We start from the raw sequence: 115,107 nt of genomic DNA, 5'->3' as shown, positions 1-115,107 counted from the left end.
GAATTTGAAGAAGAGGAAAGTAGTAGTTGAATTTTCGTATTTAGATAAGCGTTCAAATTTCGGCTAGTGCAATGTCTAGCTTTAGCGCATATCGACTAGCAAACTTCTATGCACCTTCCTACGATAAGTCGACATCGATTCGCCAAAAAAACGGCTCATCGTGTCTCCTTTATCTCGTCAGGTGCTAGAAAGTTTGTACGTCGATGAGCAATGCGCTTACGCTTTTCTTCATAGCGAGTCAGAATGTGGTGGGAGTCTGGCACGAAATCAATTATGAAGCGCACCTCTGAGAAGGTTTATTGAAAAAAGTAGTAGGTAAACCCGGATGAAACCCGTTACGTTTTTAAGCAGGCTTTTTTTAAAAAGCAAATAGAGTGGTACCGCGAGCATAACCCTCGTCTCTAATCATATTAGAGATGGGGGTTTTTATTTTTTCAGGGAGGTTCATTTAATGAATTATAAAGGAATAATTGTTTCGGCGATTCACCAAGTATTGAGACAAATGAATGTTGAAAAAGAAATTGAATCCTATCTCGAAATTCCCCCGCGAGCGCAAATGGGAGACTATGCTTTTCCTTGTTACGTTCTAGCGAAAGAATTAAGGAAGGCACCCAATCTTATCGCAGCAGATCTTGCTTCAGCAATTAAGCATCCTCTCATTCAAAAAGTGGAAGCAATAGGGCCTTATGTTAATTTCCTTTTTGCTAAACAGACGGTAGGTGAGGAAGTAGTTAATACGATTTTGGCAAGTAAAGAACACTTCGGGGATTTGGGGATTGGCAATGGTGAAAAGGTGACGATTGATTTGTCTTCACCGAATATTGCGAAGCCTTTTTCGATGGGGCATTTGCGCTCGACCGTAATCGGAAATGCCTTAGCAAACATTATGAAAAAGTGTGGATTTACGCCCGTGAAAATTAACCATCTTGGTGACTGGGGAACTCAGTTTGGCAAGCTAATACATGCTTACAAGCTGTGGGGCAATGAGGAAAAGGTTAAAGCTCAGCCAATCAAGGAATTGCTGACCCTGTATATACGTTTTCATGAAGAGGCTGAAAAAGATCCAAAACTAGAAGATCAAGGGAGACTTTGGTTTAAACGGCTGGAAGATGGTAACGAAGAAGCATTAACATTATGGAAATGGTTCCGGGCCGAATCATTAAAGGAATTTGATAAAATTTACAAACTTTTAGGAATTGAATTTGATTCCTATAAAGGGGAAGCTTTTTACAATGATAAGATGGATCCAGTTGTCCAAGAATTAGCAGATAAAAATTTGTTAGAAGAGTCCGATGGAGCGATGGTTGTTCAGCTTAATGAGTATGACTCTCCACCATGTCTGATAAAAAAATCCGATGGGGCAACTTTATATGCGACCCGGGATTTAGCGGCGGCCCTTTACCGTAAAGAGGAGTATGATTTCGCAAAAGCTTTATATGTAGTAGGAGGAGAACAATCCCTACATTTTAAACAAATATTTCGTGTCTTGGAAAAAATGGATTATTCCTGGGCTAAGGATATGCATCATATTCCCTTTGGTATGATGTTGAAAGACGGGAAGAAAATGTCGACAAGGAAAGGGAAACTTGTTTTATTAGAGGAAGTTCTCCAAGAAGCGATTGAACTTGCACAACAACATATTGAAAGTAGGAACCCAAATCTTCAAAATAAAACAGAGGTTGCAAAGTCTGTTGGGGTAGGGGCCGTTATTTTTCATGATTTGAAAAACTTCCGCTTAAATGATATTGAATTTTCGCTTGATGCGATGCTCACTTTTGAAGGGGAGACAGGGCCATATCTTCAATATACACATGCGCGTGCCCGTTCCATTTTGAGAAAAGGAAAATTAATGAAACAAGATGCTTTATCTTACGCTGCCTTTGAGGATGAAAAGGCTTGGATGCTTATCTCTTTATTAATGAAATTTGAGGAAGTCATTCGTTATTCGTACGAGCAGTTTGACCCTTCCCACATAGCAAAATATACGGTTGATGTGGCGCAAGCATTTAATAAATATTATGGAGCTGTCAAAATTTTAAACGAAGACTTAGAGAGAGGAGCTCGCCTCCAGTTAGTGGAAGCGACAACGATTGTCGTAAAGGAAGGTTTGCGTTTATTAGGATTAAAAGCTCCAGAAGAAATGTAAGCTTAAAAAAACATATAGAAGAAAAGGTTGCCTCTCTGTTATAATTCTAATGTTTGGAATCATACACTTTATATTTTTTTAACCAAACATCAAGAGTTAGTACATCATAAGGAGAGGACCTTAATGGAAGAACAAAAGCAACTGTCGGTTGGTCAATGGTTTTTAACGTTACTTTTGCTTGCTATCCCACTTGTCAATTTCATACTTTTGCTCGTGTGGGGTTTTGGATCGCAAAGTCCACGTAAAAACTTTGCATTGGCTGTATTGTTATTTGAATTGATCGCTATCATCATTAGCGTTGTCATTATGATTTTAGTCGTCATGGCCGGATATTCCCTTTCCGGATATTAAAGGAAAAGCCTGCTCCCACTTGTTTGAATGGGAACAGGCTTTTTTATAGGAAATATTTATTTTTCAACCAACTGTGAAAGAGGAACATCCAATTCGTTTTGAGGATCGTCTAACGGATAAATTCGTGCAGTTTCTTTTTGCTCATCAACTTGTTGAATAAAAATGCGCTCGCCGTTATAAGTAACATGTTTCAAATCTCCAGATTGAACAATTTCCTCTGCTCGTTGACGGTTCATTTAAATACCTCCCCCATTTGTTTCGGCTAATCCATTCACATCGACAATTTGAACATGATCCATATTATCTAAAGGGAAAACAGTGGCAATCTGATTGTCTTCATGAACTTTTTTCAAGTAGACGGGAATTCCTCGGTAATTGACATGAATCATGTGCGGTGCAGAAATGATTTCATGTGCACGTTGAATGTCCATATTTATAGCCTCCTTTGTAATCGGATTACCAATTCGGGCAGGTTTGATTAGGACTGCGTCATTCTGGACTTATCGCGAACAACTAGGCTTTTAACGCGAATAACCGGAAAATAACGCGAACAACATTGCAACTATTAAGAAAATGCTTGTTTAAAATGAAAGCCTATATGTATTTTTTTCTCGTTTAGCTTAATAATACGAGGGAGTAAAAACCAACAGATCTCAAAAATAATCCACTAATCCAACCTTCAATCGTGTATAATAGTGCAAACAATTGAGGGGGAGTGGGGAGTTTGGAGATTGAGCATATTTATGGGGATTTGCCATCTTTAGAAACGGAGAGATTGCTTCTAAGGAAAGTAACGATGAAAGATCTTCATGATATACACCATTATGGATCTGATCACGAAGTTTCCCGGTATGTAACATGGGATACGCATCGTTCGTTAGCGGATACGGAGGCATTCATTCAATTTGTATTGGAAAGATACGAAAATAGTCAAGAAGGCCCGTGGGGCATTGAGTGGAAAGAAAATGGAAAGCTGATTGGGACAATTGATTTTTTCTCTTGGAAACCAAGACATGGTCATGCTGAAATCGGTTATGTTTTATCGCGCGATTATTGGGGAGCGGGGATTATGACGGAAGCCGTTCGGGAAGTCGTTCGTTTTGGTTTTGAAAAAATGGATCTAGTACGAATCCAGGCAAGATGTATGGAGGAAAATGTAGCTTCCAGCAGAGTTATGGAAAAAGCCGGGATGTCGTTTGAAGGTGTTTTAAGAAAAGTTATGTATATAAAAGGCAAACATAGAGATCTTAAAATGTATTCCATTTTGAAAGAAGAATTCGGGGCGTGACAGGCACGCCCCGAAGTTTGTCGAATGATCGCTATTTCCTTTTCTTTACAACGGTCATCGGCCTCATCATGTCATAATCCTCGTGTTCCAAAATGTGGCAGTGCCATACGTAGAGACCGGGATTTTCTGTGAATTTCATAATGACACTTGTGACCATTCCGTCATCCGCTCTTACGGTATCTTTCCAACCTCTTTCATACACTTCTGGTTCAATCGGCGGCCCGGTATATTGGATATATCCATCTTGTTGGAAACGCTCCAAATCAAAAGGTCTGCGATGTAAGACTTTAAATTGAATTAAATGAATATGCATCGGATGTGGGAAGGTCGTTTCATTAATAAATTTCCAAATTTCCGTTGTCCCGATTTCAGGTTTCTCTGTTACGGGGTCATGCCACATGCGGTGATCCAATAAAAGCAAAGGTCTCCCGTATTCATCTTGCGTACCATTTAACGTCAATAAGCGAGTTTTATCGGCCATTTTTTCTTCTAATGGTTGCTCAGGGACTAGAGTAGCTGGTATCCGACTCGTATCCTTTTGACTAAGCGGAAGAACAACGTCAAACCTCATGATTACGCCTAAATTTCCTTCTTCATTTGTATTTTGTAAGATTATTTTTTTTCCCTTATGTTTTGAAAAATCAACGATGATTTCTGAACGTTCTGCTGGAAAAAGAGGCAGCGTATCGAGTTCAACTGGTTTTTCAATAAGTCCTCCATCAGTAGCGATCTGATAGAAAGTTCTTCCATCCCCTAATCTTAATGTATAGCCATTTGTATTAGATGCATTTAAAATTCTAAAGCGATATTTTCTCGGCTCAACTTTCAAACGGGGCCATAGTTTGCCGTTTACTGCGATCGTATTTCCATTGAAAAACGGTTGAACAGATGGGTTTACAGGGGCAGGCGGATCCGTATTTTCCGGATAAAACAACGAGCCATCAGCATTAAACGAGCGGTCTTGAATCATGATCGGAATATCATAGCGACTACTAGGTAACTTTAAACGCTTTTCCACAGGATCTTGAATTAAATAAAAACCGGCGAGTCCGGCATAAACATTAAGTCGTGTAATGCCAATTGCATGATCATGATACCAAAGGGTTGCTCCCATTTGGCGGTTCGTATATTCATAGACTTTGCGTAAAAAGTTAGGGCCAGTTGCGGCGAAATTTTTTGTAAACCACGCTTCTGGATAACCATCACTTTCCCAATCGACATTGGCTCCATGTACGTGGACGACTGTCCGAACGTCATGTGGACCAGCAGATCCATGAAGTGTTCGGTCAATTGGTAATAAATGTTTCGCAGGTAATTGATTTTTCCATTTAACATAGATTGTTTCGTTTCGTTTGACCTTAATCGTTGGTCCTGGCTGCAATCCATTGTATCCCCAAATCGTTGTTGACGGCATGAATTTGTGAAATTTGTGCTGAACTTGCCTCATATCAATTTCATAGTATGACTTGCCTCTAATCACTTTGCTTGGCCTTGCGACGGAGGGAATCGGCAACTCATCCACAAATTTTGGAATTGTATCAGGGTTTGAAGGGTCTATTTTATCTGTGACTTGGTCAAGTGTATGCATTTTTCACACTCCTTTCTTTATTCCTTTGCCCATGACGAACAAGCTAGCAAGTCACTTCTGCTCATGATATTTTACGCAGGGCATCTGTTTATGAATGGCCAAACGCGGATGAAAGTAAAATATTTCTTCTGATTCCAATGTCCTTCCCGAAAACGGATGCATACGATATCAAGATCATGCCATAAGGGGATGTATGCCAATATGGGACTTTTTATTAATGAGAACGAGTACCCAAATCTTTTTAAAAATAATGGAGAAATTCGGACGACGAATCAGACGATTTTTAAATATGATCAGTGGTCAGAATTATTACATCAGCAAAAACAAGCAAATGATGAACTAAATAAAGCTTTCCATGATTTAAAACAGTTATATAAAAAATACGATGGCAAACAGACGGGGCGCATTGAAAACATTGCTGGGCAGTTAACGGAATTAAAGGAGATCAATTTTCAACGAGAAGCATTTGAAAAGTTTGCCATTGAACTATTGACGAAATTAGATGGACGGCAATCTGCAATGGTCGAGGATGAGGCACAGCGGAGACAGACGATTCTTGAGCAAATTCATGTGATGAACTTATCGAATCAGGAAATCATGCAACGGTTAGAAAAACTGCAAATGAAGAATGAAGAAATGGCCGAGCAACAAAGACAAGACTCAGAACGAATGACGGAACAAATGGAATTACAAGAAAAGCAAACATTTAGCCAAGAAGTACTTACAGGAAAGCAGGAAGAGCTTCACGAAGAAGTAATCAAACGATTAATTAACCAAGAAGACCAATTGAAGAATGTAATAGGCAGGATGGATGAACAAGAGAATCATCAACAAGATGTCATCACAAGGTTAGAAAGCCAGGAAGCCCTAGTAGAAAAAGTAGTCAGAGAAATTAACCATATTCGTTCAGTTATTTTCGAAAGAGTAGGTTTTTTAGCTGGGAAAATCGAACATGGTTATAAATTAACCTCTTCTTACTTTACTCAACTTATGAATGGGTCGGATGTGAAGGAGAAGATTAAAAATCCAAAGGGATGATCCGAAGGGGGATCATCCTTTTGATTATCAGATGGAATCAGTGGAATGGGAAGCAATTTTTCGCATCAGGTTGGGAGTTTTAGTATTCATAGATGGATGTCCCATTCCACTGATTAGTTATATCCAAGCCTCTTGTTCCGCAATCCTATTGGTTGTTTTTTAATTCTTGTACTTTATTATTTGCTTCTTCCTCAGCTTCACGTAACACCGTGTTAATGTCTTGTTTTTCGACAGCGAGTTTGCGGTGTGCCTCTCCTAATATTGAGTACACATCCCTATCGTACATTGTCGGTCTTGGTGTTGGAGCAGGCTCTACGGAAAACACTTGATCAAGTTGTTCCTGTTCATATAAACCTGATCCCTCTGCATAAGAATTCCGAACATCTTCATTATCCAATACAGTTAGCCTAAGAACTTCCTTACCAAGATAAGATTGTGCCTCTTCAGTAATTAACTCTGATACCACTTTTAAGGCAGCTTCACGATTTTTTGCCATTTCGGGCACTACAAACAAATGGTAATCTACTTCTCTACCTAAATTAGGATTATCTGGTGTTGTCGGAAAACTCGTCAAGCCCCAATTCAATCCTGTTTCTTCCATAATAGGAATTCGCGACGTAAAGGCAGCGAACCAGTAAGGGATCATCGCTAAGCGTCTTTCTTCCATGAAAAAGTTCATATTGTAGTTGTATTCTTCACCATTAACGACTCCAGGAATTTTATATAATTCATCGAGCAATTCGAATGCAGCTTTATATTCAGGAGTGTTAATGATTACATTTTCATCATCATCAACAACAGCAAGTCCTTGGGGACGTGTCATTGTTTGGATGGATCCAGGTGAAAATCCTATATAATCCGTTCCTCCAAAGTTCCCAGTAACTTGTCTTGATAGATCAATTATTTCCTTCCATGTCATCCCTTGCTCAGGATAGGGAACACCCAACTGATCAAAAATATCTTTGTTATAAGCAAGAACACCTTGATTCATCGAAACCGGCATACCATAAATAGCACCGGGTACCCCTTGCATTTCTGCAAATGTACTTAAATTTTCCACAATGGCTGGATTGAATTGACTAAGTGCTATCCCATGTGTTTCAAAGAACTCAGCCATATTGCCAGCTAGTCCCATATCGATGTGTTCCAACAAATAATAATTGCTCGTCGCAATCAAATCAGGAACCTTTCCCGCGGCCATCATATCCTCTATATTGACATCTTCCAAAATTTCAATGGTGACATTTGGGTATTTTTCATGGACAGGAGCAAACATTTCCGCTGATACCTCATCATTTATAATACCCATCGCTTTATTCCAAAGTGTTAGTGTCACAGGCTCATCCAGCAAGTTATCCTCTGATTCTACAGGTTCTGCGGCTTCATTCACCTTATCCGTACCAGTTTTATCTGCAGCATCCTCCCCCTGAACTGGACCACTCTGACAACCGACTAATACAAGCATAAAAACAAGTGCAAAACAAGCTACTAACGATTTCTTCATTGTTACCTCCTTAACCTTAATATTTATTAGTTCATCAGGGAAAAAGAAAGACAACCCCAAATTGAAGGAACTTCAATTTGGGTTGTCTCCACGTCTCCGCCCGATTTGAACCTAAAGTAATTTTAACATCGTATTTTTAATTATTAGTAAAGATTCCGTAAGTAATATATTAAATAGTGTTAAAATTATATTAATTGGTAACGTTCACATAGCCAAGTTGTTTTTTTATCAGAAAATATTAATTGTTCTAATTTCTATATGGCGCTGGTATAAGGAACGAGAATTACATGACATTTGTCATTCTAAAATCATTACATGCTTAACTAAAATTCCCAACATTCATTCTCTACAATAAAAATAAGAACGATGGAGGTGAACGTTGAATGGAAAATGTTGTTGAAATTCATCACTTAACGAAAATATTCAAAGATAAAAAGGCAGTTGATCATGTATCTTTTTCGATTAAAAAGGGAGAAGTAGTGGCGATTTTAGGTCCAAATGGGGCAGGAAAAACGACGACGATGTTAATGATGCTCGGACTTCTAAATCCGACTAATGGATCGGCTAAATTGTTTGGTGGTGAGGCGAAGGAAAAATGGGTTCGGGAAAAAATAGGAGTGATGTTACAGGATGTTAGTCTAATGGATGGACTAAAAGTGAAGGAAATTCTGCGCCTATTTCAAAGTTATTATCCAGCACCGCTCTCCATGGAACAACTAATCAAACTTACAGGATTAGCTGAAGAAGATTTAAAAAGACGAACGGAGAAATTATCAGGAGGGCAAAAACGGAGAGTTGGTTTTGCTTTAGCGCTAGCGGGAAATCCCGATATATTATTTTTTGATGAACCGACTGTTGGGATGGACATTTCTGCACGGAATATGTTCTGGAAGACTATAAAACAGTTAGCAGACCAAGGGAAGACGATCCTTTTCTCAACCCATTACTTGCAGGAAGCAGATGATATCGCGAGCCGCATTATTTTATTTAATCAAGGGTCGATTATCGCTGATGGGGAGCCTGATGCAATCAAAAATAAATTGACGAGGCAATCGGTTTCCTTTATTACAGAGCAACGTCTGCCAAGAAAGATGTTGATAGAAGAGTCCTTTATTTCAGATTTAATCGAGAAAGATGGTCGAGTAATCATTGTGACAGATGATACAGATGCTGTCTTAGCGAAAATTTACAGCTTGAATCTTCAAGTTAAAGATATTCGCATAGAGAAGGGGCGTCTGGAGGAAGCGTTTGAGCAGTTGACTAACAAGGAAAAGGAGGCCATATAAGATGAAAATATTCAAACATCAGTGTGAAATAGAAATTCTACGGATGCTGAGGAATCCATATTATTTATTTTGGTCACTTTTCATGCCGATTTTGTTTTACATTATTTTTACAAAGATTTTCAAATTTGATGTTCCTGATCAAAATGAATGGAATGCCCATTATTTAATGTCGATGACCACTTTTAGTGTGATGGGGAGCTCTATCATGACGATGGGGGTTCGGTTAGTTGAGGAGCGGACGCAAGGGTGGACAACATTTATCCGAGTCACACCGTTATCTGATGCTGTCTATTATTCTGCTAAAATGGTAGGGCAGACATTGGTACATGTATTATCAGTATTGGTGATTTTTGTTGCCGGTGTCGTTGTGAACCAAGTGTCATTGTCCGCTCTCGAATGGGTTTTCAGTGCCGGCTGGATTTTACTTGCGTCAGTTCCGTTTCTAGCAATAGGGACGCTAGTAGGAACAATGAAAAGAGTTGATACAGCTGTAGGTGTCAGCAATGTCATTTATATGGTTTTGGCGATAACAGGTGGAATGTGGATGCCAATGGATGTTTTGCCAAATATTATCCAAAAAATCGGTCTATGGCTTCCAGCGTTTCAATTTGGCAATGGGGCATGGGAGATTATTCGCGGGCATGCTCCTGATGTAAGGAATATTCTGATTTTATCCGCCTATTTACTCCTTTTCATGGTATTATCTATTTATATAAGAAGGAAACAGGAAGCGGTGTAAAGATTGAAGGAATTTCGTATGTTCCCAAGGCAGTTCGGGTTTTTCCCTTATATTTTTTTAGTTTATCTTGTCATGCCCATTTACTACGTTTCTCTTGAACGAGGGTGGAAAGCCGCTTTAGGATACACCCTCATCCTGCTTTTTCTCCTTTCATATCGGAACCTTTTTTGGTACCCTGCGGTAAAAATCTTTTCAAACTGGCTCGTTGTACAATTAGCAATTATAGTCATTCTTACTATTTGGTTTAGCCCGTACAATTTATTTCTAGGGTTCTTTCCCGCCAACTTTATTGGTTGGTATGAAAAAAAGTGGCAGTTCCATCGGGCTTACGGGGCTTTTACTGCGGTATTAGTAGGAACATCTGTAATCTTGGCGATCCGGCATTCACTCGTTGATATCCTCTTCATATTGCCGTTTTTGGCAGTCATGTTGATTTCACCTTTTGGGATTCGCTCAATGTATAAGCGCATGGAACTGGAAAAACAGTTAGATCAAGCGAATGAGCAGATTAAAGAATTGGTCAAAAGGGAAGAACGGGTTCGTATTGCACGCGATTTGCATGATACATTAGGACACACATTATCTCTCATTACATTGCAAAGTCAACTAGTTCAGAGACTGATAGAAAAGGAGTCTGGGCGAGCAAAAGCGGAAGCTAAGGAAATAGAAAAAACATCACGTTCAGCACTAAAGCAAGTTCGTGAACTGGTTTCCGATATGCGGGCGAATACGATCCAAGAGGAACTTATCCAAATGGAACAAATTTTGACAGCGGCAGAAATCGATTTTTTGCAAGAGGGGAAAATTGACTTTTCTAAAATATCCCCATTACAGCAAAATATATTAGCCCTTTGCCTTCGTGAAGCTGGAACGAATATTGTTAAACATAGTAGAGCAAAATGCTGTATTGTGACGATGCAGGAAGAAAAAAGCCATTTACCGATTATTGTAAAAGATGATGGCGTTGGAATAGCTGATTTATCAAATGTCGGAAATGGTCTTAATGGCATGAAGGAGCGCTTAGCTCTGATTGAAGGTAAGTTAGAGTTGATTTCAGAAAAAGGTACAGTAGTAGAATTTATGGTACCAGTTATTATGAAACAAGAGGAGTTCGCCTTATGATTCGAATTGTCATTGCGGAAGATCAACGGATATTACGAGGAGCCCTTGGGACGTTACTCGAGTTTGAAGAGGACTTTGAAATTGTCGGGCAAGCGGCGAACGGGGAGGAAGCGCTAAGACTAGTAAGGGAATTCCAACCTGATGTTTGTTTAATGGATATTGAAATGCCCGTAAAAAGTGGTCTTGATGTGGCAGAAGAAATGAAACGAGATGGCTCTTCTTGCAAGGTGATTATATTAACAACATTTGCTCGTCCAGGTTATTTTGAACGGGCAATGAAGGCGGGGGTGTACGGCTACTTATTAAAAGATGGTTCTATTGAAGAGCTTGCCGAAGCGATCCGGAGAGTTGTGAAAGGGAAGAGGGAATATGATCCGGAGTTGATGATGAATGCTTATCATGAAGATAATCCGCTGACAGAGCGAGAACAAGAAGTTTTACGACTCGCAGCAGAAGGAAAAACGTATAAAGAAATCGCAAAACAGTTATTTTTATCTGCAGGTACCGTACGCAATTACATGTCAGAGGCTCTCCAGAAAATGGAAGCGAAAAATAAAATAGAGGCGATTGCATTGGCGCAGGAGAAGGGCTGGATTTGAGTATAAAGGTATTGAAGCGTTAAAAATTCCTATTATTATTGGAGGTAGGACTATGACATTCTCTCAAAACGGAAACGTATCAGTGGAAGAGTTTTTTCAAATCCGCGAAACCAATGAGGCCATAATGGAGTATATTGATGGGATTGTCTATATGTCTCCATCACCTTCGACAAAACACCAGAGAATCTCACGTAGGCTTGAACGTTTTTTAGAGGACTTTCTCGATAATAAGCCATGCGAGATGTTCCACGCCCCTTATGATATTCAGTTGGAAAGTGATAAATTGAAAGGAAAGAAAATTGTCGTTCCAGACATTAGCATTATCTGCGACAAGAGCGGCTTTACTGATGAAAGGTATATCGGTGTGCCTGAATTAATCGTTGAAATTCTCAGTCCCTCAAACCAATCCCATGATTTAGTCACGAAACTGAACCTCTATATGGATTGCGGTGTCCCAGAATATTGGATTGTTAATCCGATGCTCAAAGCGATCACAGTCTACACAATAAATGATAATGGAATGTATGAACAGCATGACATGAAAACGGAGACAGGCAGCATTCATTCGAAAATTCTTGACGGGTTTCGTGTCGAGATGGAGGAGTTGTTCAAACAGCCTGTTTAAGAGCTTAGGCAATGAACCTAAGCTCCCTTTACGGTCCTAATAGAAGATAAAATAGCAATGAACAGTCCAATCATCACACTAATCATGACAATTTCAAACGGCACCTTTTGTAAAAAGATTCCTCCGTATTCCTTTGGAAGAAACAAGGGTAGAGAAAAACATACGAAAAGTCCAATGGCTATGCCGACTGAGACAAGGGTGAGAGTTTGAATCAAAAATAATGAATTCAAATCTCTTCTTTTCATTCCTAGCCATTGAAACATGGCCAATATCTTTTTTTGCTCAAGAAGAAATAGTCGTTTGCAAGCCACAATCCATGCACTTGCTTGGAACAAGCTAAATAGGCCAATGATGAGCAAGTAATTCACTTCTTTTAACTTCGATTCCCACAGCATTTGTGTTTCCTCATCCATATTTGTAACAGTAAATCCAAGTGCTTCGACAGATTTAACAACGTTTTCGGTATCATCGATGTTCGTTACGCGCACACGAGCTTCCGTATAGGCGGCGTTCTGTCCGCTTTTACGCAGCATTTCTTTGGCGACAGATAAACTAACAAATAGAGTCGGTTCTTTTACTTGTTCATCAGAAAATATTCCATGTATTTTTGCTTGGGTTGGCCGATCTGTTTCGCTAAGCTGTATAGAAATACTACTATTCACTAAATCGATTGCGTCTGTATCTTCATCTATATTGTAAAATTGCTTCTGAAAGACATCATTCACCATAATATAGGGCATTGCGCTTGTATTTGGAAAAATCGCACCTTGTATAAATGTCTCATCTACATAATTAGCGTTAATCCCAGTAAGTGTAGCTTGTTCTTCTTTCTTTCCAATTTTAAGAATAGCAGGGAAGGCTATTAAAGGCGTTACGGCTGTTACGTAAGGTATTTCTCCTATTTTATTTATATTGCTGTCGTTTAATTCGGTATTGCTGCCTGCTGAAATAGTAAGTTCATAGGGAAGGGATTTTTCTTGTTTCACAGCGAACAGCGTCTTTCCTGTGAAACAAAAGCTAAACATACTGATGGCCATACATAAAATTACGAACCCCCACCACTTACCTTTAACCATTTTTAAAGCAATCCTTAAAAGGTCAAAACTCTTCATTTTGTTTCACCAAGCGCCGATTGCGCCACAGAAGAAAAGCTGTGAACCCTATTATGATCGTCCCGCCGATCGTGATGGATATCCACCATTGACTCGCTTTTTCTGGCTGTTGTTCCTGTTCAGCAGCTACTTCATTCAGTACCGGTTTATTGATTATTGTTGAAAACTCTGTTTCTTGCGAATGTTCCTTTCCTGTCCCATCTTCATAAATAAGAGTAAGGATACCGTTTGTTTCTCCATACTTATCATCCCCTTCGAAACCTTCTGTCATGTCTTTAGTCCCCACGAATATATCAATCTCGCTTGATTGGGCAGTTCCAGCTTCCATATTTCCAATGAAACCAGTACCAGAAGGAATAAGGCCTGGACCATTGATAATAAATCGAACGTTATAAATCATACTCCGCCCTAAATTCATCACTTGCATCGACAGGGGAATCGTATCACCTGCATTTACTTGCTCCGCCACTTGAGGTCCTTCAATCGCCACTCGCAAAGGTTGGCTCACTGAAACGGGCACAGTTCCTGTAGAGGTAAAAGCAGTTGCCTCACTATTTTCATAGGCAATTGAAAAAGCGAGGTTGTACTGTTGTGCTGGTGTTTCCAAATCAGTCTTATAAGTTAGTGATAGATCAGTAGTTTGACCTTTTCCAAGATTAGCGATGTAAGATGTATCACTATTATTTTGCAATAAAAAGTGAGGGGAATCGACCGTTGCCGTCACAGTCATGTTTTGGATATTTTGTGTTTCACTTGTATTTTTTAGAGTTACATTAAGTGTGAAAGATTCGCCTGCTGTAATGGGAGGTGTATCTACGCTGCTAATGACTACTTTCGGTTGCGGAGCAGGCTTTTCCTCGACTGGTGGCGGCTCTTCTATATTCGGATTTTTCCCATCCGTAATGGTTATATAGGAAGTAAAGGATTGCTGGATTTGGTTGCCAGTTTCGGCCTCAGCTTCTATTTGAATCTCCACTGGATAAACGCCATTCATTCTAGCTGAAGAAAGCGCCAAGTCAAATCGAATAAGATAGGAAGAGATCGTTGCTGCTCCTTTATTCACTTTATTCTTCTTTAAACTGACCTTCTTCTGATAGTTTTTAAACGTGAACGGAGATGAAGCTGGATCTCCAAGATTTGGTGTAACTGTAATGGTGTTCTCCTTTATGGTGTCCTTCGTAATAAGAGGGAGAACGATCGTGGCGATCCCGTTTTTCACTTGTGGGGAATAGCCATTTTGATACGCTTTATCCATCCCTTCATAAACATGTTTATCATCTATCGCTAGATTAAAAGTTCCAGTCTCCTCTTGAGTAGTAGGAGTTTTTTCGTTCTGGTTGTCAGACGCAATTTCCTCAGTTTCCAGTGGTGTTTCATTGGCGCTCTCTGCCAATGTCACCATAGGGACCATCAAGGTAAAGAGCAGGATTATTGTTAGGAGCAAGCTTCTTTTTTTCATGTTTATTCCTCCCAAATCATTCCGTCATATAACACAAAATGTCTAGTAGCAAAGGAAGCGCTATTTTTTATTGTCGTAAAATAAATAACGGTTGCCTCATTGAAAGCAGATAGGGAGCTTAAAGTCTCCAGCAAATGTCCTGCCTCCTTTTTAGAAAAATGTGCTGTTATTTCATCGAATAATAGAATTTTAGGTTTTGTAACAAATGCACGTGCCATTGCAGCCATCTGCATTTCAAATATAGATAGCTGTTTGGGGTAAACGTGAGCGACATAGTCTAAATGGAATTGGTTAAGTAGTTCTAATGCTGCCTTTTTTCTTTTCGCTCTAGGAACACTTTGGATCATTAATGGAAGAGCAATGTTTTCCCATGTCGTCAAATTAGATATAAAATGCGGGTCTTGTCGTACAATCCCAAAAAATTTACCGCGCATGACCGCAGCAGTATCCGCCCTCATTTGATGTACAGCTTTTCCGTGTACATACACTTTTCCAGTGCTCGGGTACTCCATACCAGTAATTAGTTTAATTAGTGTCTCTTTCCCACTGTCAGGTTGACCGTAAATCTCTATTTTTTCACCCTTTAATACAGAAAGGCTCACATCGTTAAGGTGTACGCGACTAGAAACTGTTACGACATTTTCCAATCGAATAACCTCTTTCATCATCTCACCACCGTAATGACACCTGCATCCATTTCACAAACTGTGTCACATAACTCATCAATGTCGAGCTGGTTATGACTAGCGAGCAGAATCGTTTTTCCTTGTTCTCGTAATCCTTTAATAAGCTGATGGATTTGCGCTACACCATTTTTGTCTAATCCATTAAAAGGTTCATCTAAAATAAGAATAGCGGGGTTTTCCATAATCGCTTGGGCAATGCCAAGACGTTGCCGCATACCAAGTGAATATTTGCTCACCGGCTTTTTCAGCGTTGGATCAAGCCCAACTCTGCGGATAGTCTTCGCGATTGCTTGACGATCAATCTTTTTATTGAGGGAAGCAAGGATTTGTAAATTTTTTAAACCTGAATAGTTAGGCAAGAAACCGGGAGTTTCAATGATGATCCCCATATTTTTAGGGAAGTCAATCTCTTTTCCAACCTGCTTGTATTGGACGTAGATTTCTCCTTTATTTGGTAAAAGGAAGCCACAAATACATTTCATAAGGACCGTTTTTCCACTCCCGTTATTTCCAACAATGCCATGGATCTTGCCTTCCTCAAAATCATGAGAAACATTAGATAAGACCGTTTCATCGCCAAAGCTTTTGCTAACATTTTGAACTTTAATCGCTACATTCAACTTTTATCCCTCCGTTCCAGTAAAGTTAAAATTGAATTTTCGTATTGATCTAAGTGCGCAAATAAAACAAAATCCAATCAATACGACAAAAATAAGATAAGTTTGCCAGAGACGGGGCAATAAGTCGTACCCGAAATTATGCATATGATAGGTGGCGTGATTGAGAGGGGAGATCCAACCTAGAGCCACATTTGCTTTATACATATATTGTTCAGATAACTGGAATAGAGTTTGTAGAAGCGCAGGATTTAACAGGAATCCGAACAGGTTGAAAATAAGCACGCTTATCACTCCGCTTAACTGCCCCTTGTAAATTGTAAAAGTTAGCATAATAAACACCATAAGCAGCGTGTAAAGAAGCATTAGCAAAAAAATTGTCGGTGCGACCTGATAAGGGGTACTCATTTCCAATGTTTTTACAAAGGCAGGAAGGGCAACTGCCTCACCAGCACCTGAATAACCTAAGATTGCCGCTGTTTCGCTCCACATATTGCCGATAAAAGAATGATTCATGCTAACTAATGAGGTAGAGAGCAAAATAAAGATCATGTAGATTGTAGTCGCAAGCACAATATAGACCGCTTGTCCGCAAAGCCAAATTTTACGATTGATTCGCATTAAGTAAAAGGGTGTGCCTGTACTGATGAATGGCATATCGGCAAAAAGCAACATTAATAACAGGGAAGAAAGCAAAATGGATTGACTATCTCCAAATGTCCAGATGAACGGTTCCAAGATTTGCATAATCGTTCCATATTCATTCGCAAAACGCACAGCTTTATCCGATAATAGAAAACAAAGAATGAATGCTAACGTAAAAGTAATAAAAATACGCGGATTTCGGTGCCACTGCCGAAAATTATAAGCGGCAACGGAGACAATCTGTCTAAACATGGGCAATCCTCCTTTGTGCCACAACTGTAAAGATTAAACTTACTACCGCTATTAAAATGGAAAGGAGTATGATGACCCCGTAATGTCCGAACATCCAAACTTCCGAGGGGAATAGCCATTCTTTCGGGTAAAGAACATATAAACTATCAAAATATCGCTCTTTCAAAATGATGAGCAAATAATAGAATATAAAAGGTGAAGCATATGCTATATATTTGTTCATCGTCAAGGCGGCGAGCGTAAATCCGAAAAGTGATAAAAAGGCTCCTATGAAAAACAGCAATAATAACTTCGGTACAATTTTTGAAAAATAGGGCTGAGAAATTTCTGTCACATCGATCGCTAACTCCATCGGCATGAACATAAGCATGAAGAGTCCGTATGTAATTAGAATTCCGAGAAATAACACCATTCCCCCTGATAATCCACAGGCTAACAGCTTCCCTGATATGTAGGACGACCTGCCAGAGCGGTACAAAAATTGCTTTATAAAACCACTTTTGACATCGTCCACAAAGGCGGTTGTAAAGGGAAGCGCGGACAGAATAGGAAGTGCAAGTGTTATCGTATCCGAAGATAAAGCGGTCATAATCAATTGTCCGTGGTAGCCATTTTCCAAAGGGAGAGGATTTCGTATGATCTCAATAAAATCCTCGATCGAGGAGAAGGTAATGACGATGATCATGCTGGCTATACCGATGAGAAAGCCCCTTCCTGTAAGTGCGCGCTGAATATCTGATGTAAGAACATATTTATTCATGGATCTCATCCTTTTTGGCCGTAATAAATGGAAAGGAAAGAAAAATGGCCGTAAAAAAACAGGCATGGCATAATCATGCCTGTGTTCACACATTTAATAACCTAATCTTCTATTAATAATGGATCCGTCAATAGCGTTGATAGTTAGCCGACTATTGAGAAGGTCTGTGTCAATATAGGGCTCGTCATCTTCGTTATCGTATGTTAATGTTCCGAAGTAGTCCCATACAGGAATTAGTAAAGCTGTATCTGAGTTATTTTTTTCATTAATTCGCATTAATCCTAATTGTGCCTTTGAAATATCGAGCGTTGTTTTTGCTCCATCCTCCCCAGGATAGGCATGTGTGATCAGGCTCATTTTTTCAAATACATCCTGGATATCAGCAAACGATTTGACAGTCGTATTTTCCGTCACAGTTTCGCCAAGCTCGTATGGTGAGAGCCAACTAAATTCAACAATACCAGTGTCATCGATAATAAAATGGACGGTTTCATTTGGCCAACCGACAGCAACTTTCTCTCCTGTAGTATTATCTGTTTCATAATCAGTCTCAACTCCGTTACTAGTAAAGGTAATGGGAATGCCGTTGATTGAACGTACATATTCTAGACGATAAGCTTTTCTTTCTTGAGTATCTACAGGTCCACCCTGAAGTGTCGCACTGCCAGAAACCATTTCAAAGGAAGATAAAACCATATCTTGAATGCCTAGCTGAGATATAAGATCCGTGGCAAGTTCTATTGCTTCCTCCTTTGTTAGAGAAAGTGTTAATTGTTTCATAATAGCGGAATCTAAGCCGCTTTTTTCGAAGTTTATCTTCAGACCTTCATTGAAGTAGTAACCTTCTGAAATAGCGTAGCCTTTTTGTTCTTTCGAATAAAAAACACGATAATTATTTTCAGCAGGGTTATTGATTATTTCGATATAATTGTAGTTGCTATTATGATGGGAGATCCCTTTTATACTTTCCCCGCCCATTTCGTCCTGTTCAAATGTTTTGGCAACAGATGTTACTTCTTTTGGAGTTTCCGTAATTCCCATTTCCTCTAGTTTTTCAATATTCATAGCTAGCTGATCCCGCTTAGCTTCGTTTTTCTCCTGCGCTAATTCCGCCTTCCATTGGATAAGCTGTTCTGTGTAAGTGGTGCTGAAGATAGAATTCTCATCGATCAGTTCATTGTCCCCGATAAAATAATCTAGTATTTTGTTCGCTTCTTCTTGTGTAAAAGGATGTTTTGCCACTCTTACTGTTGGAATTCCTTCAACATCTGGAACAACCACTTCGGCATTGGCATTAACCACCACATTGCCACTTTTATCCGTAACAGATGTTTGCAGCGTAGCTGGTGCATTCAACATTTCAGTTAACTTTTTATTATTTTGATTAGTTTTCGCCACATTTACCATCTGCTCGGTATCCTTTTGTATCACGACAGGATTTTCGGGGGTTGCCTGACAGCCCGCTAGGAAAGTTACCGTTATAATAGAAGTTATTAATTTCTTTTTCATCCTCATTTCCTCATTTCCTAGTAATTGCTGTTATTATAAGGGGTAAACAGGCAACAAGAATTCATCGAATTGTAAGCAGATTGTAATTTTTTATCTTGATTGCACAAAAATAATTTTCCCTTTTGTTTCGTTTAAAACATGAATAGTGATTTTGGGAATTACAACGAGGGAGAGCAACAATAAAAGAATTAATAATCCGTATAATAAATTCCACTTACTTCTTCTCATCGTAGTTAAACACCACCTTCACAGTTGTTCCTTTACCAGGTGTACTATCAAATAAAAGCTTTGCATGATGGAGGCGCGCTATTTCCTCAACAAGCGCAAGTCCGAAACCAGTGCCATCAGATTTGCGACTGCGTGACGGATCAACCATATAAAAAGGTTGGGTAATTTTATTTAACTCATTATGTGAAATGCCGACACCTTGATCCTTTACTAGAATAGTATTCTCTTTTGCTAAAACATCAATCGTATCACCAGGTTTTGAAGCTTTCCCAGCATTATCGATCAGATTGAGAAGGAGACTTTCCATTAGATCACGATCCATCATAAGTTCACCGATATTATTGTTAATTGAAAGGGTTAATTGCCGATCCTTAAGCTGTTCGGCACACATGAGCTGTACATCTTCTAACAAGCGGGCAACATTATATGGATTCATGGGAATACTGTCCTTTTGCCGAAGGACGATTAGTTGCAAAAGCTTTTGCGATAATCGCTCGATCCTTGTGCAATCCGAATAAATACGCAAAAGTGCATCTTCACGTTCTTCTTCATCCATTTTTGTATATAATAATGTTTGCGCATTTCCAGATATAGACGTCATCGGAGTTTTTAGTTCATGTGTAAGTGCAGACATAAATAAAGTTCGTCTGTCGACTTCCTCGCGTAAATCTTTCATATTTTTCTCGATTGCTGATACCATTTGATTAAAATTAGTTGCCAGCTCCCCGATTTCATCCTTTTCTGCAACAACAATCCGTTTATCGTAAATCCCTGAAGCTATCAATCCTGTATTCTGTTTCAATATGGAAATAGGGCGTAGTATGAGGCGAATTAAAAAAATCAATGTGACCCCTGATACGAATAAAATAATGAGATTAATAATAGCAAACTGATAGGCCATATTTTTAATATTAGAATAGACGGAGCTAATGTCGTTTATTTTATAAAGATGATAGTTCGTTTCCCCGATCTGCAAGCCACTGCCAACAATTAAAATCGAGCGATTATCGATATCTTGAATAATATATTGGAGCATGTCTTCTTCCATTGGAAGATAATCCTCAGGGTTAATTGAAGTAGCATTATAAATAACATCCCCGTCAGAGAGAAGAACGGTATGTTGATCAGCAAATTTATCAATTAAATAACGAGCTAGGCTACGCTTGGAGGTTACACCATATTCGTCGGTAACAGCATTTTCCATCGCAGTACTCCAAGAAGTTACGCGCATTTGCTGATCTGTTATAGTGTTTTCTATCGCGAGTTCAAGATTGCTTTTTCCGGAACGAATGAGGAGGATTAGACTACAAATACTTGTCGCCAATGTAATCATAATCATGGAGATAAGCGATACTTTTAACCATAATTTCATGTTAATCCTCCAAACGATAGCCCATCTTTGAAATTGTTTTAATATTGTTCGTTAGTCCAAGTTTTTTTCGCAGTTGTCCAATATGTACATCTACCGTTCGAGTCTCGCCAATATAGTCAACACCCCATACACCATGGAGCAAACGCTCGCGGGAAAGGGCGATATTTTTATTTTTCGCAAGCATAACTAGCAGGTCAAATTCCATTGGTTTCAAGACGATTTCCACGCCGTTTTTTCGAATCGACCTTTCTAATAAGTTGATTTCCAAATCAGAAGCATAGAGGATTTGGCTCACTTTTCCTGTACGCTCCAACACCTTTTCGATCCGGACAAGTAACTCTAAAATTTCGAATGGCTTCACTATATAATCTTCTGCACCGCTGCGTAAACCTTGAATTTTCGACTCTAAATCCGCCTTTGCTGTTAAGTAGATAACAGGAATATTATCGTGTTTCAAATAATCCATTAACTCAAACCCATCTAAATGAGGCAGCATAATATCAAGAAGGGCGAGATCAAAATCTGTATCCGTTGCTAAAATATTTTTTGCTTCCTCACCATCAAAGCAAGCAAAAACTGCATAACCAGTTGAAAGTAAGTTTTTCTGAATAATCTTTGATATGGATACATCATCTTCCACTATTAAAATTCTATTTCTAGCCATCCTTTTACCTCCACTTTTTACCTTCATTTTGCCATAGAAGGTGTAAATAGGTATACAACGAGTTGTAAACGAATTGTAAACACAGTGATTGTTGCTATGAATGGGAACATTTTTTGAGAATGGTGGAAGGGAGGGTTAATCTTCGTTATAATAATGTTATGAATATTCTGGGGGTGAAAAACAATAGATAAAAGGAAGATGCGATCCATTTCAATTTTTTTAACACTATTTCTCCTGTTTGTTATCCCAAATCTAAATCCATCCCATTTGCATACAAATATTTATCAGTTTGAATACGGGTTTCCATTTCCGTATTTCACAGTGTATAGCGATACTTCAACGAATTGGTTGTTTCCGAAGTTATTTAATGGCAATGCTGGAGTAAATATCAACCTTTTCCCGGCATTACTAAATTTTCTCCTTTTCTACGGAATGTTTGTCCTGTTTTATAAAGTTAAAAATAAATACTTCAATTCTAATCCGATTAATTCAAGAAATTGAAAAAAGCACTGCGCATGTGATGTGGCAGTGCTTTTGCATTTGGCAGAACCCTTATTTTCTACTCCCACAATGAGGACAAGAGCTTAATTCACGATCATACTCATATTGACAATTCGAGCAAGTTTTCGTCTCTGTTACGATGTGCTTTTTGATATACGCTTTTTGCTCTTGAATCTGGTACATTATCATTTCTTGGTTATCTAAAATCAGGGCTAATGCAAAAAAGATTAACGCTGAAACAATTCCGCCTAATAGGGAAAAGAAGAAACTCAAAATGGCTCCCGTCATAATTCCAGCAATAACGCTAATAACAATCATGGCAATCCCGACAACATTCAGAATCCTAACGATTTCAAACACCACCTTTTCGACAAAATTCGGGGCGTGCCAGGCACCTGGAACCGGCACTTTAAAATGCACCGGCTCCGCCTCCGCCGCCTGAGCCTCCACTTGAGCCAGATGAGCCGCCTCCACCAGATGAGGATGAGCCGAATCTTGAATGGAGCATTCTATAGTTATAAGAGTAAATTCTTGCTGTTTCCCTAGGGGAGATTAAAAATGGGTAAATAGAATCTGTTTGCGTTGCTTCAATTTTATCCCCGTAATGAGCCATAAAAATCAACGCCTCATTTAGAGCAATGGCGTGCTGGTAGTATATTTCCACCTTTGATTTGACTTCGGGAATCTTCAATTCCTTTTTCCTCAATTGCTTTAACCACTTTTTTGCTCCTTTAAAATATTGCACTCCCTGATAAGTTGGATATGTCATTGGTAAGAAGCCCGAGATGAAGATGAGCGGCAACGCAGAAGCTTCTAAAAATTCCAATCCCGGATCTAATCCAAATTCAGGAAATGCAAAAAGAAGTATTAAAAAGAATATGGTGGATACAACTCGTTCATTTTTAAAAAATCTTATAATATTGTATACAGCAAAAATACTAATTCCAAGCAAAACATCTGAGCGTTCTCCCATGCCAATCCATAAATTGAAGGTAGCCCACAGCATCCACACTGGAATAATCGCATTTATGAAAACTTTCCTTAGTAAAACGGGTTTTACAAAGGCTTTTATATTTGAATCTTTAGCTGCTATTTTTGCCCACTTGCGATAATTTGCCTTAAATTCCTTAACTAGTATATTATTCGTTTCATTGTGTTTCTTTCTATTCGTTTGAACAGGAAGTTCATCTAAATAAAATACCCGTTTTCCATTTTCAGAGGCAGTAAACAGCCAATCTATTAAAAACTGATCTTGTTCAGATAAGTTAGCTGAATTTTGCTGAATGCTAAATTTAAAAGTATGATCCAACTCTGACTCATCGTCTTGACTTGAAGAAACATGTTCAACAGTTAAGTCCCCATTTTGATATAGCCGAAAAAGGGCGGCATTCACATCTTGCGGTTTTAATTTCAATTTGCGATAGATCGCTGTTAAAGTAAATGAATCCATGTTTCCAATATCACGAGAAGAGGCAGCAGGACCAATCCAACGGAGTAGCCTTCTTAGAAACAGAATGGAATATACCGCTAAGAGAATGAAAATGAAAAAGATGACAGCATTCACATTTTCTAAAAATGGAAGCCATTTATCCCGTGTGACTAATCTTTCATCGTATTTTTCCTCTTCTTTTAAGAAGGTTGGAAGCATTTCTTCCTTTTCTGTAAAATCCATTTCACTTAAAAAATCAGCTGGAAATAAAAGTCTTAGTTCAAACGGCTGTCCACCTGGTAGCTTATTATTTTGATAGTATAAACCTGTTTCTGTTAACTGAAAATCTCCTCCACTCAAATCATGCATAAAACCAAGTGATTCTACTGGCAGCTTATTGACTCCATAAAGCTGCACAAATACACGCAGATGGTTTATGTCGTCCTCACCCATTTCATCGAAGAAGCGCCAATAAAATTCACCGACATCTTCATATTTACGGATGGCGTCACTTAGTCGATAACGATAAAATACTTTTGTCGTTTCATTCTCGGCGGGGCGATGGATTTTGAACGTATAATCCTCGCGTTCGATTTTGAGCGGGGTTGCGTCCTCTTGTGAGATTTTTCCCATTTCCGCATCATCAGCTACTTGATATCCTTCAAAAAATTCAACACCATTGAAATCGTCGTCGCCAATAATGCGTGTAGTTCCATTAAAGGAACCTTCAAACGTATAAGTATATAATTCTTCAACATACAGATCACCATCAGGAAAAATAAAGGCGTTAATGTCGACAGCATCTATGGTGAATGATCTCGCACTTGCATGTGCAGGAATAAAAAATAATATTAGAGCTAGAGCGGGAAGGAAGGTTCGAATCAATTTGAATGGCAAAAACTATTCATCCCTTTCTTGTACGTAACCCTCATTATAAACAAATGCAGTATTTTAATGAACGGGACCTAATAATCACATTTTTATATTAGCTTCTAGTGATAAACGGATCTCTCTGATCCTTTTCCGCTGCTAGAGAAGTGATTAATCAAAATGGTATGGAGTATGAAGTTAGTAAATAGTATAATAGTCTTAGGTGTAATTTCCCATATATAGGAGGTTTGACCCATGAATAAACATTTTCGGTTACACCTAACATTGGTTATGATTATTTTTGCTGTATTTATTACGTTTTTTGTTGCCTTTTTTGATCAAACAAAGATGAAAGAAAAACTTATTGATGAACATATAGCAAAATTGGTGACAGCAGAAGAAAGGATTATGGATTCCTTACATACGATTGATCAAGTTTATTTATTGTTTGATTCGGATATAGCAGAGGAAATGAAAAGATATTCTAATGAACTATTAGCCCTTTATGAAACGAATCCAAATGTTGAAGATTGGGATTTTGCAGCTCTTAAAGAGAAATATGGAATGGATATCTACATATTGAATGATCATAATGTAATCGTTAACAGTAGCTTTCAACCTGATATTGGTCTGGATTTTCATAGTTGCTGTCTAGAATTCTCCGAGCTATTAGACAAGAGGAGAAAAGCAGGAAAGTTTGTGCACGATGGCATGGACTTACAACAAAAAAGCGGTGAAATAAAAAAATTTAGTTATGTGCCAACCCCAGATCAACAATACTTGATTGAATTAGGTGTCTCATTAACGAATGGAGAGATATTTCGACATTTTAATTTTTTGGATTTAGTCAAAAGGCAGGAAGAGAAATATTCGTTTATTAATCGAATTTCTGTCTATAATCATGACGGGTTTATTATAGGCAATGCTAGCCAGCAAAAAGGAGATTTGCAGTCGTCACCAGAAAGGCTAGAGGCGTTCCAAAAAGTTGTCTCAGGTGGGAAACCGATTGAAATAAAGGAGATGTGGAATGATAATGAGTTTGTAACATATCGCTATATTCCATATGAGGCGACGATAACAAGAGGGTTATCGACCAATCGGGTTGTGGAAATTATTTATAATGATGTGGAATTAAAAGAGTCTATTATGGTTGAACGCCGAGAATTTTATCTTCAGCTCGCCGTAATCTTTGCAGGGGCTATTTTGCTGGCACTGCTTATTGCTAGATTAATTGGAAAGCCAATGCATCTTGCTTTTCATGATAGTTTGACAGGATTAAAGAATCGTGCTGCTTTTGAGGATTTGTTAAGAGAACAATTGAACCGCAAACGAAAACGTACTGCTCTAATGATGATTGATCTCGATAATTTTAAACAGGTTAATGACCAACTTGGCCATATAGAAGGCGATCGGATTTTACAGTTAACAGCAAAAATAATTGAAACTTTAGTAGGTAAGGATGATATCGGTGCCAGAATTGGCGGGGATGAGTTTGTTATCATTTTTCCAGATGCTGAGGAAAAGCAATTGGAGTTGATCGCTGTCAATTTAATAAAACGATTAAAACAACAGTTCCAAGCGCAAGCAGCTTTTCCTATTTGTGTTTCTGTTAGTATCGGTATTGCACTTGCTGAGGAAGAAGATGATGCAGAAAGTCTGTATAATAAAGCGGATATTGCGCTGTATCAGTCTAAAGAAAATGGAAAGCATCAATACCATATTTTTAAAGAGGCAAAATAAACAGTGGGGGCCGAAAAACCTCCACTGTTTGAAACTTCACTTTACTTTGTTATCCTAATATTTTTAAAGGGAAATAAGACAAATTTACTTTTGCCAATAATTCGATCTGTTTCGATGAATCCGAGAGTATCTAATGAGTCGGTTCGACTGTCCATGCTATGTGGGCGGTTATCTCCCATAACAAAATAGTGATCTTTAGGAACTTCAATCGGACCGAAGTCTCCCGTTAAGCGGCTGCCTAGTTGGTTAGCCGTCTTTTTATAGTCATCAAGGTAAGGCTCACGAATCTCTTTACCGTTAACAAATAAAACATCGTCTTTCATTTCAATCGTCTCACCTGGAAGACCGATTACTCTTTTAACGTAATTAATTTTTACTTCATCATCTTTTATAATGACAATATCTCCTCTATGTATCTCGCCGATCCAGGAGATAGTTTTACTTACAATAATTTTTTCATGATCATGAAGTGTAGGTTCCATCGATGCTCCTTCCACCAAGACAGGGGTTAAAATATAAGCCCGGATCAGAAATGCAACAACGATCGCAAACAAAATCGATCTTGCCCATCCCCAGTCCCAATATTGTTTACCCTTTTTCTCCTCTTCCATTCCCTCACCTCGTGTATTCGATATATTCCCGGACGTGCCTGTCATACTCGAATTCGACAAAATTCGGGGAGTGACAGGCACGTGTCTAATAATATTATACGATTTTTCTATGGAAATAGATGGACAATTTGTGAAAAAAAGTTAAAGTAAAAGGAAAGTTATTTGTATTGGAGTGTTGCAAATATGTGGGAAGAATTTAAGAAGTTTGCCGTTAAAGGTAATGTGTTGGATTTGGCCGTCGCTGTTGTGATTGGCGGTGCGTTCGGTAAAATCGTTTCCTCGCTTGTGGACAATATTATTATGCCACTTGTAGGAGGGTTACTTGGTGGTTACAGTTTTGAAAAGTTGCACGTATCAATTGGGGATGCTGAAGTTACATATGGAATTTTTATTCAAAGTATTGTCGACTTTTTCATTATCTCTTTTTCCATCTTTCTATTTATTAAACTTCTTGGAAAGTTGAAGACTAAGAAAGAAGAGGAGGTAATAGAAGAAGAGACGACAGTTGCCCCAGAAATAGAGTTATTAACGGAAATTCGTGATTTATTGAAAGAGAAAAAGGATTAAATTTGAATATAAACTAAAGGGGTGTATTTTATGATGCGAATGGTAGATATTCTCGCTAAGAAAAGGGATGGTCTTTCATTATCTAAAGCGGAAATCGATTTTGTTGTGGATGGCTATACGAATGAAACTATTCCTGATTATCAAATGTCGGCCTTTTTAATGGCTGTTTATTTTCAAAGTATGACACCTGAGGAGACGGCATGGTTAACGATGGCAATGGTGGAATCGGGTGATCAAATTGATTTGAGTGGAATTGAAGGACTGAAAGTGGATAAACATTCGACTGGCGGTGTGGGAGATACGACAACTCTAATTTTAGCACCGTTAGTGGCGGCCCTTGGTGTCCCGGTTGCTAAAATGTCAGGGCGCGGTTTAGGACATACAGGTGGAACGATTGATAAATTAGAATCGGTTCCTGGTTTTAAGGTCGAAATTCCAGAAGAGACGTTTATCGATTTAGTGAATAAGAATAAACTTGCAGTCGTAGGTCAGTCAGGGAATTTAACGCCAGCCGATAAAAAAATCTATGGATTGCGGGATGTCACGGGCACGGTCGATTCAATACCTTTAATTGCAAGTTCAATTATGAGTAAAAAAATTGCTGCTGGTGCAGACTCCATTGTTCTTGATGTTAAAGTAGGTTCAGGAGCTTTTATGAAAAAAATCGATGATGCGAAAGTATTGGCCGAGGCTATGGTAGAGATCGGCAACCAAGTCGGTAGAAAAACCGTTGCGGTCATCTCTGATATGAGTCAACCACTTGGGCTTGCGGTCGGAAATGCCCTTGAAATTAAGGAAGCCATTGAGACATTGCAGGGGAAAGGTCCAGCTGATTTATATGAATTATGTTTGGTGCTTGGCAGTAAAATGGTTGTGCTCGCTGGAAAAGCAGGGTCAGAGGATGAGGCTCGTGTGATGTTAGAAGAAGTTGTGGAGAATGGCAAAGCATTATCCGCTTTTAAACAATTTTTATCAGCACAAGGTGGAGATGCAGCGGTTGTAGATGATCCTGGAAAACTTGCGCAAGCCCCATTTCAACTTCCTGTAGCGGCTCCAGTAAGTGGGTTCGTTTCGGGAATTGTTGCAAATGAAATCGGAATTGCTGCCATGATGCTAGGTGCTGGCAGGGTTACTAAGGAATCTGAGATTGATCTTAGTGTTGGAGTTGTTTTGCATAAAAAAATCGGGGACTCTATTGAAGCTGGAGAGCCGATTGCAACCATTCATAGTAATTCGGCTGACGTGTCCGAAGTGGCAAAGCGCATCGTGGCAGCCTACAGCTTTTCGGATGGTAAGTCAGAATCAATTCCTTTGATACATGCAACGATCAAATAGAATATAAAGAGGAGTTCGGTAACGATTTAGATTAAATCGTTACCGTTTTCCAGAGGGCCTCGTGGATCGGTAATAATTCAGTGTAATTAACGAATGTGCAACGAGGAAATAAGAGGTGTTCCAAGAAACTCCCCATTTTGGGTGTCCTTCTCCTTGATATTAATTGTAATCATGATATTATTGATTGAAAATGATTATCATTATCTATCAGGAGGCACAAAATGTTAGCGGTTAAATCAGTTGCTGAAGTAGTTCGTGAAAGGACGTCTGTTAAAGCTGGATATATCGACAAGGAAGTCAGTCAGGAACTCGTTCTTTCCCTATTAAAGGACGCGGTTTGGGCCCCGACTCATGGTGTAAGAGAGCCGTGGCGGTTCATATTTATTTCGGGAGATCGTAAAGAAGCCTTTATCGAAGCCGTCTTACAATGCCATGAGAAAAACAAGCATGAAGCTGTTCGAAATAAATTCATCAACGTACCTGCATTCTTAGCTGTCGTCATGACAGAAGATCCGCGCCAAAAACAATGGGAAGAGAATTTTGCTGCAACGAGCTGTATGTTACAAAATTTCCAATTACTCGCGTGGGAGAAAAATATTGGAACCGTATGGAAAACGCCACAGCACATTCATGATCCAAGATTTCGTTCAGCACTTCGTGTGGAATCTGGTGAAAAGATTATCGGTGTCCTTAATATTGGTTACTTTGATAAGGAGATCGTTTCTAAAAAAGTCCGGAAAAGAACGGACCCTGCTGAAAAATTAATTGCATTCTAAGCCCCCTTTATAAGGGGGTTTTTCTTTGACCTGTAAAAATTCAAGGTACCTGTATTTGCACAAAACGAGCAGCCGGTTTTCACATGAGCTATATTGTGTTGATTTACGAGTAATGTGTGTTCATTCGCACATGCCAGGATCCAATCTCTATCACTACTAATTAAAGTTTGTTATCCGCTGTTGCGAATCTTCGAAATCTGTTCATTGACACTATCAAAAAAATCCTCTATAGTTTATGGGGTCAATAGTTTATGGGGTGAACTAATTTGAATAAGGAAAGAATACAGGTTATTTTTGAACGGTATATGGACATTTTTATGCATGGTACGAAAAGTGTTTCAATGCAAATGTCTACTCATTTGATGGAGGAATTGTCGTTTGAGCAGTTTTCGCTTTTGCGAATGCTTTATTTGCAAGGACCTGTTCGTGCATCGGAATTGGCAGAACAACTGCTAGTTCACAAAAGTGCGATTACAGTCCGGGTAGAAAAGTTAGTTAAGAAAGGGTTGGTGGAGCGTCACAGAGACGAAAGTGACCGTCGCAATGTTTTTTTAAAGCTTTCTGATGAAGGAATCCAATTTTATGCAACGTTGGAAAAAAACATTAACCAATTTGTAGAAACGATTGTTAAAGATATTCCCGAAAAGGAAATGGAAATTTTCCTTAATGTTTACGAAAAGATTGCTGATTACATAGAGAATTACAGGGGGGACGAGAATTGAGAACCATTTTAAAATTGAGGTGGGGCATAGTAGCAGCATGGGTAGTAGTTGCTATATTGTTAGCTTTGAATTCACCTGATATGGCTCAACTTGTTAGGGATAAGGGCCAGCTTGAGATTGCTGATGGATACCCATCAACGGTAGCTTCAGAGATTATAGATAAACATTCTTCCAGTGAAGAAGGGACAGAGGCGTTTATTCTCGTTTTTCATGATGATCAAAAGCTTTCTGACTCCCAACTAGATAACATTCAGTCAACAATCGCACATCTTGAAGAAAATGAATCCAAGCTAGGGATTTCAGGGATTACAACCCATTTTAATGACGATGCTCTAAAAGATCAGCTTGTTTCAAAAGATGAGAATACGATTATTGCATTGCTAGATGTCAAAATCGGTAATGAGGAAATTAAGGATATTCGTGATCGACTTGATCAAGCCATTAAAACAGATGGTGTTGACACTTATATGACAGGGAACTCACTAATCAATGAAGATGTTGTGATTAGTTCCGAAAAGGGTCTTGCCAAAACAGAAGTGATTACGGTTATTTTTATTATGATCGTACTTTTGCTAGTCTTCCGTTCTGCAGTGGCTCCATTTATTCCACTGCTAACCGTTGGGATGACTTATGTCGTGAGTCAAGCGATTGTTGCTTTTCTCGTTGATGTAGTGAATTTTCCAGTATCGAATTTCACTCAAACCTTTTTAGTTGCAGTCCTTTTTGGAGTAGGAACAGACTACTGTATTTTGCTTTTGAGCCGCTATAAAGAGGAACTGTCAAACGGTCAAGATATTCATACAGCCATAGTTACCACTTATAAAACGGCAGGGAAAACGGTCATTTACAGCGGTCTCGCCGTCATGATCGGTTTTGCATCAATCGGTTTCGCAACTTTTAAACTATATCAATCTGCTGTCGGTGTTGCTGTTGGTGTCTTCGTCCTAATGATTGCGCTCTTTACAATCGTTCCGTTTTTCATGGCTACTTTGAAAAAGGCTCTTTTCTGGCCGGTGAAAAAGGATATTTCTCATAAGGAAAGTGGATTATGGGGGTGGATGGGGAATCTTGCCATTGTTAGACCTCTTGCGGCTTTAGCAATTGTTGCTATTTTTACAGTACCGCTCATTATTAGTTATGATGGAGAATTATCGTTCAACTCCCTTGACGAAATTGGCGATGACTATGATTCGGTTAAAGGCTTTAACCTCGTTTCCGAGAATTTTGGACCGGGCGAAGTGATGCCAATTCAAATCGTTCTTGAAAATGATGAATCTATGAAATCAACAGAATATCTAACTATTATCGAATCAATTGGGAATAAACTTGAAAAATTAGATCACGTTGATAAAATTCGTAGCGTTACAAGGCCAACAGGCGAGAGAATGGATGAAATCTATGTTCAGAATCTGGCTGGAGAACTTGGAAAAGGGATAGGAGAAGGAAACGACGGGATTTCCACAATTAAAAATGGATTGAACGAGGCGGCGACTTCGCTTAAAGATTCCAAACCTGAAATTGAAAAAGCAACATCGGGAATCGGTGATCTAACTGCGGGTACAAAAGAGCTTCAATCCGGAGTGACAAAACTTCAGTCGGCCCTTACTCAGATTGAAACCGGCATTAGGTCCGGTGCCACTGGGGCAAAGGATCTTAAAAATGGAACTACTCAAGCTGCGAAACAGGCGAAAGAGCTTCAGACTGGAACTCAAGCTTTGCTAGAAGGATATGTGCAGGCACAAGAGGGGCTTACACAATTAATTGCACAATATGATAAGGTACCAGCGACTTTGAATGAAGCTCTCGGACAATTGCAATCCTTAGGTACTGCTTTATCGAAGCTTGCGGAAAATCATCCAGAAATTACAACAGATCCGAATTTTGCCGAAATCTCAGCCATCATGCAAACTCTTCCGACACAGGTAGGAACAGCGGGTGGAACGATTTCCGCGTTAAATGAGGAATTGAAGAAAGTACGTTCAGGATTAGATACAGCTAACCAAAATTTAGCGAAAATTAGTGGCGGTCTTGGTGAATTTTCAAAAGGCTTGAACGAGATTACAACAGGTTTGGCTCAGCTTGAATCTGGATTAGGTAAGGCGTCTTCGGGACAGAAGCAAGTTGTTCAGCAACTGCCTCAGATATCTAAAGGACTCGGTGATATTGCTAGTGGTCAAGAACAATTGAAAACAGGCTTCGGCGATATGGGAAGTCAATTAGATGAATTAAGTGATGGTCTTGCGCAAAGTAGTGAAGGGCTCGGAAAAATTGAAGAAGGATTTGGAGAAGCGAAGAATTATTTAGATGAGCTTTCTAAAGATCAAAACTTACAACAATCAGGTATTTATATTCCTGAAGAGCTTTTGACAAATGAGGACTTCCAGCAAGTATTTGATGTCTATTTATCAGAAGATGGAAAAATGACAACGATGGATGTCATTTTAGATGCCAGCCCTTATTCCAAACAATCAATGGATCTTATTGATGATATGGAAAAAGCGATTCAGGAAGTAACGAAAGACACGAAGTTAGAACAGGCCCATATTGGTGTGGGCGGTGTCACTAGTATGAACCGCGACCTTGAAACGATGTCCAATGCCGATTACACCAAAACGGTTACGTTCATGATGATTGGGATTGTGTTAATCTTAATTATTCTACTTCGCTCTCTTGTAATGCCAATCTATATTATTGCATCGTTACTCTTAACCTATTATTCTTCGATTGCCATGACAGAGCTTATTTTCGTTAACATTCTCGGATATCCTGGTATTAACTGGGTTACGCCGTTCTTCGGGTTTGTTATCCTAATCGCGTTAGGTGTAGACTATTCCATCTTTCTAATGGATCGTTTCTCGGAATATAAGGAACTGGATGTTAAAGAAGGAATTTTAATTGCGATGAAAAATATGGGAACTGTTATTATGAGTGCTGCCGTTATCTTAGCTGGAACTTTTGCAGCTATGTTGCCATCAGGTGTATTATCGATGCTGCAAATTGCAACACTCGTTTTAACGGGACTTCTATTCTACGCATTAATCATTTTACCGCTCTTTGTTCCGGTATTGATAAAAGTGTTAGGAAAGGCGAATTGGTGGCCCTTCTTAAAACATTAACTTAAGGCAAAAAAACTTGGGCATCTTTTCGTCCAGGTTTTTTTGTGTCATTTTGCTAGGTCTAAAGAATCAATTGTTAGAATAATGATGTAGAAAAATGTTTAAAATTGTTGAGTTTTGTAGTAATTAAGTATGGAATCATATATTATTACTTTATGCTGTTAGTAATAAAGTAATAATGAAAGCGAAAAGGGAGTGTGTACATTGGCTATTGCGAGTGGAGATCGAAATATTTCGATTACTTATTTGTTAAATGGGACGATTCAGTCTCTAAAAAATATTGTACCGATTCCTCATGAGATAACAAAACCAAAATTACTTGGCCGATCCTTGGAACTCCAATACGGAGTACTGATTGGTATCATTGGTGATATAAAAGGAAAGTTAATCATAGCAGGGCAATCCGCTACGTTTGGTGCAATTGGTGAAGTCATGTTCGGAATGGCTCTGGAAGGGGAAATGCTTGCATCATTTAGCGGTGAATTAGGAAATATGATAGCGGGAAGTCTCGCGACGATTATTGTTGAACATGGAGTAAATATGGACATTACCTCTCCGACAATCATTCAAGGCGATGTTACCTTAACTGGTTATGATAAAGCGATTCAACTAACTTCAATGTTTGCAAATGCAGGAGATTTGGAGATTTATTTGTTACTGGATTGATGATAGGGGATAAAGTAACATAACTCATTCGGACGGTTAAAATAGAAAAAAAAACCGCCGAATGACTCCGACAGTTTTATACTTCTTGATTTATTTCGTTTTAAGCAGATCTTTCTCTATGCCCGCCATTTGATCCTTTATTTGCTTTAACAAAGTATCCAATTCTATTAACAAAGATCCGGCATCAGTAGGTTGATCATTCCTGACTAGTGAATGTATCTGTTTAATAAGTTTCTCGTACTTTTGGAGAGGTTTCTCAAGGGTCTGAAAGGAAACAGAAGAACGAACAAATGCATTGTTTTTAAGCTTATTATACCAATCACCTACTCGGACATCTTCAGATAAGTGATAGCCCATGACGGTATTGTAAGCCCACCACTTTGCCAATAAATGCTCTGTTTGGGCAACTCTAAGCAATTGTGCTTCTGTTAATTCAGGAATTTCTTGAATCGTTTGTTTTCTTAAGTCGTCAACTTGACAGCTTGCTTGATAAATGGACGATCCAGTTTCATTTACTTTGTTTTTAATTTTTTCTGTATGGAGACGGACAGCATTCATTCTTGTGGAAATTTCCTGAGTTGCCGCAGCCTGTTCTTCAGCAATCGCGGCAATTGTACTTGTCGCATTTCCTACTTCCGTCACTTTACTCATGATTTGATTTAAAGTTACCATTGCTTCTTTAGATTGGGATATTCTTCCGTCTAATTGGCTCGCCATATTTTCCGCAACATTTTTCACTTCAGTGGATTCATGTTGGATTTTTATAATAGTTGCAGAGATTTTTTCAACCGAAATTCTCGTTTGATCCGCTAAATTTCGAACTTCATCTGCTACTACAGCAAAACCTCGACCACTTTCTCCAGCCCGTGCAGCTTCAATTGATGCGTTAAGTGCAAGTAAATTCGTATCATTTGCGACGTTTTTAATGAAATCTACTATTTGTGAGATTTCATCTACTTGCTGCACTAACGACTGTATATCGTTTTTCATATTAAGAAAATCATCAGCCATAGATAAAAATCCATTTATGGATGTTTCGATAACTTCCTGTCCTTGGCGTGTTTCCTTAACCATCTGCTCCGTCTTTTCGGAGACTGCGACTGCATGGTCAGCGACTTCGGCAACAGAAGAGTTTAATTCTTGGGCAGAAGAACTAACATGCTCAGCTTCGTTTACTGTATTGTCCACATCATCTAATAAATCCTTAACCTTATCAACACCTATCACATATTCTGTGACAGTATTAATTTTTTCGACCATCTTATAGTCATTCGCCTCTTGATAAGCTCCTAAAACGACTAAACTATCAAAGGTTATGATTCGGTTTAAGGCAAGGAGAATATCGGCTAATTCGATCGGAGATTTATAAAATTTAGCAGTAATAAAAGGGAGCAAATATTCATAAACACGAATGTACGAACCGATATACCATTCATCGGTCAAATGAATTCTGCTATGTACTTGTCCAATTTTTTTTCGATAAAGGATGTAATCTTGATCAACGATACCCTTTGTCAATTCTCTAAAATACTTTGTAATTGCATTCGTATAACGTTCCTTGTAAGAATATTGCTCAAAGATCCTCTTTACTTCGGGAATACCCATAATCATGTTGTAATGTCGTTCCGCGATGTTAGTAGCGTGTTCCTCCATGATAGTATCGATTTTTTTTAGGTTTTCGAGATCCTTTTGAGTAAGTTGAGTTAATTCCAATAGATTAGAAGCTTGTGTGTTATGTATGTTTTCCGTTAAATCACTTTGTTGAATGGGCTGAATGCTAATATTTTTTATCTTGTTAGCGAGTAACATCGAGATCATTGCACGAACCTCTTTCCTATTAATTTTGTGTTATAGGGCTAGAATACCATAAACATATCATTTTCATTACTTGGATAACTTGATTTACAACAATATTCTAGGGAAAATGTCCTATTTGGTAAGATTAAGAGAAAAAAGTTCTTATTTTTAAGTTTTTTTGATAAAGTTATAGAAATACAATTTTTATATATGGGGAAGGGATGCAACATGAAAGTGGCGCTTGTTCGCCATTTTAAGGTGAATGATCAAAAGCCGAACAGTTTACTGACGGCTGATGAGTTTTCTGAATGGATTGACCATTATAATGAAGCGACCATTTTGCCAATTCAGAAAGAGAGTGATCATGGTCAATGGGACCTTTGTTACACGAGTGACCTCATGCGAGCTTTCCACACAGCGAAAAGAATATGTGATTGCGAAATTATTGAAACACCATTACTTAGAGAAATTCCATTAGCTGCCTTCAGTAAAAGACAGTTTAAGTTACCGCTTGCAGTATGGAATTTTGCAGGAAGATTTGCTTGGTTCAGTTCTCACTCTTCCCAGGGAGAAACACGGGAACAAACAAAAAGGCGTGTAAAAAAGTTCATGGATTTGCTAGAATCAAGAAGTGAAGAGAACATATTAGTTGTTTCTCATGGTTTTTTTCTAATTGAGTTATCGAAAGCGCTTCAAAGATCTGGATATGAGGGGAAAAGAAAAAGACGCTGGAAAAATGGAGAAATGATTATTTATGAATTAGCTGAAAAGGTAAGCAGTCTTCAATAGTATTGCAATACTCCAAATATCAGGCCACTGAAGGTCTGATATTTTTCGTACAATTTGTTAGTTGATATAGAGTATGTTTAGTAGAATGGAAGAAGTTAATGGGGGTGGGCCATGAAGTCGTGGTTTGTGCGAATACTTGCGTTTGCTATTTTATGGGGATGTATGTGGGTTGGAAATGATGTAGGGGAAAAGGAGCTTTCTGTTCAACTCATCGTTTGTGCGGCTGCATTTACACTTTATTTTTTTCTCCCGATTGTAAAAAGGCCCGTTTTGTTTTTTGTCATATTACAAAGCCTTCTAAGCGTACTTGTTTTGGTGCATACTCCAATGATTTGGGTATGGCTTTTCTTATTGTTTATAACAGTGGAAGCTGTTTTTCACTTAACTGCTCTGGAATTAAAAGCTTTTATTATATATAGCATTGCCTTACTTATTATAGCAAGCGCACTATTATCGGAATGGGTTCTACCATTATATATATTTGCAATCATTTTATTTTTTATCGAAATCAGGCTAAATCGTTATGTCATGGAGCGGCAGGAACAACGTGACGTTTATGAACAGCTTTTAGGAGAATATCGTCAGTTGAAACGAATGAATCTAGAAAATGAGCAAGTGGCGAGATTGGAAGAACGAACAAGGATTGCCCGAGATATCCACGATTCAGTTGGTCATAAATTGACGGCACTGCTAATGCAACTTGAAATGTTTTCTATGCAGAATCAATCAGGTGAGTATGCGGAGTTAAAACAATTGGCGAAGGAAAGTTTAGAGGAAACGAGACAGGCCGTGAAAACGTTGAAGCAGGAGGAAGTTGCTGGCATTACATCGGTTGTTCAACTTATTAGAAAGCTAGAGTCGGAGAATCATTTGCTCATCCGTTTTACAATGAAACAAGGTGTTTTGCTAACAAAACTATCTAACGCTCAAAGCATTGTTTTATACCGTTCGATTCAAGAGGCTTTAACGAATGCGATGAAACACGGCTCTTCTAGAGAAGTGGAATTGACGTTAGGACGCACGGCCATTGGAGAAATCGAATGGGTCATTTCAAACGTGATTCATGAACCAAAACCGTTTGAACTTGGCTTTGGTTTGACAGCTATGCGTGAACGAATTGAAGAACAAGCCGGCCAATTACGTATTTATCAAACGGATAAAGAGTTTATTATCGAAGGATCCATGCCTGTAAAGGAGAATGTGGGATGAGGAAGAGGATTTTATTAGTCGAGGATCAGGTTATTGTGCGAAAAGGGTTGCGGATGATTTTGGAACAACCTGGTCAATTTGAAATAGTCGGTGAAGCTGGTACTGGGCTAGAAGCCATTGCTGCTATGGAACAGTGCCAAGCCGATTTGATTTTACTCGACATTCGAATGCCTGATATGAACGGTGTTGAAGCAACAAAAATCATAAAACAACGCTGGCCAGAGGTGAAAATCTTAGTATTAACAACTTTTAATGATGAAGAAGCCGCAGTGGAAACGTTAAAGGATGGAGCTAATGGTTTTTTACTGAAAACATCCGAGCCAGAAAAGTTGATCAATGCGGTCGAAAGTTGTTTTGCCGGTGGGTTGGTTTTGCATGAAGAAGTTGCAGCGAAAATGATGCCGCGCTTACTGGAGAAAAAAATGAGTGTGCCTGTTCAAATCCCTTTAACAGACCGTGAACTCGATATCGCTCGGCTCGTAGGCGAGGGGAAAACGAATAAGGAGATATCGGAAATCCTCTATTTATCTGTAGGCACGGTAAAAAACCATATCTCACAAATATTGCAACAACTCGAACTGCGCGACCGAACCCAGTTGGCAATTTATGCAGTGAAAAATGATCTTGTTTAATTGAAACGGCCCTTTGTGAGGGCGTTTTTATTTTGTCTAAATGCTTCAAAGATAGTTATTGGAAGGGGATTTTTTAAGTATGGGCAATAATTATTCGAGTTCGGGAGGGAATTTTTTAAGATTCGGTATAATTTTTCGAGTTGAAAGGGAATTTTTTAAGTTTGGCAATAATTTTTCAAGTTTGGAGGAGAATCTTTCAAAGTTCGGCTGGATTTAACTTTCAAACCATTAAAACTTACCTCATGACCCAAGTCACCCCATTTTATGACTCCAGCTACTCGAAATGATACCGACCCTGCTTTAGAATGAAGCTAAGTGAAAGGGGAGGATCAAATGCTTGAGGCAGTTGAGCTGACGAAGCATTTTAAACAACATAAAGCAGTGCAGGCGATTAATGTTTATTTGAAACGCGGGGAAATTGTTGGCTTACTTGGGCCAAATGGAGCAGGGAAGTCGACAGCGATAGGCATGATTTCGTCCCTGATTACCCCGACAACGGGCGAAGTTTATTTCCAAAAAAAAGATGTATTGAAAAATCCGCAAGTTCTCCGAAAAAAATTAGGAGTAGTTCCTCAGGAGATTGCTTTATATGATGATTTAACTGCGAAAGAGAATCTCGAATTTTTCGGTCGCATCCAGAAAATGAAAAATCCGGAATTAAAGGAAAAGATTCAGGAAGTTTTAGAACAAATCGGACTCCAAGATCAAGGTAAGAAATTAGTAAAACATTTTTCAGGTGGTATGAAACGTCGATTAAATATCGGAGCGGCCCTTTTACATGAGCCAGAAATATTAATTATGGATGAACCAACGGTCGGAATTGATCCGCAGTCGCGCAATTATATTTTAGAAACAGTGAAGCGACTCAATCAAGAAAAGCAAATGACGATCCTATATACAAGCCATTATATGGAGGAAGTAGAGTACCTTTGTGATCGAATTTATATTATGGATCGGGGAAGCATTATTGCATCTGGTACGAAAAAGGAAATCAAAAATATATTGTCTGCTGACCAGATGATCCAGGTTAAAATGGAGCGGGAAAATGAAGAATTCATTCAAATTCTCCAATCTCAACCGATCATCGCTCGTGTTGAAATGAAAGATCATCAAGTGACGATAGTCGTTCCAAAAGAAGTGAATCTAATTGCTAAACTTTTTAAATGGGCGGAAGAAACAAAAGCTAATATTCTTGGCGTAGAAATACAATCACCTACATTGGAAGATGTTTTCCTCCATTTGACGGGGAGGGCGCTTCGAAATTGAGGTTACTTTTATCTTTTATTAAAAAGGAATTATTGCTATTTGTTCGGAGCCCTGATGAATTGCTTGTTCTTCTTGCGATGCCCCTATTATTAATTATGATACTTGGATTTGCTCTTGGATCGCTTATGAATGGAGATGTGCAGTCTTTCTCTGGAAAAGTCGCTCTCGTAAACCATTCGAATGAGGAAGAGGAAATGGAGTTATTTCTTGAGAAATTGACCGATCTGCCTATTCCAACAGAAGCAAAAGAGCAAATGGAGATGGGGGCCAAAAGCCTATTGCCGATTACTATGCTAAAAGAACAAATTTTTAATAATGAAGAGCTCGAATCAATTCTAACCCTTGAGGAAGTGCCCTCGTCAGAACTGGAAGAGCTAAAAACGGCAGAGCAATATTCGGCGATCATCGAAGTTCCACCTCATTTTACTAGTAAAATATTAGAGTTACTTTTTATAGAAGAAAAAGAGATTCCTGCCCTTACGGTGTACTCTAATGAAGGGAAGGAGCTGTCCTCTGCCATTGTCGAGGACATTGTGGGGAATTTTCAAGAACAATATTCTGTTTGGGCAAATTTAGGGAAAGAAGGCTTGCTCAATCCAGATGCAATCTATGTACCAACTCAATCACTTGCTACAGTTGAATCATTGTCAAAAAAGGAACCAATTGGGGCATTTACTTATTACACAATTGGAATGGGCGTCATGTTTATTTTATTTATTGCATCTAGTGTAAGTTCACGCAGTTTTTTAGAAAAAAAATGGAATGTACTTGATCGAATTTTGCTTGCTAATGTACCTGCATGGGCGTATGCTGGTGCTGTTTTCATCTCGACCATTGTACTTGCTGCCTTACAAATGCTTATATTATATGGTGTTGCAGCCATTGCGTATGGAGTACATTGGCCACAATTCTCTCCATTTTTCTTAATCTCCTTAGCCCTAGCTTTGGCAACGGGTGGGATAGCTGTATTATTGATGGCTATTAATCATCGGCTCGGTTCGGAATCTGCATCTAAATTATTTATGAGTGCTTTTGTCGCAGTCCTCTCTTTTGTTGGCGGCAGTTTTACACCTGTCGGGAATATTTCAGAGTTATTAGTGCAAATCGGGCAGTTAACACCAAATGGGGCTGCGATGACGGCTTATATGAAGGTGATGCAGGGGGCAGGCGTTAATGAAATCATCGGTCATCTATTCGTATTATTGGGAACAGCTGCTGTGCTAATCGTTAGTGCATGGTTTACTTTTCCACGAAAGGAGCGCGCGTGATGATTGGGATTATTCGTACAAAAATTCGACTTTTTATTCGCAATCCGTGGTTGTTCCTTATCATGACTTTTATATGCGTCCTCTTTGCTTATTTTGTAGGTAAATCTAGCTATAGCAAGATATACGTGCCTGTATTTAGTGATTTGTCTGAGCAGGAAATGGGGGCATTGCTAACAGAGTTAAACGAATCCGATTTATTTGAATTTGAACATGTTAGTAAACAAGAAGCGAGAGACGCTATTCAGAACGGTAAAGTGGAAGCAGGCCTGGAAGCGCGAGCAGAAGATTTTTCACTAATTATGACAGCTCATTCTGAAAATGCTACTTTATTAGAACAATATGTCCAAACGATCTATATGAAAAAAATCCAAAAAGCTCACTTACTATCGTTAACCGATAATAAGGAAAAGGTTGAACAGATTTGGCAGACAGCCCATGCAAAACCACTTTTTGGGTTGAAAAAGGAAAATTTCCGTAATGATCAATCACGGGTTATTGATAATCAATTACAAGGAATATTTGGATTCTCGTTATTTTTCGTCATTTACACGATTGCATTCAACGTTATTCATATTTTAGAAGAAAAGCGAGCGCGAATTTGGGACCGAATGACTGTCTCTTCTGTGACAAAATGGGAGATGTATGTAGGAAATCTCCTGTATAGTTTTTTGATGGGTTACTTTCAAGTCGTTCTTGTCTTTGTTGCTTTTCGCTACGGAGCGGGGGTCGATTTTCATGGTGGTTTTGGCAAGACATTGCTTTTATTAATCCCCTATGTTTTATCCATTGTCGCACTTTGCATGATGCTTGCTGCATTTTCAAAAACCTTGAGCCAATTTAATGGCCTTGTTCCGCTATTTTCCGTTAGCCTAGCCATGCTCGGAGGTGCTTATTGGCCGATCGAAATCGTATCATCGCCCATTATGCTAGCTATTGGTAAAATCTCGCCATTACTATATGGGATGGAAGCCTTAAAAGGAGCGACATTGTACGGATACGGCTTTACGGATTTATTACAACCAATTAGTATCCTTTTATTAATGGCTGTTGTCATGATGGGAATCGGCATTAATGTGATGGAGCGGAGGAGGGTATAAATAAGGCTAAAGTATGGAGGTGCCAGGCACCGTGGGTAATAATCCCCATGGTGCCAGGCACCTTTTTAAAATTCTACTTCACATTATGACATCAAAGTGATATCATAATGATATAAAGTGAACGGGAGTGATGGGCGATGCAAGAGAAAGATATGTTTAAGATGAATGGTTTAATCGGAGTTATCTTGTTTCTAATCTTCGTGGCAGGAGCTGCTGTTGGAATTTGGCAATTTGACGTAAATGAAAACATCCCACTTTTAATTATTGGTATTTTGTGCGCTTTGCTAGCGGCATTAACTCTTACTGGATTTACAATTATTCAGCCTAATCAAGCGAAAGTATTTACTTTATTTGGTCGCTATCTTGGTGTAATTAAGCATGAAGGCTTTTATTTTACGGTTCCTTTAGCGGTCAGAAGAACCGTTTCCCTTAGGGTAATTAACTTTAACAGTGAAAAATTAAAAGTAAATGATTTAGAAGGGAATCCGGTTGAAATCGCTGCGGTCGTTGTTTATAAAGTTTTTGATTCCGCCAAAGCGGTCTTTGATGTTGAGGATTATAAGGAATTCGTCCACACTCAAAGTGAAACAGGATTACGCCATATTGCAAGTCAGTATCCATATGATAATATGAATAATGATTATGAAATCTCGCTACGCCAGCACTCTGATGAAGTTGGCGATGAGTTGACGAAAGATCTGCAAAAGCGTCTGGAACTTGCCGGTGTGGAAATTATTGAAGCACGAATTATGCACCTTGCGTATGCGAGCGAAATTGCTTCGGCGATGCTCCAAAAACAGCAGGCAAAAGCTGTTCTCGCTGCAAGAAAAGTTATCGTTGATGGTGCAGTAACGATGGTTAAATCAGCCATTGACCAACTGAAGGAAGAGGGAATTGTCGAGCTGGACGAAGAGAAGAAAGCACAAATGGTGAATAACTTGATGGTGGCAATTGTCTCTGATAAAGGGAGCCAACCTGTCATGAATACTGGAACGATTTACTAAGGTTGTGATGTAGTGGCTGAAAAAAAGCGATTTTTACTGCGTGTTGATCAAAAAGTATATGATTCCCTCGAAAAATGGGCAGAGGATGAATTCCGCAGTGTAAATGCGCAAATTGAATTGATTATTAAAAAGGCATTAAAAGATGCTGGAAGACTAAAAAAACAAGAAAATCCTAAAGATGAAAAGTAGAAACTGATCATAAAATATAGATTTAACAAGAAGCTATCCTCGAATTTGAGGGTAGCTTTTTTAAATGGGAAAAGGCTCATGGCACTTAGCCCGTCTAATTACGATGAATACGTCATGATATTTGGCCCACCGTTTTATAAAAGTTTTCATTCTGTGACGCAGGTCACATTATTGAGAAGGATTATCAATTATGATGCAAGTAAGATCGAATTTAAAGGGAGGTTGATGACAGATGGCAGCTTCTAAAGTAAATCGTCAAGAAAATATAGATAAAGAAAGTCAATCAACAACAGTAAAAGGAACAATTTTTTCGGTTACCGTTGTTGGAGTCGTCATTTTCATTACGTATTTAATCATTTATGGCCTCTATATGGCTAGAGTCTAGGGAGGGGAAAGAGAGATGAAAATGCGTCGTTCAGAAGAAATTTGGCTCATCATTAGTTTCGGGATGATAATCGGATTTATGTTAATCACGGGTTACCAAACTTTCGCATTAGAGATGGGACCACCAAGCAATAAAGAAACCCTTGATCCACAAAAAGTAGATGAAACGGCTCCTTTCGATAAACCAGGTGTTTACGAAATCGGTGAAAATGAATATGAAGTTGTGATGACTTTGGAAGTGTTTAATTTTAATCCTGGGAATATCGAAATTCCTGCTGGTTCAACAGTACATTTTATAATGACTTCAAAAGATGTTGTCCACGGATTTCAAATTGCTAAAACGAATGTAAACGCGATGGTTATGCCGGGATATATTCAAAAGATTACCCAGAAATTTAATAAACCTGGTGAATATTTAATTTTATGTAATGAATATTGCGGTGCGGGCCATCATTATATGAGCACGACAATTACGGTGAAATAAAGGAGGGAAAAGGAAATGGGAGTAGCAGTACCTCACAATTTTAAGGAAAAGGCTAATCAAGCGATGGGGATCAGTCCGGAGGATGCAAAACTTACGAAATCATATTTATTAGTTGCCTTTGCAGCACTGCTTGTTGGCGGGATTTTAGGACTTTTACAAGGATTAAACCGGGCTGGATTACTGGAATTGCCATCGTGGCTCAATTATTACCAAGTACTGACCGCCCACGGATTACTTTTAGTACTGGTCTTAACAGCTTTCTTTACAATCGGTTATTTTTATGCGGCCCTTTCCCACACATTAGGGGGAATTCTACCTAAAGTAAGGAAAATGGCATGGATTGGTTTCTGGATGAAGATCATTGGCTTTGTTTTAGCCGTTATCCCCATCATCATGAATGAAGCCAGTGTGTTATACACATTTTATCCACCAATGGCCGCATCTCCAATTTATTATGTTGGATTGGTATTTATCGTTCTTGGTGTCTGGATGTGTGCTTTTGGCTGCTTTATCAATGTGGCTGATTGGAGAAAAAAGCATAAAGGACAACATGTTCCAATTCTTGCATTTTTTGCAACAGGTGTTTTCGTTCTTCTCTTCTTTGGAAGTATCCCTGTTGCAATTGAAGTGTTAACGATCATTCCTTGGGCAGCTGGTTGGGTCGATACAATTAACGTCATGGTTGCGCGGACGCTCTTTTGGGCTTTTGGCCATACATTAGTTAATATTTGGTATTTAACTGCCGTATCTGCTTGGTATGTAATCGTTCCAAAGATTATTGGCGGAAAACGTTGGAATGACTTACTAACAAGGATCATTGTCATTGCACTCGTTATTATGAACATTCCGGGTGGATTTCATCATCAAATTATTGATCCAGGAATTTCGCAATCTATCAAATTTTTACATGTATTTATGAGTCTTGCGATAGGCTTTCCTTCTTTAATGACTGCTTACGCTATGTTTGCAGTATTTGAACGTACTGCTAGAAAAAAGGGTGGAAAAGGGTTAGTTGGATGGTATAAAAAATTACCTTGGGGCGATGTTCGATTCTTGGCTCCGATGGTTGCGATGATCGCGTTTATCCCAGCTGGAGCAGGTGGAATCGTTCAAAGTACGAACCAATTAAACCAAGTCGTCCACAATACATTATGGGTAGTTGGACATTTCCATTTAACAGTCGGAACCTCAGTCATACTTACCTTCTTCGGAATTAGTTACTGGCTCGTTCCTTATATTTCAAAACGGGTTTTAACACCGAAGATGAATAAAATTGGCGTGATTCAAACGCTCATTTGGACAGTAGGTATGCTCTTTATGTCCGGGGCGATGCACTATGTTGGCCTTTTCGGTGCACCGCGCAGAACGGCATATTCAACATACGGGGATAATGCAACAGCACTAGGTTGGGATCCGTACTTGATGTTACTTGCTATCGGGGGAACTCTCTTGATCATTGGCGTTCTTATCCAAGTCTATGCTGTTGTTCACCTCATGTTCTTTGCACCAAAGGGAGAAACGGAATTCCCAATAGCTGAGGAAGAGGAGGGAGCAGCTCCAACACCATATTGGACAGAACGCTGGAGCCGAACAATTTTACTCATGCTACTCGTTGTCGCAATGGGCTATGTCATTCCAATGGTTGATTTTATTGTCAACGCACCGCCCGGGTCGCCGCCTTTCAAAACTTGGTGATTAGAAAAGCGAAGAAATTTGCTAGCCGCTGGAGTCTGGAGCTAGCCAAGGATTGAGCAGGGCATTCGAGTATGAGTGCTGCCCTGCTCCTAAATAAGGGAAGTGATCAGAGTGATCAAATCTAAGCGAAATGCTGTTTCTATCTTTCTTGTCCTATTATTCGGCTCCTTTTTATTCTATATCGGAACGGATGGCTTTCACGCTTTTACTGCAGAAACTGCCAGGGTTAACAAATTAGTGAACGATCAACCAAAATTTCCAGAACTCACTTTAGAAGATAGTAAAGGACAGAAATATTCTATCTCTGAATTTCAAGATAAATATGTTTTAGTGACGTTTTTCTATTCATCCTGTACAACCGTTTGTGTCGATTTAGAATGGAATATGTCTCAAGTTTATCAAATGATACCGAGCAAATATTTGGGAAAAGAGATCGAATTTCTCAGCATCACCTTTGATCCTGAACGAGATACGTCTGCAATATTAGACCGCTACCGTGAGCATTTTGGCAGTGATGGGATAACATGGCGGATGGCAAGGATTTCTGATCAAGCAGAACTAGATTCATTGTTAAAAGAATTTGGTGTCATTGTTATTCCCGATGGAAGCGGAAATTTCACACACAATTCTGCGTTCTATTTACTCGACAAAAATGCGAGACTTATAGATGTTATGGATTATACGAAAGTAGAAGAAGCTGCTAATACAATTGAAGGGATGCTTCAAAGGGAAATGGGGGAGTAGGCTGATGAAACAATCCATCTATGGGTTAGGATTATATGTTTTCTTGCTCCTGCCTCCGGTTGCCCATTTATTAGAATCAATTATGATCGTTCATATGCACATGCAAATGCCAGCACTTGTCATTTCGGGATGGTTAATGGCGCGCTTTTTTCAACTACGCTTTCCCAACTTTTTTAAAAAGTGGAATGAAAATGGTATTCCAGGTATTCTTTTGTTCACCATTATTATGATGTATTGGATGATTCCACGAACAATGGATGAGGCTCTAACCGTGCCGAGTATAGAAGTTTTTAAGTTTATTAGTTTACCATTTTTAGCAGGAATCCCGCTTCGTGATAGTTGGAAAAAAATGCAATCAACAGGTAAAAATGTAATCTTAACGAGTTTCACCCTTCTCTTCATCGGAATGGGGTGGCTATATATTAACGCGCCAGATCAATTATGCAATAATTATGTATTAATTGAGCAAATCACACTTGGTTGGGGATTTTTAACGATGGGCATTTGTATGGTCATTTATTTGATCGCTACCTCATTGATTGACTTTTCACAGTATGAATAATGACAGTTTGATGAAGGTTATCTTATCTGTGATATTCGTCACAAATATTATGGAAAAGGTGTATTAATATAAATTTACAATCGAAAAGGAGGAATTTTTTATGAAAAAGTGGCTAATTGCAATCTGCATCATGATGACTGCAATGTTAGTGATGACGGCGTGTGGCAGTAATGATAGTGAAAGCAGCGAACCAGAAGGTAATGGTGAAGTGAAAGAATTCACGATCAACGCCTCCAATTTTGAATTTGATCTTAAAGAAATCAAAGTGAATAAAGGTGACACTGTAAAAATAACCCTCAAGAATACGGAAGGGAATCATGCCGTTAAATTCGATGGGTATAACAAAGAAGTTAAAGCAGACGATACACTTTCGTTTGTAGCTAATAAAACGGGTGAATTTCAATATGAATGCTCGATCTTTTGTGGCGCCGGACATAGCGATATGGTTGGAAAGTTAATTGTTGAATAAGCAATGAAATAAAAACCGCGAATGTGCCTCATCACATTCGCGGTTTATTTATGATTCTAGCTGCTCCCTTAAGGCATCCGGATCAGTAATGGTAATGCGATTGCGTTCTACACTTAAAATATCTTCTTTACCTGCTTGGCTAAATAGTCGATTAATCGTCTCCCGAGAAGTTCCTACGAAATTAGCAAATTCCTGATTCGTTACGGGAAGGTTAATCTCAATTTTGTCACCTTTTACTACGCCATGTTGATCAGCCAATTTTAATAAAAAAGCAATGGCTCTTTTCTTAACATCTTTTCCCGATAAGCCTTGAAGGCGTTCTTGAAGATCCATAATAATGTTTCCCATAACGCGCATCATTTTAATGGCGATCGAGGGAGTTGTCATGACAAGTTGTTCAAACGACTGAATCGGTATGGCTAAAAGATGTGTATCAGTTAAAGCTTCTGCTGTCGCCGGGTAGGGATTTTGGTCAAAAAAGCCAGCATGGGGAAACATATCTCCTGCCTTTAAAAATGAAACAATTTGTTCATGGCCATTTTCATCTGTTTTATATGTTTTGATTAAACCTTCACGAATAAAATAGACAGCTTCTTTCGGACTTCCTTCAGAAAAGACAATTCCCTTTTTAGGAATGGATCGTGAAATGGTGATTTCTACAATCCGCTCAATTTCCTCTATCGTTAAATCACGAAACAGTGGTACTTGTTTTAGTGATGTGGTTATTTTTTTTCTCACGGAATCTTCTCCTCTACCTATGCTCTCATTTCTATTATAGCGAAATCCATTTGAAAAATGAAAAAGAGGAGAGTTTGATTAATGACTTAGACAGCATTGCTTGTACTTTTTCCCACTTCCGCACGGGCAAAGATCATTTCTCCCTGGTTGTTTTCCTTTGTAGTAAGCTTGAAGGCCTTGCGAAAATAAATTTCGCCGAACCTTTTCAGACAAGGACACCATTCGGTCATGGGCATAAGCATAAAGCTGCCGATAGCTTTCACAAAAATAGTCGGGGTTGGAACTTTGGAGGTCAGCGTTCCATCTTCGATTTCGTGGACAGCCCCCATGACATAAATGAATCCATTCACATGATTTGCATTTTTCAGGTAGTGTCGGTTTCAGTTTTGAAAAAGCTTCATATAACGGATGATTTAAAATATCTATTAATGAATCAGTACCAACGTTCCCGAGTTTCCAGTTAGGGTGTATGTAAAAGTCGCATGGAAAAGCATCCCCATTTTGTTCAAGGATGAGCGTTTTTGCACATGTTTTTCTATGTGTGCACATTTCCGCTTCGCGATGGGCGTAGACACTTAATAGATTATCGAAAAATCGAACAGAAATTATCGGATCCCCATCGTTATACCAATAGTCGAATGCCTCACAAAGAAAATCTCCAAACTCTTCTGGTGTGATCTCATATTCTCCTGGTTGATCGATCTGCTGTGACTGAAATTTCATGCAGGGGATGAACTGGACGTAATGAAATTTTTCTTGCTCATAAAATTGAAATAACTCTTTTGCCTTTTGGACATTATCTTTATGGATCACAGTGAGTATATTAAAATCGACGTTATGCTTTCGCAAATGGGAGATCCCTTTCATCACCATATCAAAGCTGCCTTGTCCATGTGAATATATACGACGGCGATCATGAATTTCTTTCGGACCATCTACACTAACCCCGAGCAAAAAGTTGTATTGTTTAAAGAAGGCAGCCCAGCGATCATTAATTAAAGTTCCGTTCGTTTGTAACCCATTACCAATCATCGCGTGACGTGGTGCATGCTTCTTTTGCAGGCTAACTACTTCTTCGAAAAAGTCGAGGCCAGCCAGTAAAGGTTCTCCACCTTGCCAAGCAAAGGAGGCCATTCCATTGGTTATTTTCATATATTCTTTGATGAATTTTTCAAGCAAACTAGAATCGATTTTCTTAATTTTTTTACCGGGTTTTCCTCCACATGTGCTGTAATAGCAATAATCACATGCTAAATTACAATCTTCTGATACCGTTTTCCACATTACCCCGATTGGGCCGAACATTGTTGAACAGGCTTGTTCCATTCTATTCACACCTTTTACCTCAATTGTAGCGACTTTATTCCACCTCGTTTGTGATAAAGGTCACTTATAACTTTCTTCTTGAATCATCTCCTGATTGCTTTCACCTGGAGGAACGATCGGATAGACATTCGCCTCTTCGATAACTTCGAATTCCATAATAACGGGCCCTTCCATTTGCAGGGCTGTTTGGATTAAATCCTTAGCTTCATGCAAAGAATTTGTTGAAAATCCAGATGCGCCAAATGATTGAGCTAAAGATGCATAATCAGGTGAAGTAATTCGTACAGCTGAGTACCTATGGTTGAGAAATAACTGTTGCCACTGCCGAACCATCCCGAGATAGCCGTTCTTTAAAATAGCGACTTTTACATTTAACTGAAGATCGACTGCTGTCATGATTTCTTGCATATTCATTTGGAAGCTACCGTCTCCGCTTATACAAATGATTTGCCTATTCGGACAAGCAACAGCAGCTCCAATTGCAGCAGGAAAACCATATCCCATCGTTCCTAAACCTCCCGAGGTTAGGAAAGAACGTGGCTTCGTATGGTGATAATGGTGAGCTGTCCAAATTTGATGTTGCCCAACGTCAGTAACAATAACAGCGTCCATCTCTGTTTCCTGATCGATCATACGAATGACTTCTTGAGGAGTTAGTAATTGTTCTTGTTTTTGCTTATAGGCTGGTGCTTGTTTTGACCATTTTTGAATTTTTTCATGCCAATCGTGATGAACTTTTGGCGGAACTTGATCAAGTAATCCATGAAGCATTTCCTCAACTGATCCACAAACAGCAAGATCAACCGCGATATTTTTATTTAGTTCTGCTTCATCAATATCGACTTGGATTTTAAAAGACTTCGGTGAGAAGGTTTTTTTATCACCTGTCACCCGATCGCTAAATCTCATACCTAGGCAGATAAGTACATCCGCCTCATGAATAGCACGGTTTGCTGCGACCGTTCCGTGCATACCGATCATTCCAAGAAAGGAGGGATGATTCGCGGGAATCACGCCAAGTCCCATTAAAGTAGATGCGACAGGAAGGTGGTAACGATCGATTAATTCCCGTAGTAAGGAAGGGCTGTTCCCATGAATGCAGCCTCCGCCAATAAGAAGAACGGGTTGCTTAGCTCCTGCCAATTGTCTAGAAGCGATTTCAAGTTCCTGTTCGGAAATTGTTCTTTCAAATTCGTACCCTTGAATAAATGGGATCTCATTTCTAGGATTTACATGTTCTCCTGTAAATTGTGCTGTCATAATATCCTTGGGTAAATCAATAAGAACAGGCCCAGGTCTTCCAGTCTTTGCAATATGAAAGGCTTCTTTGACGATCCGTGGTAAATCCTTTACATCCATTACCATGAAATTATGCTTAGTAATCGACATCGTCATCCGAAAAATATCTACCTCCTGAAAGCTGTCTAATCCAAGTAATTTTGTGGGAACTTGTCCTGTCAAGACAACAAGTGGAACGGAATCCATATAAGCTGTTGCAATTCCAGTGATCGTGTTTGTGGCACCAGGTCCACTCGTCACTAACGCCACCCCAGTTTTCCCGCTCACTCTTGCATAACCATCTGCCGCGTGAACAGCGGCTTGCTCATGGCGAACGAGTATATGTTTAATAGTTTCGCAATCATATAAGGCATCATACACAGGCAACACAGCTCCACCAGGGTAGCCAAATATAGTGTCGACCTGAGCATCTTCCAATAAATTTATGAGCAATTGAGCTCCGTACATGGGGGATCACTCCTAAGTGTTTTCAAAAATTTGTAGTATATTGCATGTTATCAGAAAACTCGGGGAGAGTTTGTGACTTGGGTCACATCTGGTTTGAAAAGGTAGTTAATATATAGGGTTAAAGATTTATATAATAAATGTTAGAATTGTTTAAAAAGTGAAGAGGTGGTCAGAGGATAAATGAACAGTGACAAAGATAATATGAGTGCATTTTTACTCACGGGAAAGCCTAGAATGGGCAAAACAACGATGATAAAAAAGCTAATTAATGAAATTGGATTAGAAAATTGTGGAGGGTTTTACACGGAGGAAATAACTAATTTAAATGATCGAATAGGCTTTAGATGTGTGTCCATTACTGGGGAAAGTGTGGAAATCGCAAATGTAGAAAGCACTAGCAAAACGCGGGTTGGAAGATACGGTATTAATGTAGAACAGTTTGAGGAATTTGCAGTTAGGATTTTACAAAATGATTTACATTCAAAGAAAATACTCGTCATCGATGAAATTGGATTTATGCAGATGCTTTCAAAACCTTTTCAAATAATCGTTCAACAGATTATTTCCGATGAAAAATTGGTTATTGGAACAATACCTTTAGACAGCCATCCTGAGATTGATAAAATTAAGTGTTTGAAAGAAGTAAAGATAACAAGTTTAAATGAATTAAATCGTGATCGGATATTAGAACCTTTGAAGAAAGATATTCTAAAAGCTCTAGATTCCAAAGGGATGGTAAAGAATTAAGTAGATTGCCTACGAAAAACGGCAGCCTTTTTTAAGGCTGTCGTTTTTAAACCCGTTCACAGCAAATTAAACCCGTTCAGTTGTTTCAACACAATCTTAATTAAGGAGATCACCTAACTCCAAAAACGTCTTCACTTCTTTAGATTGCCACGTATTGTCTTTATAATGAACTGTAACTTGTACCACAAATCCTTCTGTATTTGAACGAAATTTGCTACCTTCAAAAACGACGTTGTTGTTGTCCTTAAACTCAACTTTATCTAACGAAAGAAACACTCCTTTTAAAGAGCTTGTATTGGAATCGTATAATTCTGTTTCCTTTAGTTCTTGAACAGTAGCCTCCGTCATATCTACATCAACTTCATATTTTTTCTTGAAGTAGCTTAAAACTGCTTCTTTATCACTTTCGTCTACTTCCTCCAACATACTCATATTAATGGCTATAAATTCCATACCACTATTCAGTTCTTCATCTTGTTCCATGATAGCATCCAATGCAACGCTATATATTTCTCCTAACTGTTTCTTTGGTTCCGGGGCGTTATTACAACCGGAAATCAAAAGTGACATAAAAATCAAAATAGAGAAATACCTTATTTTCATATTCCACCTCCTTAATTACATGGACGACGTTAGTGTTAATTTCGTTTCGAATAAATTTTTTCTTGAATTAAGCTGCCTTGTAGTTTAAGAACATTTCTCTACAAATATATGGCCTTATTGTAAAGGGTTTTCTGTTAAGCATTCTTTTTCGGGATTCATGTATACCTGTATCCATGAGCCATTGTTTACCTTACGATATTGGGCAATTTCTACATCTGTTCCATTAGTCAAGGTGACAAAAATAAAACAATAATCCGCTCCATCCGTACCATGAAAATAAATATTCTTAAAGTATCCATCTTTCGCTGTCGGGTACATTTGTTGTATCAATTTACACCAACTCCCATACTTCACTTCAAGGACAGACTCCCCGTCATGGTTCCAACCATGATATGGTGCACACAAAAAATCCTCTTCAAACTTACTCAAACTTGAAATGCGAAAGCCCTCTTTTTCATGAATTAGCTGAATATATCCGTACGAATAACCAAAATACTCAGCACGCTTATCTATAAACCCCTCAATCGTTTCAAGTTCATAAAAAAACTTTATTTCCTTTTTTCTATTAGGTACTCGAAATAGTTTTATCAAACTCGTATGCCCTATTCCAGCAAATGATTTAAGATAGTCATCATAACTTAATATTTTTTGATATTCTTTAGACAGAAAATTATAAGCGATCGGAAACGGAGTACGAGCCTGACCAACCGTACCGCAACTTCTTGCTCCCATATTTTCAGCTTCACGAAGAACACTAAAATAGTTAAGAATAGTATCCTCTGGGGTTCTAGTCAATTCAGGGGGTAAATTAATTTGATCATGAGCTTTTTCAGAAAAAGGTGAAAAGAACTCCCAGTTATCAAATCTTAAATTTAAAGCTTTTAAGCAAGATGGACGAAAATATTTTTGATGATAAGAGGTCATATCCATCTTCTTCCGTTTTTGCATATTCATCACCCACTCTTAGTTTATGGGCGAACAATGGATAGGTGAAATATATGTATCCGATTTCCTTTAGTTTTTAAGGATCATTGGCTGACGAAGAATGATGAGGTCTTTAACTAATGAGGCAATCTTTCAATAGGTGGCTGTTTTTATGGAATTGAAGGGCTGGATAGAAAGTAAATTATTAAGAATTGTCGATTGGAGCTTTCCTATATGTAAAAACGTATTATTGATAAATTATATTAAGAGAAAACTAGTAAGGAGCAGAAACTAAATTGACTAAAGGTAAATTAGTTATTCCCTTGCTTGTATTTTGTCTTTGCTTCACTGGATGGCAAGTAGTTAAAGCACTCCAACAAAAAGATATAGAAAAAGATTACTATGATTTAGGTTACAAATCTGTTTCAGCTGCAAAACAAGATGCAGAAACTTACTATTAAACAAACTTAGATTTACCAAAGGTAATACCGCCTTTGGATTTTACGCACTCTTTTGGAAGATTTAATGCTGAAAATGAGAGTCTTGAGATTGAATACTTAAACGTAGAGAAAGATTTTAATTATATTATAAATGTGATTCCTGCTAAAAGAGGGGTAAACTTACTTTCACGTACAGATTCAAAAATCACTCTTGATCATGGAGCTCATGCTTATTATAATACAACGGAACGAGGTCAAAGAAATATAATTGTCTTTATGTTTGAAAAAGGTGATTGGTACTATATGTTAAGTATTCAAGAGAGCCTATTAGATAAACCTCTATCTACATTAACAGATATTGCAAATTCATTATAAATTTCCCCAAATCCACAGGGAAAGTGCCTTTTTATTTGGGTAAAAAAGTTTATATTTGCTAGTGAAAGGTTGTAGATCAACTAACGGTGTAAATTAAACAAGGACTCATGTTCCTTTTATTGTACTACCGGAGCATGTTAGTAAAATAACATTGTAGGACATGCGAACAAATTGACGTTCTTTACTCTTTCGCGGTATCGATACAGATTATAGAACAAGAGAATAAACAGGAGGCTGGAGTTTTTGAGACTTAGACAAATGGCAGTCGCTTTCCTATTGAATGAAGAACAAGAGGTTTTGTTTCTGCAAAAAGAGCAAAAAGGCACTTTTCTTGCAGGGCTTTTAGTCCCAATAGGTGGACATATGGAAGAAACTGAAATAAACGAACCACAAAAGGCTTGTTTAAGAGAGGTCCAGGAAGAAACTGGTTTAAAGGGCGAAAGTATAGAAAATCTTAAACTTAGATATATTGTACATAGAATAAAAGGAAGTCACGAAATTCGAATACAATATGTTTTCTTTGGCACTGTTTCTAAAAATTCTACTTTAATTAAAAGTGATGAAGGTTCTTTAAAATGGATAGGTTACAAGGATATTCCAAATTATAATGTTACAGCCACTACGATTGAAATAGCTAAACATTACAAAGAAATAGCTAAATATAATGAAGCTGTTTACGTGGGCTCAATGAAATCAGAAAAAGGAAACCCTGAAATTACTTGGGGACTATTAGAGGATTGGGAACTACGGGATTAGAGAGGCAATCTCACGTCCCATCCGATCGGAAAACAGAGTTTTATGGGACTGGAGAGACTGCCTCAATTTGAAAATTTCGGGATCGGGTTATTGCTTTTCTAATAGACACGGACTTTTTCTGTGCCCAAAGTTTTTTACTTGCTATTCATCCGTTAGAGAAAAATCTTAATCCCGCACAGAAATACTTCCATTCAAGGGGACGTTCCTAATCAATGTCCCCCACAAGCCCCGCCACAGCCACAACCCTCTTTTTTCAATTCCCGCGGAAGCGGAAGGCGATTTAGTTCGACTGTTTTCTGGTAATATTGGCTAATTAAGTCATGGATCGTACTGAACTCACGTTGGGCAAATAAGTATTCGCGAATGACGGTGCTTTCGTATAAATTCATTTCTGCCTGCTCAAGAGCGGCTACTTCTTCCTCCGTTAGACCCATTTCTTGATCTTTTTGTTGATAAGCTTCGTATTGATCGACAAATTGGTTATATTGATCCTGTGCAGACTGATCAGCTGCAAAATTCTCAATCATTTCCCTTAATGCTTGGAAATCTTCTTGTTCCAATAATTCAGAGCAAAAGCCCTCCATCTTCTCAGAAACAAAATCTCTGTCCAGTTTTATCATCATAAAAAGTCCTCCTTTATCCTGCATTTACTGCTTGTAAAGTCAACAGCCAATTAATGCCCAATTCGAACAACTAATAATCAGTAGGGGAAAGAATCCCGCACATCTTCTACTACTTTACGATGATTACTTTAGAAAAACTGTGATAAGGCTCACAATTTTACTTATTAGGGAACGATAAAATGTAGATAACGAAAAAATCTTGGAGGTGGGCACATGGCACATGCTTTTAAAAAGACTCCACCCAATGTACATATTTTAAAATTAACCTTCTTTTTCTTTGGAAGTGGCATTTTTTTATTTTTAACAGCCATGATTGCAGCAATTTGGTTATTCCCAGAACTTGTACAACTGCAATCAGTACGGAATCCAAAGGGGTGGTTGCTAGCTCATTTATTTTTACTAGGGTGGGCAACGATGGTCGCGATGGGAGCAAGTTATCAAATTACGCAAGTAGTCTTACGTACCTCCTTGTACAGCCGAGCGATCGGGTATATTCATTTCTTCCTTTATTTGATTAGTTTTATAGCACTACTTGCAGGATTTCTTACCGATTATAAGTGGATTGCCTTTGGGGGAGGCGGTCTAACCATCGCAATCATTTTATATATTTTTAATGTGATGATGACCTTTATTCGTAAAAAGGAATGGAATGTTTACGTCTTTGGCGTTAGCCTTTCACTACTAGCCTTACTTCTAACCGTTTTTCTTGGAATGGCGATGGGATTCGTCTTTGGGTTCGGCTGGAATAGCGAATGGCACGAATTGTTTTTAATAGGCCATCTCTGGTTTGGGATTGGTGGTTGGCTCTCAGCCTTAATTATCGTCTACAGTTTTAAACTATTGCCGATGTTTCTTATTTCAAGAAAAAAGCCAAGCCGCAGTGCATATTGGATTATTGGGATTTTTCATTTAGGTGTTTGGATAAAAGCTTTATCAGCCTTGTTAGATGTGACGTGGGTAGACATCATTGCTACCATATGTTTCTTCCTTTCACTTCTTTACTTCATTGTCTACATTTTTGACATTCTCAAGTTACGAGTTAGCAAGCGTCCGATCGGCACTGTCAAAATCGCCTTTATCTTGCTCCCGATTAGTTTTATATCATTTGTCATTTGGAGTATAGAGGGAGACCAACCGTTCTTAACAGAAGCCTTCATTATGGTCATCGTCCTCGGACTTTTTACAGGCTCGATCCTTAGTTATTTAGCGAAAATTATTCCCTTTTTATGGTGGCCGTATCGCTATTCAACAAAGGAAACAAGAAAAGAGGCAGTTCTTTTAGGCGATATGTTACCAGAAAGAAGAATGACATGGGAATTGGCAGGCTATTTACTTGGGATCATGCTTGTTATTACTGGATTTATGATCAAAAACGCTTCCTTAACAGTAACTGGTCAAATCATAGCGGTCCTATCCGTTGTCACCTATTTAATCGAATTAACTCGTACCTTTCGATATTAAAGTCGATTTTGTGATGCAGATCACAGTAATGATATTCATTCTCAATTAAAATGTGAAGTATCATAATCTAGGAGGTACAGAGTAATGAATACATATGCTGCAACAGTAAAAGTAACAGAATATCCACCACATCTTAAGCACAAGGTAATTTTTGAAACATACAAAAAGTTAGAATCTAAAGAAGCGATGTTAATCGTTAATGATCATGATCCGATACCACTTCGCTATCAACTAGAATCCATGTTCCCAGATCAATTTGAATGGGAATATGTAGAACAAGGTCCTTCGACATTTCAAATCAAAATTGAGAAGTTATAAGGTCGTTGCTTGTTATGGCCAATGTTGAAATTGTTGATGAAAAAACATTGAAAATTACTGTTGGACTAGAAGATGCCGTTACGATGGTGCAGGAAGCAGCGCAGAATATTGAGGAATATGCTCATGATATCGTGACGATTTTTGAAAAAATGCCAGAGTTCGATTACACATTCTTTTGTTTCTATGCTTATGATAGCGCGAAACTATTTGAGAAAATGCTCAGTGTTGATCCGAAGCAATATACTTCCTTTTCTCTTGAGGCACCGGATAGTTTCTTTTACTCGCTTTACGGCGGAATGGCTGGGATGTATGGCGAAGCCCTGAAGCAACTCCATTAATTCAAGGACGGCTAGTTCGAGTGTCATTGACAATCTCTAACTAGCCGTTTTTCCCTAGACTAATGTCAAATACTTTTCAAGGAGTTGATCAACCTTGGAGCAAAAGAATATCGTTGAACTGGACGTTCGTCCTCAACTACAGAAGAAAATTGAGCCGTTTCAACTCATTATGGATACGGTCAAAAGCTTAAAGAAAGAAGATGTTTTTATCCTTCATGCCACTTTCAAGCCAACACCACTCCTTGGAGTTATGAAAATGAAGGGTTATGTGAACAAGGTGGAGAAGCAGAAAAAAAATCACTGGACTGTAACTTTTGTTCATAAAAAATATAAGCAGTGGTTGGATGGAGAGGAATCACAGGCTGAAGATACACTTACTGCTGTTCTACAGTCTAAGGAAAAGGCTTCATCCAAGAGGGAGCCTAAAACGATTACATTAGATAATCGGGGACTAGAACCTCCGCAACCAATGATGCGGACTTTAGCGGCTTTGGATCGTTCGCTTCCTGGCGATTCCGTCCATATTCATAATGATCGTGTCCCCATTTTTCTTATTGAAGAGTTAAACCATCTTGGTTGCCCATTCGAAGTGGAGGAGCAGGGAGATGGCTCGGCGAAAGTAAAGATTCAAAAAGTATAAGGAGGCGAGAGGCATGTTCCGTCTCCCATTTCTTTTCATTATTACTGGGATCATCGGATTTGTTTTCTTTCAAGTTTCATCAATACTAACTCTTACAGATTGGATCAATCAAGGGTTGCGTGGCCCGACTGGTTGGTTTCATACGCACCTATTTATCCTTGGTTGGGCAACTATGCTCGCTATGGGAGCGGTATACCAACTGATTAACGTTATTTTACAGACGAAAATATATAGTGAAAAATTAGGCTACATTCATTACGTAGTTTTTACCGTTGGGCTTTGCGGACTTTTGTATGGATTTTGGACTGTAAAAACGACATGGATTGGGCTATTTGCCATTTTAACCATGGTCGGTATTTTTCTATTTGCATGGAATATGGGGGTAACTCTTTTCCAAGCGAAAAAATGGGATGCGATCACAATTAGTGCTGCCTTAGCAGTATTGTATTTAGTGCTAACAGCTATATTGGGTCTTGCAATGGGGATGAATTTTTACAAAGGCTACTGGAACTCTTATCACGACCATTTCTTTGGAGCCCATATTTGGCTTGGGACAGTAGGCTGGTTTGGTCTCTTAATTACCGGATTTAGTTATAAAATGTTGCCCATGTTCTATTTATCTCATAATTACCGAGAACGGTTGCAAAAAGTTACTTTGGTCATCTGGAATCTAGCAGTACTGTTTGGAGCAGCTGCATTTTTATTTGGGGGCGGTCATTGGTTCGTCATGTTTGCTGTATTTCTACTCACGATAGCTATTGTGACGTATAACCTTCATTTACTACAAATAAAAAAACATCGAGTAAAAAGGAATCCAGGTAAAGGAATTATCTGGTCCGTTTATGCTAGTCAAGCTTTGCTAGTTTTTGCAGTTTGCCTGATTTTATATTTTTTATTTTTCCCTGAACAATTGCTTGCCTCAAGATCTGTTTTATTAATCGGCTGGATTTATTTAGGTGGTTGGGTCTCCTTCACAATTTTGTGTTATGCATCAAAAATAGTTCCTTTTCTTTGGTGGACGCATAAATATGGCAAATTTGCTGGTAAACCAGGAACGCTTTTAATGGCGGATATGTTAGATGAAAAGAAAGTTCATTGGGGGTTGTTGTTTGTCGCTTCATTCCTACTAATTTTATTTGCCGGGATCACATTTGATATGGAAATGATCATTGCGGTTAGTGGAACTGCTTTTTCTCTTAGTTCCATTTTGTACATTATATTAATTGGACGTGTCTTCGCACGCTAAAGTTTTTAACTAGGAGTGATTAAGATGCATACTGTCGAGCAAGTTCTCGAATTGCTTCAACTTGTTTATGATCCAGAACTCGGTATCAATATTGTTGATCTGGGTCTTGTTTACGATATTCAATGCCAAGACGAGAAGATTTATATAAAAATGACGCTCACAACGCCGGGATGTCCGTTACATGACACAATCGTGGGCGGTGTTAAATCCGTTTTAATGGATCGTTTAAATGTTGAACAGGAAAAGATTAAGGTTGATCTTGTCTGGGAACCGAAATGGTCACCAGATATGATCTCTGAAGATGGGAAATTTGCTTTAGGGTTTTTCTAAAAATAGAACAGGGGTAAAGGAGATATCACCATACCTTTACCCTGTTGTCTTCGTATTCGACAAAATTCGGGGCGTGCCAGGCACCTCTTTAAGGGCACTTTCTTCATCCGGAAAGAATCCGGTTGATCCAATCAAATCAGTAAGTCCACTTTTCTCAAAAAGGGCTAATCCCCAGTCTGGGAGTCCTGCGATTAATACGGTTCCTCCGTTTCTTTTTACCGCATTAACAAAAGCCTCAAGTTTTTCCTCACCTGTTGCATCGATCATTGTTACCTCGCTCAAATTAAGAATAATCACTTTTGAATAATTTTTAATCGAGGAAGTTATATGTCGTTCAAACACTTGAGCTGTTCCGAAAAACAAAGGTCCTTTCACTTTGAAGCTTTTATAATGAAAATGAGCCGTTAAATCTACTACATCCTTTTTATAAGTTTCACTTTTATGGATCTGAAGTAATTCGCTTTTCTTTTTAACAAACAGTAAAACAGCAAGGAGCAAGCCTACTTGTACAGCTACGGTTAAGTTGACAAAGACAGTCAGGATAAAGGTTACAACTAGAACGATAGAATCGCTTGTTTTGAGTTTCACCAACTGACTGAATGTTTTATATTGGCTCATATTCCAAGCGACATACATTAAAATCGGTGCCATCGCTGCAAGTGGAATATGGGAAGCATAAGGTGCGAATAGTAGCAATGTGATGAATACAAATAAACTATGAATGACCCCTGAAAATCGAGATACGGCACCGGATTTAATATTAGTAGCTGTTCGCGCAATAGCTCCAGTGGCAGGAATACCGCCGAAAAGAGGCGTGATCATATTAGCGATTCCCTGTCCGAATAATTCGCGATTGGAGTGGTGCTTTTCATTCGTCATGCCATCTGCAACTACAGCCGATAATAACGATTCAATCGCGCCTAAAGCAGCAATAATAAGAGCAGGTACCCAAAGTTCACCGATTTTGGATAAGGTGATTTCGGGAAATTGGAAATTTGGCAAACCTTGAGGAATTCCTCCAAAAGCAGTGCCAATCGTTTCAATTTTATTTGGAAATAATAAAATAGCTACTACTGTTGGGATAATGAGACCAACTAGTAAAACAGGAATCTTACGTGAAATTCTTGGAGCAAGTAGAATAGCGGAAAGTCCAATGACCGCAGTTAATACACTATAAAAATTGAGTGTATCGAGATTGTGAAAAATCTCCAACATGTTCTCGTGAAAATATTCCTTTTTCTCGATGTTTTCTAAGCCTAGAAAATTCCCAAGCTGACCGCTAAAAATAATGACGGCGATCCCAGTTGTAAATCCAATCGTGACAGAACGGGGAATATAGTGGATCAAATTCCCAATCCGTAAAAAACTCATAATGACGAGCATGATACCTGCCATAAACCCTGCGACTAATAAACTCTCGTATCCATATTGAAGCACAACCGCAAGCAAAATCGGGATAAATGCTCCTGTAGGACCCGCGATTTGAAAGCGGGAGCCTCCCAGTAAGGAAACAAGAAGTCCGGCGATAATGGTCGTATAAATTCCATACTCAGGTTTGACACCTGAAGCCATGGCAAAAGCCATCCCAAGAGGAATGGCCACAATACCGACAGTAATACCGGAAACGAGATCCTTACGAAAGCCATTGAGCTGAAAATCGCGAAAACGATCACCAGCAAACAAATTGACTTCACCTCGAATTTTATATTTTTTACTACTCCATTAAGTTTACATAATCTATAGGTATTATAACACAAAAATACAGAAAAATCAATATTCCATAGAAGTCTATTCGACAGAAAGCGGGGCGTGCCTGTCACGTGTCGAATTTTAAAGGGATTGTGATTTGATAACGTGTTCTGATTAGGTCAAAATATAAAGAAATGAAAATATATCTTCAATTGAAAGGTAGATAAGAATGTCGAGAATAATCCCATTTTTAATGTTTCAAGACGGCAAGGCAGAAGAAGCAATGAATTTTTATACTTCCCTTATGAAGGATTCTCAAATTACTAATATAATTCGATATGGGGCTAATGAAGCTGGGGAAGAAGGAACTGTGATGAAAGCTTCTTTTTCCTTAAAAGGGCAGGAATTCATGTGTATTGACAGTAATATAAAACATCAATTTTCCTTCACACCTTCATTTTCAATATATGTTACTTGCGATAACGAAGAGGAAATCGATAATCTTTACCAAAAATTGTTGGATGGTGGACAGGCCTTAATGCCAATTGGTGATTATGGTTTCAGTAAGAAGTTTGGCTGGATAAACGACCGTTTCGGAGTATCTTGGCAGCTTGATCTACCTAAATAATACATACAAATTTCAACAAAATAAGCGTTAATCTAAATAGGATTTACGCTTATTTTGTTGAAAATTTTTTTTGCAAAAATAAAACCCACCATACTAACAAAAATAAAACCCACCATACTAACAAAAATAAATACCCTATTGCAGTAAAAACAGACCAGACAGCACCCTGTTGCAATTGACTCACCAAATGTTCAAATTCATTCGATCCTTCTGCTCTGCCTATACTGTTGATAAGAGAGATTATAGGAATGCTTACTGTGAATATAATCGCTATAAAGGCCATTACTTTTCCTTTATTTTTCACAATACTAAATATCGCGGCTCCTAATGTTGCTAGGAAAAATAAATAATATAAAACCCAAAACCAATGAGGTAAGGTTTTCCAAAGCATTCAGCCAACCTCCATAATATTTGAAAATTCTATCATTAATTACTATAACTATACTTTAATAGAAAAGCAATCTACATAAATTTACTTTGGAGGATTCATAGATGAATAAGAAACCCGATTTAGATTTTAGACATTGCAGGAGCTATCTGTAAATAAATATTATTACCCAAATGCACCTGATGTCGTGAACAATGCGATTGCTAAAAGGTTTATTTTACGAAGGAGAAGGGTCTTTTTTGTTGAAGTAAGGAGATAGGAAAAGATGATAGTGGAAAAAATATAAAGGTGGCATTAAATGAATCAAACATTGGTTGGTGAAATTGTATTTTCTATTTTGGGATATCAGCCGTTGGAAATAAATAAAATGACTTATGGTGAGATGAATACAGTTTATGAAGTACGAATGCCTGATAAAAAGGTGATTTTTCGGGCGAATGAGCTGAAGCAACCACTTGAAGGGACAAAAGATAACATTGAAATTTTGTCGCAATTAGGGATACCTGTCCCAGCAGTTATTTATGCAGATGTGACAAAGGAAAAATATCCATTTGCCTTTATATTATTGGATAAAATACTCGGAAGGGATCTTCGTTTTGTTTTATCTGTGATGAGCGTTGAACAAATATCTGAATTAGCAAGGAACATTGTTTCCATTCAAAAAAGGGTTTCAACATTACCATCAGGTGAAGGATATGGTTTTGCACCAATTAATAAAAAAGCAAACTCACAAACGTGGAGTGAGTACATTGAATGGGACATACAATGTGGACTTCCAGAAATAAAAGATGTTGTAGGTGAAAATGGTATAAAAGCTATTAAAAAACAGACCGAAATCTTGTAAAGTTATTTTGAACAAATAAAGCCTGTCTGTTTTTTAGACGATATTACAATTAAAAATGTCATGATGTTAAAGGGAAATTCCAAGGTGTTATTGACCTTGATTGGGTTTGTTATGGTGATCCTCTAAATATGCTAGGACTAACGCAAGCAACGATCATTGCTGACATAGGAAATGATTCCCTATTCTATGTTGAGGAACTTTGCCGTTATTGGGGAATTACAAATGAACAGCGGAAAATAATAGATTTCTACTCTCTAATCCATTCTATGAATCTAATAAAAATTCGCCGTAATAATAATGTGATCCATTCAGTTCAACGTTTGGAAAAATCAATAAAAGACTGGGTAACAGATCTTTCTAGGTAATCCTAAAGGAAACTTAAGGTCTGACGCCTTCTGGTCTACCTTGAATAATAAAAGGAATTACTTAGTAATAAAAAGTGAGGAAGGGTGAGTATGTAATGAGTACATCTGAAATAACTTTGAAAGGAATTACACCAATATTCCGCATTTTTAACGAGGAGAAAGCAAAAGAATTTTATTTAGAATTTTTGGGATTTACATTGGATATGGAACATCGATTTGAAGATGATCTACCTTTATACATGCAAATTTCTTATGGGAATTGTATTATTCATCTTTCAGAACATCATGGAGATTGCTGTCCGGGTGGTGCTATAAGAATTGAAGTAGAGAATTTAGAGTTACTCCATTCAACCCTTATATCAAAGAAATACAAGTATGCGCGTCCTGGGATTGAAACAACCCCGTGGAATTCTCGGGAGGTTTGCGTTTGGGACCCATTCGGGAATAAAATTATTTTTTTTGAGGACATCCAAAAATAACATTGCTAATTTTCGTTGTATATATTGCTTTATCATTTAATACTTCTCAAAGTAACATGCGTTATCCTATTACCTTTTATTTTTGCATAAAAAATCGGTGGGGTTTGATTATTTGTAATTCGTATATTTAGAAGTAAATGATTCAATACAATTACTATGGCCATCAAATCTTAGTAAAGAAATGTATGCCGATTCAAAAAAAGCCATAGACGATTCTTACATGAAAAATTTAGGTGTAGATCAAATTGTAAATGAAATTTGTATAAATGATACATATCGAAATGACATAATAAGTCTTATTTGTGATCTATGCGATGAGCCAAAAGTAATCAAATACCGATTGGATATTATGGAAGACTTTTTAAGTCATCCAGGTTTGATTCAAAGGTTAGAAAAGGTGTTGCCGATTATACAAAAACTTGAGGATGATAAATTTGACGTATATTCATTGGGTGCGGATCAATTTCGAAAAATAGCTTGGCAACTTGAAAAGTTATATATATTTGTAGAGTGTATGGAGAATTAGACTCTATTTTCCGCCAATATAAAAGTGGATTGAAATCTAAGGGATTGCTCCAATTGGTCAGCTATATCGAAGAAACCATGGAAGATCAAACGTATCAGTCATTGAAAAGAGACATTCCAAAGTTTAAAAATCAGCTCCAAAATATGTCCTTCGTAACAATAGGGATTAATCTGGATCAAACGCTAAAGCCAGTCGAAGCTGTATTTTTATCAATTGAATCCAAACCGTATAAAAAGCCTTCCGTACTTTCAAATTTTTTAGGGCTTAAATCAGCTGACGAGAAAGTTCGAGGCGTTTCTCAATTTCAACGTTTTTTAAACAAGCCGGCGTTTGAAAGCACATTATTTAGAGAACTTGAAGATATATTTAGTGAGGCAGTATTACCAATAGGTGCAGCTATTCGACAATACACTCGCTTTCATTCTCTTTCCCTATCGAGTTTGGCTTTTGAAATAAGTTTTTATATTGGTGCTTCCAAATGGATTCAAAAGCTTACTTCATCAGGACTTTCCATGTGTAAGCCTATCGTATTGCCAAAGGAAAATAGAGAATGCAAGATTGAAAATTTAAGAGATATGATACTGGCCATGGATGGGATGTATATAGCTGGAATTAACCTAAATCAAAGAATCGTAGGAAATGACATCGAATTTGGACCTAATGGTAGAGTGTTTATTTTGACAGGACCCAATCAAGGGGGAAAGACTACATACACCCGGTCAATTGGTTTAGCGCAGTTACTGTTTCAGGCAGGGCTATACATTCCCGGAAGTTCTGCCGCCATTAGCCCGGTGGACTGGATTTGTACCCATTTCAATGAGGAAGAGACACCAGATGTTAAAAATGGAAGATTAGGAGAAAAATCTCAACGATTGGCCGGAGTTTTTGAGAGGGCTACTCCGTATAGCCTCATTCTTTTGAATGAATCATTCTCTAGTACTAGTCCAGGAGAAGGTTTATATTTAGCTGAAGATATTATTAAAGGGATTGTAATAATTGGTTGTAGAACAGTTTTCGCTACTCATTTTCATGAGTTAGCTGCCAATATTGACATCATTAACTCTGAATTTCCGGAGAGTGATTCCCGATTAATTAGTATGGTTGCAGGGGTGGAGCGGCATGAGTTAAGCAAAGACAGTACAGGAAAACGAACATACAAAATAACCCCTTCACCGCCACAAGGACTAAGCTATGCACAAGATATTGCGCGACTGTATGGGATTAGTTTGGAGCAAATTACTGAAAAACTTCGTATTCGGGGGATTTTAAAATGAATGGCAGAACTTCAGTTCATTATACGAAAGAAGTGTAGTTATTAATAATGTTTAAGCTTGGTTATTTAAGAGGGAAGCAGTGTAACAAATAAATGAGCCACTCTTATTTTCTTATAATATTATTACCTTTTCCTTTTAATCAAACGGGGCGTGCCAGGCACCGCTTTTATGATATATTTATTTTAACAATATAATGGAAACGGATTCAGAGGAGAGTGGGAATGTGAAAATTGTGATTGCGCCTGATTCGTTTAAAGGAAGTGTCACGGCAAAACAAGCAGCACTTGCCATTGAACGAGGAATTAAAACGGCGTTTCCTGAAGCAGAGACGGTTCTTGTCCCTGTTGCAGATGGTGGAGAGGGGACAAGTGAAAATTTAGTGGCTGCGACCAATGGGCATTTAGTTGAAGTCCAGGTCACGGGTCCACTAGGGCAAAGTGTTGCAGCTCAATATGGAGTGCTCGGCGATGGAGTGACATGTGTGATTGAAGTGGCAAGTGCTTCGGGGATTGATTTGATTCATCCCGATGAACGTAATCCACTCAAAACAACTACATACGGTACAGGCCAATTAATAAAACAAGCATTGGATGACGGTTATCGAAAGTTTATTTTGGGTCTCGGCGGATCAGCCACAAATGATGGTGGTGTTGGCATGCTTCAGGCGCTTGGAATAGAATTTAAAGATCAGTCGGGTGAGGAAATCGGCTTTGGCGGCGGGGAATTAGGTCGTATTGAATCTATCAATCTTGAAAACTTTGACCCGAGAATTAGAGAAAGTATTTTTCTAATTGCTTCTGATGTGGAAAACCCACTTGTTGGTGACAACGGTGCTTCATATGTTTATGGTCCGCAAAAAGGAGCAACGGAACAAATGGTTGAAGAGTTAGATCGCAATCTTACTCACTATGCGGATCTAGTTAAGCAGCATACAGTCATTCGTCTTCATGATTTAGCGGGAGCGGGTGCTGCTGGGGGAATTGGCGGAGCCTTTCAAGCCTTCTTCCCATCAGAAACGGAACGTGGCGTTGATGTTGTCTTGGAATATGCGAAACTAGAGGAACATATAGAGAGGGCAGATTTAGTCATTACGGGCGAAGGACAAGTTGATTTCCAAACAGCTTATGGTAAAACGCCGATGGGAGTTGCTCAGGTTGCTCAAAAGAAAGGAGTCCCAACGATTATCCTTGCGGGTTCAGTTGGTAATAATATCGAGAACTTATATCCGTATGGAGTAATCGGCGTATACAGTATTCTCAATCGCCCAATATCCTTAGATGAAGCTATGGAAAATGCGGAGATTTTACTAGAACATGCAGCTGAACAAGTTTGTCGTACATATTTTGCGAAGAGCAGAAACGCTCATTAAGCGAAGTGCAAACATTATTATAATATGAGCGAGTGAAGGAATTATAGGACCATAATTTCCTGCCGCCGATAGAAGCTAAAAGTTTGTTAGTCACTGGGAGCGGGGCTATATAAAAATAACAGAGATAATGGGAGTATCCACATGCAGAATCAATTAAGTCATATTTTAAAAATGGTTGAACAAGGTAATCTCACAGCAGAGGAGGCTTTAAAAGGCTTAAAACCATATGAGTCATTAGGTTTTGCTACGCTTGACCTCCAGCGGGAAGAGCGGACAGGCTTTCCAGAGGTAATCTATGGTGAGGGGAAAACGGCTGAACAGATCACTGGAATTTTTTCAAAATTAATGCAATATCATTCGAAAGTGTTAGCTACCAGAATTAGTCAGGAAAAAGCTAACATCCTTTTGAAAACTCTTCAGACAAGTTATGCTAATGAGCAGTTTTTATATGACGAGGCAGCTCGAACATTTCATTGGATTGCCAAAAACTACGAAGAACAATGGAAACAAGGCTATATTGCAGTCGTATGTGCTGGAACATCGGATCTCCCTGTCGCCGAAGAAGCAGCCATTACAGCTGAATTAATGGGGAATAAAGTAGAACGCCTTTATGATGTTGGGGTTGCTGGGTTGCATCGGCTACTAAATCATTTGGAAATGATTGAAGGGGCGAATGTTGTCATTGTTGTTGCCGGGATGGAAGGAGCTCTTGCCAGTGTCGTTGGCGGACTTGTTTCGAAGCCGGTTGTCGCGGTACCAACAAGTGTTGGGTATGGAGCAAGTATGAATGGTATAGCTGCACTCCTTTCAATGCTTAGCAGTTGTGCGAGTGGAGTGTCTGTCGTCAATATCGACAATGGATTTGGTGCAGCCTATTTTGCAGGAACATTAACGAATACAATTGAGAAAGCAATGAAAGGATGTTAGTTATGAAAGTACTTTATATTGATTGTTTTTCCGGAATAAGCGGTGACATGATGGTTGGTGCATTAATTGATGCAGGGGCATCTTTTGAAAAGATCGAAACAGAACTAAAAAAACTAGATGTTCATGGCTATACTTTAAATCAAAAAAAGGTGGTTAAAGAAGGGATCAGCTCAGTTAAATTTGATGTCATTCTTGATGAAGAACATGGAAATGAACAGCACCAACACCATGATCATGATCACGAGCATCATACTCATACGCATGCTCACCAACACCATGATCATGAGCATCATACTCATACGCATGCTCACCAACACCATGATCACGAGCATCATTCTCACTCTCATGATCATCATCACCATGATCATGGGCATCACCACCACAGCCGATATGCTGACATTGTTCAATTAATTGAGCAATCTGATCTGGACCCAGCTGTCAAAATCCGCAGTAAAGATATTTTTGCTCCGATTGCGAAGGCAGAGGCGAAAATTCATAATATGTCGATTGAGGATGTTCACTTCCATGAGGTAGGTGCCGTCGATTCGATCGTCGACATCATTGCAACAGCGATCGCTTTAGAGGACTTGGGGATTGAAGAGATTATTACGTCTCACGTTCCACTTGGTTCGGGCCAAATTAAAATATCTCATGGTATTTATCCTGTGCCTGCACCAGCGACATTAGAAATGATGAAAAATATTCCGATCGCCGCTAGTGACCTACAATATGAATTAACAACACCGACTGGAGCAGGTATTGTTGTAAGTCAATCTGATTCATTTGGGAAAATGCCCGCTATGAAAGTGAGCTCAATTGGCTATGGAGCAGGGACACGAAATATTCCAGGGCGCCCTAATGTACTGCGAGTGTTAGTTGGAGAGTTACTGGAGAAAAAAAAAACAACCGTTTAGAAACAATTACGATTCTTGAATGCCAACTTGATGATATGACAGGCGAACAGTTTGGATTTGTCATGGAAAAGCTGCTAGCTGAAGGGGCTTTAGATGTCTATTACACGTCCGTTTTTATGAAAAAGAACCGGGCAGGAACGCTTATTACTGTGCTGGCACCCACTGAAAAAGAAGCTCATCTAACGGAAGTGTTATTGCTTGAAACAACAACACTTGGAGTTAGAAAAAGTACGTGGACTAGAGAAATATTGGATCGCAAAATCGCAAAAATCACTACGCCATATGGAATGATTCAAGTGAAACAAGCTTTTTATAATGGAGAAATGATTAGACAAGTTCCAGAATATGAGGACGTGAAAAAAGCTGCCTTAGAACATGGAGTATCATTTCAAGAAGTTTATCAGATCGTTACTACTGAACTGAGTATCCGATAAGGAAGGAGCCGAATTTCATGCATGTTGTTATTGCAGGGGGAAGTGGCTTTGTTGGTCAGTGTTTGCAAAGGAAATTGCTACAATCAGGCTACGATGTGACGATTTTAACGAGAGATCCGAGCAAATATGAAACTACTGAAAGATTACGGTATGTTTCATGGTTAACACCGGATAATGAGCCAGCAACGCAATTGGGTCAAGTAGATGCGTTTGTTAATTTAGCTGGAGAATCGATCAATGGGCTAAGATGGACAAAGTCTAAAAAGGAAAGAATCCTTACAAGTCGAGTGACCGCTACTAGGGAAGTCATTCGGCTAATTAAGGGGCTAGATTTAAAGCCCAGGGTTCTAATAAATGCTTCAGCAGTCGGCATTTACGGTATGTCTGACACAAAAACCTTTACAGAGAATTCTGTAACGGATGCCAATGACTTTTTAGCAACTGTTGTGAAAACATGGGAAACAGAAGCTGCGGCAGTTAAAGAATTCGGTGTTCGTCTAGTTAGTGCCCGGCTTGGGATTGTGCTTGGAGGGGAAGGGGCACTCCCACTCATGGCACTTCCGTATAAATTTGGAATCGGAGGAACTGTTGGGTCAGGGAAACAATGGTTGTCTTGGATACATGTAGAAGACGTTGCTGGGCTTATCCAATGGGCGATTGAGAAAGAAGAAATAGCGGGACCACTTAATCTCACAGCACCGGAACCAAAGAAAATGGAGGAATTTGGCCGTACGGTTGGACAGGTGTTGCGGAGACCGCATTGGATTCCAGTTCCTAGTTTTGCTATGAAACTTTTATTAGGTGAAATGAGTAGTATGCTGTTATCAGGTCAAAGAGCGATTCCTGAGAAAGCTCTTAGAACAGGATATGAATTCACATTCCCTGCTTTAGATCCAGCATTAAAAGAGGTCTTTTCTACTAGAAAATAAGAAACGATTTCAGTAATACCTTAATTTCATAGTGAATATAATCAGTCTAAATGAGTAAATTTCAAAAAAATATAGAAGTTTTTTGTCGAAAAAGGGTACAATCGCTAATGTACATATTTTATGAGGAGTTTATTGAAAAGAGGTGAGACTCTATGCAACCAGAACAACAAACTATGACTTTAAAAGACTGGATCGTCACAATGATTCTTCTATTTATACCATTTGTCAATATCATTATGCTTATCATTTGGGCGGTCGATAATAAAAATCTGCAGCGCAATCTTTTTGCAAAAGCTTATTTAATCGTTACCGCAGGATTTATTGCAATTGTTATTATCTTTTATATTTTTATCTTTATTATAATTTTTGCGTTAGCGGGTTCGGGCTATTAAGAATGACTTAATACTAGCCTATTCGACTTAATCTGTTATAATAGGTTGTGAGAATATCAAATATGGAATGTGGGGGGACCAGTGATGCTGGTTGAGAGTGCGTCCTTGAGATGCTGACCCTTCGAACCTGCTCTGGCTCATACCAGCGAAGGGAACATTAATTCATTCATGCTAATGAGTGTTCTTTTCAAGATGCCTAGGTTCATAATGAACTTAGGCATCTTTTTCGCTGTCTAGCTCCAGCGCCTATCGACTAGCAAATATCTACGCTTCTTCTGTCGATAAGTCATCATCGATTCGTCTGAAGGCTCATCGTGATTCCTTTATCTCGGTCAGAAGCTCTGATATTTGTACGTCGATGGACAGGCGCTTGCGCTTTTCGATTAGCGGTTCACTTTCCAATCCAATTTTGGGAGGAGAAAAGATTGAAAAAGTGGTTAACAGTATTTCTAGTTTTCGTTTTGCTTGCAGGTTGTAGCAGCACTGGAGGAAAGAATGAAAACGGTGATGATTTAAAGAAAGTAACGATCGTTTTAGATTGGACGCCAAATACAAATCATACTGGACTGTATGTGGCTCAGCAAAAAGGCTATTTTAAAGATGAAGGGTTAGAAGTTGAGATCAACTTGCCTGGTGAGGCAGGAGCAGATCAACTTGTCGCTTCTGGAAAAGCTGATTTCGGTATAAGTGCACAAGAAAGCATTACGGAGGCGAGAGTTCAAGGAGTTCCGATTGTTTCCATAGCGGCAATTATTCAACATAATACATCTGGCCTTGCTTCACCTGTTGATAAAAGTATTAAAACGCCAAAAGATTTTGAAGGGAAAACATATGGCGGCTGGGGTGCGCCTGTTGAACAAGCGGTTATTAGCTCATTGATGGACGTAGATGGCGGTGATTTTAGCAAAGTAGACGTTGTAAACATGGGGGATACTGACTTTTTTACCGCAGTAAAAAGAGATATCGATTTCGCTTGGATTTATTATGCTTGGACAGGTGTCGAAGCAGAACTCCGTGGAGATGACCTTAATATGATTTACTTAACAGATTACTCGGACAAGCTTGATTACTACACACCTGTCATTACGACTAGTGAAAAATTCATGAAAAATAGACCTGATACAGTCGAGTCGTTCATGGCAGCCGTTTCTAAAGGCTATCAATTCGCAATTGAGAATCCTAAAGAGGCAGCAGATATTTTAGTTAAAGAAGTACCTGATTTAGATGCTGACCTTGTGAAGAAAAGCCAAGAATGGCTTGCATCTCGTTACCAAGATGATGCTCCGCGTTGGGGCGAACAAAAGCTGGAAATTTGGCAAAACTATATGGATTGGATGTTAGAAAAAGATTTGCTGGAGAAAGAAATCGATATAGAAAAGGCATTTACGAATAACTTTTTACCTGAGTAATAGTGCAGAGCTTTGTGAGCCATTGCGAGTATTCAAATCTAGGGAAAAAATATACATTTTATGGAGGTCTTTACGATGGCAAATGCATTAGTAAGCATTCAAATCATTCCGAAATTAAAAGATGGTGGAGATACATATCCATTAGTAGACGAAGCCATCAGAATCATCGCGGAGTCAGGCGTAAAATATGAAGTTCATCCACTGGAAACAACGATGGAAGGTGATCTCTCATTATTAATGCAGGTCATCGAAAAAATGAATCAGAAAATGATTGAGCAAGGTAGTATCAGTGTTATTTCTCAAGTAAAAATCGTCTATAGGCCAGAAGGAATTACAATGAATTCCTTAACGAAGAAGTATCGATAAATGGGGACTGTTTGGAAGAAGGGATGGAGGCCGATCACGGTTCTCCTCCTTTTACTCATTATTTGGGAAGGGGCTGTTCGCCTTTTCCAAACACCATCTTGGTTACTACCGGCACCAAGCTTAATCATAAAAGAAGCAATTCAAGGTTATGACCGATATCTGCCCCATTTGGAATCGACGATTATGTTAGCCATAACTGGATTTATCATCGGATGTTCTATCGGAGTTCTCGTCGCAGTTTTGCTTCATTTACTTCCGGGAGTTCAACAAGCTGTTTACCCATTATTAATTTTATCGCAAAACGTGCCAATTATTGTTTTAGCACCTTTACTCGTCATCTGGTTTGGTTTTGGTTGGCTGCCAAAATTAATAGTGATAACTCTTGTTTGCTTTTTTCCCGTGACCATTGCAGCACTTGGTGGTTTCCGCCATACTCCAACAGAAATGAAACAATATCTTTTAATGGCGGGTGCATCGAAAACGCAAATTTTTACAAAACTGGAATGGCCACATTCATTACCTTCTTTATTTTCGGGATTTAAAATCTCGGCTACATATAGTGTTATGGGGGCTGTTATTTCCGAATGGCTCGGTGCAAAAATGGGAATTGGTGTTTATATGACGCTCGCTTCCTCATCGTTTCGTACGGATCGCGTTTTTGTCGCTATTTTCATTATTATGATTTTGAGCATGCTGTTTTTTGCTTTCATCACCTTAGCTGAAAAGTGGTTTGTTCGTTGGGCAAGAGAGGGGATGAAATAATGGCGATAATAGAAATGAACGGAATATCCAAAAGTTTTGATGGACGAAAGGTATTGGATCGTATTGACCTTCAAGTAAATGAAGGAGAATTCGTTACGATACTAGGCCCCTCTGGCAGTGGGAAAAGTACGTTGTTTCAACTTATCGGCGGGCTATTATTACCTGAAGAAGGCTCGATTATTTTTAATGGTAAGGATCAGACTGGAAAGCGCGGACTTATTAGTTATATGCCGCAGCAACCTGCTCTATTACCTTGGCGAACAGTGTTACAAAACGTTTTACTTGGACAAGAACTTCGAGGGAAAAAGGATGAGGCAAAAGCAAGGGAAATGATCAAAAGGGCGGGATTATCTGGCTTTGAAGATGCTCTTCCAGGAGCCTTATCTGGCGGAATGAAACAGAGAGTTGCGTTTATTCGAGCCTTGTTAAGCCCGCAATCCCTTATTTGTTTAGATGAACCTTTTTCTGCTTTAGATGATTTTACAAGAGAAGAAATGCACGAGTGGTTACTATCTATTTGGTCTAATTATCGGAGAACGATTCTTTTCGTTACACATAGTTTAGATGAAGCGCTATTTTTATCAGATCGTATCCTTGTGTTATCGACGAATCCAGCCCAAGTCATACATGAAATGGTTGTTCCATTCGCAAGGCCGCGTCAAAGCGATTTATTATTAACGGGGGAATTTTTGGAGCGAAAGCGAGAGCTCGCAAGCTATATTAAAAGAGGTGATCTGAATGGCTCATAGAATGATTGACTCCCATATTCATTTAGATCACTATGAAGAACACGAAATCACCCAAACTGTTGCGGATTTAGAAAATGTACACTGTACCCATTTAATTACAGTTTCATACGATTTAGCATCTTGTCGGAAAAATCTCCAATTCGCAGAGCGGTATCCACAGGTGAAGCCAGCCTTCGGTTTTCATCCAGAACAGGAACTGCCATCCGAACAAGAGCAGAGTGAATTGTTTCAATGGATGGAAGAACATGTGGACGAGATGGTGGCCGTCGGGGAAATCGGCCTTCCTTATTATTTACGGAAAGATCATCCAGAGTTGAAACTAGCTGGCTACGTTGATTTAGTAGAAAAGTTTCTAGTTTTTGCTAAAAAATGGGACAAGCCAGTTGTCCTCCATGCCGTTTATGAAGATGCTGCCATAGCTTGTGGTTTATTGGAAAAGCATCAAATTCAAAAAGCGCATTTCCATTGGTTTAAGGGGGATGCTGAAACTATTCGAAGAATGATTAACAATAAGTTTATGATCTCGATCACGCCTGATGTTCTATACGAACGGGAAATTCAAAAGTTAGTCACTCAATATCCCCTTGAATTAATGATGGTTGAGACGGATGGCCCGTGGCCATTCGAAGGAAAGTTTGCGAGGAAACGAACTCACCCCGAAATGATTCATGCGTCAGTTAGTAAGATCGCGGAATTGAAAGATATAGATGTCGAAAATGTCTATGAGAAGTTATATGAAAATACGACATGTTTTTATGGATTAGAATAATAGCACTATAAGAAACCGGCATTCCTAGAGGGGATTGCCGGTTTTTACGGTGGTCCTTTTTTATACATTCACTTTTTCCGATATTGTGAAGAAGTTTGTTCTTCGAAAGTGACAAACGATAATCTATCTTTTCTGAAATCACTAGAATGGGGTGGATCTTTGTTAAAATGGAGACGCTAATTCTGATAGGAGGTGTCTTCATGGTTCAACAAAATCACAAGCATCGTCGGATCATCGACTATATTCAAGTTGTTTTTGGTGCCACTCTTGTTGGGCTTTCATATAATATTTTTCTTTTGCCAGCGAAGATTGCTGCCGGTGGAATCTCAGGAGTCAGCACTCTGTTATATGAGATATTTCAATGGAACCCTGCATTAGTTCAAGCCATTATAAATATACCTTTGTTTATTATCGGACTATTGTTATTAGGTAAAGACTTTGGAGTGAAAACGTTAATCGGTACCTTGTTTGTGCCATTTATAATTTGGTTAACCCAGGATATCCATGTCAATCTGCATGAGCCAATGCTTGGTGCTATTTACGGAGGGATTTTAATTGGAGTCGGCCTTGGAATTGTCTATCGAGGGGGCGGTTCAACTGGTGGAACAGCAGCAATTTCCCAAGTTTTAAAGAAATATACTGGACTATCAAGTGGTTTTTCGCAACTGATTGTGGATGGCCTTGTTGTAGCTGCCGCCGCTTTTGTTTTGAATCTGGAACTTGCCCTGTTTGCACTAATCTCGATTTATGTGACTAGTAAGGTGATTGATTTTGTCCAATTACAAACATCTCCAACAAAACTTGTCATGATTATTACGGATAAGGAAGAAGAAGTGCAACGGATTATACGGGAAGAAATAGACCGCGGGTTGACAAAGGTTAAATCGTTAGGTGGTTATACGAATAGGGAGAGGACGATGATTTTATGTGTAGTCGAACAATCCGAAGCCATTTACTTGAAAAAGGTTCTTCAGGAACAAGAACCATCATCCTTTGTTATCTTCTTAAACGCTTCTGAAATTTTAGGACGCGGATTTTCTAAGGATAAATATTATGATGCCAATTAATGAAAAAGTAATTACGAAAAAGTCTTGACTTTCATTTATCGAAAAGATAAGATATTAAATAATTCAAACTTTCATTATAATTTTGGCAGTGACGAAGAGGAGTAACTATTTTGTCGCACTATAGAGAGCCGGTGGGTGGTGTAAACCGGTGTGCAGAAATGGTGAATGGACTTCTGAGCCCCGAACTGAACCCTTATTGAGGCAGTAGGCTTTGGCGTGAGCGTCTTGACGTTACAGAAGACAGGCAAAAAAGCGAAATGCTTGTTGCTGTTAAAGTGAGCTAATTTTAGCTAATAAAGGTGGTACCACGGGTTCCTCGTCCTTTGGATGAGGGACCCTTTTTGCGTTTTTTAAAACTTGATAGAGATAATTCGATGAGTAAGAGGAGTACGTTGGGAAAGACGTTCAAGAGAGCCGGTGATGGTGAGATTCCGGTACGACACTGCCTAATGGAATGGACTTACGAGAGATTTCCTGAATAGATAATTAGGGAAATCCGGCTTCCACCGTTAATAGGATAGGATATCGGAAATGTATTTCCCGTATCTAATGAGATGGAGACCAAGTCTTCAATAGAGGTGGCACCGCGACTTTTCGCCCTCTGTTCCAAGTGTAATATTTGCTTGGAGCAGGGGGCTTTTTCTTTTTAAAAAAATAAATGTTTAAAAGAAAGGAGTAATAACGATGAAACCATATTTACAAAAATTAATGGGTGGGGGACATTTGAGCACAGAGGAAATGAAAGAGGCAGGAAGAATTTTATTTGCAGGGCAGGCTTCTGAAAGTGAGTCTGGTGCCTTGCTCGGACTTTTAGCGTTAAAAGGAGAAACAGCTGATGAAATCGCTGGTCTCGTTCAAGCTATTCGCGAAAAATCCCCTGCTATTCTGTCTGTTCAAGGTAGTGTGATTGATAATTGCGGTACTGGTGGAGACGGCTCAAGCAGTTTCAACATAAGTACAACATCGGCTTTCGTCATAGCGGGTGCAGGGATCAAGGTTGCTAAACATGGCAATCGCAGTGTTTCCAGCCAAACAGGAAGTGCGGATGTACTGGAACACTTAGGTGTATCACTTGATAATCGTCCAGAAGAAACCGAACAACTTTTGGAAGAGAATGGGATTGCCTTCCTGTTTGCTCCTCATGTTCATCCGGCAATGAAGGCGGTTATGAAGGTGAGAAAGGATCTTCGAGTACCGACGATTTTCAACTTAATTGGCCCGTTAACAAATCCAGTCGAATTAGATACTCAACTTCTTGGTTTGTACCGTCGCGACAAATTGATGTTAATGGGAGAAGTGTTAAAGCAACTTGGTCGTAAACGTGCAGTGGTCATCAATGGTGCGGGATTCCTTGATGAAGGCTCTCTATCAGGCGAAAACCACCTCGTTATTTTGGAAGATGGGAAGTTGGAAGCTCTCACACTTCATCCAGAAGAACTTGGCCTGCCGACATACACAAACGAAGAAATTATGGGTGGCGATGCAGAGCGTAACGCCCACATTATGTTGAGTGTTTTAAGAGGGGACGATGGCCCATATCGGGATACGGTTATTCTCAATGCTGGCCTTGGAATTTTCGCTAATGGAAAAGCGAGCTCGATTCAGGAAGGGGTTCAACTAGCTAAAGTTAGTCTTGATTCAGGAGCAGCGATGGAAAAACTTGAATACTTAATCCGAAAAAATAAGCCATCTAAGCAAGGAGTGATGTAAAATGACGATTCTCGATAAAATCATTCAACAAAAAAAGATTGAGGTACAAGATTTAAAGGTCATATATAGCAATCAGGAAATCAAGTCGACTATAAAGCGACCATCACTTTATGAAACATTCATCAATTCGGAAAAAATGAATGTGATTGCCGAAGTTAAAAGAGCATCTCCATCTAAGGGAGATATTAATGAGCAAGTAGACCCTATTGTTCAAGCTCAAAGTTATGAAAAGGCAGGAGCTGGCGCCATTTCAGTTTTGACAGATCGGGAATTTTTTAAAGGATCAATGGCTGATCTAGCGGCTGTAGCAGCCAATGTGAATGTGCCACTCCTTTGCAAAGATTTCATGATTGATGAGGTGCAAATTGATGCAGCGAGGGACCATGGTGCAAGTGTTATTTTACTCATTGCTGCAGCTTTACCAGAAGCAAGGCTAAAAGAATTATATGAATATGCACGTTCTCATCATTTAGATGTATTGTTTGAAGTTCATGATGAGCAAGAAGCAGAAATGGCTCTGCGAATCGGAGCAAGGATTGTCGGCATTAATAATCGGAATTTGAAAACATTTGAAGTCGACTTAGGAGTAACTGAGCGAGTAGCACGTCTTTTACAAGATGAAAAGATTTTATTAATTAGTGAGAGCGGGATGAAAACAAGGGCGAATGTCGAACGTGTCGAAAATGTCGGTGCAAAGGCAGTTCTCGTTGGTGAAACATTAATGAAGGCACCAAATATTGCGGAAACAATGGAGGAACTAAGGATTCCGTTTCAGCAGGCGGTGAAAGAATGCTAGTAAAAATTTGCGGCATCATGACTGAAGAGGCAGGGGTAGCTGCATGTGATTTAGGAGCTGATTTACTAGGGTTTGTGTTTGCTGAAAGTAAGCGGGAAATTTCTCCAGAAAAGGCGGCGGAGATTCGCAGACAGCTTCCTGAGTCAGCCAAAACGGTTGGTGTGTTTGTAAATGAAACACAAGAGAATATCATACGAATTGCTGAAACGGCCCATCTAGATTATGTCCAATTACATGGAGAGGAATCAGCTGATTTTTGTCGTGACTTGCCGTATCCGGTAATTAAGGCTTTTTCTATCAAGAAGGAATCTGATCTAGATCAGTTAATGGACTATGATTGTGATTATTATCTTTTAGATAGTCCGGGTGTCCAATTTGCGGGTGGAAGTGGGATTCCCTTTGATTGGAATTTATTAAAGGAAAAACACTTGCCGAATGAGCAGTTAATTTTGGCAGGTGGCCTTAACGCTGAAAATGTTCAGAAGGCAATCGAAAAAGTAAGACCTGCGATCGTCGATGTATCAAGTGGTGTTGAAAAAGAAGGCCATAAAGATTTAGCTAAAATCGCAGAATTTATTCAAAAAGCAAAATACCGAGGAGTGAAAGATAAATGACAGTATATACAGCCCCAGATTTAAAAGGAAAATATGGTCTATATGGCGGTCGTTTTGTTCCTGAAACATTAATGACAGCCGTTTTGGAATTAGAGGAAGCATACGAGCAAGCGATCTCAGATCCAGAGTTTATGAAGGAAATGAATTATTATTTAAAACAATATATTGGTCGAGAAACCCCGCTTTATTTTGCCGAAAATTTATCAAAAAAATTAGGTGGACCAAAAATTTATTTAAAACGAGAAGATTTGAACCATACTGGCGCTCACAAAATTAATAATACAATTGGGCAGGCCTTGTTAACGTTAAGAATGGGAAAAAAGAAAGTAGTTGCGGAAACAGGCGCTGGCCAACATGGGGTGGCAACAGCTACGGTCTGCGCGTTGTTGGGCCTTGAATGCATCGTGTTTATGGGAGAAGAAGATATTCGTCGACAACAATTGAATGTTTTTCGGATGGAATTATTGGGGGCAGAAGTAAGAGGTGTTTCTCAAGGAAGCGGGACGTTGAAAGATGCTGTTAATGAGGCACTCCGCTATTGGGTTGCTAATGTAGAAGACACTCATTATATATTAGGTTCTGTTGTTGGACCACACCCATTCCCAAAAATTGTTCGTGATTTTCAAAGTGTCATTGGCAAGGAAACGAAAGAACAGATTTTGGAACAGGAAGGGAAACTTCCCGATGCGGTTGTTGCTTGTATTGGTGGTGGAAGTAATGCAATGGGAATGTTCTATCCATTCATTCAGGACCAATCCGTAAAAATTTATGGAGTTGAGGCCGCAGGATCAGGTATTGAAACTGGAAAACATGCAGCAGTGTTGACGGACGGTCAAGCTGGAGTTTTACATGGAACGCTTACCTACTTACTACAGGATCAGCATGGCCAAATCGAAGAGGCCCACTCCATTTCGGCCGGACTTGATTATCCTGGAGTTGGCCCAGAACATGCTCATTTACGTGATACGGGACGTGTGACTTATACGTCTGCGACGGATAAAGAGGCATTAGAGGCATTTCAATTACTGTCAAAAACAGAAGGAATTATTCCAGCTTTGGAAAGCTCACACGCGGTTGCATATGCATTGAAGCTTGCGAAGGAAATGAGCGAGGACGAAACAATGGTTATTTGTTTATCTGGTAGAGGAGACAAAGATGTTTCAAGTGTTAGAGATGCGATTGGGGGAGTGAACAATGGGTAAAGAAAAAATTGATGCAGCTTTCGCTAAAGTATTTTCCAAAGGTGACAAAGCTTTTGTTCCGTACATCATGGCAGGTGATGGAGGGGTTGAACAGTTAGCCGAGCAAATCTCATTTTTAGAAGAGAGTGGGGCAACCGTTGTTGAATTAGGTATTCCTTTTTCCGATCCTGTTGCAGATGGACCGGTCATTCAAGAGGCTGGAATTCGTGCATTACAAAATGGGACTACATTGACAGGAATTCTAGACAGTTTGGAAAAAGGAAAGGTGACACGGAAAATTCCTATTGTACTCATGACGTATTTTAACCTTATATATTTCTATGGCATTGAAAAATTCGCTAAGCGTTGTGTAGAGGTTGGTGTGGATGGACTGATTATCCCGGATTTGCCATTAGAAGAAGAGGAACTTGTGACACCGGAACTGTCGAAACAGAACATTGCTTTAATTAGACTCGTTGCCCCAACAAGTCCACAAAATAGAATCGAAGAAATCGCTAAACGTACGGAAGGATTTCTCTATGCCGTGACAGTCAAAGGAACAACAGGGGCGAGAAATCAATACGAAGCTGGGGTGGAATCGTACTTAGCGGATTTAAAACAATATTCTCAAGCACCTGTATTAGCAGGCTTTGGTGTATCCTCTCCGGAGCAAGTAAAAAGCTTAAGCTCTCACTGTGATGGTGTCATAGTCGGCAGTAAAATTGTCGATCTTTTGTTTAAAGGAGAAAGGAAAGAAATTGCACAGTTAATCGCTGCTTCCAAGAAGGATGCTGCTAAAATAACGTTATAATGAAAGGGGAAGCTGCTGAATTTGTAGCTTCTCCTTTTTGGTCTTATCAAAACTTTGTTTTTATAAAAAGATGAGATGGATTCTATGCTTTTTTGCATATGCAATCAGTTTCAAAGTATTATATATTTATAGTTATTGAATTAAGGAGCTACTTCATGAAGAAAAAAATAGTAAGAATCCTTGTGGTCATCTTATTTTTATGGGCTTTTTTAGAAGTGAATAATTCTTGGTTACAAACGACGGATTATGAAATAGAGTCAGAGCGAATACCAGGAGCATTTGATGGTTTGAAAATTGTTCAAGTATCTGATCTCCATGATGCTCAATTTGGTGATAACCAGTCACGATTAGCAAAAAAGATAAAAAAGTTGGATCCTGATTTTGTGTTTCTAACGGGTGATTTTATTGATAGTAGACGATACGACTTACAAAACAGTTTGGATTTCGTAGAGCAAATCATTGATTTCACAGAAGTGTTCTATGTATTAGGCAATCATGAGGTGGCTGTAAATGAGGTTGGTGAAATTACAGATGCACTTTCATCTTTAGGAGTCCATGTTTTACGTAATCAAGCGATAACAATTGAAAAAAATAATGAAAAGATTGCTATTGCGGGTGTCGATGATCCACTTATGAGGGCTCAGTCATTGCCAGAAGATGTTATGGTCGAAATGTTGGATGAAGCATTAAGCACTGTGCCAGATGAGACTTACACTTTGTTACTTTCTCATCGACCAGAAATATTTGATGTTTACGTAAATGATCAAGTGGATCTTGTATTTTCTGGACATGCTCATGGAGGTCAAATTCGAATACCGGGGATAGGCGGTCTGATCGCTCCAGGGCAAGGTTTATTTCCTGCTTATACGGCAGGAAAACATGAACAAGGGCAAACAACGATGTTAGTTAGTCGTGGGTTAGGAAATAGTCTATTTCCATTTCGAATCTTTAACCTGCCTGAGCTTGTTGTCGTCACATTAAGGACGAGTAAGGAATAATATTGCTTAAATTTGGCATCCTTTTCATTAAAGATTAGATTTCATTAATGAAAAGGAGCTTTCAAATGAATATCGTTATTAAATTAGTTGTTTGTACTCTTACTGTAGTGCTGGCTTCAGCATTATTAACAAATGTACATTTTCCTTATTTCTATCAATCACTAGTAACAGGTGTAACTTTAGCAGTAGCAGGATATTTAACGGAAAAGGCATTATTAAGAAGAGAGACGTTCTGGCTTACTACTGCGACTGACTTTGTCGTTACTGCTATCTTTGTTTATATTTTTGCTTACTTTTTTTCAGGAGCCTATATAACAGTTGTAGGGGCCATTTTAATAGCAGCATTCTTGACGGTGATTGAGTTTTTTGTGCATTTATGGTTATTAAGTACAGGAAGAACAGTTAAAAGTTCATAATGAACGAATCGCCTTCTGTCGTTTTGCTGAAAAATGGCTCGAAAGTTTTTTTCTCCAACTGACAAAACCCCTATCTAATCTACATTATTAGTGAAAGGACATACTGATAGAACTGTTGAAATGTATACATAATATTCATTTCAGGAGGGATATCGTGGAACAGCACATTTTTTCTTCCGAAGCCGCAAAGACGTTACGTATAGGGGTAAGTACCTTAAGGAAATACGCGGCGTTGTTGGAAAGTAAAGGTTATGTATTTGGACGGGGAGCGAATAACGGACGGATTTTTCAGCAAAATGATCTTACACTAATCATGAATATGATGGAGAAAATCGATGCAGAAGGATTAACACTGGATGAAGCGGCAGAATACGTTATTGGGGATTCTACACAAATTAAGAAGATCGAGAAACAAGAAGCAGAAGACTTCAGTGAATTTTTAGCTCAAATTAAGGATTTAGAAGTTCAGCAGGCAACACTTACAGAAATGAATCGAAACTTAGTTAAACAGGTTGCAATCCTTACAGAAAAGATTGAAGAACGCGAAAGAGACAAGCAATTATTCCAACTCATTGAAGAATCACGAAAAAAACGAAAAAGAAAAGGGATTGCTTTATTTCGGCCGCTTACGGTCCTGGCGGGAAAAAGGTAACGTCCTATTCATTACTTTACCTAGCTGTAAGCCCCCCACTTCTAAATTTAAGTGGGGGGCTTACAGCTAATTCCGAAAGTAAAAATATGAGTGATGTTTCACCTTTTTTCCACTGAAAACAAATATAGACAAAATCGATAAAAAAAGGTTATTTTACTTCATATTGGGTAAAGTAAAAGCAACCGATGCAAAAAAGTTGACAAAATCATTACGTATTTGAAAAAGGCATATACAGTCGGAGGATAATAAGGTAAAATATAGTTAAGATGTCAAATCTTAAAGAGGTGTATCCTTTTTGCAAAGAGATCATGATCAACTACAGAAAGTGATTTGTAGTTTATTGGAAAGTGGAGTAAAGATTTCTAAAACGAAATCTCGCCTTGAATTAGGAAAGATTATTGAGGATCTCGAAGTCATCCGAAAACACCCTGAACTCCATTCCTAAAGATGAACAAACCAGGCATGTAAGGACAAGCATACTTGGTTTGTTTTTTATTTGCCAGGAAATGTAAAAAACGTACATATGTCGTTTTTTGGAGGAAATATTATTTCTTGGGAAATAATGTTGTTTATGAACGAAAAAAGACACGTTTTAAGTGTCTTTTTTTGTAGGATTCGCTTCCAACTCCAGCAGCTAGCAAACTTTCAGCTTCTTCCTACGATAAGTCAACATCAGTTCGCCTTATCAGGCTCACTGTGTTTCGTTTATCCCTGGCCAACAGGACGTTGGTCAGAACGGCGTTGCGCCAGGACGGCGCGTCTTTAGCCGTTCATCCTTAACTTAAAAAGTTCGTACGCCGCTGAACAGGCGCTTACGCTTTTCAATGTCTAGCTCCAAGCGGCAGCGACTAGCAAACTTTCAGCTTCTTCCTACGATAAGTCAACATCGATTCGTCCTACGGACTCATCGTGTTTCCTTTATCTCGTCAGAAGCTTAAAAAGTTTGTACGTCGCTAAACGCCGCTTTCTGCTTTTCTTTTCACTTCTACAACGGTAATATGCAGTCCTTCCATGGTATGGACATAGAATTGAAAGTCTTCGGCTTCGACGGTATCTCCTTCTTGTAAATCATATTTTTGTGTGAGCAGCCAGCCGCCGATTGTATCGACTTCTTCTTCAGATAAATGGGTACCTAGAAGATCGTTCACTTCTTCAATTAAAGTTTTGGCGTCGAGTAGATAATGGTGATCCGCAACCTTACGAACATGAGGTATTTCATCCATATCAAACTCATCACGGATTTCACCGACGATTTCCTCTAGAATATCTTCTACAGTAATAATACCTGCCGTTCCACCGTATTCATCTAATAAAACAGCCATATGTGTCCGTTCCTTTTGCATTTTTACTAATAAACTTTGAATAGGTATTGTTTCGATCACTCTAATGATCGGTTTAACATACGGCATGATTGGTTCTTCTTCGCAACAATCTCCGTTAACACAATCCGTAAGAAACTCTTTGACATTCACCAAACCGATAATATTATCCTTGTCGCCATCAATAATAGGATAACGGGTAAATCTTTCTCCTTTAATCGTCTCCATTATTTCCTTAATAGAGGCGGATTTTTCTATAGTGAAGATTTCAACTCTCGGTACCATAATTTCCTTTGCAACTCTGTTATCAAATTCAAAAATTTTATTGACATATCGATATTCTGACTGATTAATTTCCCCGCTTTTATAGCTCTCTGACAGTATAATTCTTAATTCTTCCTCCGAATGAGCGAGATCCCCTTCTGAGGCAGGTTTAAATCCAAATATGCGAACAATCACTTGGGCTGTACTATTCAGTATCCAAATAAATGGATACATGATTTTATAGAAAAACACTAATGGTGCAGCGATAGCTAATGTAATATCTTCTGCCTTCTGAATCGCAATTGTTTTTGGTGCCAGTTCTCCAACTACTACGTTTAAAAAAGTTATTACCATGAATGCTAGGATAAAGGATATAACAGTTGCTAATGATCCATGGATTTGTAGTTTCTTGAATAAAGGTGCTAACAGGGCTTGTACGGTTGGATCGCCGAGCCAACCAAGGCCCAATGCTGCAATTGTAATTCCAAGTTGTGTGGCCGATAAATAACCATCCAAATTATTTAGTACTTTTTTTGCCGTAAGTGCTTTTGTGTGGCCTTCCGCTATTAGCTGGTCGATTCGAGAAGCACGTACTTTAACGATTGCAAATTCAGAAGCAACAAAAAATGCGGTGAATGCGATTAAAAGAATAACGAGTAAGATATTCATGTAGATCATGGAGCAGCTTACTTCTAACGGTATCACCGTGAAGCAAGATTCACCTCCTAGAAGAAAATTTAAGGGCTAAGGATATTCATACTTTACCCTTAAGTAGTACATAATTATCGTGTTTCTTGAAATTTCCTCATAAACTTTATGGAAACCCACTCACAAATAAAAAAAGGCTATGTTATAATGAACTGTATTCAAGCAATTTTGCGAATAAGTCATCTGTTTAGTGAGGGGTTGTCTCTTGAATCATCCTGCAATTGATCGTGGATTTATATATGTTCATATGAACCACGCCAACCAATTTGTTATTTCTTCAGGCATTGAGTTTTCTCATTTTTTGCAAGGCATACCTTCCCAGCCTTCAAATATTTTATTGCTGCGCCATAATTTTGAAGATGGTCATTTTAATATGCATACAATGTTAGATTATGTAGAAGGTGAAATGATTAACAAGTTGGCAAGCGAGGATGTATATAGTTATGGGGATTTCTGCTGGATTGACTTTTCGAATGAAGAAAATGTGAATCATTTAACTGGTCAAGAAATTGCTGAAATTTTGTACTTAGGTCATTTGAAGGAACATTTAAAGCTTCCTTTTTATCGTAAATTAAACAATCAATTCGTCTATCTTGCTCATGATGACGGTTGGTTTAATAAGACATATTATCAAAACTGGGATCACTTTTATACGATGCTAGGCGCAGCCGTGGCAGAAAAGGTGAATTTTCCCCGAGAAATTACGTTTTTTAATCGTTGGAAAAAGAAATCAGTGCCAGCGGTTCCTGCTGAAATTCTGCATCCCTTTATAAGTCACATGAAAGAAGGCATTTTATTTTCCATAGATAAATCAGTTCGGAATCGATTAATGATTGAAATTCCAGTATGGGTTATCGGAGATTATTACGATATGGATGCCATGCTTGAGGAAGGCGAGCTATTAATGGAAACGAAAAAGCCAGATGGGAAAATCGTACTTGATCGAAAGACGGGTGAATGGCAAGCATTGGCCAACTATTCTTCTAAATAATTTAACGTGGACACTTAAGTGTTTCCGCGTTTTTTATTGCTTAGGAAATATAAATTGAGACAATGTGTATAGTTAAACAATAGACATTAGACGGTACACTTGAGGGCTAATGCCCATATAATAGTATAAATTTTAGAACACATTCACTTATCGTGGTAAAATAATTAACATCTGCACAATATGGAGGATTTATATGAAAACGAATCTTTGTCTTTTATACGGTGGAAAGTCAGCTGAACATGAAGTATCTTTACAGACAGCAAAAGCGGTTATTCAAGCGCTAGACACTAATAAATTTTCAATTTACCCAATCTTTATTTCAAAAGAGGGAAATTGGGTAAAAGGATCAGAATTAATTGGTCCCGTTTCTGATATTAAGTCGCTCGAATTTAAAAAAGAAGGTCAAGAGATTAGCCCTAATGCATTAACTACTAGTTTTACTCAAACCGATGATCGGAACATGGATGTAGTATTTCCATTGTTACATGGTCCTAACGGCGAAGATGGAACGGTTCAAGGAATGTTAGAATTACTAAATATTCCATATGTTGGGAATGGAGTTCTTGCTTCGTCCGCAGGTATGGATAAAGTAATTATGAAAAATTTATTTGCCCAAGCAGGATTAGCTCAAGTAAAATATGTCTCATTTGTCCGCAGTTCATGGGAAGCTTTGCCTGAGCAAGCATATGAACAAGTGGAAACAGAAATCGGGTATCCTTGTTTTGTAAAACCTGCTAATTTAGGTTCAAGTGTTGGAATTAGTAAATGTGAAAATCGTACAGAGTTAATGGAAGCATTTACGGAGGCCTTTCAATATGACCGGAAAATTATTATTGAAGAAGGCGTAGAAGCTCGTGAGATTGAGGTCGGTGTACTCGGAAACGATTTGCCCGAGTGTTCAATAGCTGGTGAAATTGTTCCGAAAAAAGAATTTTACGACTATCATGCAAAATATATTGAAGGCGATACAGAGTTAATTATTCCGGCAGAAATCTCTTCAGAAAAGTATGCCGAAGTAAAAGAATTGGCGATCCGTGCTTTTAAAGCATTAGATTGTTCAGGGCTAGTTCGAGCAGACTTTTTCATGACAAAAGAGGGGAAAATCCTCATTAACGAAATCAATACGATGCCAGGATTTACTCCTGTAAGTATGTTCCCGCTTCTTTGGAAGCATTCAGGACTTGAATATCCTGAATTAGTTGAGCGCCTTATACAATTAGCCATCGAGCGCCATAACGAAAAACAACAAATCATTCATACCTTCTAATTCCGAAAATAGAACCTAAAATTGACGAAAAAAAAGCTGTCCCAAAAATTGCTGGGACAGCTATGTGCGTGAGGAGGAGAATTATGATTCAACGGACAATTGAACAATTAGCTGAGATGATTAAAGTTGAAAATGATGTATCAGCATTTAAGGAACACTCCATAAAAGGGGTAGCATTTGATACGAGGATCATTGAGGAAGGGAATTTATTTGTCCCTTTGCGAAGTGAAAAAGCGGATGGACATCAGTATGTTCAAATGGCACTTGAAAATGGTGCGGCTGCTGTTCTTTGGCAAAAGGATGAGCCTAATCCACCCAAAAATGCACCTGTTTTAATCGTAGAAGATACACTGCTTGCCCTTCAGGAGTTGGCACACTCCTATCGAAAACAAGTAGCCCCTAAAGTAGTTGGAATCACGGGCAGTAATGGGAAAACAACGACAAAGGATATAGCGGCATCCGTTTTTTCTGAAAAATACCGGGTTCATAAAACAGATGGGAATTTTAATAATCATATTGGTTTGCCGATTACGATTTTATTAATGCCTGAGGATACAGAAGTCCTTATTCTTGAAATGGGGATGAATCATACTGGTGAAATCTCTGTACTTACAAAAATCGCTTGTCCGGATGTGGCGATCATTACGAATATAGGGGAAGCACATCTTCAAGAGTTAGGCTCTCGGAAAGCCATTGCGGAAGCAAAACTAGAAATTATAGAAGGTCTTACAGAGAATGGTTTACTTGTTTATCCAGGAAGCGAACTACTTGTGTCAAGTAAAGTTTCGTCATTACATCAGTATCGTTTCCAAACCTTTGGTGAATCCTCAGAAAACGATCTCTATCCAGCTCAAATAAAGATTGATGAAAATGGAAGTACCTTTATAGTTCCAGGTCTGTCCAACGAGTCATTATTTATTCCCTTAGCAGGAAATCATAATGTTCAAAATGCATTAGCTGTTATTTTAGCTGCTAGGGAATTATTTATTCCAACTTCATCCATAAAACAAGGTTTGAAATCTGTAAAAATGTCGAATATGAGAATGGAGTGGCATCAAGGTATAAAAGGAACGAAAATACTAAATGATGCGTATAACGCTAGTCCCACCTCAATGCGTGCCGTTATTTCTATGTTTTCTAATATGAAAGGCGAAAAAATAGTGGTTCTTGGTGATATGCTGGAATTGGGAGAAGAGGAAATAAATTACCATCAGCAAATTGGCGACGAACTCGACCCAAGGAAAATTAAGTATGTGTTTACATACGGGAACCTTGGGAAATATATTGCTAAGGCGGCGAAACAGCATTTTAAAGATGACCATGTTTTTGCCTTTACTAATAAGGATGAGCTAATTGCTACTTTAACCTCTAAGATTATTGGTAATGAGATCATTCTATTCAAAGCCTCAAGAGGAGTTAAGTTGGAAGAGGTTGTAGATGCTCTTAAAAGGTAAAACCGCCACTTACCAAATTTTACTACGAACCAAAATTGTATTCAAAAACAATTAATGATAGAATTATCAACATCGTTTACAATTTTTTGCATTCGTTTCATTTAAGGACGCTTTAAAAACGCAGTAGGACTGGGACAAAATCCAGAGAGGCATATAATGTCTCAATTTGTAGGAATCAAAGGAGATTGAGAAGCATTGACGAAGTTTGCAGAACTTAATTTAAGCCCCGCTCTTTTAAAAGCAGTTAATCGAATGGGCTTTGAAGAAGCAACACCTATTCAAGCAAAGACCATTCCATTAAGCATGCAAGGTAAAGATTTAATTGGGCAGGCGCAAACTGGTACAGGTAAAACCGCCGCATTCGGAATACCTTTAATTGAAAAAATCGACGTAAAATCCCAGTATGTACAAGGAATTATTATTGCTCCAACTCGGGAACTTGCTATTCAGGTATCTGAAGAATTATATAGAATTGGGCAAGATGCCCGTATCCGTGTACTTGCTGTCTATGGTGGATCAGATATACAACGTCAGATTCGGGCACTAAAAAAGGGTCCCCATATTATTGTTGGAACACCTGGACGAATTTTGGATCATATTAACCGCAGAACATTGAAATTAGATCAAGTTCATACGCTTATTTTAGATGAAGCGGATGAAATGTTGAACATGGGATTCATTGATGATATTGAATCTATTCTCAAAACTGTTCCAGATGAAAGACAGACATTGCTCTTTTCAGCAACGATGCCGACACCGATTCGTAAAATTGCTGAGCGTTTCATGAAATCGCCAGAAGTCGTTCGTGTTGAAGCAAAAGAAATGACTGTTCCATTAATTGAACAATATTTTGTTAAAGTTCATGAAAGAGAAAAATTTGATGTGCTAGCTCGGTTGATTGATGTTCAGTCTCCTGAACTTGCCATCGTCTTTGGTCGGACAAAACGACGTGTAGACGAATTATCAAATGCTCTTACACTCAGAGGTTATGCTGCAGAAGGAATTCACGGTGATTTAAGCCAAGCGAAGCGTTTGTCTGTCCTAAAGAAATTTAAAGATGGACGCATTGATGTCCTTGTGGCAACAGATGTAGCTGCTCGTGGTTTAGATATTTCCGGGGTTACCCATGTATATAACTACGATATCCCTCAAGATCCAGAAAGCTATGTTCACCGAATTGGCCGTACAGGACGCGCTGGGAAAGAAGGGATGGCCATTACGTTTGTAAGTCCTCGCGAAATGGGTTACCTTCGAATCGTGGAGCAAACAACGAAAAAACGCATGCAACCAATGCGTCCACCAACATATGATGAAGCTCTTGAAGGTCAACAACGTGCTGCTAAGGAGCAATTGGAAGAAGTAATCAAAGAAGGAAGCTTCGATGATTATAAAGTTGTAGCTAATGAACTTCTAACAGAATATGATGATGCCACAGCAATCGTTGCGGCAGCACTAAAAGTTTTAACAAAAGAACCTGATAAAACACCGGTTCAAATAACGGAAGAACGTCCACTTCCATCGAAACGAGATTCATACCAAGGCGGAGGCGGAAACGGTGGCAACCGTAATCGTCGCGGAAAATCCGGTCAAAAACCTTCTTACAAAGGAAACCGCAAACCGCAACGCCGATCTGGCAAACGCTAAAAAACGGATATTAGCCGAAAATAAAACGGGTTACATTCGCTAAAAATGGTAAGCGATCATAACAAATCACAGTCCTCTGTGCAATTAAAAGCAATCGGAATCCGCCGATTGCTTTTTTTACATAAAGCTGTTTTAAATTATTTTATAGTAACGATTTCTGTTTTTTGGAACTTATTCAACAAATGAATCGTATAAAAAAGGAAGATTATAGAAAAGGAGGCAGGCGGATGGAAAGTAAGCAGCCGAGGAAAATGATTTCCAAGCGCGGTTTAAAAGTGTGGCGTATATCTGGTGGGATTTTATCTTTAGTGTTATGGATCATTTTAATTGCGTTTATAGCAATTGCCTATTTTTTCGATTGGGCGGCTTGGATATGGATTGGTCTTATTGGAATAGTCTTAGTTCTTCTTTTTACTCTTTTAATGACATGGATCATACCTGGAATTAGATGGCGGAGATGGAGATATGAAGTTAGAGAACAAGAAATAGAGCTGCAACATGGCGTATTTGTCATTACTCGCACGTTAGTTCCGATGGTGAGAGTTCAACATGTGGATACGGTGCAAGGGCCAATTCTTCGTAAATACAAGCTCGCTACAATTCAAATTTCAACGGCAGCAACTCAACATGAAATTCCTGCTGTTGACTTGGAAGAGGCGGAAGAGATGAGACATGCGATATCTCGCCTTGCAAGGGTGGCAGAAGAAGATGTTTGAACCGAAAAGATTGCATCCAATTACAATTATTCTCACCATAGGAAAGAACATTAAGGAAATTATTGTTCCAATATTTATTTACTTCTTTATTCTCTTTTTTAAGGAACCATCTGATAGTTATTGGGTTAGATACAGTCCCGTCCTGTTTGTAGCGGTTGCTTTAATCATCATGAGCATAACAAACACATTAAAATGGGCACGGTATACATATCGAATAGAGGACAATGAGCTGCGAATTGAACATGGTCTATTTGTTAAAAAGAAACGTTATATCCCGTTTGAGAGAATTCAAAGCCTCGACTTCTCAGAAAATATTTTACATCGTCCTTTCGGGTTAGTTAAGGTAAAAGTAGAAACTGCAGGTGGAGGTCAAGACGAATCTGAAGCAGAGATGACCGCTATAAAAAAGACAGATGCGATGGAAATTCGTCGAATCATTGCAGAGGCGAAAGATAATGAGAAAATACCAACTGAAGAAGTTAGTGAAAAGAATGCAGTCTTTTCCAACGAAACAATACTTTATAAAATCTCACGCAAGCAGTTGTTATTTTTCGCTTCAACATCAGGACGTGCAGGTGTAATTATTTCAGCAATTATTGCTTTTGGGGCTCAATTTCAAGACTTGCTGCCTTTTGATAAGGTTTTTAAAGAAGTGGAGAATATTGCAAGAGCTGGACTATGGATCGTCATTTTCATTGTCATAGCGATGTTAATTGTCTCTTGGCTTATATCAGTTACGTGGGCATATCTAAAATATAATGACTTCACATTGAATTTAGTAAATAACGAAATGGTGATTACTCGTGGGCTTTTAGAAAAGCGAACAACTACGATTCCGATTCGGAGAATACAAGCTGTGAAAATAAGTGAAAGTTTATTCAGACAGCCATTTGGCTATGCAAGTGTATCAGTTGAGTATGCTGGCAGTTCTATTCCGGATGAAAGTCAAATTGAAGGACTAATAATGCCAGTAGTCAAGAAAAAGGATGTAAGTCGTTTTCTAAAGGAAGCACTGCCGGATTATACATTTGATCTCGATTTCATTGGCGTTCCTAAAAGGGCAAAATATCGGTTCTTTTTTATAAAAACTTTGTTCGCGGCGATTTTAACGTGTATACTGTCGATTTGGTTATGGCCTTATAGTTTACTAGGTATCTTATTGATCGTTGGAGCTTGGCTACTTGGAATATTACAATACCGTTCTGCGGGCTGGAACATTACGGAAGATCAACTTACATTGAGAAGTAGATGGATTCAACAGGAAACATTTTTTGTGAAAAAGAATCGGATGCAGTCGTTAGATTTGTTTGCTAATTGGTTTCAAGAACGAGCAAACCTTAGAAGCGTCGCGACCGCGGTAATGAGCGGTGGAAGCGGAGGGGCTGGAGTTAGACATATAAACAAAAAGGACGCCCAGACCATATTTGAATGGTATCGTCCATCCGAAAAAATGAATGTCATCCGTGAGAAAGAATAGTTTTCTCACGGATTTTACATAGTGTAAGCGGTTGGAAGTTATCTAAAGCGAATTGGCCGGAAATGTAGAAGAATTCTTCCAATTAACAATCCGCTAATCAATCCGAATATATGTCCAGCTATGTTGACATTAGATGTGAAAAACGTCATGACGATACTAATGACTGCTATGGGAAGAATAACTTGCTTTCCTTGAATAGGCATATATTCTTTTTTAAATAAAATGACTGCTAAATAGACTCCGAACAACCCAAAAATCGCGCCACTTGCCCCGATATGACTATAGTTTGGTGGGTGGACAAGCAATGTTGCAATATTGGCGCCAATCCCACATGCTAAATAGACAACAATAAACATTAGCTTTCCTAAGGCCTTCTCAAGTGCCGGGCCAAATAATATTAGGGAAAATGAATTGAATAAAAGATGTGCAAAGGCAATATGGACAAATATCGGTGTAACGAGGCGCCAGTATTCCCCCTCAGTAATGAGAAAATTCACCCCAACTAACGATTCGAAAATAGCTCTACCAGGGAAAATAGGCAAATGTATCATGGAGAAAAGGATTATATGGATTGCGATTATGACAGAGATTATTGGATAAAATTTAAGGAATTGTTTAAAACTTTCTGTTCTAACAAACATGGACTCTTCTCCTTTCAGGAGCTGCAGTATACTTTTCATTAGCATAAAGGAAATATGCTAGATGAACAACTTTTTTACTATACATAGAATGATCAAAGGAGAAATATTCATGATAATTGGGATTGGCTTAGATATTGTGGAAGTAGAGCGAATTGCAAATTTGAGTATTCGCCAAGAGCGCTTTTCGAAGCGGATATTAACGGTAAATGAGTTAAAGAGTTATGAGCGCCTTTCAAATAGGCGAAAAGTTGAATATTTAGCAGGACGATTTGCCGCAAAAGAAGCCTATGCAAAAGCAAGGGGTACAGGCATAGGCAGTCATCTATCTTTTTTAGATATCGAAATAGGCACAGATGAAAATGGAAAGCCGTGGATTGTGAAACCGGAATTTGCTAACCCCCACGTATCAATTACTCATACACATCAATATGCCGCTGCTCAGGTTGTTATTGAAGGATAAGAGTGAAGCAGTACGAATTGATAGGCTTTTGTATTGTGTAAAGGAATTCTAAGCATATAATAGGTGAACAAATCGTTAAGTAACGGTTGCTACCGCTTTTCTTCCCAATCTTGACATATTGTCCATACTTGTCTCATATATTTTTAATGCTTGGGAAAGAGGGGGTTAGCTGGGGGTGATTACTACACTTTAGCGGAACGGTCGCGAGTGGAAAAAATGTGATGATTAATTATCTCGCAGCAGCTTTCTCTTTTCTTTTATGGACAAATGAGATAATAAAGGGGCTGAAAAAATGAGAAAGGGGCTTTGGTTTTTTGGTTTGATGCTCGTAGCAATCGTGATGCTCTCAGCCTGTGGTGCTAAATCGCAGGAAGATGTAACAAAGGATTTACAGAAAAAGGTAGAGAATTTAAAGGGGTATAAGGTTGAGGCGAAAATGACATTAACAGTCGGGAATGAGCCTCAAACCTATAATATTGATGTCTGGCATGAAAAACCAGGTAATTATCGTGTCCATTTAAAGAAACCTGAAAAGGAACAAAGTCAGATGATTGTCCGTAATAAAAATGGAGTTTTCGTACTTACTCCGGCCTTGAACAAAAGCTATCGTTTTCAAAGTGAATGGCCAGACAATAGTAGCCAAGCCTACTTATACGGATCGCTCGTAAAAGATATTTTGGATGATAAGGAAGCTACGTTCAAAGCGGAAAAAGACCATTATATCTTTAAGACGAAAACACGCTATCAAAACAAAAATATGTTACCTACCCAAGAGATTACCTTCAAAAAGGGTACTCTCGAACCTGTCAGTGTAAAAGTTATGGATACTAATCAACAACCTGTTTTAACAGTGGAATTTGCCAAAGCGGACTTTAATGCTAAATTTGATGAGAATTCCTTTGATGCGAAGAATAGTATGACAAGTGCTCAACTTGAAATTCTCCCAGTTATGGGAAATCTAGATGAAAAAGAAGAGTTCACAGTCAAGTATTCTATGGCGGAAATCCCAGGAGTCGATCTTCATGATGAAAAGACAGTTATGACTGAAAATGGGAAACGGGTATTATTATCTTATACGGGTGAGAAGTCGTTTACGATTTTCCAGGAAGCTGCTGAAGCGATACCTACTTCCACAATGGAAATCGTTCAGATGAATGGTGAAATGGTTGATCTTGGTTTTGCCATTGGAGCATTGACAGATGGATCGATCAGTTGGACTGACAGTGGTGTGGACTATATGGTCATTTCTAATGATTTATCACCAGAAGAAATGGTCATGGTTGCTAAATCAGTTCAAGGTGGGGCAATAAAATAAGGTATATGGAATTTTCTTGCAGGCCTTTTCTTGTAATAGGTCTGTTTTTCTTTGTGAAAAAATGTTATGTCCTTCTGCCAAAATCTAATTTCCGGTTTTGAAGGATGATTCTCCTACAATAGGTTACAATTGAAATAAACGCCTTTACCTTATCGTAGCTTCAGGCGACAGTGACTAGCGAACTTTCAGCTTCTTCCTACGATAAGTCAACATCAGTTCGCCTTATCAGGCTCACTGTGTTTCCTTTATCTCGGGCCAACAGGACGTTGGTCAGAACGGCGTTGCGCCAGGACGGCGCGTCTTTAGCCGTTCATCCTAATAATAAAAAGTTCGTACGTCGCTAAACGCCACCTTACGCTTTTCTTTGTCTAGCTACAAGCGGCAGCGACTAGCGAACTTTCAGCTTCTTCCTACGATAAGTCAACATCAGTTCGCCTTATCAGGCTCACTGTGTTTCCTTTATCTCAGGCCAACAGGACGTTGGTCAGAACGGCGTTGCGCCAGGACGGCGCGTCTTTAGCCGTTCATCCTAATAATAAAAAGTTCGTACGTCGCAAAACGCCGCTTTCCGCTTTTCTTATTTGACAACTCTCTATGTGAGTTTGATAATTATAACCATTCAATCAAAAGCTTTAGGAAGTGACTCGTTTGTGGAAGAATTTTATCGCGATACTTGGGCGGAAATTAATTTAGACGCTATTTTTTATAATTTAACTGAAATTCGGAATCAGCTTCCGAATGATACGAAGGTGTTTGTTGCAGTAAAAGCGAATGGTTATGGACATGGAGATGTACAAGTGGCAAGAACTGTACTTGCTGCTGGGGCACACGGTCTCCTAGTAGCCTTTTTAGACGAGGCTCTTGCGCTAAGAGACAGTGGGATTACGGCTCCGATTCTTGTGTTAGGTGCCACACGGCCTAAGGATGCTGGGATTGCAGCCGAAAAAAATATTTCTTTAACTGTTTTTCAACATGAATGGCTTCTGAAAGCCGAGGAAAGTATTACCACAGATACGAAGCTTCATGTCCATATAAAATGTGATACTGGCATGAATCGAATAGGAATAAAAGAAGAAAATGAATTACAGCAGATTGAGGATGCTTTACAACAATCCGATTCCTTTTACTTTGAAGGCATCTTTACACATTTCGCTACTGCCGATCAAGTGGAAGACAGCTATTATAAGGAGCAGTTAACTCGATTTAAACATTTTCTGAAAATGTTAAAAGCATTTCCTCCATATGTACATGCTGCTAATAGTGCGGCAGCTTTAGTTCACATTGATTCCATTTTTAATGCGGTTAGAATCGGTATAGCGGCTTATGGATTATCTCCGTCCGAAGAAATCAAGACGCAATTGCCATTCAAATTAAAAGAGGCTTTTTCTTTAAAAACTAAAATAACGTATATAAAGAAACTCATTGCTGGAGAAAAAGTAGGTTATGGGGCAACTTACACAGCCAATGAAGAGGAATGGCTTGCAACGATTCCGATTGGTTATGCGGATGGATGGATTAGAAGGCTACAAGGAATGAAAGTACTGGCAAACGGTGAAATGGTTCCTATTGTTGGAAGAATATGTATGGATCAGACAATGATTAGGCTTCCTCGTCACATACCTGTTGGAACAACAATCATACTTATTGGCTGTCAGCAAGGTCAATCTGTTTCGGTGGATGATATTGCCAACAAACTGGGCACAATAAATTATGAGGTTACTTGTACGATTTCCAATCGGGTGCCACGTGTTTATATCGTAAATGGAAGTCGAATTTCTTCAAATTCCGAAATTATTGCCGAAAATTTTAAAAAAATTAGCAATTAATGCAGGAGATTCTCGAGAAAAGCAGAAATATATGTATTATAAAATAATTTATAGGTTGATAATAGGGATGAAATCCTAAATTAGCCTATGCATGGGTGCCTTAAGATGGTATCATTAAAGAAAAGTATTCGGAGTCAGGACGTCTTTTTATTTTGGCGCAATTAGCAGTCCTAGTTGATGCGAAAAGGTACTAGGTCATAACCTGGCAATATGCGATGTCCTATCGTAAAGGCGGAACGGAGCTATCCTAGCCGTCGGAACTGAATAAAAGAAAATATTGGCTTGTAGTGACTGTGGAGGTGTAGTCGGTGTCTGAATCGGGCGCAAAAACTGAAATCATGATCCGCTTACCGCAACAAATGATTGCGGAATTAGATGGCTTTGCCGAATTGGAGCAAGTTAATCGAGATGAATTTATTTATCGTGCTACAAAAATGTATCTTCGTGAACGCAGAAAGCGTCAAATTGTGGAATCGATGAGGCGGGGATATATGGAAATGGCAAAAATTAATTTGGCAATTGCATCTGAAGCAATCCAAGCAGAATATGAAGCAGAAAATACAGTCGAACGGCTTGTAAGCGGAGGCTAATCTTTTGAGTGTAAAGCGTGGTGATGTGTATTTCGCCGACTTATCCCCAGTGGTCGGGTCTGAACAAGGTGGTGTCCGGCCAGTTTTGGTTCTTCAAAATGATATTGGGAATCGATTTAGCCCAACAGTCATTATCGCCGCTATAACGGCACAGATTCAAAAAGCCAAATTGCCAACCCATGTAGAAATTGATGCCAAAAAATATGGCTTTGAAAGAGACTCGGTCCTATTGCTTGAACAAATCAGAACGATTGATAAGCAACGATTAACGGATAAAATTACACATCTAGACGAAGAAATGATGGAAAAAGTAGATGAAGCCTTGCAAATAAGCCTAGGTCTCATTGATTTTTAAAGGCGCTTGCTGTACTAACAGAAGGCGTCTTTTTTCTATATGACAAGGAAGGTTTTTCTAACAAATACAAGTTATTCTGAATTTTCTACGTGTAACTATTTGAGTTTATTAGGTAAATATTGTTAAAATGTTAAATAATATCTTTTAAATAGATAGAATAACAAAATACCACCTATGCTATTCACTAAGAGGGGGAAGTATGAATGAACAAGGAAATCGCTAATTATATAAGAAGACATGAGACGAAGATCTTAGAAGATTGGATGCATGAAATGCAAAAGAAGGTTGATGAAAGATCCTTCAGTGTTATATCTGATCAAGTTTTCTTAAATACAAGTAAAGAATTTATGGAGCTAGTGTTCTCAAATCTACTAGATACTGAAGAGGAATATAATGGGAAAATTGGTGACTTTGCAGCAAACATCGTCAGACTAGGTTGGCCATTATCATTTTTATCAAGAGGGATAAGAACTTTTCGAACCATTCTATTTAAGGAAATGACATCGGAAAGTAAGTATAATGTGGAGCAAATAAAAAAATTAGTACTAGACTTTGAGAATTGGCTTTCTCCTATGCAAGATAAAATGGTAGAAACGTATTCAGATACGTGGGAAAAGACTATAAACTTACAAAAAATAGCTTTACAAGAACTATCCGCACCACTTATTCCGGTATTCGAGAAAATTTCGATTATGCCATTAGTTGGTACGATTGATACGGAAAGAGCACGCTTAATTATGGAAAACTTACTTACGGGTGTAGTTAGACACAGATCAGAAGTTGTCCTTATTGATATTACTGGAGTACCAGTAGTGGACACGATGGTCGCTCATCATATCATTCAGGCTGCTGACGCTGTTAGACTTGTTGGAGCAAAATGCATGATTGTTGGAATTCGTCCTGAAATTGCGCAAACAATTGTGAACCTAGGGATTGACCTTAATCACATTACAACAACAAGTACATTACAAAAAGGAATGGGAGAGGCACTTAGATTTACAAATCGAGAAATTGTGTCAGTGGAGGGATTAGATTGAGAATTCCAATATTAAAGCTTCGTGATTGTCTGCTTGTTTCTATTCAATGGGAACTTGATGATCAAACTGCCTTACAGTTTCAAGAGGATTTATTGCATAAAATTCATCAGACAAATGCAAGTGGTGTAGTCCTAGATCTTACATCTATTGATTTTATTGATTCTTTTATTGCAAAGGTATTGGGAGATGTTATTGAAATGTCAAAATTAATGGGCGCAAAAATTGTTATTACTGGAATACAGCCCGCAGTAGCCATTACTTTGCTTGAGTTAGGAATCCGCTTGGATGATGCTATGACTGCTTTAGATTTGGAAAACGGCTTAGACAAACTACAACAGGAACTGGGGGAATAGCCTATGGAGCTGCAGTCCTGTGTTAAAATAATGAATGAATGGGACATCGTAGCAGTTCGCCAACTAGGCAGAAATGTGGCAAAGGAGCTTGGATTTGGGACAGTAGACCAGGCAAGAATCACGACTGCAATCAGCGAATTGGCCCGTAATATTTTCTTATATGCAGGTCAGGGTGAAGTATCTATTGAAAAGTGTTATCACGAAGGTAAAAGAGGTTTGAAAGTTATTGCCAAGGACAAGGGTCCAGGTATTTCTGACATACGCAAGGTTTTAGAAGACGGTTTTACAACATCCGGAGGGCTGGGAGCTGGTCTTCCGGGAGTAAGACGCTTGATGGATGAATTTGATATTCAGTCTGAAATTGATGAAGGTACTGAAATTATTGCAGTTAAGTGGCTCCGATAGGAGGACATATCTATATGGTCTTGAGTGAATTTTTAAAAGGTAAATATCAAGAAGTTATCTACAGTTATTTAAAAGATCATAATGAACAAGCCTTATATCAAGGACAAAAGTTAAGTAGGAAATTCATTGAACTTCATATCTCTCCAGAAGAAATTATCAGTTTTCACAAGTTGATCATAATGGAAAAGGGTTTCACAGCACAGAATGTATTAGATTCTTTTGATATTTTACTAGAAGTGATGATGGGCTATGGTTTGGCATATCGAGAACATCAAAGCCTTCGAATAGAGCAGTTTGCTTTAAAACATGAAATTGAAGTGGCGGCTAAAATGCAGCAAACCTTAATGAGGACGTCCATTCCTCATATTGATGGTATGGATATTGGTGCTATTAGCGTGCCGGCAAGACAGATGAATGGTGATTATCATCACTTTATGAAGGATGAAAAAGAGCGCCTCGGGATTGCGATTGCTGATGTAATTGGCAAAGGAATTCCTGCAGCATTATCAATGTCCATGATTAAATATGCCATTGATAGCTTACCAGAAAATCAGCATAGTCCGAAAGTGATTCTTGAAAACCTAAATAGAGTGGTAGAACAAAATGTTGATCCAAGCATGTTTATTACAATGTGTTACGGTGTCTATGATCCTTCTCTACATACATTTACATATGCGTCTGCAGGCCATGAACCTGGTTTTATATATTGTTCAGAAGAACAGAAGTTTCATGATTTAAAAGCGAGAGGTTTATTGTTAGGCATTGAAAAAAAGATTAACTATGTGGAATATATGGAGACGCTTTCGGCAGGTGATATGATCATTCTTTTATCAGATGGGGTGACAGAATGCCGAACTGGAGAAGGGTTTATAGAGCGTGATGATTTAACCAAAATGATTGGTCAATACATACATTTGCAAGCACAAGAAATTGTTGCGAGCATTTATAAAGATTTAGAGCGCCTTCAAGATTTCGAACTAAGAGACGATTTCACTTTGATTATTTTAAAAAGGACAGGGTAAAAAGTTTTATTTTTTGAAAAAGGGGTATTGATAAGAGCAGGAAGTTACGAGGGGGGATTTCATATGAATGTCTCAATAGATGTAAAGGAAGCAGATAAGGAAATAAGGGCAAAATTAACAGGTGAAATCGATGCATACTCTGCTCCAAAGGTACGAGAAGCACTACAAGACCTAGTGAAAAAGCCGGAAGTTAAATTAGTAGTGGATCTGTCTGGTGTGAACTATATGGATAGTACGGGGTTAGGTGTTTTTGTTGGTTTGTATAAAACGTTGAAAGAGTATAAGGGAAGCATCGTTTTAAACGGGATGTCTGACCGTTTAAAACGATTATTTGATATAACAGGTTTAGCAGATGTGATGGATATCAATACCGAGGTAGAAGGTGGAGTATAATGACTGATCCTTTTGACTACATTGAAATGAAAATTCCGGCAAAAGCAGAATATGTAGGCGTTATTCGACTAACAGTTTCAGGGATAGCTAGCAGAATGGGATTTACTTATGAAGCAATTGACGATTTGAAAATAGCTGTAAGTGAAGCTATTACAAATGCGGTTCAACATGCATATAAAAAGGAAGAAGAGGGCGAAGTTGTAGTTGGATTTGCTCTATATCAAAATCGTCTAGAAGTGATGGTCGCAGATTCGGGTAAAAGTTTTGATATGAAAAAGGCTCGTGAAAAAATAGGACCTTATGAAAATGGTAGTCAAGCCAAATTCCTTCGTGAAGGAGGCCTAGGTCTATATTTAATAGAGAGTTTAATGGATGAAGTGAAAATTCATCATCATGAGGGAGTTACAGTTTTTATGGCCAAATACCTCGAAGGAGAGCAGGTGGAGAGTGATGCTGAAACAATCTCAACCTGATCATGAAAAGAGCCCAATCAATGAATGGATTAGAGCTTACCAAAACAATGATGATGAGGAAGCCCAAAAGAAGATCGTTCTCCATTATCAACATCTCGTTGAATCAATTGCCAGGAAATATTCAAAGGGGAAATCTCTCCATGAGGACATAGTTCAAGTAGGAGTTCTTGGGCTTCTAGGCGCGATTCGTCGCTTCGATGAAACTTACGGTAAAACGTTTGAAGCTTTTGCAATCCCAACGATAATTGGGGAAATTAAACGTTTTTTAAGAGATAAAACATGGAGTGTTCATGTTCCGCGAAGAATTAAGGAATTGGGTCCGAAAATTAGAAAAACAGTTGAAGATTTGACTAGTGAGCTGGAACGGTCACCCCAAATAAAAGAAATAGCTGAAAGTTTAAACGTATCAGAAGAAGAAGTTTTGGAAGCAATGGAAATCGGAAGAAGTTATCAAGCTTTATCAATGGACCATTCCATAGAGGCAGATTCAGATGGAAGCACAATCACTCTTTTGGATATTGTCGGTAATGTTGACGAAGGATTTGAGAAGGTAAATCAAAGACTAGTCCTTGAAAAAGCATTGAATGTACTTTCAGAGAGGGAAAGACAGGTCATTCAATATACTTATATAGAAAACCTAAGTCAGAAAGAGGCAGGAATAAAGTTGGGCATATCGCAAATGCATGTATCGCGTATACAACGAAAAGCGATTAAAAAGCTCCAAGAAGTGATTCATAAGGAAATAACGGATTTGGAGAATACTTCGCAATGATTCATGTTGAAAACAAACATCTAGAAGCTCATGCTTTTCAAACGGCCAAAGGAAGCAATATGTTTTGCGGAGACAGTTTTTATTTATCTTTAAAAGAAGATTACTTTATTTGTGTACTTGCTGATGGGTTGGGAAGTGGTCAATTTGCACACGAAGCTTCACGTGCGGTCACTTCTGTTGTTGAATCGAAGCCGAAAGAGACGATCAATACATTGATGGATCATTGCAATCAAGTATTGATACGGAAGCGGGGAGCAGCTGTAGCTATTTTACGAGTAGATTTTAAAAAGAGGATATATGAGTATAGCTGTGTTGGGAATATTCGCTTTTTTGTTCATACTTCGAATAATAAACTTGTATATCCAATGCCTGTGAGAGGCTTTCTTTCAGGGAGACCCCAGAAATTTCGAACTCATCGATATTCTTACGAGGAAAATTCAGCATTTCTTCTTCATTCTGATGGATTTATCAATATAAATACAAGAGAATTGCTCGGCAGTAAACAATCTGTTTGGGCAATGACGGATCGCTTAAAAGCTGTCCAAAAAAACACGAATGATGATATGTCATTTATTGTGGGAACCCTGCTTTAAAATAGCAGGGTTCTTTTTATGAAGAAAACCGTATGTAAAACTATACTTACATGTTTAATTTTTCCCCTTCGCTATGATGGTATGTTTTTTAGAGGAAAACAATTATGTTAAGATAAGGGAAAGTTGTTTTATGAAAAGAGGAATCCGTGATGCAAACTGTGCAAAAAGAAGATCAATTACTCAAACAAATAGCTAACGAACTTACACTATCCAATAAACAAGTTGCCAGTGTAATAGAACTATTAAACGAAGGTAATACAGTACCGTTTATTGCCCGCTATCGGAAAGAAATGACAGGGGCGTTGGATGAAGTTCAAATTAAAAACATTCAGGATAGCTATGCCTATTTACAAAATTTAGAACAGCGAAAAGAAGATGTGATTCGCTTAATTGAGGAACAAGGTAAACTAACAGATGAATTGAAAATCGAAATAATGAAGGCTGACAAACTACAAATTGTAGAGGACCTGTACCGCCCTTACAAGCAAAAACGTCGTACTCGTGCATCCGCAGCTAAAGAAAAAGGACTTGAACCATTCGCTGAGTGGCTACTAACTTTTCCTGAAAAAGGTGATGTTGAAAAAGAAGCTGCTCAATACCTTTCTGAAGAAAAAGGAATCGCTGTTATAATAGAAGCAATTACTGGTGCAAAGGATATTATCGCCGAGCAAGTTTCTGATGATGCAGCTAGTCGCCAATGGATCAGGAATGAATGTTATCGTACAGGAAAAATAGTGGCGGCATCTAAAGATGAGGAAAAGGATGAGAAAAAGGTTTATGAGAACTACTATGATTATGAGGAACCTGTACGAAAAATTGTTCCGCATCGGACACTTGCTTTAAATCGAGGAGAAAAGGAAGACGTTTTAAAGGTCTCGATAGAATCAAATACAGATAAAGTTCTGCAATATTTAAATAGAAAATGGATCAAAAAACATACATCTATTTCAAATAGTGTTGTTACAGAAGCGGTTGAGGATGCGTATAAGCGGTTGATTGAACCTGCCATTGAACGAGAAATACGCAACGAATTAACCGAAAAGGCGGAAACTCAGGCAATTCATATTTTTTCAGAGAATCTAAGAAATTTATTACTACAACCGCCGTTAAAGGGAAAGGTCGTTTTAGGTGTTGACCCTGCCTATCGGACAGGTTGTAAGCTAGCTGTCGTCGATGAAACAGGAAAAGTACTACATATTGATGTTATTTATCCGCATCCACCTACAGCTAAGCCTCGCGTGGCAAAAGAAAAGATGATCGATGTGTTGAAACGCTTCAACATTGAAATTATTGCGATTGGGAATGGGACTGCATCGCGGGAAACGGAACAGTTTACGACTGATATATTAAAAGAGCTTCAAGCGGATATGTCTTATATTATTGTAAATGAAGCCGGTGCGAGTGTATATTCCGCATCAGAACTTGCTAGAGAGGAATTTCCTGATTTGCAAGTCGAAGAAAGAAGTGCCGTTTCGATTGCACGAAGACTACAGGACCCATTAGCGGAGTTGGTGAAAATTGATCCAAAGTCGGTCGGGGTTGGTCAGTATCAGCATGACGTCTCCCAGAAGAAACTAAATGATTCACTAACTTTTGTAGTGGAAACCGCGGTTAACCAAGTTGGTGTAAACGTGAATACCGCATCAATGTCTCTCTTACAATATGTATCAGGATTAAGTAAAACTGTAGCCAAAAACATAGTGAAATTCAGAGAAGAAAATGGAAAAATCTCTAGCCGCCAGCAATTAAAGGGAATTCCGCGCCTCGGGGCTAAAACCTATGAGCAAGCAATTGGTTTCTTACGAATTCTAGACGGAGAAGAACCACTTGATTTAACACCGATTCATCCAGAACATTATGGAGAAGTAAAAGGACTTCTAGCAAAGCTTGGTTTTACCTCCAAAGATATTGGCACGAAAGATCTCGTGGATACGCTGAAAGCGATGGATACGAAAGCAATCTCGGCAGAACTTGGAATTGGCCAATTAACATTAGAAGATATTATCGATGCATTAATGAAGCCGGGTCGAGATCTCCGGGATGAACTACCACAACCGATTTTGAAAAAAGACTTACTGAAACTAGAAGATCTTAAACCAGGCATGGAAATGCAAGGCACCGTTCGTAATGTTGTAGATTTTGGGGCATTTGTTGATGTTGGTGTGAAAGAGGATGGACTTGTCCATATATCCAAATTAAGTAATCAATTTGTAAAACACCCATTAGATGTTGTATCGCTAGGGGATATTGTCACTGTTTGGGTGGAAAAAGTCGATGTTCAAAAGGGCAGACTCTCGCTAACGATGCTTAGTCAACCACAGTAAACAGAAATCAATGCATATCTATATTAAATCCCGGCGGACAAACATGTTTTAGCCGCCGGTATAATTATATATTTAACTATGTTTTTTTCTGTAAAAGAACCAGCATTGATTTAACAGTTTAATTTGGTACCGATTTTTTTCGAAAAAGGCTTTTTGTATTTGATTTTGGAACCAGATGGGCATGAAAAAGACCTCCCGAAGTGTTTCGTAATTTCATTATATGGGTGAATCCTTTATCCTGTTCCGGATATTAAGATAAGAGGTTTTTTTATGAAGGATCAAGAGCTACAACAATTAACGGAAAAACTTTCTTTAGAATTGTTTCATAAACCATTTAAACATACAGCCTTTTTTAATCATAGGTTGAGAACTACTGGGGGACGATATATGCTACGTTCTCATAATATCGAAATCAATCGTAAATATTATGAGGAACACGGAGTAGAAGAATTAATAGGGATCATTAAGCATGAATTATGCCATTATCATCTTCACATTGAAGGCAAAGGCTACCAGCATCGTGATCAGGATTTTAAAAGGTTAATGAAGCAAGTCGGTGCACCAAGGCATTGTACGCCACTTAAAAAAAGCCAAAAACCAGCTGCTAAAATTAAAATGTACCAATGTAACACTTGTCAGCAAATATACCAACGGAAGAAAAGAGTAGACACTACACGGTTCGTATGTGGAAAATGCCGAGGAAAGTTAATAGAAATAGGATAAGCCATTTCTTGAAAAAAATATCTAAAATCTATTGACAGTTATTAGTTAGATCATTATAATCGAAAGAGTCATTAATCCGCAGTAGCTCAGTGGTAGAGCTATCGGCTGTTAACCGATCGGTCGTAGGTTCGAATCCTACCTGCGGAGTCTTCCTTTAATAAATGAAGTAATTCTTCTATTAATTTATTATATATGGGGAAGTACTCAAGAGGCTGAAGAGGTGCCCCTGCTAAGGGCATAGGTCGCGTAAGCGGCGCGAGGGTTCAAATCCCTCCTTCTCCGCCATATATTTTTAAACATGGCCCCTTGGTCAAGCGGTTAAGACACCGCCCTTTCACGGCGGTAACACGGGTTCGAATCCCGTAGGGGTCATATGTTGTTTTTTTGAAAAAACAACATAAACTAGAAAAGTTACTCGCCAACAATTACGACTTGACTAAACAATAGAAGATATGATAAAATATCATTCTTGTTTCATTTATTGTAAATGGGCTATAGCCAAGCGGTAAGGCAACGGACTTTGACTCCGTCACTCGTTGGTTCGAATCCAGCTAGCCCAGCCAATTTTTATTTAAAACATCATTACTTTCTATATCAAAAGTTTATACCTTCAAACGCAGCATTCTCACTAAAAATGTCTTGACATTATAAAGTCTACTTTATATAATATATTTTGTCGTAAAGACGCGGTAGTGGCGGAATGGCAGACGCGCTAGGTTGAGGGCCTAGTGGGTGAATAACCCGTGGAGGTTCAAGTCCTCTCTACCGCACCAAATTTTATATGCGCCCGTAGCTCAATTGGATAGAGCGTTTGACTACGGATCAAAAGGTTAGGGGTTCGACTCCTCTCGGGCGCGCCATTTTATGCGGGTGTAGTTTAGTGGTAAAACTACAGCCTTCCAAGCTGTTGTCGTGGGTTCGATTCCCATCACCCGCTCCAAAAAAAACATGTTGACAATGAAAAAAATAAGTGTTAAACTAATTAAGTTGTCGATTGAAAGCNTGGAAGTTGTGATGAAGCAAATTCGATGATTGGACTAGCTGTTAGTTATTTGAAGCAAGAAGATAGAAAAGAATTTCAAGAGCTGCAACAACTTTTTCATCAAGTACAAACAGCTCTTTTCCATGTAGGGGCAGAATTGTCTACTCCTAATGATAAAGAAGTGAAATGGAAATTAAAAGAAAGTGATGTAAAGCTATTAGAAGAAGCAATTGATCGTTTAGATGAACAGCTTACACCATTGCAGAATTTTATTCTTCCTGGTGGACATCCTGCTGGAGCTGCATTTCACGTAGCGAGAACGGTTGTGCGCAGAGTGGAAAGAATCGTAGTTGGTCTTGAAACAAATAATCCACTTGTTTTATCTTATCTAAATCGACTTTCTGACCTTTTATTTGTCGTAGCACGATATGTCCATCATATATTAGGAGAAGAAGAAGTAAATCTGCATGAAGGAGACAAGATTGACAGCTAAACCCATTTTTTAGTACACTATTTATAAGAATTATAAATAGATAATCAATTTTATGTTAGAAAAGAGGTGCATGGCGGTGTCAGAACATCAATTAAAAGATGCGATTCAAACATTGAAGCAGACAGGAGTTCGAATTACACCCCAACGTCATGCGATTTTGGAGTATTTAGTTCAGAGTATGTCACATCCAACTGCAGACGATATTTATAAATCACTCGAAGATAAATTTCCGAACATGAGTGTTGCAACTGTTTATAATAATTTACGCGTTTTTCGGGAAGTGGGCTTAGTAAAGGAACTTACCTATGGTGATGCTTCTAGCAGATTTGATTTTGTGACATCAGACCATTATCACATTATTTGCGAGAACTGTGGGAAGATTGTTGACTTTCATTATCCAGGCTTAGATGAAGTTGAACAGTTGGCAGCCCATGTAACGGGATTCCAAGTTGGCCACCATCGCATGGAAATTTATGGTGTATGTCCTGATTGCGGAAATAAAGAAACACATTAAAAATAGCCTAACTTTTATAGGCTATTTTACTTTATTCAAAAATGGCAAACTGCTTATAACAGCAGTTTGCCATTTTAAATTAAGCTTGTTCCAGATTACTCGCCTTAATGACCTCTTCTTCTTTGTAGAATCGGCTATAACAGATCATAAAGACTAGATAAGCAACAAAACTAAAGATTAATAGAAATGTTACAGGTAAATAGTTTAGGAAAACAAACATTAATACTAATAAAATAATAGATAAGAGTGTTGATGGAAAATACTTAATAGCAAAAAAGAAGGAGTTTTTTACTACTCTCCATAATGTTAACTTATAGTGAACCATCATTGGGAAAATATATATAGAAGTTAGTAACCCAATGGATGCAATTAAAAACAACGAGGCTAGCAGTAGGTTTTGCATGACTTTCCCTAAAGTACCGATCAGCATAAAGTCAATATAAAGGATGTAACCAAAGATAGAGACTAGAATGCCAAGTAAAAAACTTTGTTTGAAATTTTCCTTGAAAAAGCGAAAAAAGGGAAGGAAGACAGCTGAATCCTTTTTAATAACATATTGTCTGATCACCCCGAACATAGCAGCAGTAGCTGGAAAGATAGTAATGATCGGCAGACACATGACGAACCAAAGGATATTTAATAAAAAGAAAAAAGACACCGTTTCCAAAATAGTATATAACCTGCTGTTTAAGATATTCATAGTTAACCACCATTTAATCTATTTTTGAGAATGACGATGCAGAGCAACATTGCACTTGACCGAAAAGGAATTCGGAAGCATATTTTAAACTTGCTCAGCATCGTTCCCTTTTTGATATAGTAATTATAACATATATCAATAAATTTAAAAAAGCGAAATTTTTTAAAGATTTTTCTTGCGATTGTATTTTTCATCAAATTCCTTGCCTTCAAGATTTGGATCCAAGGTAAGTGGTTCCCTACAATACATGCACATATCTACTTTACCTAACACTTTAGTAGGTTTGTTACAATTTGGACAAATTACTTGTACTGCCTTTGTTGAAAGCATTCCAATCCAAAAATAAACTAATGTACTAGAAAGAATAGCTAATACTCCTAAAATCATAAAAATCGTCATAACAATAGGATGATTTTTGAAGAATATTCCCCCATACATAATAATAAACCCAGCAAAGATTAAACCAAGAGCAAAGGACCGGATCTTATTTATTTTACTTGAATATTTTTTTGCCATAGTGAGCCCTCCTGAAAGTAAATATATCATATGGAAGAAAAACTTCCTACTATATATTCCGTTAAATAACGTATGTGGAGAAAGGAAGAAGGAGATTTCGAATTACTGTCGAAAGAAAAGGGTAATAAGGAATTGGAGGAATTGCCATGGAAGAAATCCTCAAAAGCATCTGTGTAGAAAAAGAAGATAGTGAAAACACATTAGGTATTTTAGTAATTGAAAAGAAACAGCAACTATCCCCTTCGACAAATACGTTTGATTTCATCTTGCTTGTTATAGTACGTCAACGAACTGATTCGACATCTATTATGCATTATCAATATAATGATAAAAGAATCGCTCTTCATAATGTAACAGAACAGCAAATAAAAGAATGGATTCTTTTTGGATCGAATAACAAAATTATAGAATGGATACATGAAGGTGAAGTTTTATTTGATAAGAACGAGTTTGTATTAAATTTAAGAAATGAGTTACGAGACTTTCCATTTTATGATCGTAAATTGAAAATAGGAGTCGAGTTTGCAAAGCTTATCCGTAGATATTTAAACGGGAAATCGTTTTTTGAAACGGGCCAATTTTTAGATGCATATAATCATATGATTCATTGTTTACACCATCTAGCTCGTCTAGCCATTATCGAAAAGGGCTTTTATCCTGAATTAACGGTATGGAGTCAGGTTAAGCAGATGGATCCAGAAATCTACAAGTTATATGAGGAACTCGTTAACAGCGAGGAATCTATTGAAAAAAGATTAGACTTACTTTTTATAGCTAGTGAATTTTTAATCTTTTCTAGAACGAAAATTGGTGCTGGGCATCTTTTGGAAACTTTAGAAATGCAAACCCAATGGTCGATTGGTGAGTTGAAATCTCATCCTGAACTTCATTATTATGGTGTTGATTTAGATCTACTAGTGGAATACCTAATCGATAAAGACTTTATTACAGTAGTCGAAGTTCCTATAAACACACTGGGACTAAGCGATAGATTTTATTTCAAGAAATAGTTTACCTTTTTTTGAAAAAAGGTATTGACCAATTCTAATAAACTTGTTATAGTAATAAACGTCGCTGCTGACGTTAAGTTCGGCGGTCGAAAAAAAAGATAAAAAACTTCTTGACTTTCCAGACTGAAAGTTGTATGATAATAAAGTCGCTGTTAAGAAGCAAGCAAGTTTGATCTTTGAAAACTGAACGAAACGAACGTCAATAATAAATAGATGATCATTTGATCATCGCCAGCTTTATATGAGCTAAACAAACTTTAAATGAGAGTTTGATCCTGGCTCAGGACGAACGCTGGCGGCGTGCCTAATACATGCAAGTCGAGCGAATGGATGGGAGCTTGCTCCCTGAAGTTAGCGGCGGACGGGTGAGTAACACGTGGGCAACCTGCCTGTAAGACTGGGATAACTCGCGGAAACGTGAGCTAATACCGGATAATTTCTTTCTTCACATGGAGAAAGGTTGAAAGACGGTTATGCTGTCACTTACAGATGGGCCCGCGGCGCATTAGCTAGTTGGTGAGGTAACGGCTCACCAAGGCGACGATGCGTAGCCGACCTGAGAGGGTGATCGGCCACACTGGGACTGAGACACGGCCCAGACTCCTACGGGAGGCAGCAGTAGGGAATCTTCCGCAATGGACGAAAGTCTGACGGAGCAACGCCGCGTGAGTGAAGAAGGTTTTCGGATCGTAAAACTCTGTTATCAGGGAAGAACAAGTACCGTTTAACTGACGGTACCTTGACGGTACCTGACCAGAAAGCCACGGCTAACTACGTGCCAGCAGCCGCGGTAATACGTAGGTGGCAAGCGTTGTCCGGAATTATTGGGCGTAAAGCGCGCGCAGGCGGTCTCTTAAGTCTGATGTGAAATCTCGCGGCTCAACCGTGAGCGGTCATTGGAAACTGGGGGACTTGAGTGCAGAAGAGAAGAGCGGAATTCCACGTGTAGCGGTGAAATGCGTAGAGATGTGGAGGAACACCAGTGGCGAAGGCGGCTCTTTGGTCTGTAACTGACGCTGAGGCGCGAAAGCGTGGGGAGCGAACAGGATTAGATACCCTGGTAGTCCACGCCGTAAACGATGAGTGCTAAGTGTTAGAGGGTTTCCGCCCTTTAGTGCTGCAGCAAACGCATTAAGCACTCCGCCTGGGGAGTACGGCCGCAAGGCTGAAACTCAAAGGAATTGACGGGGGCCCGCACAAGCGGTGGAGCATGTGGTTTAATTCGAAGCAACGCGAAGAACCTTACCAGGTCTTGACATCCCGCTGACCGGTCTGGAGACAGGCCTTTCCCTTCGGGGACAGCGGTGACAGGTGGTGCATGGTTGTCGTCAGCTCGTGTCGTGAGATGTTGGGTTAAGTCCCGCAACGAGCGCAACCCTTGAAATTAGTTGCCAGCATTTAGTTGGGCACTCTAATTTGACTGCCGGTGACAAACCGGAGGAAGGTGGGGATGACGTCAAATCATCATGCCCCTTATGACCTGGGCTACACACGTGCTACAATGGATGGTACAGAGGGTTGCGAGACCGCGAGGTTTAGCCAATCCCTTAAAACCATTCTCAGTTCGGATTGTAGGCTGCAACTCGCCTACATGAAGCCGGAATCGCTAGTAATCGCGGATCAGCATGCCGCGGTGAATACGTTCCCGGGCCTTGTACACACCGCCCGTCACACCACGAGAGTTTGTAACACCCGAAGTCGGTGGGGTAACCTGGTACTTAACTTAGCCTCTTATTAATATCGTAGGAAGCTAAGTTAAGTACTAGGAGCCAGCCGCCGAAGGTGGGACAGATGATTGGGGTGAAGTCGTAACAAGGTAGCCGTATCGGAAGGTGCGGCTGGATCACCTCCTTTCTAAGGATATAAGGAAGGCCGACTAAGAAGCGCCACGTCCTGTGGCAACGTCGGCATGACTCACATCGTGTGAGCCTAAAAGCGGAAGACGGCGTTTAGCGACGTACAAACTTCCTAGATTCTGACGAGATAAAGGAAACACGGCGAAGAATGAGCCGATGTTGACTTATCGTAGGAAGAAGCGTAGAAGTTTGCTAGTCGCTGCCGTCTGGAGCTAGACACGATAATATATTGACTGCGAGTCAATATNATTGGAAACTGGGGGACTTGAGTGCAGAAGAGAAGAGCGGAATTCCACGTGTAGCGGTGAAATGCGTAGAGATGTGGAGGAACACCAGTGGCGAAGGCGGCTCTTTGGTCTGTAACTGACGCTGAGGCGCGAAAGCGTGGGGAGCGAACAGGATTAGATACCCTGGTAGTCCACGCCGTAAACGATGAGTGCTAAGTGTTAGAGGGTTTCCGCCCTTTAGTGCTGCAGCAAACGCATTAAGCACTCCGCCTGGGGAGTACGGCCGCAAGGCTGAAACTCAAAGGAATTGACGGGGGCCCGCACAAGCGGTGGAGCATGTGGTTTAATTCGAAGCAACGCGAAGAACCTTACCAGGTCTTGACATCCCGCTGACCGGTCTGGAGACAGGCCTTTCCCTTCGGGGACAGCGGTGACAGGTGGTGCATGGTTGTCGTCAGCTCGTGTCGTGAGATGTTGGGTTAAGTCCCGCAACGAGCGCAACCCTTGAAATTAGTTGCCAGCATTTAGTTGGGCACTCTAATTTGACTGCCGGTGACAAACCGGAGGAAGGTGGGGATGACGTCAAATCATCATGCCCCTTATGACCTGGGCTACACACGTGCTACAATGGATGGTACAGAGGGTTGCGAGACCGCGAGGTTTAGCCAATCCCTTAAAACCATTCTCAGTTCGGATTGTAGGCTGCAACTCGCCTACATGAAGCCGGAATCGCTAGTAATCGCGGATCAGCATGCCGCGGTGAATACGTTCCCGGGCCTTGTACACACCGCCCGTCACACCACGAGAGTTTGTAACACCCGAAGTCGGTGGGGTAACCTTTTGGAGCCAGCCGCCGAAGGTGGGACAGATGATTGGGGTGAAGTCGTAACAAGGTAGCCGTATCGGAAGGTGCGGCTGGATCACCTCCTTTCTAAGGAAAATCGAAAAGCGGAAGACGGCGTTTAGCGACGTACAAACTTCCTAGATTCTGACGAGATAAAGGAAACACGGCGAAGAATGAGCCGATGTTGACTTATCGTAGGAAGAAGCGTAGAAGTTTGCTAGTCGCTGCCGTCTGGAGCTAGACACGATAATATATTGACTGCAAGTCAATATTAAAAAAGACGTTTCTTTTCGTTCAGTTTTGAGAGTTCAAACTCTCAAAAGTTTGTTCTTTGAAAACCAGATAAAATGAGAAGATATAAACCGAGAAACATTCACCTTACGGAGAATTCCGTAAGAAAACTAGTAAGACCTTATTAAGGTCGAGCAAGGAGAAGCGAGAAGATCAAGGAAGCAAATGAGTGAGCGCCGGAGCGTATATAATACGTGAGGATGCGAATGAATGAAGCTGACGCAGAGATTCGAAGCTTATCATTGCACGAACGATTAAGTTAGTAAGGGCGCACGGTGGATGCCTTGGCACTAGGAGCCGATGAAGGACGGGACTAACACCGAAATGCTTCGGGGAGCTGTAAGTAAGCTTCGATCCGGAGATTTCCGAATGGGGAAACCCTCTGCTCGTAATGGGGCAGAATCCATTTCTGAATACATAGGAAATGGAAGGCAGACCCGGGGAACTGAAACATCTCAGTACCCGGAGGAAGAGAAAGAAAAATCGATTCCCCGAGTAGCGGCGAGCGAAACGGGAAAAGCCCAAACCAAGAGGCTTGCCTCTTGGGGTTGTAGGACACTCTATACGGAGTTACAAAAGGATGATGTAGACGAAGCGGTCTGGAAAGGCCGGCCACAGAAGGTAACAGCCCTGTAGTCGAAATGTCATCCCCTCCTGAGTGGATCCTGAGTACGGCGGGACACGTGAAATCCCGTCGGAAGCTGGGAGGACCATCTCCCAAGGCTAAATACTCCCTAGTGACCGATAGTGAACCAGTACCGTGAGGGAAAGGTGAAAAGCACCCCGGAAGGGGAGTGAAATAGATCCTGAAACCGTGTGCCTACAAATAGTCAAAGCATGGATGCGTATTTCCCTATGGGAAAACGCTGTGTGATGGCGTGCCTTTTGTAGAATGAACCGGCGAGTTACGATTTCATGCAAGGTTAAGTTGAAGAGACGGAGCCGCAGCGAAAGCGAGTCTGAATAGGGCG

The 115,107-nt window shown here is 39.0% G+C and carries 121 protein-coding genes, 7 tRNA genes, 3 rRNA genes, 1 pseudogene, 1 riboswitch and 3 other annotated features (1 of these 136 only partly in view); of the genes and pseudogenes, 101 read left to right on the top strand and 31 right to left on the bottom strand.

Annotated features, from left to right (window positions below; all coding sequences use genetic code 11):
• Positions 1–186: 186 nt before the first annotated feature.
• Positions 187–406: a binding site (T-box leader), on the top strand.
• A 45-nt stretch (positions 407–451) separates the two neighbouring features.
• A complete protein-coding gene (argS, locus tag BN1243_RS11025) occupies positions 452–2,146 on the top strand; it encodes an arginine--tRNA ligase (RefSeq protein WP_062106768.1) in 1,695 nt (564 codons plus the stop codon).
• A gap of 123 nt (positions 2,147–2,269) precedes the next feature.
• Positions 2,270–2,497 carry a hypothetical protein gene (locus BN1243_RS11020; protein WP_062106766.1) on the top strand — a complete coding sequence of 76 codons (228 nt, stop codon included), beginning with the start codon at positions 2,270–2,272 and terminating at the stop codon, positions 2,495–2,497.
• 56 nt (positions 2,498–2,553) lie between these two features.
• On the opposite strand, the gene BN1243_RS11015 is transcribed toward BN1243_RS11020, so the two are convergent.
• Both BN1243_RS11015 and BN1243_RS11010 read right to left on the bottom strand, forming a co-directional pair.
• Positions 2,554–2,733 carry an H-type small acid-soluble spore protein gene (locus BN1243_RS11015; RefSeq protein WP_062106764.1) on the bottom strand — a complete coding sequence of 60 codons (180 nt, stop codon included), beginning with the start codon at positions 2,731–2,733 and terminating at the stop codon, positions 2,554–2,556.
• Positions 2,734–2,928: an H-type small acid-soluble spore protein gene (locus tag BN1243_RS11010; protein ID WP_062106762.1), complete on the bottom strand. Its 195-nt coding sequence runs from the start codon at positions 2,926–2,928 to the stop codon at positions 2,734–2,736.
• 293 nt (positions 2,929–3,221) lie between these two features.
• Here BN1243_RS11010 and BN1243_RS11005 point away from each other — a divergent pair, with 293 nt between their 5' ends.
• Positions 3,222–3,785 (top strand): GNAT family N-acetyltransferase, encoded by a 564-nt coding sequence (locus BN1243_RS11005; protein WP_062106760.1) that lies wholly within the window; start codon positions 3,222–3,224, stop codon positions 3,783–3,785.
• Positions 3,786–3,816: 31 nt separating this feature from the next.
• Here BN1243_RS11005 and BN1243_RS11000 read toward each other — a convergent pair whose 3' ends face one another.
• On the bottom strand, positions 3,817–5,373 hold the full coding sequence (locus BN1243_RS11000; protein WP_062106758.1) for a multicopper oxidase family protein: 1,557 nt from the start codon (positions 5,371–5,373) through the stop codon (positions 3,817–3,819).
• Between the two features lie 201 nt (positions 5,374–5,574).
• On the opposite strand from BN1243_RS11000, the gene BN1243_RS10995 reads away from it, so the two are divergent.
• Complete coding sequence (locus tag BN1243_RS10995) at positions 5,575–6,411, top strand: hypothetical protein (protein WP_062106756.1); 837 nt, start codon at positions 5,575–5,577, stop codon at positions 6,409–6,411.
• A 145-nt stretch (positions 6,412–6,556) separates the two neighbouring features.
• Here the strand turns inward: BN1243_RS10995 and BN1243_RS10990 are convergent, their stop codons facing one another.
• On the bottom strand, positions 6,557–7,915 hold the full coding sequence (locus tag BN1243_RS10990) for an ABC transporter substrate-binding protein (RefSeq protein ID WP_062106754.1): 1,359 nt from the start codon (positions 7,913–7,915) through the stop codon (positions 6,557–6,559).
• A gap of 383 nt (positions 7,916–8,298) precedes the next feature.
• On the opposite strand from BN1243_RS10990, the gene BN1243_RS10985 reads away from it, so the two are divergent.
• From BN1243_RS10985 to BN1243_RS10965, 5 genes are read left to right on the top strand one after another with little or no spacing between them, the layout of a single operon-like run.
• Positions 8,299–9,201, top strand: a complete 903-nt coding sequence (locus BN1243_RS10985; RefSeq protein ID WP_062106752.1) for an ABC transporter ATP-binding protein — start codon at positions 8,299–8,301, stop codon at positions 9,199–9,201.
• A gap of 1 nt (position 9,202) precedes the next feature.
• Positions 9,203–9,940, top strand: coding sequence for an ABC transporter permease (locus BN1243_RS10980; protein ID WP_062106751.1), 738 nt, complete (start codon positions 9,203–9,205; stop codon positions 9,938–9,940).
• Positions 9,941–9,958: 18 nt separating this feature from the next.
• Positions 9,959–11,062 carry a sensor histidine kinase gene (locus tag BN1243_RS10975; protein ID WP_062110582.1) on the top strand — a complete coding sequence of 368 codons (1,104 nt, stop codon included), beginning with the start codon at positions 9,959–9,961 and terminating at the stop codon, positions 11,060–11,062.
• Entirely contained in the window at positions 11,059–11,661 is a 603-nt protein-coding gene (locus BN1243_RS10970) for a response regulator transcription factor (RefSeq protein ID WP_062106749.1), read from the top strand. The genes BN1243_RS10975 and BN1243_RS10970 overlap by 4 nt, the downstream gene beginning before the upstream one ends.
• A 52-nt stretch (positions 11,662–11,713) precedes the next feature.
• The gene (locus tag BN1243_RS10965; protein ID WP_062106747.1) at positions 11,714–12,286 is read left to right on the top strand and encodes a Uma2 family endonuclease; all 573 of its coding nucleotides are present in this window, start codon (positions 11,714–11,716) and stop codon (positions 12,284–12,286) included.
• A gap of 17 nt (positions 12,287–12,303) precedes the next feature.
• Here BN1243_RS10965 and BN1243_RS10960 read toward each other — a convergent pair whose 3' ends face one another.
• The 12 genes from BN1243_RS10960 to BN1243_RS10905 form a co-directional block, all read right to left on the bottom strand.
• On the bottom strand, positions 12,304–13,398 hold the full coding sequence (locus BN1243_RS10960; RefSeq protein WP_062106745.1) for an ABC transporter permease: 1,095 nt from the start codon (positions 13,396–13,398) through the stop codon (positions 12,304–12,306).
• Positions 13,385–14,857 (bottom strand): COG1361 family protein, encoded by a 1,473-nt coding sequence (locus BN1243_RS10955; protein WP_062106743.1) that lies wholly within the window; start codon positions 14,855–14,857, stop codon positions 13,385–13,387. Before BN1243_RS10955 ends, BN1243_RS10960 begins: the two co-directional genes overlap by 14 nt.
• A 2-nt stretch (positions 14,858–14,859) precedes the next feature.
• Complete coding sequence (locus BN1243_RS10950; protein ID WP_062106741.1) at positions 14,860–15,522, bottom strand: ABC transporter ATP-binding protein; 663 nt, start codon at positions 15,520–15,522, stop codon at positions 14,860–14,862.
• A complete protein-coding gene (locus BN1243_RS10945; protein ID WP_062106739.1) occupies positions 15,522–16,163 on the bottom strand; it encodes an ABC transporter ATP-binding protein in 642 nt (213 codons plus the stop codon). The genes BN1243_RS10950 and BN1243_RS10945 overlap by 1 nt, the downstream gene beginning before the upstream one ends.
• A gap of 3 nt (positions 16,164–16,166) precedes the next feature.
• Entirely contained in the window at positions 16,167–17,057 is an 891-nt protein-coding gene (locus tag BN1243_RS10940) for a hypothetical protein (RefSeq protein ID WP_062106737.1), read from the bottom strand.
• A complete protein-coding gene (locus BN1243_RS10935; RefSeq protein WP_062106736.1) occupies positions 17,050–17,817 on the bottom strand; it encodes a hypothetical protein in 768 nt (255 codons plus the stop codon). Before BN1243_RS10935 ends, BN1243_RS10940 begins: the two co-directional genes overlap by 8 nt.
• A 93-nt stretch (positions 17,818–17,910) precedes the next feature.
• Positions 17,911–19,326 carry a DUF6034 family protein gene (locus tag BN1243_RS10930; RefSeq protein ID WP_062106734.1) on the bottom strand — a complete coding sequence of 472 codons (1,416 nt, stop codon included), beginning with the start codon at positions 19,324–19,326 and terminating at the stop codon, positions 17,911–17,913.
• Positions 19,327–19,416: 90 nt separating this feature from the next.
• Positions 19,417–19,554 (bottom strand): hypothetical protein, encoded by a 138-nt coding sequence (locus BN1243_RS22100; RefSeq protein ID WP_154669847.1) that lies wholly within the window; start codon positions 19,552–19,554, stop codon positions 19,417–19,419.
• The gene (locus tag BN1243_RS10925; RefSeq protein WP_062106732.1) at positions 19,541–20,926 is read right to left on the bottom strand and encodes a sensor histidine kinase; all 1,386 of its coding nucleotides are present in this window, start codon (positions 20,924–20,926) and stop codon (positions 19,541–19,543) included. The genes BN1243_RS22100 and BN1243_RS10925 overlap by 14 nt, the downstream gene beginning before the upstream one ends.
• Position 20,927: 1 nt before the next feature.
• Positions 20,928–21,590 carry a response regulator transcription factor gene (locus tag BN1243_RS10920; RefSeq protein WP_062106730.1) on the bottom strand — a complete coding sequence of 221 codons (663 nt, stop codon included), beginning with the start codon at positions 21,588–21,590 and terminating at the stop codon, positions 20,928–20,930.
• A 552-nt stretch (positions 21,591–22,142) separates the two neighbouring features.
• Positions 22,143–22,511, bottom strand: a complete 369-nt coding sequence (locus tag BN1243_RS10910; RefSeq protein WP_062106726.1) for a hypothetical protein — start codon at positions 22,509–22,511, stop codon at positions 22,143–22,145.
• Positions 22,501–24,405, bottom strand: a complete 1,905-nt coding sequence (locus BN1243_RS10905) for a DUF2207 domain-containing protein (RefSeq protein ID WP_230200173.1) — start codon at positions 24,403–24,405, stop codon at positions 22,501–22,503. The genes BN1243_RS10910 and BN1243_RS10905 overlap by 11 nt, the downstream gene beginning before the upstream one ends.
• Before the next feature lie 240 nt (positions 24,406–24,645).
• On the opposite strand from BN1243_RS10905, the gene BN1243_RS10900 reads away from it, so the two are divergent.
• Positions 24,646–26,130 (top strand): GGDEF domain-containing protein, encoded by a 1,485-nt coding sequence (locus tag BN1243_RS10900; protein ID WP_062106722.1) that lies wholly within the window; start codon positions 24,646–24,648, stop codon positions 26,128–26,130.
• A gap of 41 nt (positions 26,131–26,171) precedes the next feature.
• On the opposite strand, the gene lepB is transcribed toward BN1243_RS10900, so the two are convergent.
• Positions 26,172–26,741, bottom strand: a complete 570-nt coding sequence (gene lepB / locus BN1243_RS10895) for a signal peptidase I (protein WP_062106720.1) — start codon at positions 26,739–26,741, stop codon at positions 26,172–26,174.
• Between the two features lie 183 nt (positions 26,742–26,924).
• Here lepB and mscL point away from each other — a divergent pair, with 183 nt between their 5' ends.
• The 6 genes from mscL (at position 26,925) to BN1243_RS10865 (ending at position 33,923) form a co-directional block, all read left to right on the top strand.
• Positions 26,925–27,308 (top strand): large conductance mechanosensitive channel protein MscL, encoded by a 384-nt coding sequence (mscL, locus tag BN1243_RS10890; protein WP_062106719.1) that lies wholly within the window; start codon positions 26,925–26,927, stop codon positions 27,306–27,308.
• A 33-nt stretch (positions 27,309–27,341) separates the two neighbouring features.
• Positions 27,342–28,643 (top strand): pyrimidine-nucleoside phosphorylase, encoded by a 1,302-nt coding sequence (locus BN1243_RS10885; protein ID WP_062110580.1) that lies wholly within the window; start codon positions 27,342–27,344, stop codon positions 28,641–28,643.
• 221 nt (positions 28,644–28,864) lie between these two features.
• Complete coding sequence (locus BN1243_RS10880) at positions 28,865–29,419, top strand: nitroreductase family protein (RefSeq protein ID WP_062106716.1); 555 nt, start codon at positions 28,865–28,867, stop codon at positions 29,417–29,419.
• A 266-nt stretch (positions 29,420–29,685) separates the two neighbouring features.
• Positions 29,686–30,141 carry a MarR family winged helix-turn-helix transcriptional regulator gene (locus tag BN1243_RS10875; protein WP_062106714.1) on the top strand — a complete coding sequence of 152 codons (456 nt, stop codon included), beginning with the start codon at positions 29,686–29,688 and terminating at the stop codon, positions 30,139–30,141.
• Positions 30,138–33,257: an MMPL family transporter gene (locus BN1243_RS10870; protein WP_062106712.1), complete on the top strand. Its 3,120-nt coding sequence runs from the start codon at positions 30,138–30,140 to the stop codon at positions 33,255–33,257. Before BN1243_RS10875 ends, BN1243_RS10870 begins: the two co-directional genes overlap by 4 nt.
• A gap of 204 nt (positions 33,258–33,461) precedes the next feature.
• Positions 33,462–33,923, top strand: a complete 462-nt coding sequence (locus tag BN1243_RS10865) for a chemotaxis protein CheX (protein ID WP_084781886.1) — start codon at positions 33,462–33,464, stop codon at positions 33,921–33,923.
• A 90-nt stretch (positions 33,924–34,013) separates the two neighbouring features.
• Here BN1243_RS10865 and BN1243_RS10860 read toward each other — a convergent pair whose 3' ends face one another.
• Positions 34,014–35,732 (bottom strand): methyl-accepting chemotaxis protein, encoded by a 1,719-nt coding sequence (locus BN1243_RS10860; RefSeq protein ID WP_407638887.1) that lies wholly within the window; start codon positions 35,730–35,732, stop codon positions 34,014–34,016.
• 216 nt (positions 35,733–35,948) lie between these two features.
• Between BN1243_RS10860 and BN1243_RS10855 the strand changes: the two genes are divergently transcribed.
• The 14 genes from BN1243_RS10855 to BN1243_RS10800 all read left to right on the top strand — a co-directional run bounded on the left by BN1243_RS10855 (position 35,949) and on the right by BN1243_RS10800 (position 47,512).
• Complete coding sequence (locus BN1243_RS10855) at positions 35,949–36,509, top strand: histidine phosphatase family protein (protein ID WP_062106708.1); 561 nt, start codon at positions 35,949–35,951, stop codon at positions 36,507–36,509.
• Between the two features lie 111 nt (positions 36,510–36,620).
• Complete coding sequence (locus BN1243_RS10850; RefSeq protein ID WP_062106706.1) at positions 36,621–37,718, top strand: sensor histidine kinase; 1,098 nt, start codon at positions 36,621–36,623, stop codon at positions 37,716–37,718.
• Positions 37,715–38,350 carry a response regulator gene (locus BN1243_RS10845; protein WP_062106704.1) on the top strand — a complete coding sequence of 212 codons (636 nt, stop codon included), beginning with the start codon at positions 37,715–37,717 and terminating at the stop codon, positions 38,348–38,350. The genes BN1243_RS10850 and BN1243_RS10845 overlap by 4 nt, the downstream gene beginning before the upstream one ends.
• A gap of 333 nt (positions 38,351–38,683) precedes the next feature.
• The gene (locus BN1243_RS10840; RefSeq protein ID WP_062106703.1) at positions 38,684–39,616 is read left to right on the top strand and encodes an ABC transporter ATP-binding protein; all 933 of its coding nucleotides are present in this window, start codon (positions 38,684–38,686) and stop codon (positions 39,614–39,616) included.
• Positions 39,613–40,884, top strand: coding sequence for an ABC transporter permease (locus tag BN1243_RS10835; protein WP_062106701.1), 1,272 nt, complete (start codon positions 39,613–39,615; stop codon positions 40,882–40,884). Before BN1243_RS10840 ends, BN1243_RS10835 begins: the two co-directional genes overlap by 4 nt.
• Positions 40,884–41,981 carry an ABC transporter permease gene (locus tag BN1243_RS10830; RefSeq protein WP_062106699.1) on the top strand — a complete coding sequence of 366 codons (1,098 nt, stop codon included), beginning with the start codon at positions 40,884–40,886 and terminating at the stop codon, positions 41,979–41,981. The genes BN1243_RS10835 and BN1243_RS10830 overlap by 1 nt, the downstream gene beginning before the upstream one ends.
• 137 nt (positions 41,982–42,118) lie before the next feature.
• Positions 42,119–42,985: an SPFH domain-containing protein gene (locus BN1243_RS10825; RefSeq protein WP_062106698.1), complete on the top strand. Its 867-nt coding sequence runs from the start codon at positions 42,119–42,121 to the stop codon at positions 42,983–42,985.
• 12 nt (positions 42,986–42,997) lie between these two features.
• Positions 42,998–43,174 (top strand): type II toxin-antitoxin system antitoxin, encoded by a 177-nt coding sequence (locus BN1243_RS21790; protein ID WP_084781884.1) that lies wholly within the window; start codon positions 42,998–43,000, stop codon positions 43,172–43,174.
• 232 nt (positions 43,175–43,406) lie between these two features.
• Positions 43,407–43,559 (top strand): cytochrome c oxidase subunit 2A, encoded by a 153-nt coding sequence (locus BN1243_RS22095; protein ID WP_154669846.1) that lies wholly within the window; start codon positions 43,407–43,409, stop codon positions 43,557–43,559.
• A gap of 15 nt (positions 43,560–43,574) precedes the next feature.
• Positions 43,575–44,042 (top strand): cytochrome c oxidase subunit II, encoded by a 468-nt coding sequence (locus BN1243_RS10820; RefSeq protein WP_062106694.1) that lies wholly within the window; start codon positions 43,575–43,577, stop codon positions 44,040–44,042.
• Positions 44,043–44,057: 15 nt separating this feature from the next.
• On the top strand, positions 44,058–45,737 hold the full coding sequence (locus BN1243_RS10815) for a cbb3-type cytochrome c oxidase subunit I (RefSeq protein ID WP_062106691.1): 1,680 nt from the start codon (positions 44,058–44,060) through the stop codon (positions 45,735–45,737).
• A gap of 111 nt (positions 45,738–45,848) precedes the next feature.
• A complete protein-coding gene (locus BN1243_RS10810; protein WP_062106690.1) occupies positions 45,849–46,481 on the top strand; it encodes an SCO family protein in 633 nt (210 codons plus the stop codon).
• A gap of 4 nt (positions 46,482–46,485) precedes the next feature.
• Positions 46,486–47,043, top strand: coding sequence for a hypothetical protein (locus tag BN1243_RS10805; RefSeq protein ID WP_195892103.1), 558 nt, complete (start codon positions 46,486–46,488; stop codon positions 47,041–47,043).
• Positions 47,044–47,143: 100 nt separating this feature from the next.
• Complete coding sequence (locus BN1243_RS10800) at positions 47,144–47,512, top strand: cupredoxin domain-containing protein (RefSeq protein ID WP_062106688.1); 369 nt, start codon at positions 47,144–47,146, stop codon at positions 47,510–47,512.
• 48 nt (positions 47,513–47,560) lie between these two features.
• Here the strand turns inward: BN1243_RS10800 and BN1243_RS10795 are convergent, their stop codons facing one another.
• From BN1243_RS10795 to ilvB, 3 genes are all read right to left on the bottom strand, one after another.
• A complete protein-coding gene (locus BN1243_RS10795) occupies positions 47,561–48,250 on the bottom strand; it encodes a Crp/Fnr family transcriptional regulator (RefSeq protein ID WP_062106686.1) in 690 nt (229 codons plus the stop codon).
• Between the two features lie 78 nt (positions 48,251–48,328).
• Positions 48,329–49,576: an anaerobic sulfatase maturase gene (locus BN1243_RS10790; protein ID WP_062106685.1), complete on the bottom strand. Its 1,248-nt coding sequence runs from the start codon at positions 49,574–49,576 to the stop codon at positions 48,329–48,331.
• A gap of 60 nt (positions 49,577–49,636) precedes the next feature.
• Positions 49,637–51,322, bottom strand: a complete 1,686-nt coding sequence (gene ilvB / locus BN1243_RS10785; RefSeq protein ID WP_062106684.1) for a biosynthetic-type acetolactate synthase large subunit — start codon at positions 51,320–51,322, stop codon at positions 49,637–49,639.
• A gap of 180 nt (positions 51,323–51,502) precedes the next feature.
• Here ilvB and BN1243_RS10780 point away from each other — a divergent pair, with 180 nt between their 5' ends.
• Positions 51,503–52,069 (top strand): nucleoside-triphosphatase, encoded by a 567-nt coding sequence (locus tag BN1243_RS10780; protein WP_084781883.1) that lies wholly within the window; start codon positions 51,503–51,505, stop codon positions 52,067–52,069.
• A gap of 96 nt (positions 52,070–52,165) precedes the next feature.
• On the opposite strand, the gene BN1243_RS10775 is transcribed toward BN1243_RS10780, so the two are convergent.
• Positions 52,166–52,672: a hypothetical protein gene (locus tag BN1243_RS10775; RefSeq protein ID WP_062106683.1), complete on the bottom strand. Its 507-nt coding sequence runs from the start codon at positions 52,670–52,672 to the stop codon at positions 52,166–52,168.
• 114 nt (positions 52,673–52,786) lie between these two features.
• A complete protein-coding gene (locus BN1243_RS10770) occupies positions 52,787–53,620 on the bottom strand; it encodes a hypothetical protein (RefSeq protein WP_062106682.1) in 834 nt (277 codons plus the stop codon).
• Positions 53,621–53,892: 272 nt separating this feature from the next.
• Between BN1243_RS10770 and BN1243_RS22090 the strand changes: the two genes are divergently transcribed.
• The 3 genes from BN1243_RS22090 (at position 53,893) to BN1243_RS10760 (ending at position 55,167) form a co-directional block, all read left to right on the top strand.
• Positions 53,893–54,057, top strand: a complete 165-nt coding sequence (locus BN1243_RS22090) for a hypothetical protein (protein ID WP_154669845.1) — start codon at positions 53,893–53,895, stop codon at positions 54,055–54,057.
• A 33-nt stretch (positions 54,058–54,090) separates the two neighbouring features.
• A complete protein-coding gene (locus BN1243_RS10765; protein WP_062106681.1) occupies positions 54,091–54,411 on the top strand; it encodes a hypothetical protein in 321 nt (106 codons plus the stop codon).
• Positions 54,412–54,669: 258 nt separating this feature from the next.
• Positions 54,670–55,167: an NUDIX hydrolase gene (locus BN1243_RS10760; protein ID WP_268258085.1), complete on the top strand. Its 498-nt coding sequence runs from the start codon at positions 54,670–54,672 to the stop codon at positions 55,165–55,167.
• A gap of 209 nt (positions 55,168–55,376) precedes the next feature.
• On the opposite strand, the gene BN1243_RS10755 is transcribed toward BN1243_RS10760, so the two are convergent.
• On the bottom strand, positions 55,377–55,790 hold the full coding sequence (locus BN1243_RS10755) for a YlbF family regulator (protein ID WP_062106675.1): 414 nt from the start codon (positions 55,788–55,790) through the stop codon (positions 55,377–55,379).
• Positions 55,791–56,003: 213 nt separating this feature from the next.
• Here BN1243_RS10755 and BN1243_RS10750 point away from each other — a divergent pair, with 213 nt between their 5' ends.
• The 6 genes from BN1243_RS10750 (at position 56,004) to BN1243_RS10725 (ending at position 60,123) form a co-directional block, all read left to right on the top strand.
• Positions 56,004–57,251, top strand: coding sequence for a hypothetical protein (locus BN1243_RS10750; protein ID WP_062106674.1), 1,248 nt, complete (start codon positions 56,004–56,006; stop codon positions 57,249–57,251).
• A gap of 84 nt (positions 57,252–57,335) precedes the next feature.
• Positions 57,336–57,569, top strand: a complete 234-nt coding sequence (locus BN1243_RS10745; RefSeq protein ID WP_062106673.1) for a DUF2249 domain-containing protein — start codon at positions 57,336–57,338, stop codon at positions 57,567–57,569.
• 14 nt (positions 57,570–57,583) lie between these two features.
• Entirely contained in the window at positions 57,584–57,907 is a 324-nt protein-coding gene (locus BN1243_RS10740; protein WP_062110569.1) for a hypothetical protein, read from the top strand.
• Between the two features lie 94 nt (positions 57,908–58,001).
• Entirely contained in the window at positions 58,002–58,547 is a 546-nt protein-coding gene (locus BN1243_RS10735; RefSeq protein ID WP_069201781.1) for a DUF2249 domain-containing protein, read from the top strand.
• 13 nt (positions 58,548–58,560) lie between these two features.
• The gene (locus tag BN1243_RS10730; RefSeq protein WP_062106672.1) at positions 58,561–59,793 is read left to right on the top strand and encodes a hypothetical protein; all 1,233 of its coding nucleotides are present in this window, start codon (positions 58,561–58,563) and stop codon (positions 59,791–59,793) included.
• 24 nt (positions 59,794–59,817) lie between these two features.
• Positions 59,818–60,123, top strand: coding sequence for a metal-sulfur cluster assembly factor (locus BN1243_RS10725; protein ID WP_062106671.1), 306 nt, complete (start codon positions 59,818–59,820; stop codon positions 60,121–60,123).
• Between the two features lie 36 nt (positions 60,124–60,159).
• Here BN1243_RS10725 and BN1243_RS10720 read toward each other — a convergent pair whose 3' ends face one another.
• On the bottom strand, positions 60,160–61,806 hold the full coding sequence (locus BN1243_RS10720; RefSeq protein WP_062106669.1) for a SulP family inorganic anion transporter: 1,647 nt from the start codon (positions 61,804–61,806) through the stop codon (positions 60,160–60,162).
• Between the two features lie 235 nt (positions 61,807–62,041).
• On the opposite strand from BN1243_RS10720, the gene BN1243_RS10715 reads away from it, so the two are divergent.
• Positions 62,042–62,440, top strand: a complete 399-nt coding sequence (locus BN1243_RS10715; protein ID WP_062106667.1) for a VOC family protein — start codon at positions 62,042–62,044, stop codon at positions 62,438–62,440.
• A gap of 49 nt (positions 62,441–62,489) precedes the next feature.
• On the opposite strand, the gene BN1243_RS10710 is transcribed toward BN1243_RS10715, so the two are convergent.
• Positions 62,490–62,831 carry a hypothetical protein gene (locus BN1243_RS10710; protein ID WP_062106665.1) on the bottom strand — a complete coding sequence of 114 codons (342 nt, stop codon included), beginning with the start codon at positions 62,829–62,831 and terminating at the stop codon, positions 62,490–62,492.
• Positions 62,832–63,126: 295 nt separating this feature from the next.
• Here BN1243_RS10710 and BN1243_RS10705 point away from each other — a divergent pair, with 295 nt between their 5' ends.
• From BN1243_RS10705 to BN1243_RS22345, 26 genes are all read left to right on the top strand, one after another.
• Positions 63,127–63,672: a phosphotransferase family protein gene (locus tag BN1243_RS10705; protein ID WP_062106663.1), complete on the top strand. Its 546-nt coding sequence runs from the start codon at positions 63,127–63,129 to the stop codon at positions 63,670–63,672.
• A 128-nt stretch (positions 63,673–63,800) separates the two neighbouring features.
• Positions 63,801–64,037: a hypothetical protein gene (locus BN1243_RS10700; protein WP_062106661.1), complete on the top strand. Its 237-nt coding sequence runs from the start codon at positions 63,801–63,803 to the stop codon at positions 64,035–64,037.
• A 95-nt stretch (positions 64,038–64,132) separates the two neighbouring features.
• Positions 64,133–64,516, top strand: a complete 384-nt coding sequence (locus BN1243_RS10695) for a glyoxalase superfamily protein (RefSeq protein ID WP_062106659.1) — start codon at positions 64,133–64,135, stop codon at positions 64,514–64,516.
• 181 nt (positions 64,517–64,697) lie between these two features.
• On the top strand, positions 64,698–65,042 hold the full coding sequence (locus tag BN1243_RS10690) for a hypothetical protein (protein WP_230200172.1): 345 nt from the start codon (positions 64,698–64,700) through the stop codon (positions 65,040–65,042).
• The gene (locus BN1243_RS10685) at positions 65,027–66,316 is read left to right on the top strand and encodes a MutS-related protein (RefSeq protein WP_230200171.1); all 1,290 of its coding nucleotides are present in this window, start codon (positions 65,027–65,029) and stop codon (positions 66,314–66,316) included. Before BN1243_RS10690 ends, BN1243_RS10685 begins: the two co-directional genes overlap by 16 nt.
• A 223-nt stretch (positions 66,317–66,539) precedes the next feature.
• Positions 66,540–67,685, top strand: a complete 1,146-nt coding sequence (locus tag BN1243_RS10680; protein ID WP_062106653.1) for a glycerate kinase — start codon at positions 66,540–66,542, stop codon at positions 67,683–67,685.
• A gap of 141 nt (positions 67,686–67,826) precedes the next feature.
• Complete coding sequence (larB, locus tag BN1243_RS10675; RefSeq protein WP_062106651.1) at positions 67,827–68,612, top strand: nickel pincer cofactor biosynthesis protein LarB; 786 nt, start codon at positions 67,827–67,829, stop codon at positions 68,610–68,612.
• 2 nt (positions 68,613–68,614) lie between these two features.
• On the top strand, positions 68,615–69,526 hold the full coding sequence (gene larC / locus BN1243_RS22875) for a nickel pincer cofactor biosynthesis protein LarC (protein ID WP_062106648.1): 912 nt from the start codon (positions 68,615–68,617) through the stop codon (positions 69,524–69,526).
• A gap of 35 nt (positions 69,527–69,561) precedes the next feature.
• Entirely contained in the window at positions 69,562–69,960 is a 399-nt protein-coding gene (gene larC2 / locus BN1243_RS22870; protein WP_062106646.1) for a nickel pincer cofactor biosynthesis protein LarC2, read from the top strand.
• A gap of 17 nt (positions 69,961–69,977) precedes the next feature.
• Positions 69,978–70,889: a TIGR01777 family oxidoreductase gene (locus tag BN1243_RS10660; protein WP_062106644.1), complete on the top strand. Its 912-nt coding sequence runs from the start codon at positions 69,978–69,980 to the stop codon at positions 70,887–70,889.
• Positions 70,890–71,041: 152 nt separating this feature from the next.
• The gene (locus BN1243_RS10655; protein WP_062106642.1) at positions 71,042–71,281 is read left to right on the top strand and encodes a hypothetical protein; all 240 of its coding nucleotides are present in this window, start codon (positions 71,042–71,044) and stop codon (positions 71,279–71,281) included.
• A gap of 61 nt (positions 71,282–71,342) precedes the next feature.
• A riboswitch (TPP riboswitch) is annotated at positions 71,343–71,452 on the top strand.
• A 254-nt stretch (positions 71,453–71,706) separates the two neighbouring features.
• The gene (locus BN1243_RS10650) at positions 71,707–72,690 is read left to right on the top strand and encodes an ABC transporter substrate-binding protein (protein WP_062106640.1); all 984 of its coding nucleotides are present in this window, start codon (positions 71,707–71,709) and stop codon (positions 72,688–72,690) included.
• 75 nt (positions 72,691–72,765) lie between these two features.
• Complete coding sequence (locus BN1243_RS10645) at positions 72,766–73,056, top strand: thiamine-binding protein (protein ID WP_062106638.1); 291 nt, start codon at positions 72,766–72,768, stop codon at positions 73,054–73,056.
• Positions 73,057–73,818, top strand: a complete 762-nt coding sequence (locus tag BN1243_RS10640) for an ABC transporter permease (protein WP_062106636.1) — start codon at positions 73,057–73,059, stop codon at positions 73,816–73,818. It begins immediately after the preceding gene.
• Positions 73,818–74,567, top strand: a complete 750-nt coding sequence (locus BN1243_RS10635) for an ABC transporter ATP-binding protein (protein ID WP_062106634.1) — start codon at positions 73,818–73,820, stop codon at positions 74,565–74,567. The genes BN1243_RS10640 and BN1243_RS10635 overlap by 1 nt, the downstream gene beginning before the upstream one ends.
• Complete coding sequence (locus BN1243_RS10630) at positions 74,557–75,336, top strand: TatD family hydrolase (protein ID WP_062106632.1); 780 nt, start codon at positions 74,557–74,559, stop codon at positions 75,334–75,336. Before BN1243_RS10635 ends, BN1243_RS10630 begins: the two co-directional genes overlap by 11 nt.
• A gap of 200 nt (positions 75,337–75,536) precedes the next feature.
• Positions 75,537–76,403 carry a YitT family protein gene (locus BN1243_RS10625; protein WP_062106630.1) on the top strand — a complete coding sequence of 289 codons (867 nt, stop codon included), beginning with the start codon at positions 75,537–75,539 and terminating at the stop codon, positions 76,401–76,403.
• Between the two features lie 79 nt (positions 76,404–76,482).
• Positions 76,483–76,730: a binding site (T-box leader), on the top strand.
• Between the two features lie 38 nt (positions 76,731–76,768).
• Positions 76,769–77,008: a binding site (T-box leader), on the top strand.
• 79 nt (positions 77,009–77,087) lie between these two features.
• Complete coding sequence (trpD, locus tag BN1243_RS10620) at positions 77,088–78,113, top strand: anthranilate phosphoribosyltransferase (RefSeq protein ID WP_062106628.1); 1,026 nt, start codon at positions 77,088–77,090, stop codon at positions 78,111–78,113.
• 1 nt (position 78,114) lies between these two features.
• Positions 78,115–78,909, top strand: coding sequence for an indole-3-glycerol phosphate synthase TrpC (trpC, locus tag BN1243_RS10615; protein WP_062106626.1), 795 nt, complete (start codon positions 78,115–78,117; stop codon positions 78,907–78,909).
• A complete protein-coding gene (locus BN1243_RS10610; protein WP_062106625.1) occupies positions 78,903–79,523 on the top strand; it encodes a phosphoribosylanthranilate isomerase in 621 nt (206 codons plus the stop codon). Before trpC ends, BN1243_RS10610 begins: the two co-directional genes overlap by 7 nt.
• Positions 79,520–80,725 carry a tryptophan synthase subunit beta gene (gene trpB / locus BN1243_RS10605; protein WP_062106624.1) on the top strand — a complete coding sequence of 402 codons (1,206 nt, stop codon included), beginning with the start codon at positions 79,520–79,522 and terminating at the stop codon, positions 80,723–80,725. The genes BN1243_RS10610 and trpB overlap by 4 nt, the downstream gene beginning before the upstream one ends.
• The gene (trpA, locus tag BN1243_RS10600) at positions 80,718–81,515 is read left to right on the top strand and encodes a tryptophan synthase subunit alpha (RefSeq protein WP_062106623.1); all 798 of its coding nucleotides are present in this window, start codon (positions 80,718–80,720) and stop codon (positions 81,513–81,515) included. Before trpB ends, trpA begins: the two co-directional genes overlap by 8 nt.
• A 155-nt stretch (positions 81,516–81,670) precedes the next feature.
• Positions 81,671–82,513, top strand: a complete 843-nt coding sequence (locus tag BN1243_RS10595; RefSeq protein ID WP_062106622.1) for a metallophosphoesterase — start codon at positions 81,671–81,673, stop codon at positions 82,511–82,513.
• A gap of 65 nt (positions 82,514–82,578) precedes the next feature.
• Positions 82,579–82,929: a DUF2512 family protein gene (locus BN1243_RS10590; RefSeq protein WP_062106617.1), complete on the top strand. Its 351-nt coding sequence runs from the start codon at positions 82,579–82,581 to the stop codon at positions 82,927–82,929.
• A gap of 154 nt (positions 82,930–83,083) precedes the next feature.
• Positions 83,084–83,581 carry a hypothetical protein gene (locus BN1243_RS10585; protein WP_062106615.1) on the top strand — a complete coding sequence of 166 codons (498 nt, stop codon included), beginning with the start codon at positions 83,084–83,086 and terminating at the stop codon, positions 83,579–83,581.
• 295 nt (positions 83,582–83,876) lie between these two features.
• Positions 83,877–84,026, top strand: a complete 150-nt coding sequence (locus BN1243_RS22345) for an Lmo0850 family protein (RefSeq protein WP_195892101.1) — start codon at positions 83,877–83,879, stop codon at positions 84,024–84,026.
• Positions 84,027–84,534: 508 nt separating this feature from the next.
• Here the strand turns inward: BN1243_RS22345 and BN1243_RS10580 are convergent.
• Positions 84,535–85,842 carry a hemolysin family protein gene (locus BN1243_RS10580; RefSeq protein WP_062110565.1) on the bottom strand — a complete coding sequence of 436 codons (1,308 nt, stop codon included), beginning with the start codon at positions 85,840–85,842 and terminating at the stop codon, positions 84,535–84,537.
• 235 nt (positions 85,843–86,077) lie between these two features.
• Between BN1243_RS10580 and BN1243_RS10575 the strand changes: the two genes are divergently transcribed.
• The 6 genes from BN1243_RS10575 (at position 86,078) to BN1243_RS10550 (ending at position 93,421) form a co-directional block, all read left to right on the top strand.
• A complete protein-coding gene (locus BN1243_RS10575; protein WP_230200170.1) occupies positions 86,078–86,863 on the top strand; it encodes a hypothetical protein in 786 nt (261 codons plus the stop codon).
• Positions 86,864–87,056: 193 nt separating this feature from the next.
• Complete coding sequence (locus BN1243_RS10570; protein WP_062106613.1) at positions 87,057–88,130, top strand: D-alanine--D-alanine ligase; 1,074 nt, start codon at positions 87,057–87,059, stop codon at positions 88,128–88,130.
• A gap of 83 nt (positions 88,131–88,213) precedes the next feature.
• Positions 88,214–89,584, top strand: coding sequence for a UDP-N-acetylmuramoyl-tripeptide--D-alanyl-D-alanine ligase (locus BN1243_RS10565; RefSeq protein WP_062106611.1), 1,371 nt, complete (start codon positions 88,214–88,216; stop codon positions 89,582–89,584).
• A 195-nt stretch (positions 89,585–89,779) separates the two neighbouring features.
• Positions 89,780–91,228 (top strand): degradosome RNA helicase CshA, encoded by a 1,449-nt coding sequence (gene cshA, locus BN1243_RS10560; protein ID WP_062106609.1) that lies wholly within the window; start codon positions 89,780–89,782, stop codon positions 91,226–91,228.
• A 227-nt stretch (positions 91,229–91,455) separates the two neighbouring features.
• On the top strand, positions 91,456–91,944 hold the full coding sequence (locus tag BN1243_RS10555; protein WP_062106607.1) for a PH domain-containing protein: 489 nt from the start codon (positions 91,456–91,458) through the stop codon (positions 91,942–91,944).
• Positions 91,937–93,421 carry a PH domain-containing protein gene (locus BN1243_RS10550; RefSeq protein ID WP_062106605.1) on the top strand — a complete coding sequence of 495 codons (1,485 nt, stop codon included), beginning with the start codon at positions 91,937–91,939 and terminating at the stop codon, positions 93,419–93,421. The genes BN1243_RS10555 and BN1243_RS10550 overlap by 8 nt, the downstream gene beginning before the upstream one ends.
• 38 nt (positions 93,422–93,459) lie before the next feature.
• Here the strand turns inward: BN1243_RS10550 and BN1243_RS10545 are convergent, their stop codons facing one another.
• Positions 93,460–94,062, bottom strand: coding sequence for a rhomboid family intramembrane serine protease (locus BN1243_RS10545; protein WP_062106604.1), 603 nt, complete (start codon positions 94,060–94,062; stop codon positions 93,460–93,462).
• Between the two features lie 109 nt (positions 94,063–94,171).
• Between BN1243_RS10545 and acpS the strand changes: the two genes are divergently transcribed.
• The 14 genes from acpS to BN1243_RS10475 all read left to right on the top strand — a co-directional run bounded on the left by acpS (position 94,172) and on the right by BN1243_RS10475 (position 105,980).
• Complete coding sequence (gene acpS / locus BN1243_RS10540; protein ID WP_062106602.1) at positions 94,172–94,522, top strand: holo-ACP synthase; 351 nt, start codon at positions 94,172–94,174, stop codon at positions 94,520–94,522.
• A gap of 292 nt (positions 94,523–94,814) precedes the next feature.
• The gene (locus BN1243_RS10535) at positions 94,815–95,837 is read left to right on the top strand and encodes a LolA family protein (RefSeq protein WP_062106600.1); all 1,023 of its coding nucleotides are present in this window, start codon (positions 94,815–94,817) and stop codon (positions 95,835–95,837) included.
• Between the two features lie 602 nt (positions 95,838–96,439).
• On the top strand, positions 96,440–97,663 hold the full coding sequence (gene alr / locus BN1243_RS10530) for an alanine racemase (protein WP_230200316.1): 1,224 nt from the start codon (positions 96,440–96,442) through the stop codon (positions 97,661–97,663).
• A 308-nt stretch (positions 97,664–97,971) separates the two neighbouring features.
• Positions 97,972–98,253, top strand: coding sequence for a CopG family ribbon-helix-helix protein (locus tag BN1243_RS10525; protein ID WP_062106596.1), 282 nt, complete (start codon positions 97,972–97,974; stop codon positions 98,251–98,253).
• Between the two features lie 4 nt (positions 98,254–98,257).
• Positions 98,258–98,608 carry a type II toxin-antitoxin system PemK/MazF family toxin gene (locus BN1243_RS10520; RefSeq protein ID WP_062106594.1) on the top strand — a complete coding sequence of 117 codons (351 nt, stop codon included), beginning with the start codon at positions 98,258–98,260 and terminating at the stop codon, positions 98,606–98,608.
• A gap of 203 nt (positions 98,609–98,811) precedes the next feature.
• Positions 98,812–99,645, top strand: coding sequence for an RsbT co-antagonist protein RsbRA (locus BN1243_RS10515; protein WP_062106592.1), 834 nt, complete (start codon positions 98,812–98,814; stop codon positions 99,643–99,645).
• Positions 99,636–99,998, top strand: a complete 363-nt coding sequence (locus BN1243_RS10510) for an STAS domain-containing protein (RefSeq protein WP_154669844.1) — start codon at positions 99,636–99,638, stop codon at positions 99,996–99,998. The genes BN1243_RS10515 and BN1243_RS10510 overlap by 10 nt, the downstream gene beginning before the upstream one ends.
• 3 nt (positions 99,999–100,001) lie before the next feature.
• Positions 100,002–100,403, top strand: coding sequence for an anti-sigma regulatory factor (locus BN1243_RS10505; protein ID WP_062106588.1), 402 nt, complete (start codon positions 100,002–100,004; stop codon positions 100,401–100,403).
• Positions 100,404–100,417: 14 nt separating this feature from the next.
• Positions 100,418–101,425: a PP2C family protein-serine/threonine phosphatase gene (locus BN1243_RS10500; protein ID WP_062106586.1), complete on the top strand. Its 1,008-nt coding sequence runs from the start codon at positions 100,418–100,420 to the stop codon at positions 101,423–101,425.
• A gap of 63 nt (positions 101,426–101,488) precedes the next feature.
• On the top strand, positions 101,489–101,818 hold the full coding sequence (locus BN1243_RS10495) for an STAS domain-containing protein (RefSeq protein ID WP_062106584.1): 330 nt from the start codon (positions 101,489–101,491) through the stop codon (positions 101,816–101,818).
• Positions 101,818–102,291, top strand: coding sequence for an anti-sigma B factor RsbW (gene rsbW / locus BN1243_RS10490; protein WP_062106582.1), 474 nt, complete (start codon positions 101,818–101,820; stop codon positions 102,289–102,291). Before BN1243_RS10495 ends, rsbW begins: the two co-directional genes overlap by 1 nt.
• A complete protein-coding gene (gene sigB / locus BN1243_RS10485; protein WP_062106580.1) occupies positions 102,269–103,063 on the top strand; it encodes an RNA polymerase sigma factor SigB in 795 nt (264 codons plus the stop codon). The genes rsbW and sigB overlap by 23 nt, the downstream gene beginning before the upstream one ends.
• Positions 103,060–103,656, top strand: coding sequence for a PP2C family serine/threonine-protein phosphatase (locus BN1243_RS10480; protein ID WP_062106578.1), 597 nt, complete (start codon positions 103,060–103,062; stop codon positions 103,654–103,656). Before sigB ends, BN1243_RS10480 begins: the two co-directional genes overlap by 4 nt.
• Before the next feature lie 149 nt (positions 103,657–103,805).
• On the top strand, positions 103,806–105,980 hold the full coding sequence (locus BN1243_RS10475) for a Tex family protein (protein WP_062106576.1): 2,175 nt from the start codon (positions 103,806–103,808) through the stop codon (positions 105,978–105,980).
• A 72-nt stretch (positions 105,981–106,052) separates the two neighbouring features.
• Here the strand turns inward: BN1243_RS10475 and cmpA are convergent, their stop codons facing one another.
• Positions 106,053–106,163, bottom strand: coding sequence for a cortex morphogenetic protein CmpA (gene cmpA / locus BN1243_RS22085; RefSeq protein ID WP_154669843.1), 111 nt, complete (start codon positions 106,161–106,163; stop codon positions 106,053–106,055).
• A gap of 87 nt (positions 106,164–106,250) precedes the next feature.
• Between cmpA and BN1243_RS10470 the strand changes: the two genes are divergently transcribed.
• From BN1243_RS10470 to perR, 10 genes and pseudogenes are all read left to right on the top strand, one after another.
• Positions 106,251–106,703, top strand: a complete 453-nt coding sequence (locus BN1243_RS10470) for a SprT family protein (RefSeq protein ID WP_062106574.1) — start codon at positions 106,251–106,253, stop codon at positions 106,701–106,703.
• 75 nt (positions 106,704–106,778) lie between these two features.
• Positions 106,779–106,850: transfer RNA gene (locus tag BN1243_RS10465), tRNA-Asn, on the top strand.
• A gap of 47 nt (positions 106,851–106,897) precedes the next feature.
• Positions 106,898–106,988: transfer RNA gene (locus BN1243_RS10460), tRNA-Ser, on the top strand.
• Positions 106,989–107,003: 15 nt separating this feature from the next.
• Positions 107,004–107,075, top strand: a tRNA-Glu gene (locus BN1243_RS10455).
• A 116-nt stretch (positions 107,076–107,191) separates the two neighbouring features.
• Positions 107,192–107,266: transfer RNA gene (locus BN1243_RS10450), tRNA-Gln, on the top strand.
• Positions 107,267–107,389: 123 nt separating this feature from the next.
• Positions 107,390–107,476: transfer RNA gene (locus tag BN1243_RS10445), tRNA-Leu, on the top strand.
• 10 nt (positions 107,477–107,486) lie between these two features.
• A tRNA-Arg gene (locus tag BN1243_RS10440) sits at positions 107,487–107,563 on the top strand.
• Between the two features lie 6 nt (positions 107,564–107,569).
• Positions 107,570–107,643, top strand: a tRNA-Gly gene (locus BN1243_RS10435).
• Between the two features lie 73 nt (positions 107,644–107,716).
• Positions 107,717–108,178, top strand: a pseudogene (locus tag BN1243_RS10430) (cob(I)yrinic acid a,c-diamide adenosyltransferase); the annotation flags it as partial.
• Positions 108,179–108,254: 76 nt separating this feature from the next.
• Positions 108,255–108,692, top strand: coding sequence for a peroxide-responsive transcriptional repressor PerR (perR, locus tag BN1243_RS10425; RefSeq protein WP_154669812.1), 438 nt, complete (start codon positions 108,255–108,257; stop codon positions 108,690–108,692).
• Positions 108,693–108,771: 79 nt separating this feature from the next.
• Here the strand turns inward: perR and BN1243_RS10420 are convergent, their stop codons facing one another.
• Both BN1243_RS10420 and BN1243_RS10415 read right to left on the bottom strand, forming a co-directional pair.
• Entirely contained in the window at positions 108,772–109,392 is a 621-nt protein-coding gene (locus BN1243_RS10420) for a YesL family protein (RefSeq protein ID WP_062105439.1), read from the bottom strand.
• A gap of 162 nt (positions 109,393–109,554) precedes the next feature.
• The gene (locus tag BN1243_RS10415) at positions 109,555–109,908 is read right to left on the bottom strand and encodes a YgzB family protein (RefSeq protein ID WP_062105438.1); all 354 of its coding nucleotides are present in this window, start codon (positions 109,906–109,908) and stop codon (positions 109,555–109,557) included.
• 146 nt (positions 109,909–110,054) lie between these two features.
• Between BN1243_RS10415 and BN1243_RS10410 the strand changes: the two genes are divergently transcribed.
• The 4 genes from BN1243_RS10410 to BN1243_RS23130 form a co-directional block, all read left to right on the top strand.
• The gene (locus BN1243_RS10410; RefSeq protein WP_062105437.1) at positions 110,055–110,918 is read left to right on the top strand and encodes a nucleotidyltransferase-like protein; all 864 of its coding nucleotides are present in this window, start codon (positions 110,055–110,057) and stop codon (positions 110,916–110,918) included.
• 257 nt (positions 110,919–111,175) lie between these two features.
• Positions 111,176–112,772 (top strand): 16S ribosomal RNA (locus BN1243_RS10405).
• A 144-nt stretch (positions 112,773–112,916) separates the two neighbouring features.
• Positions 112,917–113,932 (top strand): 16S ribosomal RNA (locus tag BN1243_RS22340).
• 456 nt (positions 113,933–114,388) lie between these two features.
• Positions 114,389–115,107, top strand: a 23S ribosomal RNA gene (locus BN1243_RS23130); it runs 3,908 nt beyond the window's last position.
• The 16S and 23S rRNA genes sit together here, the layout of an rRNA operon.

The sequence above is a fragment of the Bacillus niameyensis genome, assembly GCF_001375535.1.
In the GTDB taxonomy this organism is placed as follows: Bacteria; Bacillota; Bacilli; order Bacillales; family Bacillaceae_C; genus Lederbergia; species Lederbergia niameyensis.
The sequence above is the reverse complement of the archived record's forward strand: the minus strand, read 5'-3'. Positions and strand labels throughout refer to the sequence as shown.

Bases quoted from the DNA above. Each gene is read 5' to 3' on its own strand.
- BN1243_RS10960 (WP_062106745.1), bottom strand. From the start codon at position 13,398: ATGAAGAGTTTTGACCTTTTAAGGATTGCTTTAAAAATGGTTAAAGGT.
- BN1243_RS10965 (WP_062106747.1), top strand. From the start codon at position 11,714: ATGACATTCTCTCAAAACGGAAACGTATCAGTGGAAGAGTTTTTTCAA.
- BN1243_RS10920 (WP_062106730.1), bottom strand. From the start codon at position 21,590: ATGGCTAGAAATAGAATTTTAATAGTGGAAGATGATGTATCCATATCA.
- BN1243_RS10935 (WP_062106736.1), bottom strand. From the start codon at position 17,817: ATGAATAAATATGTTCTTACATCAGATATTCAGCGCGCACTTACAGGA.
- BN1243_RS10695 (WP_062106659.1), top strand. From the start codon at position 64,133: ATGAGTACATCTGAAATAACTTTGAAAGGAATTACACCAATATTCCGC.
- acpS (WP_062106602.1), top strand. From the start codon at position 94,172: ATGATAATTGGGATTGGCTTAGATATTGTGGAAGTAGAGCGAATTGCA.
- lepB (WP_062106720.1), bottom strand. From the start codon at position 26,741: ATGGAAGAGGAGAAAAAGGGTAAACAATATTGGGACTGGGGATGGGCA.
- BN1243_RS10980 (WP_062106751.1), top strand. From the start codon at position 9,203: ATGAAAATATTCAAACATCAGTGTGAAATAGAAATTCTACGGATGCTG.
- BN1243_RS10940 (WP_062106737.1), bottom strand. From the start codon at position 17,057: ATGTTTAGACAGATTGTCTCCGTTGCCGCTTATAATTTTCGGCAGTGG.
- BN1243_RS10740 (WP_062110569.1), top strand. From the start codon at position 57,584: ATGGCCAATGTTGAAATTGTTGATGAAAAAACATTGAAAATTACTGTT.
- BN1243_RS10730 (WP_062106672.1), top strand. From the start codon at position 58,561: ATGTTCCGTCTCCCATTTCTTTTCATTATTACTGGGATCATCGGATTT.
- BN1243_RS11020 (WP_062106766.1), top strand. From the start codon at position 2,270: ATGGAAGAACAAAAGCAACTGTCGGTTGGTCAATGGTTTTTAACGTTA.
- BN1243_RS10700 (WP_062106661.1), top strand. From the start codon at position 63,801: ATGCTAGGACTAACGCAAGCAACGATCATTGCTGACATAGGAAATGAT.
- BN1243_RS22100 (WP_154669847.1), bottom strand. From the start codon at position 19,554: ATGAGAAGAAGTAAGTGGAATTTATTATACGGATTATTAATTCTTTTA.
- BN1243_RS11015 (WP_062106764.1), bottom strand. From the start codon at position 2,733: ATGAACCGTCAACGAGCAGAGGAAATTGTTCAATCTGGAGATTTGAAA.
- BN1243_RS10950 (WP_062106741.1), bottom strand. From the start codon at position 15,522: ATGAAAGAGGTTATTCGATTGGAAAATGTCGTAACAGTTTCTAGTCGC.
- BN1243_RS10705 (WP_062106663.1), top strand. From the start codon at position 63,127: ATGAATCAAACATTGGTTGGTGAAATTGTATTTTCTATTTTGGGATAT.
- mscL (WP_062106719.1), top strand. From the start codon at position 26,925: ATGTGGGAAGAATTTAAGAAGTTTGCCGTTAAAGGTAATGTGTTGGAT.
- BN1243_RS10480 (WP_062106578.1), top strand. From the start codon at position 103,060: ATGATTCATGTTGAAAACAAACATCTAGAAGCTCATGCTTTTCAAACG.
- BN1243_RS10975 (WP_062110582.1), top strand. From the start codon at position 9,959: ATGTTCCCAAGGCAGTTCGGGTTTTTCCCTTATATTTTTTTAGTTTAT.
- BN1243_RS10860 (WP_407638887.1), bottom strand. From the start codon at position 35,732: ATGTTACTCGCTAACAAGATAAAAAATATTAGCATTCAGCCCATTCAA.
- BN1243_RS10470 (WP_062106574.1), top strand. From the start codon at position 106,251: ATGAAGGATCAAGAGCTACAACAATTAACGGAAAAACTTTCTTTAGAA.
- BN1243_RS10775 (WP_062106683.1), bottom strand. From the start codon at position 52,672: ATGAAAATAAGGTATTTCTCTATTTTGATTTTTATGTCACTTTTGATT.
- BN1243_RS10745 (WP_062106673.1), top strand. From the start codon at position 57,336: ATGAATACATATGCTGCAACAGTAAAAGTAACAGAATATCCACCACAT.
- BN1243_RS10830 (WP_062106699.1), top strand. From the start codon at position 40,884: ATGATTGGGATTATTCGTACAAAAATTCGACTTTTTATTCGCAATCCG.
- trpC (WP_062106626.1), top strand. From the start codon at position 78,115: ATGACGATTCTCGATAAAATCATTCAACAAAAAAAGATTGAGGTACAA.
- BN1243_RS10410 (WP_062105437.1), top strand. From the start codon at position 110,055: ATGGAAGAAATCCTCAAAAGCATCTGTGTAGAAAAAGAAGATAGTGAA.
- BN1243_RS10885 (WP_062110580.1), top strand. From the start codon at position 27,342: ATGCGAATGGTAGATATTCTCGCTAAGAAAAGGGATGGTCTTTCATTA.
- BN1243_RS10565 (WP_062106611.1), top strand. From the start codon at position 88,214: ATGATTCAACGGACAATTGAACAATTAGCTGAGATGATTAAAGTTGAA.
- BN1243_RS11010 (WP_062106762.1), bottom strand. From the start codon at position 2,928: ATGGACATTCAACGTGCACATGAAATCATTTCTGCACCGCACATGATT.
- BN1243_RS10710 (WP_062106665.1), bottom strand. From the start codon at position 62,831: ATGCTTTGGAAAACCTTACCTCATTGGTTTTGGGTTTTATATTATTTA.
- BN1243_RS10555 (WP_062106607.1), top strand. From the start codon at position 91,456: ATGGAAAGTAAGCAGCCGAGGAAAATGATTTCCAAGCGCGGTTTAAAA.
- BN1243_RS10755 (WP_062106675.1), bottom strand. From the start codon at position 55,790: ATGATGATAAAACTGGACAGAGATTTTGTTTCTGAGAAGATGGAGGGC.
- BN1243_RS10800 (WP_062106688.1), top strand. From the start codon at position 47,144: ATGAAAAAGTGGCTAATTGCAATCTGCATCATGATGACTGCAATGTTA.
- BN1243_RS10595 (WP_062106622.1), top strand. From the start codon at position 81,671: ATGAAGAAAAAAATAGTAAGAATCCTTGTGGTCATCTTATTTTTATGG.
- BN1243_RS10500 (WP_062106586.1), top strand. From the start codon at position 100,418: ATGGTCTTGAGTGAATTTTTAAAAGGTAAATATCAAGAAGTTATCTAC.
- BN1243_RS10955 (WP_062106743.1), bottom strand. From the start codon at position 14,857: ATGAAAAAAAGAAGCTTGCTCCTAACAATAATCCTGCTCTTTACCTTG.
- ilvB (WP_062106684.1), bottom strand. From the start codon at position 51,322: ATGTACGGAGCTCAATTGCTCATAAATTTATTGGAAGATGCTCAGGTC.
- BN1243_RS10995 (WP_062106756.1), top strand. From the start codon at position 5,575: ATGGGACTTTTTATTAATGAGAACGAGTACCCAAATCTTTTTAAAAAT.
- sigB (WP_062106580.1), top strand. From the start codon at position 102,269: ATGCTGAAACAATCTCAACCTGATCATGAAAAGAGCCCAATCAATGAA.
- BN1243_RS10770 (WP_062106682.1), bottom strand. From the start codon at position 53,620: ATGCAAAAACGGAAGAAGATGGATATGACCTCTTATCATCAAAAATAT.
- BN1243_RS10725 (WP_062106671.1), top strand. From the start codon at position 59,818: ATGCATACTGTCGAGCAAGTTCTCGAATTGCTTCAACTTGTTTATGAT.
- BN1243_RS10570 (WP_062106613.1), top strand. From the start codon at position 87,057: ATGAAAACGAATCTTTGTCTTTTATACGGTGGAAAGTCAGCTGAACAT.
- BN1243_RS10610 (WP_062106625.1), top strand. From the start codon at position 78,903: ATGCTAGTAAAAATTTGCGGCATCATGACTGAAGAGGCAGGGGTAGCT.
- larC (WP_062106648.1), top strand. From the start codon at position 68,615: ATGAAAGTACTTTATATTGATTGTTTTTCCGGAATAAGCGGTGACATG.
- BN1243_RS10505 (WP_062106588.1), top strand. From the start codon at position 100,002: ATGGAGCTGCAGTCCTGTGTTAAAATAATGAATGAATGGGACATCGTA.
- BN1243_RS10640 (WP_062106636.1), top strand. From the start codon at position 73,057: ATGGGGACTGTTTGGAAGAAGGGATGGAGGCCGATCACGGTTCTCCTC.
- trpD (WP_062106628.1), top strand. From the start codon at position 77,088: ATGAAACCATATTTACAAAAATTAATGGGTGGGGGACATTTGAGCACA.
- BN1243_RS10790 (WP_062106685.1), bottom strand. From the start codon at position 49,576: ATGGAACAAGCCTGTTCAACAATGTTCGGCCCAATCGGGGTAATGTGG.
- BN1243_RS10545 (WP_062106604.1), bottom strand. From the start codon at position 94,062: ATGTTTGTTAGAACAGAAAGTTTTAAACAATTCCTTAAATTTTATCCA.
- BN1243_RS10515 (WP_062106592.1), top strand. From the start codon at position 98,812: ATGAACAAGGAAATCGCTAATTATATAAGAAGACATGAGACGAAGATC.
- BN1243_RS10625 (WP_062106630.1), top strand. From the start codon at position 75,537: ATGGTTCAACAAAATCACAAGCATCGTCGGATCATCGACTATATTCAA.
- BN1243_RS10630 (WP_062106632.1), top strand. From the start codon at position 74,557: ATGGCTCATAGAATGATTGACTCCCATATTCATTTAGATCACTATGAA.
- BN1243_RS10840 (WP_062106703.1), top strand. From the start codon at position 38,684: ATGCTTGAGGCAGTTGAGCTGACGAAGCATTTTAAACAACATAAAGCA.
- larC2 (WP_062106646.1), top strand. From the start codon at position 69,562: ATGACAGGCGAACAGTTTGGATTTGTCATGGAAAAGCTGCTAGCTGAA.
- trpB (WP_062106624.1), top strand. From the start codon at position 79,520: ATGACAGTATATACAGCCCCAGATTTAAAAGGAAAATATGGTCTATAT.
- BN1243_RS10645 (WP_062106638.1), top strand. From the start codon at position 72,766: ATGGCAAATGCATTAGTAAGCATTCAAATCATTCCGAAATTAAAAGAT.
- BN1243_RS10985 (WP_062106752.1), top strand. From the start codon at position 8,299: ATGGAAAATGTTGTTGAAATTCATCACTTAACGAAAATATTCAAAGAT.
- BN1243_RS10825 (WP_062106698.1), top strand. From the start codon at position 42,119: ATGCAAGAGAAAGATATGTTTAAGATGAATGGTTTAATCGGAGTTATC.
- BN1243_RS10535 (WP_062106600.1), top strand. From the start codon at position 94,815: ATGAGAAAGGGGCTTTGGTTTTTTGGTTTGATGCTCGTAGCAATCGTG.
- BN1243_RS10930 (WP_062106734.1), bottom strand. From the start codon at position 19,326: ATGAAAAAGAAATTAATAACTTCTATTATAACGGTAACTTTCCTAGCG.
- BN1243_RS10690 (WP_230200172.1), top strand. From the start codon at position 64,698: ATGTATGCCGATTCAAAAAAAGCCATAGACGATTCTTACATGAAAAAT.
- larB (WP_062106651.1), top strand. From the start codon at position 67,827: ATGCAGAATCAATTAAGTCATATTTTAAAAATGGTTGAACAAGGTAAT.
- trpA (WP_062106623.1), top strand. From the start codon at position 80,718: ATGGGTAAAGAAAAAATTGATGCAGCTTTCGCTAAAGTATTTTCCAAA.
- BN1243_RS10590 (WP_062106617.1), top strand. From the start codon at position 82,579: ATGAATATCGTTATTAAATTAGTTGTTTGTACTCTTACTGTAGTGCTG.
- BN1243_RS10495 (WP_062106584.1), top strand. From the start codon at position 101,489: ATGAATGTCTCAATAGATGTAAAGGAAGCAGATAAGGAAATAAGGGCA.
- BN1243_RS10900 (WP_062106722.1), top strand. From the start codon at position 24,646: ATGAATAAACATTTTCGGTTACACCTAACATTGGTTATGATTATTTTT.
- BN1243_RS10925 (WP_062106732.1), bottom strand. From the start codon at position 20,926: ATGAAATTATGGTTAAAAGTATCGCTTATCTCCATGATTATGATTACA.
- BN1243_RS10660 (WP_062106644.1), top strand. From the start codon at position 69,978: ATGCATGTTGTTATTGCAGGGGGAAGTGGCTTTGTTGGTCAGTGTTTG.
- rsbW (WP_062106582.1), top strand. From the start codon at position 101,818: ATGACTGATCCTTTTGACTACATTGAAATGAAAATTCCGGCAAAAGCA.
- BN1243_RS10820 (WP_062106694.1), top strand. From the start codon at position 43,575: ATGAAAATGCGTCGTTCAGAAGAAATTTGGCTCATCATTAGTTTCGGG.
- BN1243_RS10655 (WP_062106642.1), top strand. From the start codon at position 71,042: ATGCAACCAGAACAACAAACTATGACTTTAAAAGACTGGATCGTCACA.
- BN1243_RS10715 (WP_062106667.1), top strand. From the start codon at position 62,042: ATGTCGAGAATAATCCCATTTTTAATGTTTCAAGACGGCAAGGCAGAA.
- BN1243_RS10805 (WP_195892103.1), top strand. From the start codon at position 46,486: ATGAAACAATCCATCTATGGGTTAGGATTATATGTTTTCTTGCTCCTG.
- BN1243_RS10415 (WP_062105438.1), bottom strand. From the start codon at position 109,908: ATGGCAAAAAAATATTCAAGTAAAATAAATAAGATCCGGTCCTTTGCT.
- BN1243_RS10815 (WP_062106691.1), top strand. From the start codon at position 44,058: ATGGGAGTAGCAGTACCTCACAATTTTAAGGAAAAGGCTAATCAAGCG.
- BN1243_RS10880 (WP_062106716.1), top strand. From the start codon at position 28,865: ATGTTAGCGGTTAAATCAGTTGCTGAAGTAGTTCGTGAAAGGACGTCT.
- BN1243_RS11000 (WP_062106758.1), bottom strand. From the start codon at position 5,373: ATGCATACACTTGACCAAGTCACAGATAAAATAGACCCTTCAAACCCT.
- BN1243_RS10550 (WP_062106605.1), top strand. From the start codon at position 91,937: ATGTTTGAACCGAAAAGATTGCATCCAATTACAATTATTCTCACCATA.
- BN1243_RS10580 (WP_062110565.1), bottom strand. From the start codon at position 85,842: ATGATCTACATGAATATCTTACTCGTTATTCTTTTAATCGCATTCACC.
- BN1243_RS10750 (WP_062106674.1), top strand. From the start codon at position 56,004: ATGGCACATGCTTTTAAAAAGACTCCACCCAATGTACATATTTTAAAA.
- cmpA (WP_154669843.1), bottom strand. From the start codon at position 106,163: ATGCCCATCTGGTTCCAAAATCAAATACAAAAAGCCTTTTTCGAAAAA.
- BN1243_RS22095 (WP_154669846.1), top strand. From the start codon at position 43,407: ATGGCAGCTTCTAAAGTAAATCGTCAAGAAAATATAGATAAAGAAAGT.
- BN1243_RS10970 (WP_062106749.1), top strand. From the start codon at position 11,059: ATGATTCGAATTGTCATTGCGGAAGATCAACGGATATTACGAGGAGCC.
- BN1243_RS10855 (WP_062106708.1), top strand. From the start codon at position 35,949: ATGAAAGTGGCGCTTGTTCGCCATTTTAAGGTGAATGATCAAAAGCCG.
- BN1243_RS10780 (WP_084781883.1), top strand. From the start codon at position 51,503: ATGAACAGTGACAAAGATAATATGAGTGCATTTTTACTCACGGGAAAG.
- BN1243_RS10420 (WP_062105439.1), bottom strand. From the start codon at position 109,392: ATGAATATCTTAAACAGCAGGTTATATACTATTTTGGAAACGGTGTCT.
- BN1243_RS10475 (WP_062106576.1), top strand. From the start codon at position 103,806: ATGCAAACTGTGCAAAAAGAAGATCAATTACTCAAACAAATAGCTAAC.
- BN1243_RS10850 (WP_062106706.1), top strand. From the start codon at position 36,621: ATGAAGTCGTGGTTTGTGCGAATACTTGCGTTTGCTATTTTATGGGGA.
- BN1243_RS10990 (WP_062106754.1), bottom strand. From the start codon at position 7,915: ATGAAGAAATCGTTAGTAGCTTGTTTTGCACTTGTTTTTATGCTTGTA.
- BN1243_RS10760 (WP_268258085.1), top strand. From the start codon at position 54,670: ATGGCAGTCGCTTTCCTATTGAATGAAGAACAAGAGGTTTTGTTTCTG.
- argS (WP_062106768.1), top strand. From the start codon at position 452: ATGAATTATAAAGGAATAATTGTTTCGGCGATTCACCAAGTATTGAGA.
- BN1243_RS10635 (WP_062106634.1), top strand. From the start codon at position 73,818: ATGGCGATAATAGAAATGAACGGAATATCCAAAAGTTTTGATGGACGA.
- BN1243_RS10845 (WP_062106704.1), top strand. From the start codon at position 37,715: ATGAGGAAGAGGATTTTATTAGTCGAGGATCAGGTTATTGTGCGAAAA.